This is a genomic window from Roseburia sp. AF15-21, assembly GCF_003479505.1.
GTDB lineage: Bacteria > Bacillota > Clostridia > Lachnospirales > Lachnospiraceae > Roseburia_C > Roseburia_C amylophila.
Window position 1 is genome coordinate 1 of sequence record NZ_QUHG01000009.1, and the last position, 115,343, is coordinate 115,343.

A 115,343-nucleotide genomic window follows, 5' to 3' on the forward strand; every position below is an offset into this window, starting at 1 on the left:
GCATCCATGTGTTCAGCCTAGTTCATAAATATGTGTCCAGGATTCTGGGTACATATCAGATGCCGGGGCTATTTTACGCAAGAAGCTGCTGCTGCAGGCACTACAGACCGGTAACAGGAGGAAAAAATATTTTCTTAAAATTGCACTAAGTTTTCCAAAGAAACGTCCGATAAATAGATTAGACAACAGAAATGCGAATCATTTCAAGGAAGAAAGGAGATGCCGTTATGCGTATAGAAGCTTATAACCAGATTGCATCCATATATAAAACAAGTAAGACTGGTAAAGTACAGCAGCCATATGGTGTAAGCACAGGCAGGGATGAAGTGCAGATTTCCCGGTTGGGAAGAGATTACCAGATCGCAAAACAGGCAGTCGCAGAAGCTTCGGATATCAGGGAAGATAAAGTCGCAGAACTGAAAACAAGTGTCCAGTCAGGAAAATATGATGTGGATTCCGGAGATTTTGCAAGTATGTTACTGGCAAAATATAACGAAATGAAGAAGTAAGAAGTGAGGATAAGCCGTGGCTAGTTTGATGGAGGATTTGGCAGATGTACTTCTGCAGGAAGATAAACAATATCAGGAGTTGATTGTTCTTTCAAAAGAGAAGACAGATGTACTGGTTGCCGGAAATGTAAAGAGATTGGAAGAAATTACTGCAATGGAGCAGGAAATGACAGATGTGCTTCATGGATATGAAGTGCGCCGCAGAACTATCTTACAGGATATGGCAGATGTACTGGGTAAATCAAAGGATGATTTTACCATTGAGACCATGATACAGATACTGGAATCACAGCCAAAAGAACAAAGCCGCCTTATTTCACTTCGGGATAAACTTCACAGGACGTTAAAGGAAATGGCACAGCTAAACACACAGAATCAGGCACTGATCAAACAGTCCTTAGAGATGGTGGAGTTTGACCTGACCTTGTTTAAGAGCCTGCGACAGGCACCGGAAACGGCAAATTATAACAAATCTGCATACAATACCGGAGATTTGTTAGGAAGCAGCGCTTTTGACACGAAACAGTAGGCAGGAGGAAAAGTACCATGGCAAATGGAATGGGAAGTTTATATATTGGTTCTTCTGGACTTCGGACAAGCCAGAATGCCTTGAATACGACAGCAAATAACCTTGCGAATGTTGACACAACCGGATATGTGCGCCAACAGGTCATTCAGGCGGACCGCCATTACAATATATTTGATAAAAATGCAGCAATCAGTAATCAGCAGTCCGGACTTGGTGTAAGTATTGCAGATGTCATTCATTCAAGAGATATATTTTTAGATAAATCATATCGTACAGAGACTGGAAGACAGTCTTTTTATTCCGCATGCTACTCTGCAACCAATGAAATTTATACTTATTTTCAGGAGCTGGAGGGAGAAGCATTCCAGAATAGTATCTCGTCTTTATATACTGCATTTGAAGAGTTCTCCAAAGATCCGTCTGATTCGGTAAACCAGAACCTTGTAATGCAGAAATCGAGTCTGTTTATCAGCCGGGCGAAAGCCGTTTACACAAGTTTACAGAACTATCAGAATAATTTAAATACAAAAATTTCCAAAGATATTGACCGGATTAATGAACTGGGAAAGAAAATCTATGATTTAAACGAAAACATTGTAAAAATCGAGGCTGGTGGAGTCGAGACTGCAATGGAATTAAGAGACCAGCGGGATAACGCACTGGACGAACTGGCAGGTCTGGTTCATATCGACTATGATGAGAAATACGATGGAACTGTATTTGTTTCAATAGAAGGTGTTGATTTCGTAAATCGTGCCCAGGTATATGAGATGGGAAAAAGCGTAGATGACGAGACCGGTTATATTACACCATACTGGCCGCAGATGTCAGATACGAATCGTGGACAGACAGCCAATGTATTTAACTTTAATGTAGATATTTCATCTGCTTATAACACTGACATCGGAGAATTGAAGGCACTGGTAATGCAGCGTGGAAATTATGTGGCAGATTACCGTGATATAGAAGGAAAATCCCGTCAGGAATATAATGATGATGCAGGAATGTCTGTAATGCTTTCTACAGAAGCAGAATTAGACCAGCTGGTACATAAACTGGTTACAGCAATCAATGATATCTTCTGTCCGAATGTAGAATATGCCGGCACAGATTTAACCGGAACAACAGCAGATGGAAATGCGTTTACCATTACACAGGGAATGAAAGTTTTAGATACAGATAACTGCGCAGTAGGAAGTGATGGAAAGCTTCCACCACAGGAGCTATTTTCCAGGGTAGGAACGGATCGCTATACAGAGGTGAATGTAACGGATGCGGCTGGAAATACCAGGACATACTATGTATACAATGAGGAAAGTGCAACAGATATTTCTAAAATGTATACCTTGTCCAGCCTTAAGGTAAATGATGAAATTATCAGCCAGCCATCTTACATCCCGCATCTGACACAGGATAGTAATAATAAACAGGTAGCGCAGCAGCTTGGTACCGCATTTACAGAGATGTGGAAGAAGAGTGAGATTTCTTTGAATCCGAATGCTACCAGTAAATGTACCTTTATGGAATATTATGCACAGATGATTGGTGAAACAGGAACAGCAGGTTCTGTTTACAATACCATGTCAGAGACACTGAATAACACGGTAAATACCGTTGATAATAAGCGTCAGCAGGTAATCGGAGTTTCTTCTGACGAGGAACTGACCAGTATGATTCAGTTCCAGAATGCTTACAATGCAGCCAGCCGCTTTATGAATGTGGTAAGTGACATGATAGAGACATTAATTAACGGATTGTAATATAGAAGAGGTGGGAATATGCCGTCACAATTTTTTGGATTAAATATAGCAGCATCTGCATTAAATGCATTTCAGGCATCTGTAAATACTGCTGCCAATAACGTATCCAATGTACAGACCAAGGGTTACAGTAAACAGGTAACGAATAAAGAAGCCGGTGAAGGAATGCGTGTCAATGCAAAATACGGAACCACCGGAACCGGAGTAAATGCGGTTTCTGTCACACAGCTCCGGGACAGTTATTATGACACGAAATACTGGAATAATAATGGAAACCTTGGATTGTATCAGAAACGTCTTTACTATATGGAACAGATTCAGACATATTTTACAGATGATGATACGGAAAAGGGTTTTTCCACATTGTTAAAAACCATGTTTAATAATCTGGATACCACACAGCATACGAACTTTGATGAAAATGTAAGAAAGCAGTTTATCGGAAGTGCCCAGAGTCTTGCTACCTATTTTAACGGAGTTGCTACGAACCTTCAGGAATTACAGGGAACCTTAAACAATGAGATTAAGTCTACTGTAGATAATGTAAACTCCATTGCAGAGAAAATTGCATTGATTAATAAGCAGATTAATCAGGTGGAAATCAATGGTGGACATGCCAATGAGCTGAGAGATAAGAGAGCACTTTTGGTGGATGAACTTTCCGCAATTGTTCCGGTTGAAATATCAGAAGTGCCGATTACCAACAGTAACTATCCGGATATGGATCTTGGAATTAATAAATACACCGTGAAAATTAATGGACAGACCATGGTGGACGGATACGATTACCGTACCCTCTCTTATGAAGCGAGAGAGCAGAAGATTAACCAGACTGATATTGATGGATTGTACGACCTGACCTGGTCAGATACCGGAGTAAAATTCAATGCAGCCAGTGCATCCATGGGTGGAAGCTTAAGAGCTTTGTTTGAAATGCGGGATGGAAATAATGCAGAAAACTTTACCGGTAAAATAGGAACAGAAGCCGGAAGTATCCGGAATACTGTGGTAGATGGAAGAACTGTAACACAGATTACCGTAAAGAATCCATCTATGACGGATGTAGAGAAATTATCCATTGCAGAACAGGGAATCATAACAGTATTAAACAATGATTATCTTTATTCCGATTTTACCATGAATGCAGATGGAAGTTATACTTTTACATTAAAGCAGGAGTTAAATGCATCCCAGAGAAGCAAGTTCTTAGGAGAAAGTGTCAGCATTGGAAAGAGTGTGGATGCCATGGGAATCCCGTACTATATGTCCCAGATGAACCAGTTCTTAAGGAGCTTTACCAAAGCATTTAATGATATTGAGCGGGGAGATGCAAATGATCCTGCAGTAGATTTAAATGGAAAAGAAATGGGAAGCTTCTTTGTAGGAAAGAGAGCTTTAGGCGGAGAATATGATTTTACAGATACACAGATATCCTCCGGTTCCAATACCTATTATCAGCTGACAGCATTAAACTTTGCTGTAAATTCAGAGTCCATAACAGACCCGGGAAGATTTGCAGCAGTAACCAGGTCAGAGTACACCGATGGTGTGGATAAATATACATTGCTGGATAGCTTGAAGAAATTAGAGAGTGACACCAAGCTTTACCGTGGAACGGGGGCAGATGCTTTCTTACAGTGTCTGCTTTCGGATATTTCTGTAGATACAGAAGAAGCGGAGCTTTTCAGCAAGAATTATTCCAATATAGAGTCGACTATCGATATGCAGAGACAGTCTGTATCCGGTGTAGATGAAGATGAAGAAGCACTGGACTTAGTAAAATTCCAGAATGCATACAATCTGGCATCCAAGATGGTTTCTGTTATGGCAGAGATGTATGACAGATTAATCTTAGAGACCGGAGTATAAGGAGGTTTGTTAGAATGAGAGTAACCAATAACATGATCATGAGCAATACCAAAATAAATATCAATGGAAATAAGACCAATGTGAATACATTGAATAATCAGATGACATCACAGAAGAAAATCAGCAGGCCATCTGATGACCCGGTTATTGCTATCCGTGCACTTCGGCTGCGCAGCAGTTTAAGCCAGATTAATCAGTATTATAAAAAAAATATTCCGGATGCAGAGGCGTGGTTAGATGTTACCGAAACCTCTCTTACTAACATGAAAAAGCTGCTGACTACCATTCACACCCAGTGTGATGCAGGAGCCAATGGAACACTGACGGAAGAAAACCGTAAGACTATTTTAAAGCAGTTACAGTCCTTAAGTGACCAGATTTATTCTGAAGGTGATGCAGATTATGCAGGAAGAACAGTATTTACCGGTTATAAGACGAATTCAACCTTGACATTTCAGGCAGACAGCAAAGAGACATATAATATCAGCGAGTATTTATCCGCAGATAAAATAGAAGAATATAATTATTCCTATGGAAATGTTAAGACGCCGACAGCTGCAGACGTAGCTGCAAAGACAGCACCGGGTACACCGGAGAATACTACACTGCACAGATTGCGCCTTTCCTATGACAATATTACCGATATTACTGGTGGAAAAATCAGTTACAGTTATACAGACACAGCAACCGGACAGATGACCACGAAAGAGCTGAATGTTACCACTGTTACCACCAGTGATTTAGAAGCGTCTTCTTATGCAATAGCAGATAATGACATTGTATTTAATAAAGACACCGGTGAATTTCTGATGGGAAAAACGCTGGCATCAAATCTGAAATCATTCGGAGCAACGGTTTCTGTAAATTATGATAAGACCGGATTTTCCAAAGGAGAATTACGACCGGAGAATTATTTTGACTGTACCAATAATACAGATGCAGCTAATCCAATCCAATATACTAATTTTGAAAATGGAAAGAGAGTCCGGCAGGATATTGAATATACCATTGCATCGAATCAGACGCTGGTGGTAAATACACAGGCAAGCACAGTGTTCAATTCTGATATCGCAAGAGATTTAGATAATCTTACTTCCATTGTGCAGTCAGCAATTGACGCACATAGTGTAGTGGACAACATTAAGGAAATGAAAGGCTTAAGCCAGTATTCCTCAAAGGACGACCAGGAATATTTGGAAAGCTGTCTGGCTGCTGCCCAGAAACAGGCAGATTATGCAGATCATCAGCTGCAGACAGTGTTTAACAGGGGACTGACAAAATTCGAAGGCTATATGTCAGATGTAAACCTTGCAATCACGGATGTGGGAAGCAAGGGACAGCAGCTTGATATTACAAAGAACCGCATGTCTAATCAGCAGCAGACGGTAGAGGCACTAAAATCAGACAATGAGGATAAGGATTTGTCAGATATTATCATTGACTATACTTCTTCCTATACTGCATATCAGGCATCTTTACAGGCGGCCGCTAAATTAGAAAGACAGACTTTACTGGATTATCTGTAAGAAAGGAGAAACTGGCATGAAAGCAGCAACAAGATTGTTTGGGGAAATAGAAATTGACGAAAGCAAAATCATAACATTTGAGGACGGAATCATTGGATTTCCGGATATGAAGAAGTTTACCTTAATCTTCGATGAAGAAAAAGAGGGCAGACCATCCATTTCCTGGTTACAGTCCATGGACGAGCCAGAGATAGCATTTCCGGTAATGGATCCGCTGTTCGTTTGTGAAACATATAATCCAAGTGTGGAAGATGAATTGTTAAAGAACCTTGGAACCATAAAAGAGGATAACCTTTATGTACTGGTAACAGTTACCGTGCCACAGAATATCAAAGAACTTGCAGTGAACTTAAAAGCACCGATTGTAATTAATACAGACACAAGAAAAGCGAGTCAGATAATCGTAGAGGATGACCTGCCGGTAAGATACAGAATTTATGAAATTTTAGAAGAAGCAAAGAAGAAGGCAGGTGAATAAGATGCTGGCATTAACAAGAAAAAAGGGAGAATCCCTTGTTGTCAATAACAATATTGAGATAACAGTACTGGAAATCAGAGGAGACCAGATTAAAATCGGCATCTGCGCACCGAAGAATGTGCCGGTATACCGGAAAGAAGTATATTTACAGATTCAGAAGGAAAATGAAGCTTCTCTTAAAGCTGATGGGTTAGAAGCTTTGAAAAATTTACTGTAACCGCTAAATAAATTTACGGGTTCTACCGATATAAGAGTTAGAACAATGGTAAACGGAAATGACAAGAAGCACATGGAGGTGTAAGCAATGTCAATTGAATCAATCAGAAACAGTGGATCGGTGTATCAGGGAAGTTCTCCGGTTCAGGGAACAATAAGAGAAAGTTCCGCAGTAACAACAGAAGGATTACAGACAAGTGCAGATGAAATACAGCAGGAAAATGCCAGCGTATTAGAAAATGCAGCAGCACAGGGTCAGAATCCAACAGAAGAAGAAAAAGCAACTGCCTCTTCCTCGGAACAGGTTAAGAAGGCGGTGGAGAGCATCAATCGCAGCCAGGCTCATACAGAAGCAATCTTTGGTATCCACGAAGGAACCAATCGTGTCACTATTAAGATTGTGGACAAAGAAAGCAAGAAAGTGATTAAAGAATATCCGCCGGAGAAGACACTTGACATGATACAGAAGCTCTGGGAGATGGCAGGGCTGATGGTAGACGAGAAGAGATAGGAGGTACTTAAGATGGCAATTCGAGTATCAGGATTAGCGTCAGGAATGGATACCGAGTCGATTGTTACACAGCTCGTATCTGCATATAATGTAAAGAAAAATACATATGTAAAAGCACAGACCAAGCTTTCCTGGAAGCAGGATGCATGGAAGACATTAAATAAAAAGGTAAAGAGTCTTTACAGTAACATGACAAGCTTAAAGTATAGTTCTGCGTATAAGACCAAGATGGCGTCGGTGTCGGATACTACTAAGGCAAGTGTCAGTGCAGAGGGTACTGCTGTAAACGGAAGCTACAGCTTAAAGATTAATCAGGTGGCAAAGTCCGGTTATCTTACCGGCGGCCAGTTAGCAGCTTCTACAACCAGAGCAACCAAGCTTAGCGAGTTATTGGGTGATGACAGCTTTGCCGGTGGAAAGATTGAAGTGACATCTGCCGGAAAGACCAGCACTATTGAAGTGACAGCAGATACAACCGTAAGTAATTTTGTATCTAAATTAAATAAGGCAGGAGTAAAGGCTTCTTATGATGCTACTAACCAGAGAATTTATGTGGCAGCATCCGGCACGGGAGCAGCCAATGATTTCAGCCTGTCAGGAGTAGATGACAATGGAAGCACAGCATTAAAGGCACTGGGCTTGAGGGTAGCTTCCAAGAGCAATACAGAGAATTATAAGTCATGGGCAGCGTATGATGGACAGGATATAGCGCAGATTCTTGCGGATCTGCAGAATTCCAAGGATGCAATCTCAGCAGCCAATAACAGCATTACACAGTCGCGCTCTAAGATTTCCGGTTATACAACAAAGGTAAATTATGCATCTTCCTATGAGACCATGATGAATGCATATAAGGGACTTGATAATGCAGGAGAAATCCGTGATTTGGATGAACTGGCATCCATGTCCAAAGCTGATTTATCCAAAACATATGAATTGGATGATGATGGAAACTTTAAAAGAGATTCAGAAGGAAAGCTGATTGTAGCAGATGATACAGTCGCAGATGATAAAAAAGCAACCGGTACAGACCGCCTGAATGCCCTTGCAGCCAAGGCAGGTCTTGTTAAGAAGAAGGATGAAAATGCCGGCGAAGATGTAAAACAGGTTACCATTGCAGAATTTGCGGCAGCAAAGGCTGCAGTAGACAAGTATGACGCCCAGGCAGCTGATGACACCCTGACAGCTGATGAAAAAGCGGATATGAATGATTTTATCACCAGTGTACAGCATGCTTATAAGGGGACAGCAGATTCAGAATATGCATCCATAGAAGAACTTACCAATGCATACAATGATAAGATTACGAAAGAGCAGGACAGTATTACTGCCCAGAATAAGATTATCAGTGATAATAAAGCAGTCCTTGAGAAATATGCCCTGTTAGATAATGGGGAAGATCAGGCGGCATTAGAGGCACGTATTTCCTATGCGGTAAAACAGCTTGCCAATGCAGCTGACAAGACACAGTACAATACGGATGCAACCCGCATAGATGGTCAGGATGCAGAGATTTATGTAAATAATGCAAAATATACGTCATCCTCTAACTCCTTCAGCATTAACGGACTGAAGATTGAGGCGCTGGCTTCCACCGAAGGTAGCGAGATTAACGTAACGGTAAAGAATGACGTAGACGGTGTATACAAGAAAATAAAAGATTTCTTAAAAGAATATAATTCCCTGATTAATGAGATGACTTCTCTTTATAACGCAGATTCTGCCAAAGGATATGAGCCGTTGACAACGGAAGAAAAAGATGCCATGACAGATTCTGAAGTCGAGGAATGGGAGAAGAAGGTAAAGAGTGCATTGCTTCGCCGGGATGACAGTCTGGGTAATCTTTTAAATTCCATGACCAGTGCCATGTATAAGGGATATACTGTGAATGGCAAGAGTTACAGCCTTTCCAGCTTTGGTATTTCAACCCTGGGATATCTCAATGCAGATGAGAATGAGGAAAATGCTTATCATATTGATGGTGATGCAGATGATTCAGCAGTTTCTTCTAAGACCAATAAGTTAAAACAGATGTTACAGGAAGACCCGGATACAGTTACGGCATTCATGCAGCAGCTTGTTACCGGTGTATACAATGAGATTGATACCAAGATGCGCTCTAATTCTCTGAGCAGTGCAATGACTGTTTATAATGATAAGCAGATGGCAAAAGAGTATAGCAATTACACTACCACCATTAAGAAGTGGGAAGATAAGATTACTTCGATGGAAGATTCTTATTATAAGAAATTTGCGGCGATGGAAACTGCACTGGCAAAATTACAGCAGTCTACATCCTCACTGTCAGGTCTCTTAGGTTCATAAGTGCCGATAAATGTCAGTCACAGGTATAGACCGGTGATAATGTGAAAATACATGGAGGTAACACGATGACAATGAACAATGGATATGCAGCATATCAGAACAGTAAGATTATGACTGCTTCTCCGGCAGAATTGACACTGATGCTTTATGAAGGTGCCATCAAATTCTGTAATATTGCAATCATGGGAATTGAGGAGAATAATATCCAGAAAGCCCATACAAATATTGTAAAAGTAGAAAATATCATAGAAGAGTTTCAGGCAACCTTAAATCATAAGTATCCGGTTGCAAAGGACTTTGAAAATGTGTATAAGTACTTACAGGAACGTCTGGTTGAGGCAAACATGAAAAAAGATAAAGAAATTTTAGAGGAAGTACTGGTACACCTTCGCACCATGCGTGATACTTGGAAAGAGGTAATGAAGCTTGCACACAGCAAATAACAGCTATATTGAAATCTTAAAACAGAGCCTTACGAAAAAAATAGAACTGCTGGATACAATTATGGCATTAAATGTATTGCAGAAGGACATGCTGGAAAATCCGGATTTAGATCCGGATGAACTGGAAGAAAATCTGAACCGTAAGGCAGATCTGGTAGAGCAGTTATCAAAGTTAGATGACGGATTCAGTCAGATTTATGACCGGGTTCGAGCTGATTTGACAGAGAACCGAGGGGCATATTCGGAAGACATTGCTCAGATGAAGCGGGATATTACCGCAATCATGGACAAGAGCACTGCAATCCAGAGCCAGGAAAAACGCAATCAGGTATTGATGCAGCAGAAATTTACTTCCGTGAAGAAACAGATTAAGGAAGTAAAGAAATCCAGACAGGCGGTGAATTCCTATTACAGAAATATGATGAAAATGGGAACTCCGGGTTCCACATTTCTGGATGATAAGAAGTAGACTGGAAAAATTTAAAAAAATTTTCCATTTACTATAAAGTATCGAGACAACCGTCCGATATATATAACAAGTAAACAAGATATTGTTACTTAGCAGATAGATTTGAGGAGCGTACGTCCGATAAGATATCTGCAACAACAAACAAGTAGTCGCAAGGAAGCGACGTTAAATTCAAGGAGGAATTAATTATGGTAGTACAGCACAATTTACAGGCAGCAAACACAAACAGACAGTTAGGTATCACAACAAGTGCACAGGCAAAATCAACTGAGAAATTATCTTCCGGTTACAAAATCAACCGTGCAGCAGATGACGCAGCAGGACTTTCCATTTCTGAGAAAATGAGAAGCCAGATCCGTGGTCTTAACAAAGCTTCTTCAAACGCACAGGATGGTGTATCTTTAGTACAGACCGCTGAGGGTGCATTAAATGAAACACATTCTATCTTACAGCGTATGAACGAACTTGCTACACAGGCAGCTAACGGAACTAACACTTCTGTAGATAGAAGCGCTATCCGTGCTGAATTGGATCAGTTAACATCTGAAATCAACCGTATCCAGTCTACCACACAGTTCAACACAATGAACCTGTTAGATGGTACTTTCTCTGGAGCAACAAATCAGATGAAATTACAGGTAGGTGCCCTTTCCGGACAGTCTATCGACTTCTCAATTGCTAATATGTGTGCAACAAAGATTGGTCTTAAGACAACTTTAAGTGTAAGTACATTTACAAAAGCTGGTTCTTACATGAAATCAGTTCAGGATGCAATCGAAGTTGTTTCTAAACAGCGTTCAGCAATGGGTGCTATCCAGAACCGTCTGGAGCATACAATTGCCAACCTGGATACCACATCTGAGAATACTCAGTCAGCAGAATCCCGTATCCGTGATACAGATATGGCTTCTGAAATGGTTACATACAGCAAGAATAACATCCTTGCTCAGGCAGGTCAGTCTATGTTAGCACAGGCTAATCAGTCTACTCAGGGTGTATTATCCTTACTTCAGTAATCATAAGTACTCAACCATAAAAGTAAAGCTGACCCGAAAGGGTCGGCTTTATTTTTTACTTTACAGGAAATTGATTTCCTGTAAAGTAAAAAAGCGCTCCGCGAGGATGCGCACGGTGCGTATAAGCTAGATGTCGCAGGTGCGAGAATGTGCTAAGGCACATTCTTTGTTACACGGGTAGTGATAATTATTTTCTTAGTGACGAAAAGATTAGTATCATGTAGTATAGAAGAAAAGAGATAAGACGAGGTACTATAAAGTGGAAGCAGGAAAGTATAGTCAATTACAAGAGGAAATGAAAGCAGTAATCCGGAAGTTGTATCAGAACCAGCAGGAGGAAACTTATCCATGGATTGGTGCACATATTCAGGAGATAAAGGATAGCCTGTTAGAACAAATTACATATTATACAGAAAAAGGTGAAACCGACGTAGCAATACAGGAACAGGCAGTTACTATATTGGAACATTTGATTCATGCATATCAGAATCATCAGATCATGGAACTGGCAGATTGCCTGAACTATGAATATGGCAGATATATGGGATGGGAGATATAATATGACGATATACGAAAAGAATATGCAGGCAATCCGGGAACACCATGTAAGACTTCATGAATATCTGGAAACGGCACAGCCGGAGCAATCAGTAGAGATACGCTATGAAGCAGCGGAAGATGAAATGCTTTATCCGATTGTGACAAAGGGCGGATTGGAATACCGGTTAAATAGTAAATATAATCCAAAGGAAGCATCCATGCAGTATGTCAGCCAGTTTGAAAAAGAAGGCTCCTACAGTGTGTTCTTTCTTTTGGGATTTGGAGACGGAAGAAGTATAGAAGCATTGGCGCAGACGCTGGATGAGACCATGACACTTATTGTATATGAACCATCCGTTGCTATTTTCCAAAAAACATTAGAGACCTTTGATTATACTGAACTTTTAAAGAAGAAAAATGTGTATTTGATTGTAGAGTCAGAGAACATGCTGCAGGATTATTTAGAATCCGGTATCAGCTTCAACAATATCCGGATGCTGCGTCTTGGTATTCTTCCGAATTATGATTCCATTTATCCGAAGGAATGTAAACATATGTTAGAGACTATGATATATTTCATGAATAAGACGAAAACATATCGGAATACCATCTATAATTTCCGGGATGAGTTTGCGGCACATGCTCTCAGTAATATGTATGATTATCTCTGGCAGACAGATACCCATTATCTGAAAGAATGTCTTGCGGAGGAGGACTTGAGCGATGTACCGGCAATTATTGTGGCGGCAGGACCATCCTTAAATAAAAATGTGCAGGAACTGAAGCGGGCGAAAGGAAAAGCATTGATTCTTGTGGTGGATGCAGCACTCCGGGCAGTAGTAAATGCCGGAATTACACCAGATTTGGGAATGACGGTAGACGCAAGAGTTGCAGACCGCTTTTTTGAAGGAATTGATATCAGCACATTTCCGTTTGTATTTGAGGCAATATCCAGAGAAGAAATCGTAAAGAGACATACCGGCAAACATTTCTATGATGAATTTCCGTGTAATATGTTTGCAAAGGCTGTAATAGAAAGAAAAGGCTATGTCTTGGATGATATTTTAACCGGAGGTTCTATTTCTACCAGCGCATTTTCGCTGGTAAAGGCACTGGGTTTTAAGAAAATTGTATTTATCGGCCAGGACCTTGCTTTTACCGGAGGACAGAGCTATAACAGCGGTCTGAAAATGGATGAAAAAGAGAATGAGCAGCATCAGAAGAAACGTGTCATTGTGCAGGTAAAGGGCAATGATGGAACCATGCTGGATACAGACTATCAGATGGATATGTACCGGAAATGGATTGAAAATGAAATTTTAAAATTGCCGGAGGATATTACGGTAATCAATGCAACAGAGGGCGGTGCAAAAATAGAAGGCGCAAAAGTGATGACATTAAAAGAAGTCATTGATTCCTGCACGAAAGAAATTGATTTCGAAAAATTATTGCAGGAAGTACCACTGGCATTTTCAGAAGAAGAACGGCAGGATATTATCCATGAGATAAAGGAAGAGCCAAAGCGCCTGGAAGAAGTAAAGGAAAATATTAAGAAAGCAAGGGAAGTTGCAGAGCAGTTAGAACAGGCATCCAAAGATGGAAATATAGAGGAGCAGAAGAAGCTGCTGACAGAATTTGGAAATCTTAATGAAGAAATCCAGAAAGAGCCGGTGCAGGATTTGTTACTATATTATAACAGTGAAATAGAATTTTCCATTGGGGATGATGTATTATCTGCAGATTTAACAATACCAGACTTATGCAATCGTGCAAAAGCCTGGTACAAAGGCTATGAATCTGCGGTAGACCGACTCATAGCAGATTTACATGAAAAATTTATTGACCGTCTATAACAGATAACATGGTTTGAATCCGGTGCTCAAAGGTGTGAGCATCTAAAATCTTACCAAGGGCGTTGGCAGCAATCTGCTGACGCTCTTTTTCGTGGGAAAGATAATAGCTGGCGTAAGTTTCTGCTTTCTCATAGGAAGAATAATAAATAAAGTCTTCTCCCGGAACAAAATAATTCAGGAAATCCTCCTGATAATTTGTCAGCAGGAAGCCACCGCTTCCCATAATATCGAATGCCCGCAGAGGAATACCTTTTTGGATGCTGCGCAATGTAATGTTGAGATTAATTTTTGAATGCTGGAAAACCAGAGGCATAATCTCATAATAGTCAATGGCTCCCATATTTTCTACTTTGGGAAGCTGCGGAGTAGGATTGTTGGTATAAAGCTTCACCTGATGCACTGCGGAAAGCTTTTTTAGGATTGCAGTGCGGTCTAATTCTGCCAGTTTCCTGGCAAGGAAATAGTTGGCATAAATATAGCGCGGTGTTTCGATGCCGTCTTCATTTGGCGCATATGGAACGGATTTTTGCATATCACTTAAGATGGTATCATTTAATAAACCGGGAATTAGGAATTCACCATATACCTGCTGCTGGGCGGCAATAATTGCATCGAGGTATCCCTTCGTAAAGGCAGGAAGCTTCTGATATAGGCGGTCATAAAGCAGGTGGTCTTCGTTATAAAGAGAACCGACAAAAGAAATCTCGGAAGAGATTATATCAAGGATAGAATCTGCTGCCTGCATGGTGGAAAGTCTTTTTGCATTTGCAGCAAGCGGCAGATAGAATACCCGGTCAATGCCCCCCTGCTTTAACTCTTCGTAAATCGGATAATCGAAAAGAAAAATATAATTGGTGGGATAAGTAATCGTAAAGGAATACAAAGCCACCAGTGGACTGTCATAAACATAGGAAATATAACGGAGATTATGCCGATGAGTGCAGGTGGCAAGAATCGGATAATAGTTAAAGGAAAATACAAAGTCGTAGGAAGTATTTTCTACAGCGGCATCAAAAGCCGCATCATAGGCAGCACTTTTGCGGACATTATAATCCTCGTGCATAAATAAATCGGTTTCAATGTTGCAGTTATGAAATGCTTCTAACATATCTTTTTTGGCAAAAGCCGGTGAATCAAGAAATAATATTTTCATAGAGTTCCTTTCATTAAAGAGAGAGCGCAGAGGATAACATTTTCTGAAGCTGCTTCTCATAAGTATAATGATTTAATACTTTCTGATAGCCGTTTTCGGCAATTTCTATCCGTTCTTTTTCATGGGAAAGATAGTATTCGCATTTAGACAAAAGGTCATCAGGACTGGTATAGATGTCTAAATCTTCTCCAATGGTAAAACATTCGCTTAAATCATTCTGATAATTCGTCAGTAAAAAGCCGCCACATCCAAGAACATCAAAGACACGAAGGGGAATACCGTTCCGGATGGATTTGCAGGTCATATTCAGATTAATTTTGCTGTGGGCAAAGACCTGAGGCATTTCTGTTAAAGTCTTAACCCGTCCACGATTGTGGACAGGAAGAGCGTCTGCATCACTTCCGGTGTATAAGTCTACTGAAAAATGGGAGCCAAGAAGGGACAATAGGTGCTTCCGCTCATTGGCAGTTACCTTCATGCCAAGGTACTGCTGTGCAATGATATCCCGGTCAACCCGTCTGGCTTTTTCCGGCGGAATATAATAATCCGGCATACAGTCAATAAATTCTTTGACAATAGAATCCGGCAGCAATTCATTTAAAAGAAACGCACCGTAAATCTGTTCCTGTGCATCCATAATTCCATTCAGATAACCTTCGAGATAAGGGGAAGGATTCTTGATGGAATCATAAGGACATTTCTCTGTATAAAGCGAGCCTACAAAGGAAATATCACTTTTGTAGGAATCGGGATTGACATCAGTAAGAACGGAATTCCAACGGTTTACATTGGTTGCCAGCGGCAGGAAAAAGGTATGAGCCGGGTTATATGGCGCAAAGTCCTGATATTGCATGGAATCAAAGAGAAAAATACGGTTCCACTCATTCGAATAGGAATCCGAATATAATTCCATGACAGGACTGTCTACCGTCCAGCAGATATAAGGAAGCTTCATGATATTACAGATTTCCGATAAAACAGGATAAAAGTTTATCGAGAAAATGCAGTCGAAGGAAGATGATAACAGTGTATCAGAAACATGCTTGATGACTGTCTGTGTGGGAATATTTTTATCGGTAATTTCAAGATTAATACAGAATACTTCATGCCCTAAATGCTTCATGGCTTCGATAATATCCGGTTCGCAAATGCTTCCATAACGGTAGAATAGTATTTTCATGATAAACTTTCCTCTTCCTTGGATATAGAGTATAATAACTATAACTATTGTAACGAAATCGAAAGAAAGAAACAAGGTTAGAATAAGGAGAAATCGTCGCAGGACGAAAAGAAAATATATGGAACAGTTTTTTATGATTTTACAAAGAGGACTGGGGCAGCTGGATGCAACAGGGGAATATGAAGAAGGAACGCTGCGGGAGTTAAAGGAAAGCTACCAGAAATTTGATGCAGCGATGCAGCAGAATATGCTGCGCATAATAGAACAGTCATTGGCAAAGTTTCCGATAACATTGCAGATTTACATCTGGTCATCCCTGCTGGCGGTTCTTCGGGATGAAAAAATCATTCCTTATATGGGAGAATTAACGGCAGATGACTCTTTGAATTTATGGCAGAAAGTGGAATTAATGAATCAGTTGCAGCGGACAATTTTTGCCAGTGAAATGATAAAGGATGAAGAGGCAGAATATAAGAGAAACAGTGACGCTTATACTGCATTGATGGATGAAATCAGACAGCGGAATAAAAAGGAATTTTCCTATCTGCCGTGGGAAAAACGGAATAAAAAAATTGTTCTGATAACAAAACAGTTTATCGGAAGACAGCATGCACCGACGGAAATAACATTGCAGATGAACCGTTATTTAAAGGAACTGGGTTACGAAGTGGTATTATATGTCGCCTATATGCCAAATCGGAATACAGCACCGTTGTGGTATAAGCAGTGTCTGTGGAATAATTTTATGAATACAGCAGGAGCATTTCAGGGAGAGATAGAAGGAGAGGAACTGAAGGGTTATAATCTGCTTTTTACACAGGAAAATTATCCGGAACAGCTTTATGATGCGGCGGAAATGATATGGCAGGAAGCACCTGAGTGGGTGCTTGAAATCGGTGATAAAACAATATTGGCTGATTTGTGCCGACAGTTCACTACCGTATTAACCAGAAGGTGCGTTAAGACAATTCCTGTGACCAATGCACCGATTATCGTACTGGCTTCGGATTATACCATGGCGGAAGAAAGACGATATCAGAGCTGGCTGAAACCGTACCAGCAGTTTGTGGAAGTAAAACATTCCATTGTGGGAAATACAGTGGTTGTGGAAAAAGAGAAGAAAGAAAATTATGGCATCCCAGAAGACAAGTTCGTAATTTTACTGGTGGGAAACCGGCTGGTGCAGGAAGTAACAGAGGATTTTCTTAAGACGATTTATGCGATGCTAGAGGAAAATCCAAAAGCAGTACTGGCGGTCATTGGAAATTGCGAGGCACTGGAAAAAAGGATAGCAGAAGCATATCGGGAGCGTTTTTATTTCCTTGGATATACCGAAGAATTACAGAAAACCATGACCATAGGAGATTTGTTTTTGAACCCGCCAAGACAGGGCGGCGGTACCGGAGCCATGTATGCAATTTTACAGGAAATTCCGGTAGTGACACTGGACAACTGCGATGTGCAGGTAAATGTGGGCAAGGTATTCACCTGTGATTCTGTTGAGTCGATGGTAAATCTGGTACATCAATATTGTGAAGATAAAGGATTCATGGAGAAGAAGAAGGAAGCATGCCGCAGAAAAGCAGAGGAAATTCTTGCAGTAGATGAAAAAGAAAACTATCGAAGGTTATGTGAATTTGTGGAAACTTATACAATAAGGCAGGAAAAGCAGGTACAGCATCCGGACGGGAGATAACATGGCGCATAGAATAAGAGAAGCGAAAGGGACAATTTTAATCTATAAGGGAGAACCAATCTGCTATAACATTTTAAATACATTTGCAGAGCAACTGGGAGAAGCGTTACAGAGGCTTGGAGAAGAGGTAGAATATTTTGATGTGAAGCAGAGCGGCGAAGCTGCTCTGGCAGCTTATGCAGGAAAAACATATCAGGCGGTAATTGGCTTTCAGAGTTATCTTTTTGATATTTATCTTCCGAAGGCAGGCATTTATTTACATGATTTGATAAAGGGACCAAAAATAAATTTCCAGTTTGACCATCCAATCTGGATGAAGAATCATTATATCAGAATGCCGGAGCATTGCTATAGTGCAACCCATGACAGAAATTATGCGGCATTTATAGAAAAGTATTATCCGAGAATTGCAGGAAGTTCCATTATCTTTCCGGGAGGTTGTGAGAAGGCAGCAGGAGAGAATGGAAAACAGGAAGCAGAGCGGAATTTGAGGGGGGCGCAGGATAAAAAGGAATATCAGATATCCTTTATTGGCACCTATACGGACTATCGGAGTTATCTGCCACTGATCAGAAATAGCCAGGGAATCATTAAAAAGATAGCAGCCCATTTTCTGTTTCAGATGAAACAGCACCCGGAAGAGACTGCGGAGAAAGCATTGGAAGAATCCTTACGAAAAGATGGAATTGTACTATCGGATGAAGAATTTTTAGAAGTATTAGATGGTGTCAAACCAATGATTTATTGCATCATGTCCTATTACCGGGAAAAAGCAGTAAAGGTAATTTTAGAAGCAGGCATTACACTGGAAGTATTCGGGGACAGTTGGAAGAAGAGCCCGTTTGGGGATTCACCATATCTTCGTATCCATGAAGCGGTGGATATGAGAGAAAGCCTTGAAGTCATGGAAAAAAGCCTTATATCTTTTAATGTGATGGCCTGGCATAAGGATGGATTTACGGAACGGATTGCAAACAGCATGTTACAGCATAGCGTGGTACTTACCGATGAAAGCACTTATCTGAAAGAGCAGTTTACAGATGGGAAAGATATTCTCATGTACCGGTTGAATGAACTTTATAAGATTCCGGAACTGCTTACGGATTATCTGGAAGAGGCAGGAAGAGATAATCTGCAGATGATTGCAGAGAATGCTTACAGGAAAGCAAAGGAAAATTATACCTGGGAGCAGAGCGCGAAAAAGCTTCTTGCATTTATTGATAAAATAGATGCCCAGGAAAGAAAATGCAGTGAAAAGTGAAAATACTATTGTGAAAATGAAGGAATGAACCGATATATATTCTATAGAAAGGCGGCACAGGATGTGCCAGGGTGAAAATATCATGGAAGATAATAGAAGAGAAGAAAAAGAAGCGTTAAAAGTATTGACGGAGTACAGCCCGAAATTATTAAAATCTATGAGAAATGTAATGGAAGAATTACATGGAAATCGTCAGCCGGATACCGATGAATATCTTTTGAGCATTATCAAAGGTATGAACTGGGAAATTCAGGTCTTAAATGGAACAATGGACTATCTCAATGAAATCGAGCAGCTTATTGATAAGCAGGCAGCAAATGCTTTGTTTGTAAATTTCAGCAAAATATATCAGGAAAAAGATGATGAGAAGCTTGCAGAAGTCTTTGAGAAGGACATGATACCATTCTTTGAAAAACTGGAAGAAGTAGCCAAAGTTAAGATGAATTAAAAAACTACTGATATCGAAAGGTATCAGTGTTTTTCGTTGCAAAGCAGGAGAGAACGATGAAAATATTATTCTGGCAATGGCATTCTTTTATGGGAAAAGGAATGGAACGTGCGTTACACAGATTGAATATTGCTTATGATACCTTCTTTTATCAGATGAATGACTGGGAATCGGATGATCGGTTTGCAGAGCAGTTGGAAAAGAGGATTTCGCAGCAGGCGTATGATGCAGTGATTTCTATAAATTTTAATCCGGTTATTTCTGATGTATGCCAGAATCATAAACTGCCTTATCGTGCGTGGGTCTATGATTCTCCGATTCATATCCGCAATGTACAGGCACTGAAGAATTCCTATGCAAAAGTGTATTTTTTTGACCGTGGACAGGCAGAAGAATATCAAAGACAGGGAATCAATGCCGGCTATTTGCCACTGGCAGCAGATGTGGAAACATTTTATCCGGTTGCAGTTACAGAAGTCGATAAAAAGGAATATGGGGCAGAGATTTCACTGGTAGGAAAATTATATCAGACTGTCTATTCACAGTATATGGCACCTTTGAAAGAGTATGACAGAGGATATTTGGAAGGTGTGATTGCGGCTCAGAAAAAAGTATATGGCGGCTATTTCCTGCCGGATTTTATAACGGATGAGTTGATTCAGAACATGAATGCAGTTTATCAGAAGCAGTGGAATGGAGAGATTACGGTAAATCATCGTGAAATTGAATTTCTGCTGGCCAGTGAGATTACACGAAGAGAGCGGCAGGAAATATTAACGCTTCTTTCCAATCATTTTGATGTAGCGCTCTATTCCGGAGAACAGAATGTAGCCATACCAAAGATAAGAAAGAAGAATTATATCGATTATTATACCCAGATGCCAAAAGTATTTAAATGCTCTAAAGTGAATCTTAATATTTCGCTGAAAACAATCCGGACAGGAATTCCGCTGCGTGTACTGGACATTCTTGCCAGTGGCGGATTTGTGATTTCAAACTTCCAGGAAGAGTTGGCAGAGTACTTCCGGCTGGGAGAAGAAATCATCACTTATGGAGATATAGAAGAGCTTTATTATCTGGTAAATTACTATTTGCAGCATGAAGAAGAACGGAAAGAAATTGCGGATAGAGGATTACAGCGGGTAAAAGAAGATTTTCGATTTGAAGAACGGATGAAAGTAATACTTGAGGATTTATAACATGAGAAAAATTTCTGTATGTATCATCACGAAAAATGAATCAGAAAAATTGAAAAAGTGCCTGAAACAACTGATGGGGTATGGCTTTGAAATTATTGTAGTAGATACCGGTTCTACGGATGATACGGTTGTCATGGCAAAAAAATATGCAGATAAAGTATGCTATTTCAGCTGGTGCAATGATTTCTCCGCAGCACGGAATTATGCATTGACTCAGGCGTCCAATGACATTGTTATGATGATAGACAGTGATGAATATTTACAGGAAATAGATACAGGCGAGCTGGAAAACTTGTTAAAGCAGCATCCTTATATGGTAGGGCGAATCAAAAGAATTAACCGCATTTCCGTAGGAGAGCAGGAAACAGAATACATAGAACGGATTAACCGGATATTCTCCAGACAGCAATATGAATATTCGGGCAGTATCCACGAACAGGTTACAGCGAAAAATAAAGAAGAGTATGAAACTTACCTTGCTCCGGTTGTTATCTTGCATGATGGTTATGAAGGCACCGAAGAGGAGCGGAGGAAAAAAGCAGAACGTAATCTGAAGTTATTGTTAAAAGAGTTGGAGAACCATCCGGATGATACTTATTTCATGTATCAGATTGGAAAAAGCTATTATATGGCAGAGGATTATGAAGAGGCAATCCGGTATTTTGAAAAAGCATTGGGCTATGACTTGAATCCAAAGCTGGAATATGTAATTGACATGGTAGAAAGCTATGGATACGCACTTTTGAATACCAGGCGGGTTGAAACGGCATTGCAGTTTCAGGGGATTTATGAAGAGTTTGGAGACTGTGCGGATTTCAAGTTTCTGATGGGACTCATCTATATGAATAATGAGCGTTACGAAGAAGCAGTAGCTGAGTTCTTAAAGGCAACGGAGTATAAGAGCGCACGGATGACAGGAACAAATTCTTATCTGGCATATTACAATGCAGGCGTAATCCGGGAGTGCCTCGGAGACATCGGACAGGCACTGGAATATTATCGGAAATGCGGAGATTATGCAAAAGCACAGGAGAGAATCAGGGCATGCTCAAAGGGTGAATAGATACAAAGGAGAATGAGAACTATGAAGGCTATTTTATTGGCTGCAGGACGGGGAACCAGAATAGCGAGAAATGTTGAAATGGTGCCAAAGTCAACTTTGCCGATAGATGGAGAACCATTGATTCGGCGTTCCGTAGCATTGCTTCAGAAAGCTGGAATGCAGTGTATTGTATGTACCGGATATAAAGAAGAAAAGGTAAAAGAAGCATTAGAAGGAATGGAAAAAATTACATATTGCTACAATCCTTTTTTTGATGTTACAAACAGCCTTGCAAGTCTTTGGTTTGCAAGAGAAGAGATGGATGATGATCTGATTATCATGAATGCAGATGTGTTCTTTACTGAAGAGATATTAACTGCACTGCTTAAAGATAAAAGAAGTCCGGTTATGGCAATCGACCGTTCCCGGGTGCAGGAGGGAGATTATTTTTTTAAGACGGCATGGAATGGCCGAATTGAAAAGTATGGAAAGGGACTTCCGATTGAATTGCGCAGCTGCGAATATGTAGGTATGGCAAAAGTGGAAAAGAGTTTTCTGCCGTTATTTAAAAAACGTATGGAGGAAATGATTCGAAGCCAGCAGCATAGTGCCTGGTGGGAAAATGTATTATATTCCTTTACGGATCAGAAAGAACAGGATATTTATACCGTGGATGTGGACGGTAAGTTCTGGGCAGAAATAGATTATTTTGATGATTATGAAAGAATTATAGATTATGTTGCACATACAAGAGAAAGTAGGAAATAAGATGAGTAAACTGCCTTTGGTATCAATTGTAATTCCTGTTTATAATGGGGGCAATTATTTAAAAGAAGCAGTTGATAGTGCGTTAAATCAGACGTACCGTAATATTGAGATACTGGTTGTAAATGATGGCTCAAAGGATGATGGAAAAACAGAAGCAATTGCATTGTCTTATGGAGATAAGATACGCTACTTGAAGAAAGAAAATGGTGGTGTGGCGAGCGCACTGAATATGGGAATTAGAAATATGAAGGGAGAATATTTTTCCTGGCTGTCACACGATGATTTATATTATCCGGAGAAGATAGAAAAGGAAATGCAGGCAGTACAGTCGCTTGCGGATAAGACAACAGTAGTGCAATGTGAATATGATTTTTATGATATGGCATCCGGGAGCCTTACTACGACAAATTTTCATAAATATTACACGTTAGAACAGATTACCAATTCTGTATTCAGTGTATTACAGTTACAGATACATGCCTGCGGAGCGCTGATACATCGGGACAATTTTACCCGGGCAGGCTGTTTTGATGAAACAATTTATACGGTACAGGACATAGAACTCTGGTTTCGTATGTTAAGAAATCGTAAATCCTGTTTTGTTCCGGAAGCACTGTTTCGGGTAAGAGAACATGCGGCAGCAGGCTCAAGAACCATACCGTCTTATTATGCGGAGACATGTGCACTGTATATAAGACTGATAAAGAAAATGAGTTTGGAAGAAATGGAACGTGTATTCGGTTCGCCATGGCGTTTTCTTGTACGCATGACAGCTTTTATAAAGAGTTACGGTGGAGATATTTCTGTGATAGAAAAAATGCTTGCCGAATGCAGTCCGAATGATTCTGACAATAGAAACCGCAAGATATTAGCGGAAAAACTTCAGAAGAACCGGAAAAGAATTGTGATATTTGGTGCAGGACAGTATGGGGTAAGAATGCATTATGAACTTCTGAAGAGGGGAATAGAGGCAGAACTGTTTTTAGATAATAGCACCGAAAAGGACCGGAAGATAATAGACGGATTGCCTTGTCAATTACCGGAAACGGTACTTGATGATAAGGATAATATTATGGTTGTAGTGGCTCTCAGAAATTGCCAGAGTGCGCTGGAACAATTGCAAAAGCTTGGCTTTACCAATATCATAATCCGGCAGGAGATTGATGGAATATTAACAGATAGAAGCAGGAAACAGGTGAAAGTATGAAGTGGACAAATAAAGGACACGAATTTGATACAGTTTATCAGAATATAGAAAAAAAGGATAAATTCTATTTATTCGGAGCTGGTGAATATGGAGAAGCAGTTTATCAGGAATTAGAAGATAAGCTTTCGGTTGCAGGTTTTATTGATAACAACCCGGAAAAACAAAAAGAGCATTATCTAGGAAAACGTGTATTTGATTTAGAGGAAATTGATAATGAAAATGCCGGAATTATTATAACAGTATCACCTTATACCAGAAAGCCGCTAATACAGCAGCTGATGACCAGTGGATATGTTTATAATCAGGACTTTTTTACAATGGAAATCTTCATGTCCGTTTATTTTGCATATCAGAGAGAAGAATTGTATATTCCATCCATTTCTTTTCTGCCGAGCACAAAATGTAATTTGAATTGTGAAGCATGTCTGAATTTTACACCATATATGAAAGAGCCGATGGTTCGTTCCTGGGAGATTGTGAAGGCAGATGTAGACATGTTTTTCCGGTGTGTGGATTATATTATGCTATTCCATATTAGCGGTGGAGAGCCATTCTTATATCCGCATCTGGCACAGTTGATAGAGTATATCGGAGAAAATTACAGACATAAAGTTCATTTCCTGCGAACAGTAACAAACGGAACTGTTTTGCCGAAAAAGGAGATACTGGAAGCCTGTAGAAAATATAATGTGGATGTTACCTTAGATGATTATAGGGAGGCTGTTCCGGCATCGGAAGAGAGATTTCAGGAGATTCAGAAGCTGTTTAAAGAATATGGAATCGTATATGAAATAAACAAGGTTGACAACTGGATTGACCTTGCACCGATGACAACAGATCACAGTGACTGGAGTGAACTGCGCCTGCAGAAGTGGTTTGAAGGATGTCATGTTCCATGGCAGGAGCTGCGCGGTGAAAAAATATACAGTTGTAATTATGCCAGTTATGCAGTTGTAGCAGGATTTATGGAAGAACAGGAAGATGAAGTATTTGATTTGAAAAAATATGACAGAAGCCGAATGAAAGAACTGATGGAATTCCGTATGGGCTATAATGAAAAGGGATATGTGGAATTCTGTAAAAGATGCAGCGGTTATGTCGATATTAATGATCATATTGTATCACCTGCAAAGCAAAAAGAAAGAAGTTAGGTCAGGAGGCAGAAAAAGTGGAAAAGCCAATAGTGTCAATTGTGATTCCGGTTTATAACGGAGCAAATTATATGAAGGAGGCAATTGATAGCGCATTAAATCAGACTTATCCGAATTGCGAGGTAATTGTTGTAAATGATGGTTCAAATGATAATGGAGCCACTGAGAAAATTGCATTATCCTATGGGGATAGAATCCGCTATATCAAAAAAGAAAATGGTGGAGTAGCAACCGCGGTAAACAGAGGAATAAAGGAGATGAAGGGTGAGTATTTTTCCTGGTTGTCTCATGATGATTATTATTATCCGCAGAAAATAGAAAAACAGATAGAAGCCATTGAAAAATCCGGAGATAAGACAGCAATTGCTCATTCTAATTTTGATTTTTTAAATATGACAACAGGAGAAAAAACCAGTGTGGACTGGCTGAAACAATATGATATGCAGCAACTGACGAACAGTAATTTTGCACCAGTTTTCCTGTGTATTCATGGATGCAGTATCCTGATACATAAAAGTCATTTTGAAAGAGTTGGCTTATACGATCCGGAACTGATTGCAACACAGGATTCTGTATTTTTGTTTCATGTAATGAGGGGACAGAAATCTGTATTTGTGCCGGAGAGTCTTTTTGTGGGAAGAATTCATGGAGAGCAGGGCAGCCAGACTTTGGCATGTCACAGACCGGAATATAATAAAATGTTTGAAAATTTCTGTGAATGGCTGACAGATGATGAAAAGATAAATATGTGTGGAAGTGTATTTAACTTTTATTACAGATTATATGTTTTGTTGAAACAGAGTCCGAAGGCGGATACCATACTGGGATATCTTAAGGATAAGCTGCTGGCATTTGTAGAGGATGAAATAATGTCAGATGGAAAAGGAGATATGAATCTCCTGTTCCCGGAATGGAAGGATAAAGGGGTAGATAGAATATGTTTGTTTGGCGCAGGGGATTATGGGAAAAGAATGCTGAATGAATTACAGTTGAGAGGATTTTTGGTACATTCTTATATTGATAATGATGAGAAAAAATGGAACACAAGAATCTGTGGTATTCCATGCTATGGAATGGATTATCTGGTGAAACATCAGGAACATACAGCGGTTATTGTGTCTGCACTGGCAGAAGATGAGATAAAACTTCAACTGAAAAAAAACAACATAAAATACATAAAAAAATATTCAGAGATATACAAAAAATTATTCTATTGTGAACCATTAAAATCAGTATTAAAGGAGAATTTGAAACATGAGCATGAAGTGGAAGCATAAGGGAAGAGAATTTGAAAGCATCGGCTATCAGTTAAAGGATAAGAAAACAATGATTATATATGGCGCAGGAGATTATGCAGAGGATATTCTGAATGTGTATGAGGGTTCTGAATGTAAAGACAGCTGGAAACTATGGCTGGTAGACAGAGATGAAAAAAAACAGCAGGAAGGAAAAAGAGGATATCGTGTAATGTCTCCGGAAGAACTCTGGAAGAAGGAGAAAGAGAATTACTTTGTAGTAATCTGTGCAACACCATCCGGAGCTGCAGAGATAAAAAAAGGTTTACTGGAACATGAAATAAAGGAAGAAGATATTTACGATTATAGTTATTTCCTTTATACATATCTTCCCATCTATTTTATGTATGTGAAGAATAAGCTGTTTTTCACATCGGAAAATATTATTCCAAGTACCGTTTGTGATTTGAACTGCAGAAGCTGTCTGAATTTTAACCCATATATTAAGAAACATATTGTGGACAGTCTGGAAGAAGTAAAAGCAGATATTGATGCCTTTTTTGGACAGGTGGATTTAATTTATCGTCTTCAGATTAGTGGTGGCGAGCCATTTCTTTATAAAGAGCTGGGACATGTATTGGAATACATTTATGAGAATTATAAAGATAAAGTGATTCGCCTTGAGACAGTGACGAATGGAACAATTGTACCATCTGATGAACTTTGCCGGATCTTAAAGAAATGCAAGGTAACGGTATTTTTAGATGATTACAGAAAGACCCTTCCAAATGGAGAAGCATTGTATGAACGTGTAAAAAATAAACTTAATCAGGAAGAAATTTCTGTTATTTATAATTATGCAGAAAAGTGGATTCGTATGTATTCTGAAAATTCAAGCCATGAAGAAGATTCAGAAGAGAAACTGGAAAGTTTCTATGAAAGATGTGGTAATCCGTGGTCAACACTTCGCAAGAAGAAGATAACAGGCTGTAATTATGCACATTATGCAGCAAAGGCAGGGATTTTACCGGATGATGAAGACAATTACTTTGTATTAACAGGCGAGGTAGACAAAAAAGCATTATTAGAATTCCGATTACGATACAATGAAAAGGGATATGTAGAATTCTGTAAAAAATGTGCAGGCTGGACATCCATTAATCCGAATCTGGAAGATGCAGCTATTCAGAAAGCAAAGGAGTAATTGTAATGAAATGGACAAACCGGGGACATCAGTTAGACCATGTAAAATCAATCTATGGAGAGAAAACTAAAATATATATTTACGGAGCAGGAATCTATGGAGCTGATTTGTATCATAGAATCAATTGGCTTGGAAATATAGATGGTTTTATAGACCGCAACGTAGAAAAACAACAGAATGGTTATCTGGGAGAGCAGGTAATTGCACCGGAAAAGATTCTTCAAAAAGTAGATGAGGAACATATTATTATTGTTGCTATGGAAAAAAAGGCTGCTGAGCAGGTTATGAGGCTGCTTAGAACGGCAGGATATATAAAGGCTCTCGATTGTTTTTATATCGAAGACTTTCTGGATTTTTATACCTATCAGCAATATGCTTTTTTTGCAGCCGATAAGTTAATGATTTCTTCTGTTTGTATGATTCCAAGTACAGTATGCAATTTAAAATGCAAGGATTGTTTGAATTTTTCACCATATTTTAAAAAGCATATTATACATGATTTTACCTTTGTAAAAAGAGATATTGATACGCTGTTTCGGTGGATTGATTATACTCCAAGGTTTCAGGTTTCCGGGGGAGAGCCTTTGCTGAATAAAGATTTGGGAAGGACACTGGTTTATCTGGATGAAAATTACAGAAACAGGATTGAAAGTATAGAAACTGTAATTAATGGAAGTATTGTACCGGGTGATGAACTATGCCGGTTGATGAAAGAACATCGTATAAAGGTTTATTTGGATGATTATCGTGAGAATGTACCTCAGTTAAGGGAAACCTATACACAAACAGTAGAAAAACTGGAAAAATATGGCATTGAGTGGATTGACAATTATGTTCCGGAATGGTTCAGTCTGGATGTGGAACATACAGAACATAGTGATATGACTGATTTACAACTGGAAAACTATTTTGATAATTGTGGCAGCCCGTGGAACTGCCTGGAAAATGAAAGATTGTACTCCTGCAATTTTGCACATTTTGCAGCGAAGGCAGGAATTATAGAAGAAACAGAAAATGATTACTTTGACCTTAAAGATTATTCAGAAGTCCGAAAAACGGAGTTACTTGAATTTCTACTGAAATATACTACAAAAGGTTATGTGGATTTTTGTAAAAAATGTGCAGGCTGGTCAGAGGCAAACTGTAATAAAGTGAAGGTTGCAGAGCAGATAGAATAGTGGTTATATGGAGGCATTTATGAAACAGTCTGAGAGAAAAAAAGTACAGTCTATTCTTGAAAATATACGAAAACAGCATAATATATTGGAAAGTCTGCCAGAGAAAGAAGTCTTTGCCCTGTTGGAAGAAAATCAGGGCACAATCATTGAACTGGGAAATTATGTGGAACAGAATATGGGACAGACAGCACCTTTTATCAGAATGTTGGAAGAGTATTGTGAGCTTGTATATCAGATGTTTCAGAGCATGAAAAAAAACAACAGACTTCAGGCAGCAGTGGAAAATAAAAAAGCAGGAAAAAAGCTGGAGCAGGCAGAAGATTATTATGTAAAGCATCTGCTGTATAGAAAATATGAAATATTGTTTCTGCCATATAAAGCAGCTATGTGGGATTCTATGGAAAGCATATATTTGGCTGCCGTACAAAATTCAAAGTGTAGGGTGTCTGTAATGCCAGTTCCTTATTACCTTTTGGAGGATGGAAAGAAAACAGCAGTATATGAAGGAAATCGATTCCCGGAAGGATTACCCATTGTAGATGCATATCAATATAAGCTTAAAGAGGAACGACCGGATGTAATCTTTATACATAATCCTTATGATGGATATAACCGGGTAACCAGAGTTGAGGAACAGTTTTACAGCAGTGAATTAATAAAATATACCAGCCATTTGTGTTATGTTCCCTATGATGTCGTAAATGAAAACAGTTTTAATGAGACGTATTGTATTGTGCCGGGTGTAAGAAATGCATGGAAGATTTTCGTACAGTCTGAAAAACTGAGAAAAATCTATGCAAAATATGTCGGGGCAGATAAAGTGGTTGCTTTGGGTTCACCGAAGATAGATAAGATTCTGAAAGGAAGAAATGGAGTGACAGTTCCGATGCAGTGGGAGAAAGTAATTGGAACAAAAACAGTATTTCTTTTGAATACGCATGTGTCACGGATTATCAATGAAAAGACAGGAGCATTTACTTTTTTGCGAAAGGTTGCAGAGTTCTTTGAAGAGCACAAGGATATCGTGCTGATTTGGAGACCGCATCCATTAAGTGAGAGCACTGCACTGGCAATGAACCGGAAAATATATGAGAAATATGAAGCAGTTATCCGGCAATTCAAAAAAATAGAGAATGTGATTTATGATGATACACCGGACATGCATTGTGCAATAGCGTTAAGTGATGCATACTTTGGCGATGGAGGTTCTTTGCTGACTTTGTATAAAGTCACAGGAAAGCCGGTTTATCTTCTGGATTCTGATGTTGATAATCTTAAAGTGACACCGGCAGAGCAGTTCTCTTGTGCGAATTTGACGGAATTGGAGCAGGAAGTCTGTTATGGATCGGGAAGAGCCTGTAATACATTGTTTGCAATCAACCGGAAGACGAAAACGGTACAATATATACGAAGTATTTTAGAAGAAAATCGTATGCAGGAAAATGCATATGGTTATGTGGTTTCTACAGAAGAGAAGATATTCATGCTGCCAAATTTTGCCAGACATATCGCAGTTGTTGATAAAAAAACAAAAGAAGTACATTATCTTCTAAACTATTACAAAAAAGAAGATGATTTAAAATGTGTTTCAGCAATAAGACAGGAGAATAAATTGGTAATTACACCACTTTTTTCTGGAGATCCGGTGCTTGTTTTAAATCTTGAGACAGAAGAAATAAAGAAAAGAGCGCTTCCGGAAGATAACGATAACCAGAGAAGCTTTTATTATGGTCAAAGCTGTATCAATAATGAAAAGTTGTATATTCCGATACGGACAGAAAACCGGATATTGGAAATTACGAGAGAAGAGGTTATCAGTCATAAACTGGAAAAAATAGATGGTGGATTCATGCAGTGCATATTCTGGGATGATAAGCTGTGGATACTTCCAGCAGATGGACAATATTTGCTGCAATGTAGTAAGGATTTTAGGCAGTTAAATAAGATTGAATATGATGAATTTATACCAATGGAAGACAAGGATAAGACATTTCTGTTTTATCGGATGGTACTGCAGAAAGAGAATTTATGGCTGATACCAAGAAATGTCCCATATTTTATTAAAATAGAGAAAAATGGAAAACCAACTCGAATTGATATAGACCATATTGAAGTGATAGAATATTTAAGACAGCATGAACAGCCATTTTCAGAGGCGGTTGCAGTAGAAGATAAAATATATTTTCCACCATTTATGCTTGCGGATTTCTATGTGCTGGATACGAAAGATAACAGTCTGAAAAAAGAACGTTTTCAGACGCAGCATACAGAAGAACTGGTGTCTCAAATTCTGGAATGTAAAGGAGAAAAAGAATATATTTACCGTTCTTCACTGTTTGGATTTTCTTATTTTGCAGATTTGGTAAGAAATAAGAAAGACATTTATGCAAAGCAGAGAAAAAATGCGGTACTGGATACTTTTGCACGGAATGATGGAAGTGCTGGAAAAGGAATTTTTGATTATGTTTGTAATGAAATAATGGATGCATCGGAGGAAGACTGACGTGAAATATTTAATCCTTGGAGTGAATGGAATGGCAGGACATATGGTGGCACAGTACCTGCTGGAACAAAAACATGATGTAACAGGGTTTGCAAAAAAAGAAAGTGCGATATGTAAGACAATCATAGGTGATGCCTGCAGGAAAGACGAGCTTTTGGATGCAATTACAGCTGATGATTTTGATGTGGTGGTAAATTGTATTGGAGTATTGAATACAGCAGTAGATAAGAAACTTTCGGATGGAATTTATTTAAATAGCGTATTCCCACATTTTCTGGCAGAAAAGTTAGAGAATACAAAAAGTAAGCTGATACATATCAGTACAGATTGTGTCTTTGAAGGTACAAAAGGAAAGTATACAGAAGAAGATCTGCCGGATGCAACATCCTATTATGGACGTTCTAAGGCATTGGGAGAAGTTTGTGATAACCGCAATCTTACAATCAGGACTTCGATTGTAGGACCGGAATTAAAGGAAAATGGAATCGGACTTTTTCACTGGTTTATGTTGCAGAGAAATTCTGTGAGCGGATATAAAAATGTAATCTGGTCCGGTGTTACAACCTTACAGCTGGCAAAAGCAATTGAAGCAGATGGAAAGAAGAATCAAAAAGGACTTTACCATCTGGTAAATAATGAAGAGATCAGTAAGTATGCATTATTGGGATTGTTTAATCAATATTGCAGAGAAAAGAAGATTGAAATAAAAGAAAATTGTAGTATTGTTAATAATAAGTCATTGGTTAATACGCAGGATGAAATTTTTGAAGTACCGTCTTATGAAAAGATGGTAGAAGAAATGGCAGAATGGATACAGAAACATCCACAGCTTTATCAACAGTATAAAGGAGTATAGCATAATGAAAAAATTGAAAGTGATGACAATTGCCGGAACAAGACCTGAATTGATTCGATTATCAGAAATTATAAAGAAAGCAGATTTGTATTTTGAACATATATTTGTGCATACCGGTCAGAATTATGACGCAAGGTTAAATGATATTTTTTATGATGATTTAAAATTAAGAAAGCCGGATTATTATCTGAATGTAGTTGGAGACAATCTGGGAGAAACGATGGGAAATATTATTGCAAAATCCTATGAACTGATGCAGAAGGTAAAACCGGATGCATTGCTGATACTGGGGGATACCAATTCCGCATTGACTGCAATTTCTGCAAAACGTTTAAAGGTTCCGATTTTTCATATGGAAGCGGGAAACAGATGCTTTGATGAGAATCTTCCGGAGGAAACCAACCGACGTATTGTAGATCATATTTCGGATGTCAATCTTCCATATACAGAACACGCAAGAAGATATCTGATTTCAGAAGGAATTCGAAAAGAACATATTTATGTAACCGGTTCTCCGATGAAAGAGGTGATTCTGGCACATCAGAAAGAAATCGAGGAAAGCAATGTGTTGACTACTCTTGGACTGACAGAAAAGAATTATATTGTTCTTTCAGCACACAGAGAAGAAAATATTGATAATGAGAAACATTTTGAAAGTCTGATGAATGCGGTAAATAAGATGGCAGAAAAATATCAGATGCCGGTTATTTATTCTTTGCATCCAAGAAGTGCCAAATTTGTAGAACAGCGTAATTATCAGTTCCATCCACTGGTAAGGAAAATGCCGCCATTTAATTTTACCGATTATAGTGCGTTGATGAAACATGCTTTTTGTGTGGTATCAGATAGTGGAACTATGCCGGAAGAATCGGCGGTCAGTCATTTCCCGGCAGTATGTATCCGCACTTCTACCGAGCGGCCGGAAGCATTGGACAAGGGCTGTTTTGTAATTGGTGGGATTACAGAAGAATCTTTGTTACAGTCTGTTGATATGGCTGTGAGAATGGCTGAACTGGGAGATTTTGGAGAAGCAGTTCCGGATTATGAAGCCGTAAATGTTTCTTCAACTGTAATAAGAATTGTTCAGAGCTATACACGCATTATTGACGATAAGGTCTGGAGGAAATAGCACATGAGATACACCTGTAAAACCAACATAAATGAATTGAGAACTTCCTATGACTATCTGGTTGGCTGGGGTGCCGGAAGGGATGAATATGACAGACGATATAATTTAAGCCTGTATCAATTGGATTATATGATTGATGCAGCCAAAGAGAACTGGGGGAAAATCCGCTGTGGCATAAAGATGGAATCCGAGGAAATATTAAAGAATCTTGTCGGAAAAAAGGTCTGCTTTATTATATATCCGAATATTGAACTGGAGATAATGCCGGAAATAGAAAAATACCTCAAAGAGTATGATTTTATTGCATCCCGATTAATTGACTGTCCACAGGCACCGTATTTACATTCTTATGCAACTGCAAATGAAGATATTATTTTTACACAATTGATAGAGGCACTGGGAATAAAGAATCCACTATATGTTGACATTGGGGTCTGCCATCCGGTAGTCAGAAATAATACTTATCTTCTATATGAAAAAGGTTATACCAATGGCATATTAATAGAGCCGAATGGAAATATGTGTGAACTGGCACAGATATATCGACCAAAGAATAAAATTGTTGAGGCGGGAGCCAGTGGTGACGAAGGTGGAATTCTCCGCTATTATATGAATCATCAGTCCAGCTTGAAAGGTTATAATACATTTAACCAGGAGGTTGCAGAACGAGAAGGATTTGCAGACAATTATAAGGATGTTCCGGTAATGAATATCAATCGTATTCTGGAAGAAAACTGTACCAAAGCCCCGGATATTATTGACATTGATACAGAAAGCATGGACTTTGAAATATTGGAAGCTTTAGATACAGATCGTTTTCGAGTAAAGCTGATTTGCGTAGAAGTATGGGGACGGGAAGCTGAATTTTCACAGATGATGGAGAAAAAAGGCTATGTTCATTATATGTCTACGATAGAAAATACACTTTATATTGCAAAAGAGGCAGCAGAGCAGCTAAGAAACAGGAGGATTAGATAGATGGGATTCTTTACAGACAAAACATTGATGATTACAGGTGGAACCGGCTCTTTTGGAAATGCGGTTCTGAAAAGATTTTTAGATACCGATATCAAAGAAATCCGTATTTTTTCGCGAGATGAAAAGAAACAGGATGATATGAGAAAGTTGTATAATAATACAAAAATTAAATTCTACATTGGAGATGTTCGTGACATACGAAGCGTACAGGATGCAATGCATGGTGTAGATTTCATATTTAGTGCAGCTGCATTAAAACAGGTTCCGTCCTGCGAATTTTTCCCGATGGAAGCGGTTCGAACCAATATAATTGGTACAGATAATGTATTAACAGCAGCAATTCAGGCGGATGTGCAGAAGGTAATTTGTCTTTCTACTGATAAGGCTGCATATCCGATTAATGCGATGGGTATCAGTAAGGCGATGATGGAACGTGTTTTTGTGGCAAAATCAAGAACAACAGATGTGACTACAATCTGCGGAACCCGTTATGGTAATGTAATGTGCTCCAGAGGTTCTGTTATTCCACTGTTTATCGATCAGATAAAGAGCGGAAAGCCGATTACAGTTACAGACCCTGAAATGACACGTTTTTTAATGAGCTTGGATGAGGCTGTGGATTTGGTAATGTTTGCGTTTGAAAATGCAAAGCCTGGAGACATTATGGTGCAGAAGGCTCCGGCATGTACAATCGGAGTTCTGGCACAGGCCGTAAGAGAACTTTTCCATGATACCAATGAAATTCATTATATCGGAACAAGACATGGCGAGAAAAAGTATGAAACTCTTTTGACCAGAGAAGAATGTATGCATGCATTTGACCTTGGAAATTTCTATCGTGTTCCGGCGGATAACAGAGATTTAAATTACGAACAGTACTATGAAAAGGGTCAGGTAGAGAAAGCAAAATTAGAAGAATTTACATCGGATAATACCACGATTCTGAATGTAGAGCAGGTAAAGGAAAAACTGCTGTCATTGGAATATGTTCGTAATGAACTGGAAAATATGTAATTTAAGAGGAAATACATATGTATTACATCAATGAAAATATTAAGGATTTATACAGAGTAAAATTTCATGATAACCGGGAAGGTGTACTTCGACTGGATATGAATGAAAATCCGGGCGGACTTCCGGAAAAAGTGTTTCGGCGGGTGATGGAAAAAATCACACCGGAGTATCTTGCAACATATCCACAGAAAGATAGACTTATGGAAGCAATTGCGAAACATGATGCATTGCTTTATGAAAATATTTCTGTAACGGCGGGGTCAGATGAGGCAATGCGGCTGATATTCCAATGTTTTGCAAAAGCAGGTGGGAAAGTTGTTACAGTTGCACCGACCTTTGAAATGTATGATGTATATGCCAAAATGTTTGGAATGCAGCATGTGATGGTAGAATATCACGATGATTTTACGGTTGATGTAAATGACATTTGTAAAGAAATAGACACTCAGACCAATATTGTTGTATTGCTGAATCCCAACAGCCCGATTGGAACGGTATATAAGGACAATGAAATAGAAGAAATTATAAGAAAAGCGCAAGAGATGGGGGCGTTCGTAGTGATTGATGAAGCCTATCATTATTTTTATAAAAAGAGTGCTATTTCTTTGGTTAAAAAATATGACAATCTTATGGTGCTTCGGACATTTTCCAAACTATTTTCCATGGCAGGACTTCGAATCGGATATGTTGCGGGATGTGAGCAACTTATTTCCTATATTGAAAATGCGGAGTCAACTTTTAATGTAAATAATGTTGCGATTCTGTTTGCACTGGAAGTGATCCAGGACAGTGATTTGGAAAAGAAACTGAAAAAAAAGGAGCGGGAAGGCAGACAGTGGCTGTTAAAGAAACTGGAAAAGAAAGAGTATACCTGTTATGCCGGAGAGGGGAACTATATTCTGGTGAAGCCGGTAAAACCATCGGCAGAGGTTGTGGCAGAATTAAAAGAAAAAGGAATCTGGATTCGGGATTATAAGAAGGGTGTATTGAGTGGATGGATACGGATTTCCACCGGAGCAAAAAAATACATGAAACAGTTTTGGGAGGCATTTCTTGAAGTTGAACGGTCGTAAGAAAGATATAGTAGAACAGAACAACACTGAAATCATATTATCGGATCAGGAACTGCGTAAGTTGCAGTTGGATTTATTGGAGATGCTGATAGAAGTAGACCGTATCTGCCGGAAATATCAGATTGCATATTCGCTGGACGGAGGAAGCCTGCTTGGGGCAGTGCGTCATGGAGGATTTATTCCATGGGATGATGATGTAGATGTCATTATGCGAAGAAAAGAATATCAGAGATTTTATAAAGCGTGTAAAAGAGAACTGGATCAGAAACGTTTTACTTTGCAGGAATACCGGACAGATAAGAACTATCGCTGGGGCTATGCAAAGCTGCGGCGTAAGGGAACAGAATTTGTCCGGCTGGGACAGGAACATATGCAGAGCACAAGAGGAATTTTTCTTGACATATTTGTAGTTGATAATGTTCCGGATGGATATATTTTAAGAAGGCTGCATTATATGGCATGCTATGTAATTCGTAAACTGTTGTATTCTGAACTGGGGATGAAGGCAGCTTCTTCCGGATTGAAAAGGAAGTGGTTTGGCTGTTTATATCGTGTAGTTCCAAGAGATACCATATTTTCCTGGCGGAATCGAATTGCCGGAAGGTGTAACAGGAAAAGGACAACATTGGTCAGTCATATGACATATCCTTATCCGCATGGAAAATATGGTATGCCGGCAGAGTGCTTTGATGAAATGATGGATATGCAATTTGAAGGATATTCTTTCCGGGTGTTTAAGGAATATGATAATTATCTGAGGGAATTATATGGAGATTACAGGAAACTTCCTCCAAAAGAAGAACGAAAGGCACATTTAAGTGTATCCAAAATTCAACTGCTAGAGCCGGAAGATATTTTCTCAAAAGAAGAATTAAATCGACTGGGTTATTATGTGAGGGAGGAAAACAAATGAATATTGCATTATTGATTGCAGGTGGTGCAGGTACAAGAATGAAACAGGATATTCCGAAGCAGTTTCTTACGGTAAATGAAAAACCTGTTATTGTATATACATTAGAGGCATTTCAGAAACATGTTGAAATAGATGTTATTGCGGTAGTGTGTCTGGAAGGATGGGAACATGTATTAGAAGCATATGCCAGACAATTTAATATAACTAAATTACAACATATTTTCCCGGGTGGAGACTGCGGACAGGCATCTATCCGAAATGGAATTTATGCATTGGAAAAAGAATATGAAAAAGATGATATTATATTGATACATGATGCGAACAGACCAATGGTATCGGCAGATATTATATTAGACTGCATTGTGAAGACAAAACAGTTCGGAAATGCAATTCCGGTTATTCCATGTGCAGAGGCAATGCTTGAAACAGAAGATGGCATGGTATCTACGGGAAGTTATCCAAGGGAAAAATTAAAGCGGACACAAACTCCGCATGGATTTAAATTAGGGGATATCTGCCAATTGCATCGAGAAGCAGAAAAAGCAGGAATAACTAATTCGGTGGCTTCCTGTACATTGATGATAGAACTGGGAAAACAGGTGCATTTTTCCATGGGCTCAGAGAAGAATATAAAAATTACAACAGTGGATGATGTTGATATATTTAAGGCACTGCTGCTGGCAAAACGGTCAGAGTGGTTAAAGTAGGAAGGCAAAATGAGCAGATATAACAGCGAGACATATCGGAAAGATTTGCAAAAAACAATTGAGTCAACCAATGATATCTTAAAGGCGTTAGAAGGAAAAAAAGTATTGCTGACTGGTGCAACTGGATTGATTGGTGCTGCGATTGCAGATTTATTAATCTGGTACAACAAGGATAGAAATGTGCCGGTTGAACTATATGCAGCCGGTAGAAATGAGAAACAGATAGAAGAAAAATTCAAGCCTTATGAAAAAGCAGCCTGGTTCCATATTGTTCCATATGAAGCTACTGGAAAAATTAAATTTGAATGCCCGGTGAACTATATTATTCATGGTGCAGGAATTGCCTATCCGAAAATGTTTACTCAAAGTCCGGTAGAAACGATGCGGGTAGCATTATATGGAACAGATCAGATATTAAAGTATGGAGTGGAACAGAAGATTCAGCGGATGGTATTTATTTCTTCCAGTGAAGTGTATGGAAAACATGCAGGTGAAAATCCATTGGAAGAGTCGGAATATGGATATATAGATTTGCTGAATCCGAGATCTTCTTACTCTATGGGAAAACGTGCAGCAGAGACAATGTGCATCAGTTATGCAAAAGAATATGATCTTCATGTTACAGTTGCACGTCCAGGACATATTTATGGACCTACAGCTCGGAGAGAGGATAATCGTGTATCTTCCATGTTTGCATATGATGCAGCAGATGGCAAGAATCTTATTATGAAAAGTAATGGTACGCAGATAAGGTCCTATTGCTATGCGTTGGATTGTGCATCAGCAATTTTATTTTTACTTTTAAAAGGAAAAAAGGAACTGGCATATAATATTTCAAATAGAAATTCCATTATGTCTATAAAAGAGCTGGCAGAGCAATTTGCAAAGGAAGCAGGGGTTCAGGTGCAGCTTCAAATTCCCAAAGAAGAAGAACGACAAGCATTTAATCCCATGGATAATTCCAGCCTGAATGGGGAAAAGCTGGAGTTGCTGGGCTGGCAGGGACTTTTTGGTGGAGAAGAAGGTACGGCACATACAGTAAGAATTATCAGAGAAGGAAGACTATAAGATAGCAAAGGAGCCACCCCATGAATATTTTGGTTTACCGCTGGAATTCCTACAACTACATAGACATCATTGCAACATTCCAATCCATGGGACATCAGGTGGATGTAATTGAGCAGGAACTGGAAAGCTATGATGAGGATGAAGTGTTTGCGGCACGTTTGCATGGTATCTTGCAGCAGAAAAACTATGACTTTGTCTTTACGGTGAATTATTTTGCAGTGATTTCCGGAGTATGCCAGCAGATGGGGATAAAGTATGTATCCTGGAGCTGTGACAGCCCGCTGCTTAGCATGTATCACAAGAATGTATTCTTGGACTGCAATTATTTCTTTCTCTTTGATAAGACCAATTATCTAGAATTCAAGGGAATGGGCATAAAACATATCTGGCATCTGCCGCTGGCAGTGGATACGAACCGGCTGGATGAGCTATTTGCACAGGATACTATGGATAAAATGCAGTTAGCAGAAACAGATAGTGGGAATGCCTCAAAACATTCGGTGCGGGATTTTGCAGGCGGGATTTCTTTTGTAGGAAATTTATATGAGAAGAACAGCTATGATGAACTGGAAAAAAGGTTCCCGGAATATTTGCGGGGTTATTTTGATGCTGTCATGGAGGCACAGCTTAATATCAGCGGCGGCAATATAATCGAACCGATGTTGACTGCGGATATCTTAGAGCGTGTATCGGAATATTTTGAACTGAAGAAATCGAAGGATTCTTTTTCTGATCTGGGGCTGGTATTTGCAACAACGGTGCTTGGATTTAAAACTGCTTCTTTGCAGCGGCAGCGTGCATTGCTGGCGCTGGTGGCTAAATTCCCGGTAAACCTTTATACAAATACAGGCGGAGATACTTTGCTTCGGGTAAAGAATTGCGGCTCAGTAGATTATTGGTCGGAGATGCCGAAGGTATTCCACTATTCGAAAATCAATCTTAATTTTACGATTCCGAATATCAAGAGCGGGTTGCCTCTACGGATTTTTGATGTACTTGGTGCAGGTGGATTCCTGTTGACCAATTATCAGGCAGAATTACCGGATTATTTTGAAATTGGAAAAGATTTGGCTTGCTTTGAATCCGAAGCAGAACTGGTAGAAAAATGCAGCTACTATCTTACCCATGAGGAAGAACGACAGCAGATAGCAAAGAACGGTTATGAGAAAGTGAAGAACTGCTGCAGCTATCGGAAACGTTTGAAGTTTATGTTGGAAAAGATTGGGGAGGAGTAGAAGATAGTGGATTTATAAAAAAATTAGAGACGCTTTACAGTGTTTTTAGAAACTTGTATTGTATATGCTTCGACGGTTATGTTACAATAGCTACGAAGCATATTTTTTCATAATTTTGGCAATATGCAAAAAGGAATCCGTATAATGCCTCATTTCATAGAATCAATGAACACATCTTATATTTCTTGAAAAATTCATGCTTTAAACTCACAAAAAAAGCAGGATTTTTTTAGAAAACTCCTGTGAAAAATTGCATAGGAGGAAGAACGAAGTGCCAGCATTATCAATGTTTTATGGAATTATTGTACGCATGCAGAGTGAAAAAGGTGGAAAACATAGTAAACCACATATTCATGCGTTGTATGGAGAAGAGGAAATTGTAGTTTCGCTGAATGGAGAAGTATTGGAAGGCAAGTTCCCTAATCGGCAGTTAAAAATGCTATTGGCATGGATGACAATCCATGAAGATGAATTATATGCCAATTGGAAAATGCTAAGTGAGGGAGAAGGCTATTTCCGGATAGCTCCATTAAAATAATGGAACAGAACAAGGAGGATATGAAGATGCTTAGACCAACGGCTACAAGCGTTCGGGCGGAAGAAGGTTATATTCTTGATGTTGAATTTGATAATGGAGAAAGAAAGCGGTTTGATGTTAAACCATATATAAAAGGCTCGTGGTATGGAAAATTGGAGAACCCGGATTACTTTAGAAGGGTAAGAACAGATGGATATACTGTTGTATGGCCGGAAGGTCAGGATATCTGTCCGGATGAATTGTATACACAAAGCACCAGCTTCGCAAAATAAAGAACATAACCTGCTACCGGCGGCAAAAAAATAAGACCTGATTTTTTCCACATGTAAAAGTCAGGTCTTATAAATATTTATCCAGCATCAAACCAGAGTACATAGACGTAATATAAGGTGTGGCAAAATTCTTGCCCGGGTTCTTGTAAGCAACAATTACTTTGTCCACGTACTGCATCGGATTTAAGGAAGCCTGGTTGGCTTTTGCACTTAAGGCATTCTTAAAGCGGTTTAATACATGGAAACTCTCGGCGGCATCATCCGATTCGACAGCGTCCGCCAGTAAATCCCGGTCAACGGAAATAGTAGAATCAGAATTTATAATAAGTCCGATGGCTTCAAAATCATTTTTAAAATGCTGTGCAACACCGCTCATATCAGAAAGCAGCTTCTGGCTGGTCGGCTGCGACTCGCGGTATTCATTAGCGGTATCCACCATGGAATTATAGGAATCCACCAGTTCCTGAATATTATCGGCAACGGCATCCACATTTGCTTTAAAACCAAGGGTAGCAGGTCTGCCTTCCGGGCTGACCGCTTTCAGGTGTACTTCAAAAGTATTGTTGATGGTAAACGTATTGGAATAGGAACTGTGTTCCGTACCGTTTAACAGAAAAACGGAATTGGAAGCTGCATCCGTAACCTTGTTAATACCAAGCTTATCCATTGCCTGTATGGATTCGTTGGAAGTTCCCGGCAGAATCTGGAACAGAAAATCTTCGTCATCCTTAAGACCGGTCTGTCTGGAAGTTAAGACCAGGGCACTGTGGCCGGAGTCATCTTCTTTAACATCTGCGTGAATGCCAATGCTGGCAGTATTGAAAAGCTTTGCCAGCTTATCCTGGACACTCCGGTTGGTATCATCCGGATTTACATTGAACTGGAACTCATAGGAAGCACTGCTGGTATTCAGATCAAAGGAATAACTGCCTGGTTTAAAAGCAAGCTGGTCATCCTTTAAGTAATTACCGTAGTTTAACTGCGGAGAAGCAAGCTTCTTGATTTCCATCTGAAAGCTGTTGGTATTCTCGCCGGAATCTCCGTTTCCAATATAATCTGCATCAACAATATCATCCTGATCAGAAACGGCAATTTTTTTCTGAAAAGCCTCTGCAAGACTGTCACCGGTGGATAAAGAAGCAATGACATTTTTTAAATCACGGGCATGCTCTTTGATATCGATAGCAAACTTCTGTGCATCAGCAGAATCTTTTATTTTGTAAAGAGGGGATTCTTTATTGATTTTTACAATATTATTGTAAACAGAGCGCAACTCACTCTTCTTGTGGGAATCATACCGGGAAACGGTAGACTTGCCATAAGTTGTAAGATAATAGTTATACATATTATCAAGAATAGCAGATGCCATAAATAACCCCCTCCTTTCTTCCATGAAATGTGCATCTTCTTAATGCCGGGGTATAGTAAAATCCATTTATACATATCTAATATAGCATAAAAATAAGAAAAAGTCATCTACAAGATATACAAAAAATGTTGCAAAAACGCTAGATTTTGTGGTAATATATGTACTGGATTACAAGTTTACAGAGAATGTGAAAAAAGAGTTGACGCTCCATGTGGTTTGTGCTATCATAGACTAGCTTGGAAGTAAGTCTTTTTTTTATGCCTAAAAATAGGCATAGAAAACACAAAGAAAGTAATGGAGGTGGAAGTTGTGCGCACAAAGATTACATTAGCATGCACAGAATGCAAGCAGCGTAATTACAACATGACAAAAGACAAGAAAGCTCATCCAGACAGAATGGAGACAAAGAAGTATTGTAGATTCTGCAAGACTCATACATTACACAAAGAAACAAAATAATTTGTGAATGCGTGACAATGAGCAAAAAGAAAAGGAAGTGACAAAATGGGAGAAACCGAAAACAAGAACACAGCAGTAAAAGAGAGCTGGTTCGCCGGTCTTAAGGCTGAATTCAAAAAAATCATTTGGCCTACAAAAGAATCACTTGCCCGTCAGACAACAGCAGTTGTTATTGTGTCAGTTGTACTTGGTCTGATAATTACACTTCTGGATACAATCATCCAGTACGGTGTGAATTTTCTAGTGAATTTATAATGGAGGCATAGGTGATTATGGCAGAGGCACACTGGTATGTAGTTCATACCTATTCAGGTTATGAGAATAAGGTCAAAGCGAACATCGATAAGGCAATCGAGAACCGGCATTTAGAAGAGCAGATACTCGAAGTCAGAGTACCGATGCAGGATGTTGTCGAGCTTAAGAACGGTGCGAAAAAGCAGGTTCAGAAGAAAATGTTCCCGGGATATGTGCTTATCAATATGGTCATGAATGATGATACCTGGTATGTGGTAAGAAATACCAGAGGCGTAACCGGATTTGTTGGACCGGGATCTAAGCCGGTACCACTCACTGACGCTGAAATGAGACCACTGGGAATCAAGTCAGACAACATTGTCGTAGATTTCGATGAAGGCGATACCGTCGTTGTAATCGGTGGTGTGTGGAAGGACACCATCGGTGTTATCCAGCGTATGGATCACGGAAAACAGATTTGTACGATTAATGTGGATTTATTTGGCCGGGAGACTCCGGTCGAGATTAGTTTTTCAGATGTAAAGAAGATGAATTAAAGGAGGCAACCTCAAATGGCAAAGAAAGTAGAAGGATATATCAAATTGCAGATTCCTGCCGGCAAAGCAACTCCGGCACCACCTGTTGGACCTGCTTTAGGTCAGCATGGTGTGAATATTGTGGAATTCACAAAACAGTTTAATGCAAAAACAGCAGATATGGGAGATACAATCGTTCCTGTAGTTATCACTGTTTACGCAGACAGAAGCTTCAGCTTCATTACAAAAACTCCTCCAGCAGCAGTACTGCTGAAAAAAGCCTGCAACTTAAAGAGTGCATCTGCAACTCCGAACAAGACAAAAGTTGCAAAGATTTCTAAAGCTAAGCTTCAGGAAATCGCTGAACTGAAAATGCCAGACTTAAATGCTGCATCTGTTGAAGCTGCAATGAGCATGATTGCAGGAACAGCAAGAAGTATGGGAATCGAAGTAGAGGACTAAATGGAAACGTGGGAGGGTACCACTCCCGATAATACCACAGGAGGTTATTTAGAATGAAAAGAGGAAAGAAATATTTAGAAGCTGCAAAATCAATTGATAGAGCAACTTTATATGATCCGGCAGAAGCAATCGGACTTGCAAAGAAAGCAGCCGTTGCAAAATTTGATGAGACTATCGAAGTTCACATTCGTACCGGATGTGACGGACGTCATGCAGATCAGCAGATCCGTGGTGCAGTTGTATTACCACACGGAACTGGTAAAGCTGTAAAAGTATTAGTATTCGCAAAGGGAACCAAATTAGACGAGGCTCAGGCAGCAGGTGCTGATTTCGTTGGTGGAGAGGAATTAATTCCGAAGATCCAGAACGAAGGATGGCTTGACTTCGACGTTGTTGTTGCAACTCCTGATATGATGGGTGTTGTTGGACGTCTTGGTCGTGTACTTGGACCGAAGGGCTTAATGCCAAACCCAAAAGCTGGAACTGTTACTATGGACGTTACCAAGGCAGTAAACGATATCAAAGCCGGAAAAATCGAGTATAGATTAGACAAAGCAAATATTATCCATGTGCCAATTGGAAAAGCATCCTTTAGTGAAGAACAATTAGCGGACAACTTCCAGACTCTTATTGATGCCGTAAACAAAGCAAAACCGGCTACATTAAAAGGTCAGTACATGAAGAGCGTTTCTGTAGCTCCTACCATGGGACCGGGTGTAAAAATCAACCCACTGAAGCTTGTTTAGTTTTTGTTATTGACATCCAAGATATTAATTGCTATAATAGCAAAGCATATTGCCGAAGACAGTAGGTGCCGTAAGGCGTAACCGTAGAGAACCTACCGAGGAAATGCAGATACTTATGTATTTGTAAATGAGATTTCAAATCCTCTCTGTCTTCCACAGAGAGGATTTTTTAAGGTAATGTACCTGTCTTTCGCAAGATGAAAAATAAAGAAGGAGGTGCACGATTCGTGGCAAAAGTAGAACTTAAACAGCCTATCGTACAGGAAATTTCTGAGCAGATTAAAGATGCACAGTCAGTAGTAGTCGTTGACTACCGTGGACTTACCGTTGCAGAAGATACTCAGCTGCGTAAGCAGTTAAGAGAAGCTGGTGTTGCTTATAAAGTATATAAGAATACATTAGTTAATTTTGCAATCAAAGGAACTGATTTCGAAAGCCTTTCCGACGTATTGGAAGGACCAAACGCATTCGCAATTTCAACAACAGATGCAACAGCACCTGCAAGAGTAATTGCTAAATTTGCAAAGACAGCTCCTGCACTTGAGATTAAAGCCGGCGTAGTAGAAGGAACCTTCTATGATGCAGATGGAATGAAAGCAATCGCTACAATCCCATCCAGAGAAGAATTACTTTCCAAATTCCTTGGAAGTATCCAGTCTCCTATTACAAACTTCGCTCGTGTTATTAATCAGATCGCTGAAAAAGGCGGCGCAGCAGACGTAGAAGTTAAGGCAGAAGAGGCAGCACCTGCAGAAGAAGCTCCAGTAGAAGCTCCTGCAGAGGAAGCTCCAGCAGCAGAATAATCTGCAAACCAATCAATTTATTGAAAACAAAACCAAAAACGGAGGTAAATTAAAATGGCTAAATTAACAACAGCTGAGATGATTGACGCTATCAAAGAGTTAAGCGTATTAGAGTTAAATGAATTAGTAAAAGCTTGTGAAGAAGAGTTCGGTGTATCCGCAGCAGCAGGCGTTGTAGTTGCAGCAGCAGGTGGAGACGCAGCAGCAGCAGAAGAGAAGACTGAGTTTGACGTAGAGTTAACAGAAGTTGGACCAAACAAAGTTAAGGTTATCAAAGTAGTTCGTGAAGCTACTGGCTTAGGCTTAAAAGAAGCTAAAGACTTAGTAGATGGCGCTCCTAAGATCGTTAAAGAGCAGGCTGACAAAGCTACAGCTGATGACATCAAAGCTAAATTAGAAGCTGAAGGTGCTAAAGTAACATTAAAATAATTTTTAATTCACAACTGAATTAGAAATGATAGGAATCGGATTCATAGAAATATGGATCCGATTTTCTTGTAGTTTATAGGACTTTAGACCTATTGACGAAAAAAGGAAATATGTAATAATAGTAGCGTAACTTGAAAACAATATAAGAACAGGAGATTAGTTATGAACACAGGACTTAAGGTATGGCTCTGGATTGTATTTGTAATCAATATCATTTCCGGAGTAATGATGATTCCGTTAATGCTCATTCAGCCACTGCTGATTGTCAGCCTCATTGCAGAAGTGCTTATTATCGTAGGTGCCGGCCTGATTTTGTTTGCACAGAAGAAGGTTGGATTCTATCTGATGATTGCATGTGCAGCAATCGGTCTGGTAATCAACATCTTTGGCGGGGTTGGAGTGGTAAAAAGTATCATCAGCGCAGTATTGTGCCCACTAATTACATACTTATTTATGCAGAAAGACTGGGACAGCTTCCGGTAAAGATGAACTCCACCTGAAGAAGCTGGCACTGGCAGCTTTTATGGATGATGGACAATGAAGAGACCTTCTGGCAGAAATGCCGGGAGGTTTTTTGCTTTATAGAAAATATTTTTATAAAAGTGATAGATTTAAGACATCAGATTCGTAATAATAAGTGTAGCTGCAAAAATGCAAACCATGGTGCATGAAGCAAAAGGCAGGATAACAATGAAGATAACAGAGAAGAATTATATTCAGCAATTACAATTGCATAATGAAGAAGCATTGATTTATGTCATAGATATGTATGGTGGATTGCTTAAGGCGGTCATCCGGAAACACTTATTTACCATGCCACAGAAACAGGAAGAATGCATGAACGATGTGCTGCTTTCCATCTGGGAACACGCAGCATCCTTTGATGATAAGAAGAACAGCTTCAAGAACTGGACGGCAGCCATTGCCCGGTACGAAGCCATCGACTATCTTAGAAAATATAAGCGGGACTTGGAACAGCTTTGTATGGATGATGTGACAGCGGCGGAAAATGACAGGATGTTAGAACAACTGATAGAAGGGGAATTAAGCCATGAAGTAGAACAATTGCTTTTGTGCCTGAAACCTCTTGACCGGAAAATATTTATGAAATTATTTGTAGAGGAAGAATCTGTAGAGCAGATAAGCGAAGATACCGGACTTCCGAGAGATGTCATTTACAACCGGGTATCCAGAGGAAAGCGGAAAATGAGAAACATGTATTTGAAACAGAAGGAGGCATGAAGAGATGAAAGACGATAAAATCTATGAAATGTTAAATGATGCGGAAATTGATTTGAATGAATATGAAGTAGAAGAGTTATCCTCCGAAGAAAAGGAACGGTATAAAACGAGAATCCGGATGGAGGTAAAACGTATGAATAGGGAAACAAGGAATAAGAAAAATAAAAATATAAGAAAAATTGCGGCAGGAATGGCAGCAGCCTGTGCGGTTGCAGTAGGAGTAGCAGGATTTTCTAATTCTGCACTGGCAGACAGCATCTACAGCAACACAATCGGAAAACTGATTGGCGCAACACAGGGAGATAAAGATGAAAAGGAACTTTCGGATATCTATTCTACCATTGGAAAAGAGTCCACGGAATTGGTTTCGGATAATCAGTGTGTGCTGGAAACAGACCAGAGTGGAGTAAAGATAAGCGTTTCGGATGTGTATTGCGATGGTTACCTGCTTTACTACACAACCACCCTTAGCACAGACAATGAAAAACTGAATGAATCAGATTGGATTATGGGACCGCAGAGTGATAAGGTGATGGAAAATGTTTCTATCAATGAAACACTGATTCAGTCGGCAATCGGGCAGCCTTTTGAAAAGGCAGAGGACGGAAGCTATGTGAAGATGGAACAAATTGATTTATCAACATTGACTGATGAAAATGATAATCCGATTGATATTTCGGACTTGAAAGATTTTACCATAACCTGGAGCATAGACACATTAGAAGGCTATCTTTCCGATGCATGGGATGAAAATGGAGAATATCAGACCACCACAAAAGTAAGCGGAGACTGGCAGCTCTCCTTCCCGGTGCATGTGGATACTTCCAAGAATGAGACCATCGCAGTAAATAAAGAAGATAATGGTGTTGCAGTAAATCAGGTGATCAAAACCGGTGCCGTCTTGATCGTTGACATGCAGCTCCCGGATATTACCGGCGCACCGTACAATGACCCATATAATGACCCGGATATATTTATTACCGACGAAGCAGGCAATGCAATGTGGTGGTTAGACGGCCGGTTTACCCCAAATGAGGATGGAAGCCAGAGTGAACGGATTATGCTGCTTTATAATGGAGAGAGTACAATCCATATATCCGTAACCAACAAAAATGGTGCAGGTGAAAGTATTGCAGAACTGGATGTGGACTTAAAATAAAACCGGAAGCAATAAAATAGATAATGAAATATGTAATAGAATAGAAAAATAAAGAAAAAAGCAACTATGGGATGCAAAGAAAAAAGCATTTCATGGCTGCTTTTTCTGATGTTAGGCAGTTATAAAAAACGCAGATGGCAGGCTGCATCACTGCGAGGATGAAAATTATTCCCCAATATTGAAAAATATATGCATATTGTGCGAAAATAATGCTTGACTTTAGAAAACTACTTGTGGTATCATATACGTTGCACTATTGTGGTGAGGTGGCTTTACTATATCCTTTTTTAGGAAATGAAGCCCAAAGAATATAATTTGCTGAAATTTAGTGGATTGAGAATAAAAAACGAGAGGTGAAACGTCAATGGAGAAAAACAGAATACGTCCGGTGAAGGCTGGAAAAGGCATACGTATGAGTTACTCAAGACAAAAAGAGGTATTGGAAATGCCAAACCTGATTGAGGTCCAGAAGGATTCTTATCAGTGGTTCTTAGACGAGGGCCTGAAAGAAGTGTTTGCAGATATCTCTCCGATTGAGGATTATAGCGGACATCTTAGCTTGGAATTTGTGGATTTCACATTATGTGAGGATGATGTGAAGTATACAATTCCGGAGTGTAAACAGAGAGACGCAACTTATGCAGCTCCTTTGAAGGTAAAAGTCAGACTGTATAACAAAGAAACAGATGAAATTAATGAACATGAGATTTTTATGGGCGATTTACCTCTCATGACAGAGACCGGAACCTTCGTTATCAATGGAGCAGAGCGTGTTATCGTAAGCCAGTTGGTTCGTTCCCCTGGTATTTACTATGGCATTGCGCATGATAAAGTAGGTAAGGAACTCTATTCCTGTACCGTAATCCCGAACCGTGGAGCATGGTTAGAGTATGAAACAGACTCTAATGATATTTTCTATGTACGTGTTGACCGTACCAGAAAAGTGCCAATCACAGTATTACTGCGTGCATTAGGACTGGGAACCAACCAGGAAATTATAGATTTATTTGGCGAAGAGCCAAAGATTTTAGCATCTTTTGGAAAAGACGTTGCTACAAGCTACGAGGAAGGTCTTCTGGAATTATATAAGAAGATCCGTCCGGGCGAGCCTCTTTCTGTTGACAGTGCAGAGAGCCTGATTACCGCAATGTTCTTCGACCCAAGACGTTATGACCTGGCAAAAGTAGGTCGTTATAAATTTAACAAGAAGCTGGCATTTAAGAACCGTTTACGTGGGAAAGTGCTGGCTGAAGATGTTGTTCTTGAGACTACCGGAGAGGTAATTGAAAAAGGAACAGAGCTGACCAGAGAGCTTGCAGAAGAGATTCAGAACGCAGCTGTTCCGGCAGTATATATTGCTACAGAAGAAAGAAATGAAAAAGTTCTTTCTAATATGATGGTAGACCTCACTACCTATGTTGATGTAGTACCGAAGGAAGTTGGTATTACTGAGCTGGTATATTATCCGGCATTAAAGAAAATCCTGGATGAAAATGAATCCTTGGAAGATATCAAGGAAGCAATTCGTAAAAACGTATCTGAACTGGTTCCAAAGCATATCACCAAGGAAGATATTTTTGCATCCGTTAACTACAATATGCACTTGGAGTGGGGCATTGGAAATGACGATGATATCGACCATTTAGGTAACCGTCGTATCCGTGCCGTAGGTGAGTTATTACAGAACCAGTACAGAATCGGACTTTCCAGAATGGAACGTGTGGTTCGTGAGCGTATGACCACCCAGGATCAGGAAGGAATTTCTCCACAGAGCCTGATTAATATCAAACCGGTAACCGCAGCAGTGAAAGAGTTCTTCGGATCTTCCCAGCTGTCACAGTTCATGGATCAGAACAACCCGCTGGGTGAGCTGACACATAAGAGACGTTTATCTGCATTAGGACCAGGTGGTTTATCCAGAGACCGTGCCGGATTCGAGGTTCGAGACGTACACTACTCCCATTACGGAAGAATGTGCCCGATTGAGACTCCTGAAGGACCGAACATCGGACTTATCAACTCACTGGCATGTTATGCAAGAATTAATGAATATGGTTTCATTGAGGCTCCATATCGTAAGATTGATAAAACAGATCCTAAGAATCCGCGTGTTACAGAAGATGTTGTATACATGACTGCAGACGAAGAGGATAATTACCATGTGGCACAGGCGAATGAAAAGCTGGATGAAGAAGGACATTTCGTAAGAAATTCCGTTTCCGGCCGTTATTTAGACGAGACACAGGAATATGACAAGCAGATGTTTGATTATATGGACGTATCTCCTAAGATGGTATTCTCTGTTGCTACCGCATTGATTCCGTTCTTGCAGAACGATGATGCGAACCGTGCGCTGATGGGATCTAACATGCAGCGTCAGGCAGTACCTCTTCTTACCACAGAAGCTCCTGTAGTAGGAACCGGTATGGAAACCAAGACTGCAGTAGACTCCGGTGTATGTGTAGTTGCAAAGAAATCCGGTACTATTGAGAAATCAGAGTCAAACCAGATTACCATGAAGAATGATGATGGAACAAGAGACGTATACAAACTGACCAAGTTCTCACGAAGCAACCAGTCCAACTGCTACAACCAGAGACCAATCGTGTTCAAAGGTGATCATGTAGAAGCTGGAGAAGTAATTGCTGACGGACCATCTACCTCTAATGGTGAGCTTGCTCTTGGAAAGAACCCGTTAATCGGATTCATGACATGGGAAGGTTACAACTACGAGGACGCTGTTCTTCTGAGTGAAAGATTAGTACAGGATGATGTTTATACATCTGTTCATATTGAAGAGTACGAAGCAGAAGCCCGTGATACTAAATTAGGACCGGAAGAAATTACAAGAGACGTTCCTGGTGTCGGCGATGATGCATTGAAAGACCTTGATGAAAGAGGAATCATCCGTATCGGTGCAGAAGTTCGTGCCGGTGATATTCTGGTAGGTAAGGTTACTCCAAAGGGAGAGACAGAGCTTACCGCAGAAGAGAGACTGTTACGTGCCATCTTCGGTGAGAAAGCAAGAGAAGTAAGAGATACTTCCTTGAAAGTACCACATGGTGAATATGGTATCATTGTAGAGGCGAAAGTATTTACAAGAGAAAATGGTGACGAATTATCCCCTGGTGTAAATCAGGCAGTTCGTATTTACATTGCACAGAAGAGAAAAATCTCCGTTGGAGATAAGATGGCTGGACGTCATGGTAACAAGGGTGTTGTTTCCCGTGTACTTCCGGTAGAAGATATGCCATTCCTGCCGAACGGCCGTCCACTGGATATTGTATTGAACCCATTGGGTGTACCTTCCCGTATGAATATCGGTCAGGTCCTGGAGATTCACTTAAGTCTTGCAGCGAAAGCACTTGGATTTAACATTGAGACTCCTGTATTTGACGGCGCACGAGAGATTGATATTCAGGATACCCTGGAACTGGCAAATGATTATGTCAACTCCACCTGGGAAGAATTTGAAGCAAAATATAAAGATACATTGCGTGAAGATGTAATGCAGTATCTTTCCGATAACAGAGACCACAGAGAATTATGGAAGGGCGTTCCGATTTCCCGTGACGGAAAGGTTCAGCTTCGTGACGGACGTACTGGAGAAGAATTTGACTCACCGGTTACCATTGGCCACATGCATTACCTGAAACTGCATCATCTGGTAGATGATAAGATTCATGCACGTTCTACCGGTCCTTACTCCTTAGTAACGCAGCAGCCTCTGGGTGGTAAAGCTCAGTTTGGTGGACAGCGTTTCGGAGAGATGGAGGTTTGGGCACTGGAAGCTTATGGTGCATCTTACACATTACAGGAGATTCTGACTGTGAAGTCCGACGACGTGGTTGGCCGTGTGAAGACATACGAAGCAATCATTAAGGGTGACAATATCCCTGAACCGGGAATCCCAGAATCCTTCAAGGTACTTCTCAAAGAACTTCAGTCCCTTGGTCTTGATGTCAGAGTATTAGACGAAGACCGTAACGAAGTTGAACTGATGGAGACCAGCGAATATGGTAACACAGATTTGAATTCCATTATCTCAGGCGATAAAGATTTCGCGTTTGAAGACAGCGAGTCCTTCGGAAAGATGGGCTTTACCAAACAGGAATTTGATTCTGAGAGTGGAGAACTCAACAACGTAGAAGAAGAGGAAGAGGATGATGACGCAGGCTTCGATTTTGACGATGCTGCCGATGAAGTTCTTGACGAAGAATAAATAGGAAGGGAGTGTCATTAATGCCAGGAACAGTAAAACAGGAAACTTACCAGCCGATACAGTTTGATGCAATTCAGATTGGTCTGGCATCACCTGAGAAAATCAGAGAGTGGTCCAGAGGAGAAGTTAAGAAACCTGAGACCATTAACTATAGAACTTTGAAACCGGAAAAAGACGGATTATTCTGTGAGAAGATTTTTGGACCGAGCAAAGACTGGGAATGTCATTGTGGTAAGTACAAAAAGATTCGTTATAAAGGTGTTGTCTGCGACCGCTGTGGTGTTGAAATTACCAAAGCCAGCGTTCGTAGGGAGCGTATGGGACATATCGAGCTTGCAGCTCCGGTATCCCATATCTGGTACTTCAAAGGAATTCCATCCCGTATGGGATTAATCTTAGATCTTTCTCCAAGAACATTGGAGAAGGTTCTGTACTTTGCTTCCTATATCGTACTGGATGCAGGTTCTACAGATTTATCTGTAAAGCAGGTATTATCCGAGCAGGAATATCAGGATGCAAGGGAAAAATATGGCAGCTCTTTCCGTGTTGGAATGGGTGCAGAAGCCATTCTTGAGTTATTACAGGCAATTGACCTGGAAAAAGACGCAGCAGAGCTGAAAGCAGAATTAAAAGATGCTACCGGCCAGAAACGTGCAAGAATCATCAAGAGACTGGAAGTGGTAGAATCCTTCCGTGAATCCGGAAACAAACCGGAGTGGATGATTATGACCGTTATCCCGGTTATCCCACCAGATTTACGTCCTATGGTACAGCTGGATGGTGGACGTTTTGCAACATCTGATTTAAATGATTTATATCGTAGAATTATCAATAGAAACAACCGTCTGAGAAGATTGTTAGAGTTAGGTGCACCTGATATCATCGTTCGTAACGAGAAGAGAATGCTGCAGGAAGCAGTAGATGCCCTGATTGACAACGGTAGAAGAGGAAGACCGGTAACCGGACCTGGTAACCGTGCTCTGAAATCTCTGTCCGATATGCTGAAAGGTAAATCTGGACGTTTCCGTCAGAACCTTCTTGGAAAACGTGTAGACTACTCTGGACGTTCCGTTATCGTCGTAGGACCGGAACTTAAGATTTATCAGTGTGGTCTGCCAAAAGAAATGGCAATCGAGCTGTTTAAACCGTTTGTTATGAAAGAGCTGGTTGCAAACGGAACTGCACACAATATTAAGAGTGCAAAGAAGATGGTTGAAAGATTACAGCCGGAAGTCTGGGATGTCTTAGAAGACGTCATCAAAGAGCATCCGGTTATGCTGAACCGTGCTCCTACACTGCACAGACTCGGTATTCAGGCATTTGAGCCAATCCTGGTAGAAGGTAAAGCAATTAAGCTTCACCCATTGGTATGTACCGCATACAACGCCGACTTCGACGGAGACCAGATGGCTGCCCATTTACCACTGTCACAGGAAGCACAGGCAGAATGCCGTTTTATGCTGCTTTCACCGAACAACCTGTTAAAACCTTCTGATGGAGGCCCTGTAGCCGTTCCTTCACAGGATATGGTTCTTGGTATCTACTATCTGACACAGGAAAGACCAGGTTCCTTAGGAGAAGGTGGATACTATAAGAGCGTAAACGAAGCAATTCTGGCATATGAGAACCAGGCACTGACCTTACATTCCAGAATCCATGTGCGTGTTCATAAGACCATGCCGGATGGAACTGTTAAGACTGGTGTCGTTGAGTCAACACTGGGAAGATTTATCTTCAATGAAATCATTCCTCAGGATTTAGGTTTTGTAGATAGAAGCAAGCCTGAAAATGAACTGGTACTGGAAATCGATTTCCATGTGGCAAAGAAACAGTTAAAACAGATTCTGGAAAAAGTTATTAATACACACGGAGCAACCAAGACCGCTGAAGTATTAGACGATATTAAGTCCATGGGTTACAAGTACTCTACAAGAGCAGCTATGACCGTATCTATTTCAGATATGACAGTACCGCCTCAGAAACCGGAAATGATTGCAAAGGCTCAGGATACGGTAGACCGCATTTCAAGACAGTACAAACGTGGTCTTATTACAGAGGAAGAGCGTTACAAAGAAGTTGTTGAAACATGGAAAGAGACTGATGATGAGCTGACAGAAGCACTGCTTTCCGGTCTGGATAAATACAACAACATCTTCATGATGGCAGATTCCGGAGCCCGTGGTTCTGATAAACAGATTAAACAGTTAGCAGGTATGCGTGGTTTGATGGCTGATACAACCGGTAGAACAATCGAGCTGCCTATCAAATCAAACTTCCGTGAAGGTCTTGAAGTATTGGAGTACTTCATGTCCGCACATGGAGCCCGAAAAGGTATGTCCGATACTGCGTTACGTACTGCCGATTCCGGTTACTTAACCAGACGTCTGGTAGACGTATCACAGGACCTGATTGTCCGTGAATCTGATTGCTGCGCAGGCACAGGAAGAGAGATTCCTGGTATGTATGTCAAAGCATTCATGGATGGAAAAGAAGAAATCGAAAGTCTTGAAGAGCGTATTACAGGAAGATTCTCCTGTGAGACAATTTGCGATAAAGATGGTAATGTGCTTGTAAAAGCAAACCATATGATTACACCAAAACGTGCTGCAGCAATTATGAGTAAGGGTGTAGATGAGAATGGAGAGCCATTAACCAAGGTTAAAATCCGTACCATTCTTACCTGCCGTTCCCACATCGGAGTTTGTGCAAAATGTTATGGAAGCAATATGGCTACCGGTCAGGCAGTACAGGTTGGTGAAGCAGTTGGTATTATCGCAGCTCAGTCTATCGGAGAACCTGGTACACAGCTTACCATGAGAACATTCCACAACGGTGGTGTTGCCGGTGACGATATTACACAGGGTCTTCCTCGTGTCGAGGAGCTGTTTGAGGCAAGAAAGCCTAAGGGACTTGCAATTATCACAGAATTTGGTGGTGTTGCAACCATTAAAGATACCAAGAAGAAACGTGAGATCATTGTAACAAACAATGAAACAGGTGAGACTAAGACTTATCTGATTCCTTACGGTTCCAGAATTAAGATTATGGATGGCGCAGTATTAGAGGCTGGTGATGAACTGACCGAAGGTTCTGTAAATCCACACGATATCCTTAAGATTAAGGGCGTACGTGCCGTACAGGATTACCTGATTCAGGAAGTACAGCGTGTATACCGTCTGCAGGGTGTTGAGATTAATGATAAACATATCGAGGTTATCGTTCGTCAGATGTTAAAGAAGATTCGTATTGAAAATAACGGAGATTCTGAGTTCCTGCCAGGAACATTAGTAGATAATCTGGATTACGAAGAGATGAATGAGCAGTTAGAGGAAGAAGGCAAAGAGCCGGCAGAAGGTAAACAGGTATTACTTGGTATTACCAAAGCATCTTTGGCAACCAACTCCTTCTTATCAGCAGCATCCTTCCAGGAGACAACTAAGGTTCTGACAGAAGCAGCTATCAAGGGCAAGATTGACCCATTGATTGGTCTGAAAGAGAACGTAATTATCGGTAAGCTGATTCCGGCTGGTACTGGTATGAAGCGTTATCGTAACATCAAACTGAACACAGATGTAAACGAAGAGGAAGAACTCTCCTTTGATGATTTTGACGGATTCGATGAAGCACCTGTGACAGATGAAATCGAAGAGACAGAAGCAAAAGAAGAAGTAACTGCTTCTACAGAAGAATAAGAGTCAGTTCTGTGAACTGGCAGAGTTAATGGAAGGGAAGCTCTGGCTTAATAGGCCGGAGTTTCCCTTTCGAGTTAGAGATTCTTTTAAACTTTTATACAGGTGGTAGAATAAACAAACGAGGAAAATCCAATGAAAGTAATCGTAGCAATAGATTCATTAAAAGGCAGCTTAAGTTCCTTAGAGGCAGGAAAAGCAGTGGAAAATGGTATTAAAAAAGCAATACCAACAGCAGAAGTTATGATAAAGCCGGTTGCAGATGGTGGAGAAGGAACAGTAACAGCCCTGACCACCGGATTGCAGGGCAGTCTGGAAAAGGTAGCGGTAACAGGACCTCTTGGACAGAAGGTCGAGGCAGCGTATGGTATCCTGCCGGATAAAACAGCAGTCATTGAAATGGCAGAAGCCGCCGGACTGCCACTGATGCCAGTGGATAAACGAAATCCAATGGAAACCACTACTTATGGTGTGGGGGAACTGATAAGCCATGCCATGGATAGAGGCTGCCGTAAGTTTATCGTTGGAATTGGCGGCAGTGCCACCAATGATGGCGGTGTCGGAATGCTGCAGGCTTTGGGGTGTCATTTTTATAAAAAAGATGGAATCGAAATAGGATTTGGAGCAAAAGAACTGAAAGACCTGGAAACGATAGATATGGAAGCGTTGGATAAGAGGCTGAAAGAATGTGCTTTTGAAATAGCCTGTGATGTGACCAATCCATTATGTGGCACAACAGGAGCCAGTGCTGTGTTTGCACCACAGAAGGGCGCAGACGAGACCATGGTGGTAAAACTGGATGCGGCATTAGCTCATTTTGCTGATGTAACAGAAAAGGCTTTAGGCGTAGACAACCGGAACATGCCGGGAGCCGGAGCAGCAGGCGGACTGGGCTTCGCATTTGCATCTTATCTGGGCGGGGATTTACGTCCGGGCGTAGAGATAGTATTAGATGCGGTATTGCCGGAGAAAGAATTAAGTGAAGCTGATATCGTAGTGACCGGAGAAGGAAGATTTGACGGACAGACTGCTATGGGAAAAGCGCCGGTTGGAATTGCAAAGCGGGCAAAAGAAAAGGACTGCATGGTACTGGTATTTGCCGGCAGCATTGAACCGCAGGGCGTCCGGAAAGTGCAGGATGAAATGCAGCTTGTAGATGGAGCATTTCCAATTTTACCAGGTGTGATGACATTGGAAGAAGCCATGCAGAAGACAGTGGCATATGAGAATATGAGCTATACGGCAGAGCAGGTATTCCGGGTGATTGGAAACTGTCAGAAGTGACGAAATTTGCCGGTGTAATTTGGCAAATATTACGGCTTGTAATTACTGAATTTGCATGGTAACATAAATGTATCAATTGAGAACAAGATTGTAACTCCTTGGAGGCATTACTTGTACAGCTTTTCGTTGTATGGTGCCAAAGAGGAGCTTTTTTGTTGCAGCAAATGGAAATTTCCGAGAGGATTGTTATCCTGGAAACAGGAGCATTACCCAAAGGACATAGTAAAGCGCGTGCTATGTGTTTTGGGTATTTTTTGTTCAAAATGATTGTTATAAAACGAGGCAGCAGAAAGGAGAGTGTTTCATATGCAGAGTAAATTTGAAAAAATAGCGGAAGAAATACTGGAAAGAATAGGGGGAGCAGCAAATATAAGTAATTGCACACATTGTATGACCAGACTGCGGTTTACATTAAAAGATACCAGCCTGGTGAAAGTAGAGGAAATAGAGGCATTACAGGGAGTACTGGGCATAAAAAATGCAGGAGGACAGTTTCAGGTAATCATCGGAAAAGATGTAAATGATGTCTATGACTGTGTCTGCAAAATTGCAAATATCAAAACTACAGAATTAGATATTACAGATGGAGAAGAGGCTGGAGAAAAGAAAAAAATCGGACAGCAGATATTAGATTATATCAGCAATGCATTCATACCATTGGTTCCGGCACTGGTTGGTTCCGGTATGTTAAAGGGATTCCTGTCCTTGTTTACTTATTTAGGCTGGCTGGATGCAACCAGCGCAACGTATGCTGTATTGTCAGCAGCAGGAAATGCAGTATTTTATTTTATACCACTTTTAATTGCATATAATACAGCAAAATATTTAAAAGCAAATATTGTTGTTGCAATGGTTATCATGGGAGCGTTGATGGAACCGAATTTTACGGCACTGGCAGGAGCAGAAGACCCATTAACATTATTTGGACTGCCGCTAACGGTAATAACATATTCTTCCATGATTATACCAGCATTAATTATAGTACCTATACAGGCTCAGCTGGAAAAATTACTGAAGAGGTTTATTCCAAAATCAATCCAGTTATTATTTGTGCCACTGATTACCATTTTTGTTATGGTGGTATTGAGTGTATTGGTAATTGGCCCGGCATCCAGTGAATTGTCCAATCTGATTGGAAAGGCAAGTAACTGGCTGAATGATACCAATGCAGTTTTGTTTGGAATTCTGGTAGGTGGAACTGTTGGATATCTGACTATTCTTGGTGTACATATGGCACTGGTACCTATTATCATGTTGAATTTTACAAATATGGGAGCTGACCCGGTATTGGCATTTATGAGTGCAACCTGTTATGCACAGATTGGAGTGGCATTTGCTATCTGGTTCAGAAGCAAAGACAAGGAAGTAAAATCTCTTGCAGGAGCAAGCGGAATTACCGCATTACTTGCCGGAGTGACAGAGCCGATTCTCTTTGGCGTATGTATGAAATATAAACGTTCTTATGCAGTGATTGGTATTGCCGGAGCCCTGGGCGGTATGATAATGGGGATTTTCGGATGTAAGGCAATGGGATTTGTCAATGCAGGGATTTTAGGATTATCCGGATATTTTTCAGATACATTTAGATTCTATTTACTGGCAGCAGCAGTAAGTATGGTCGCAGGATTTATTTTGATGGCAGTGTTTGGATTTGGTAAAGGAGAGAGAAAGGATGCAGCAAGATAAAGGAAGCTTTCCGGATGATTTTCTGTGGGGTGGTGCTGTGTCAGCGTGTCAGACAGAAGGCGGCTGGAATGTAAATGGAAAAGGAGCCAGCATAGCAGACTGTATGGCATTGGGAGATAAGGAGGAGGGGAGAAAATGCTTCCCCTCCTTAGATAAAAAATATATTTATCCATCCCATTATGGAAATCATTTTTATGAGCATTATGAAGAAGATATCAAATTATTTGCAGAAGCAGGATTTCAATGTTTCCGGATGTCTGTTGCGTGGACAAGAATATTCCCAACGGGAGAGGAAGAAACTCCGAATCAGGCAGGCTTAGACTACTATAGAAGCGTGTTTGAAACCTGCAGAAAATATAAGATAGAGCCGATAGTTACAATTCTGCATTATGATCTGCCATTGGCACTTGCAATGAAATATGAAGGCTGGAGTAATCCAAAGCTGATCCCGCTATATGAAAAATATGCAAAAACCATAATCGATGAATATGCAGATCTGGTGGTTTACTGGATTCCTTTTAATGAGATAAACTGCCTGACACTGCCGCTTGGAACAGTATTTGGCGGTGGAATAATCGAAAAAGAAGGATGCAATATTTTGCCGGAACAGGATGACATGGAAAGAAGATATCGGTGTTTGCATCACCAGTTTCTTGCGGCGGCATGGGTAAGTGCATATGCCCATGAAAAATATCCACATATCAGGGTTGGTACAATGATTGCCTATTACTGTACCTATCCTTATTCCTGCAGACCGGAGGATGTAAGAATGGCACAGGAGCATCATAAGATTCACAATCTCCTTTGCCTGGATGTGCGGTTAAAAGGAAAGTATCCATGGTATATGAAAAAATTTTTCCGGGAAAATAAGATTTCGATAACATGCAGTAAAGAAGAGAAAGAACTTTTGCAGAAAGGAACAGCCGATTTTTGTGGATTCAGCTATTATTTTTCGAACTGTATCAGTGGACAGCAGGGATTGGAGTCCTCCATGGGAAATCTGATGGCAGGAGTGAAGAATCCATATTTAAAACAAAGTGAGTGGGGCTGGCAGATTGATGCAGAGGGACTTCGGATTGCTTTGAATGAATTGTATGGAAGGTATGAAGTCCCGCTTATGGTATTGGAAAATGGTCTGGGAGCACGAGACCATATAGAAAATGGAAAAATTCAGGATACCTACCGCATTGCCTATTTAAAGGAACATATAAATGCCGTAAAAGAAGCACTGGAAGATGGTGCGGATGTGAAGGCTTATACGGCGTGGGGATGTATAGATTTAGTAGGTGTGAGTACAGGTGAAATGGATAAACGCTATGGAATTATTTATGTAGACTTTGATAACAAAGGAAATGGAAGTGGAAAGAGAATTCCAAAAGAATCTTATTACTGGTACCGTCAGGTTATAGAAAGCGGGGGGAAAGAGAGTTTATCATATGAGAGAAAGAGATAAAATAAAGCAACAGTTTGAATATTTTGTCCAGGGTCTGGAAAAGAATGATGCGAAGTTCTGGGAGGTGGTCATTGCCAAAGATTGCAGAATGCAGTCGGAAACGGTTGGAGATGCGGAGGGATTTGATGCAGTCAAAGAGAAATTGGTCTGGAGAGGACCAAAGCTGGATTTCAGCCGGTACCGGATTTACAATACATGTATTTTTCAGGAAAAGGATCAGGCGGTGCAGTCGGCATATGTGATTGCAACAGTGGGAGTGAAGGAAGATTATTATTTACACTGGTTTACATTTGGCGGACACTATCTGATAAACTGGATAAAGGAAGATGCGATATGGAAAATGAGTAGTCTGAAATACTGCCATGATATGGAATGCGGAAATACATCCTTTGTCCGTGGATGGTGGAAGTTAATTGATTATGATATCTGGACCGGCTATAAAAAACATCCTGTTATTTCAAAAGAGGAAGCACCATGGCGGGTAATGGACAATGGGGAAGACTGGACAGAGGAAGAAAAGATTGCAGATCTGTTCTGCCGGTATGCATGGGGGATTGATGAGGATGACTTTGAGATTACAGCATCGGTTATGACAGAGACGATTCAGTCGAATATACCGGGAAACTCCTTTGAAGGAAAAAAGGAACTGCTCACTATGCTGCAGGGAAAGCGGAAAAAGGAAAACAGTATGTCGCATGTGGGAAAGATTGTGTCGATAAAGCAAACCGGCAATGAAGCAGAAATGGTGGTATGGCGGTATGAACCGCACAGAATCGGCACAAAATTTACCCATGCTGGTAATATTGATACTATGTTTTATTCGGTAGACTACCTGTGGCACCTGAAAAAAGAGGATGGCAGGTGGTTGGTAACAGGAATCGATTATAATATTGGTGTATTTGGTGAAAAAGATGATGGAAGATACTATCAGTAACGTAGTATAATAGAGAAAACTCATGTGGAGGAAAAAGCGATGCTTGCAATTAAGAAAATCAATAATAATGTAGCAGTATGTAAAGATGGGAATGGTTGTGAATTAATTGCTTTTGGAAAGGGAATTGGATTTCCACAGATGCCATATGAGATAAAACTGGAAAATATAGACAGGACATTTTACAATATCAGCGCACAGTACATGGGACTGATGAATGAACTGCCGATGGATATCATAGAATTTACAATGAAAATACTGCCGGTGGTACAGAGCAAGCTGGATTATGATTTAAATCCAAATCTTGTGCTGACACTGGCGGACCATCTGGCATTTGCAATGGAGCGGGAGAGGAAGAAAATTTATATTGAGATGCCGCTTATTTATGACATGGAGCAGCAGTATCCCATGGAAATGAAATTGAGCCGGTATATTGTGGCACAAATGGACAAAGTATTTCATGTGAAATTAAAAAGAAATGAATTATCAGGAATTGCCATGTCTATCATAAGTGCAAAGATTACATCCGAGCAGAAGACAAATGGAACGGATAAGATTGACTTCGAAGGCGTATTGAAGGATATCGGCCGGATTATAGAAAAGGAGCTTCATATCGTGGTAAATAAAGAATCCTTTGATTATGCCAGATTTGCAACTCATATAAAATATCTTTTGGACCGGATTTGCAGCAAACAATATATTGATACGGATAATATCACACTGTATCAGAATCTCAGGGAAGAGTTTGCGGATATTTCCAGATGTGTGGACTGTATTATAGAATATCTGAATCAGAAATTAGATTGTGAAGTAACAGAAGAGGAAAAAATGTATCTGATTCTGCATGTAAACCGGATTTGCAGTAAGGAAAAATGTGCAGAAGAAACAGAGGATGGGAAAGGAAATAGATAATGTTTTTTAAGAAAAAAGAAAGTGGAGAAGAAATATTTGCTCCGATGAATGGAAAATATATCGAACAGGCACAGATTCCGGATGCAATATTTGCAGAAGGAATGCTGGGAACAGGATGTGGTATCTGCCCGGAAGATGGCACCGTTTATGCACCGGCAGATGGTAAAATCGTTTCTGTGGCAGAAACTGGACATGCCATTGGAATAGAGACACCAAAGGGTGCAGAACTGCTGATTCATATAGGTATGGATACAGTGGAACTGAATGGACAGGGCTTTGAAGTATTTGCAAAAGAAGGGGACAAGGTAACAAAGGGACAGAAACTTATAAGCTGTGATCTGGAATTTGTGAAATTAAAAGGATTTTCTACAGTTACCGCATTGGTTGTCACCAATGCTGCTGAATTTAATGAAATTTATTTTGAAACAGGAAAAACATTTCCTGCCACAGCTTTGCTGGGCGAAGTAAGAAAATAATTTCAGGCGAGTTCCTTATATCCTAATTCATACAGTAATTCATTTACATCTGAGAGTGCACAGTTCCGCTGCAGGGAAAAGATAATCGCGCTGTCCCGTTCTATACGGGCATAGAGAATGGGATATCCGGTGGCTTTTAAAAGATTCTGTACTTCCGTAAAGGATAAATGCATGGCAAAGCAGAGAGCAAGCACTTTGTCTCTGGAAGGACGCTTGCGTCCATCAAAAATCTGATAATAGTAGTTACGGTCAAGACCGCTTTTCCGAATGAGAGAAGGCAGGTCTTGATTTTTTGTATGAATCAGCTGATTGAGATAATCGGAAACAGAGACCTGTACCAGCTCTGGTTCTTCCTGCTCGGTATAATCGGAGAAGGAAGGCGTATTTTTTAAAATATCTAAAAGTTCCTGCGTTGATTTTTTCATTTGGCGAATCCACCCATTTCTGCTATAGTGATATTGATTATCATAGAATGTAGAAGATAAAAATGCAAGAGAAAAAGGGAGTCTGACAGCAATGAGCGAAAAATTATACCAGGAGTTTCAAAGAAAACAGCAGGTGCCATTGACGATATTGGGAGGTAAGATGCCTTATCAGACGCAGCTGGTGCAGGACACTTCCACGGGAAGGATTCTGGTTCAAAAAATTATAAAGAAAGAAAATATTCCCATTTATTGTAAATTACAGAACCTGCAAAGTCCACATCTTGTAAGAATCATAAGCTGCAAAGAGCAGCAGGATGTGGGCGTGATATTAGAAGAATATATCAGCGGAGAAACACTGGATGAAAAATTGCGGCGATATGGGACAATGCCGCCGGAACTTGTCGGAAATTATGCACAGCAGCTGTTGGAGGTGCTGGAGCAGATTCATGCACAGGGAATTGTACATCGGGATATTTCACCGAAAAATATATTGATTTCCACAGATGGAGTTGTAAAATTACTGGATTTTGACATTTCTCGGCAATGGAAAATGAACCGGAATGCAGACACAACGATTCTTGGAACGGTTGGCTTTGCATCTCCGGAACAGTATGGTTTCCTTCAGACAGATGCAACGGCAGATATTTATGCAGTGGGTGTCCTGATGAATGTGATGTTAGAGGGCGTGCTGCCGAATGTACGGCTGACAGGGAAAAAACCATTCCAGGGTATCATAAAAAAGTGCATAGAGATTGACCCACAGAACCGCTACCAGAGTGTCAGTGAACTCAGGCTGGCATTTAAACCGGAGAGACAAATGCCCCAGGGGAAGCAGACGATTCTTCCGGGCTTCCGGACCGGAGTTGTCTGGAAAGAGATACTGGCAGTTTTTATTTATCTGTTTCTGATTATAGGCAGTATACAGTTTATGATGATGTATGGTAAAACGCCGGCCGCTTTTGGACTGGAAGCAATTGCGGTACTTATCTATGCATGGCTGTCCTGCGCGGTGGGATTCAATTTCCTGCTGTGGGATACCAAAGTTCCGGGAATCCGTTCGCTTCAGAAACCGGTACGGATAATCATCCGGATTATCCTGGCACTTATCCTTTTCTATTTTGGAATGCTACTGGAAAATTATGTAAAATTTACGCTGCTTGGGCTGACATCACAATAGAAATTGCCTGGCAGGAAGAGACAGGAAAATGATTGACATAAAAACGATTTAAAAATGTATGCCGTCAGCATACCACAAAACCTTCCGACTCATATATGATTGTCTCATACATAAGATTTATGAAAACGGGAGGCATAAGATGGAAAAAGTAAAGAAACCAATTTATAAGAAATGGTGGTTCTGGGTAATTATCGTTGTAGTCGTATTTGCAATTGCAGCAGGCGGTGGAAGCAGCAAGAAGGATTCGGATAAGAATTCTGTTACAGACACAGAACAGGCAGAGAGCGGCAAGAGCAAAGATACTGATAAAGATGCTGGGAAGGAAGATGCTCCGGAAGAAGATTTATCACAAATCGAGACGGACTATACGCTTGGAGCAGGACATTACACAGCAGGTGTTGACCTTCCAGTTGGTAAGTGCAATCTGACAGCAGTAAGCGGAAATGGAAATGTCAGCAGCAGTAATATGTTTAATGGCGGCATCAATGCAATGTTTGGCGTGGATGATGGGAACGGACTTTATGAATCCTCTTTTAATGGATTGAAAATGAAGGAAAACGTGGAACTTAAGATTTCAGGAGATGTAGTAGTACAGGTCAGTTATACAGAAGTAACCGGAGGCATGAGTGGAAGAGAATATGATGAATCAGCAGCAGTGGAATTAGGCAGTGGCAATTATACGGCAGGCACAGATTTCCCGGCAGGAACTTATACCGTAACAGCTGTGGATGGAACCGGAAACGTCAGCACATCAAATTTATATGATGGAGGAATGAATGAGATGTTTGGCGTAGATGATGGAAATGGTCCCTATACACCAGAAGTGAAAAATGTGGAACTGAGTGATGGCGTGGAATTGAAGGTAAGCGGAGTAAACATTCGCCTGGTTCCAGTGAAAGAATAGTTTGGATTTCAGAAAGCAGAACAGAAAAATATAATAAAAAACAGAATAGAAAAGCACGACAGAAATTGTCTTTGATAAAGGACAAGGCTGTTGTGCTTTTCCCGTTTCACAGGAAATACTACGAGAACTGGAATTCGTCTCTTGAGAAAAATCATAAGGGGTTATACAATAGGAGAAAGTTATAAAAGGTTATAAAAGAATTAAAAAGTTATAAAGAGTTATAAAAGGAGTACACAAAATGACAATCCGTACAGCGCAGATGGAAGATATTGATGCAATTACAGCAGTGGAGACAGAATGTTTTCCACCGGCAGAAGCAGCAACGAGGGAAGAATTCGCAGAACGTTTAAAATATTATAAAGACCATTTCTGGCTGATGTTCGATGGGGGACGTCTGGTGGCATTTGTTGATGGTATGGTGACCAGTCAGAAAGACCTTACGGATGAAATGTATGAAAAAGCAGAACTGCATGAGGAGCAGGGGGAGTGGCAGATGATTTTCGGCGTGAATACCATTCCGGCATACCGAAGACGCGGTCTGGCAGAGCAGCTATTAAAAAGAGCTATTGCAGATGCAAAAGCCCAGGGAAGAAAAGGACTGGTGCTGACCTGCAAGGATAAGCTGATACATTACTATGCGAAATTTGGATTTGAAAATGAAGGCGTATCAGAGTCTGCCCATGGAGACGTGGTGTGGAACCAGATGCGTCTGACTTTTCAGAAATAAGATAAACAGGAATCAGAGGATATAGAAATTGAAATATCAAAAAGTGATAGAGGGAAAATTTGTAGACCGTCCCAACCGTTTTATTGCGCATGTTAAAATTGATGGAGAACTTCAGACGGTGCATGTAAAAAATACCGGGCGCTGCAGGGAACTGCTGCTTCCGGATGCAGCAGTCTATCTGGAAGTGGCAGACAATCCAAAACGAAAGACAGCATATGATCTGATTGCTGTATATAAAGAAAATTTCGGGCTTATTAATATAGATAGTCAGGCGCCTAACAAGGTGGCAAAAGAATGGCTTGAGACACAATCGTTTGATTTGATCAGACCGGAATATAAATATGGAAATTCCAGGATAGATTTTTATATGAAAAAAGGACAGCAGGAATATTTAATGGAAGTAAAGGGCTGTACTTTGGAACGTGATGGCATTGGTTATTTCCCGGATGCACCGACGGAACGTGGCGTGAAACATTTGCGGGAGCTGGCAGAAGCAAGGAAGGCTGGCTATGAATGTATATTGGCATTTGTAATTCAGATGGAAGGTGTGGAAGAAGTGCGGGCAAATGTAATGACCTATCCTGAGTTTGGAAAAGCATTGGAAGAGGCAGGTGCAGCAGGCGTAAAGATATGGTTTCTTATGTGTAAAGTAGAAAAGGACGGCCTCAGCGTGAAAGACTGGGCTCAGCGTGCAGAAACAGCGGAAACACGATTGCATTCAAATGGTTAATTGCCAAAGGAAGAATAATTAAGGAGAATACAGCGAATGGATTGCAAAGAAGTAAGAGTTGATATGAGGATACCAAATCCAAAAGACCGGGAAGAAAATGTAAGGGCGGCGCAGATTATGTTTCAAATGAACCATACGATGCCTTTTACGGAAGAATATCAGACGCTTTTAAAAGAATTGTTTGGAGAGAACCTTGGAGAGGGAAGCTACGTTGCAGCACCAATCAGTGGTGCCTGTGTCAGTACCATGAAAATTGGAAAAAATGTTTATATTAATTCTGGGCTGCTGGCAATGGCACGTGGTGGAATTGCCATAGAGGATGGCGTGCGGATTGCAGCTAATGTCCAGCTGATTTCGAATAATCATGATCCTTATGATTTGTCGATACTGACCTGCAAGCCGGTGCTAATTAAAAAAGCCGCATGGATTGGCGCGGGCGCAAGCATCCTGCCGGGGGTAAGCATTGGAAAACATGCCATCGTCGGGGCAGCATCAGTAGTGACAAAAGATGTGCCGGACTATGCAGTCGCAGTCGGAAATCCGGCAAGGGTAATAAAGTATCTGGATGCCAGCCGTTTCGAAGAGATATAAGGAATAGATTTTATGGGATGGCAGGCAATATATAGCCAGGAAAAGAGTGCTGCGCTTCAATATTGTAATGGTGGGTTCCCATCGCAACCGGGCTACATAGTCGGGAAAAGGGTACTACGCTTCGATGACATTTTTTACTGAGAAGCAGCATAATTAGGAGGAAGAATGATAGCTGAAAAATAGTTGGTTAACAGAAATATCATACTAACGCTAATAATATAGAAGAAATGGTATGAAAAATGAGAGAAAATCTCTTGAAAAGTAAGTTATAAAGCAGAAAAATCATACTTAAAAGAAGATAAAGACAGATTTAGTATGAGAAAAGTAAGAAAAGTTGCGGAAAAATCATACTAAAAGGAATATGTTGCTGCATTTAGTGTGAAAAGACGCCACTTCAATTCCGCTGCGCTCCATCTCAGTCGTGGCTGTCGCCACGTCATCAGAAAGCCCCAGCCAGCGAGCCAGAGAACTTCGATTCCGCTGACGCTCCATCTCAGTCGTGGCTGTCGCCACATCAAAAAAAAGCTTTCAGCCGTTATCAAATAAATTTGAACAGCTGAAAGCCTTCTTTTTTTCTCTGGCTCGTAGCTTGCACGAAAAATTTGCTTGACAAGTGGCGAATCGGCTTATATACTGAATTAGTGTGCATACAAATGCACATTTATCAAATAATAGCACAGGAGGTGAAAATAATGCCAACATTTAACCAGTTAGTAAGAAAAGGACGTCAGACATCTGTTAAGAAGTCTACTGCACCTGCACTTCAGAAGGGCTACAATTCTTTAAAGAAGAAAGCAACTGATACTTCTGCTCCTCAGAAGAGAGGTGTTTGTACCGCTGTTAAGACAGCTACACCTAAAAAACCTAACTCAGCTCTTAGAAAGATCGCCAGAGTACGTCTTTCCAACGGAATCGAAGTAACAAGCTACATTCCAGGAGAGGGACACAACTTACAGGAACATAGCGTTGTTCTTATCCGTGGTGGTCGTGTTAAGGACTTACCAGGTACAAGATACCATATTATCCGTGGAACTCTTGATACAGCAGGAGTCGCTAACAGAAAACAGGCTCGTTCCAAATACGGCGCTAAGAGACCAAAAGACGCTAAATAAGCTTAGCGCACACCAATAGTATCACAAACAGAGCTAAAGGTAAGTGTTGGAATTATTGTCACATACGATATATTTCCGCACGAACACATTTTAGAGAGACACATGTGAGTACCGTTGAATTAATCGAAACAAATACTACATGACAGGCACAATGACCTGTGATGCAAAACATGATTAAGGAGGGAAGTAACGTGCCACGTAAAGGACATACTCAGAAAAGAGACGTATTAGCAGATCCGATGTACAATAACAAAGTGGTTACCAAGCTTATCAACAACATTATGTTAGATGGTAAGAAAGGTATTGCACAGAAGATTGTATACGGTGCATTTGACAGAGTTGCAGAGAAGACTGAGAGACCAGCTCTTGAAGTATTCGAGGAAGCTATGAACAACGTTATGCCAGTACTTGAGGTAAAGGCTAGACGTATCGGTGGAGCAACTTACCAGGTACCTATCGAAGTTAGACCGGACCGTCGTCAGGCTCTGGCTCTTCGTTGGCTTACACTGTTTTCACGCAAGAGAGGCGAGAAGACAATGGAAGAAAGACTGGCAAATGAGATCATGGATGCAGCAAACAATACTGGTGCATCTGTAAAGAAAAAAGAAGATATGCACAAGATGGCAGAAGCAAACAAAGCTTTCGCACACTATCGTTTCTAATCAGAACGAGAGCATATTTTTTCGGTTAAGAAAATTAGGAGGAAAAAACCTTGGCTGGAAGAGAATATCCGTTAGAGAGAACCAGAAACATTGGTATTATGGCGCACATCGATGCTGGTAAAACAACGTTGACAGAGCGTATCCTTTATTATACCGGTGTTAACTATAAGATTGGTGATACTCATGAAGGTACTGCTACCATGGACTGGATGGAGCAGGAGCAGGAAAGAGGTATTACCATTACTTCAGCCGCTACGACATGTCACTGGACTTTGGAAGAGTTTACAAAGCCAAAGAAAGGTGCTTTAGAGCATCGTATCAATATCATTGATACTCCTGGACACGTAGACTTTACGGTTGAGGTTGAGCGTTCACTTCGTGTACTGGACGGCGCTGTCGGCGTGTTCTGTGCAAAAGGTGGAGTAGAGCCTCAGTCAGAAAATGTATGGCGTCAGGCTGACACATACAACGTACCTAGAATGGCATTCATTAACAAAATGGATATCTTAGGTGCAAACTTCTACGGAGCTGTAGATCAGATTCGTACAAGATTAGGTAAAAATGCAATCGTTCTTCAGTTACCAATCGGTAAAGAAGATGATTTCAAGGGAATTATCGATTTGTTCGAAATGAAAGCTTACATCTACAATGATGATAAGGGAGATGATATCTCCGTAACAGACATTCCGGACGATATGAAAGACGACGCAGAATTATATCATACCGAACTGGTTGAGAAAATCTGTGAGTTAGATGACGACCTTATGATGCAGTATTTAGAGGGAGAAGAGCCATCTGTTGAAGATATGAAGGCTGCCCTCAGAAAAGGTACCTGCGAGTGTACAGCAGTTCCGGTATGTTGTGGTTCTGCTTACCGTAACAAGGGTGTTCAGAAATTATTGGATGCTATCGTAGAATATATGCCAGCTCCAACAGACATCCCAGCTATTAAGGGTGTTGACCTTGAAGGAAATGAAGTAGAGAGACATTCATCTGATGATGAACCATTCTCCGCTCTTGCATTCAAGATTATGACTGACCCATTCGTAGGAAAACTTGCATTCTTCCGTGTTTACTCTGGTGTAATGAACTCCGGATCTTACGTACTGAATGCAACAAAAGATAAAAAAGAACGTGTAGGCCGTATTCTTCAGATGCATGCAAACAAGAGAGCAGAGCTTGAAAAAGTTTACTCTGGAGATATTGCAGCAGCCGTTGGATTTAAGTTTACAACTACTGGTGATACCATCTGTGATGAACAGCATCCGGTTATCTTAGAGTCCATGGAATTCCCAGAGCCAGTTATCGAGCTTGCTATCGAGCCTAAGACAAAAGCTGGACAGGGTAAGATGGGTGAAGCTCTTGCAAAACTTGCAGAAGAAGATCCTACTTTCCGTGCTCATACAAATACAGAAACAGGACAGACCATCATCGCTGGTATGGGTGAGCTCCATCTGGAAATCATCGTTGACCGTCTGCTTCGTGAATTCCACGTAGAAGCAAACGTAGGTGCTCCTCAGGTTGCTTACAAAGAGACATTTACAAAGCCAGTTGATCAGGAATACAAATATGCAAAACAGTCTGGTGGACGTGGACAGTACGGACACTGTAAAGTTAAATTCGAGCCGATGGATGCCAACGGAGATGAACTCTTCAAGTTTGATTCTGCAGTTGTTGGTGGTGCTATTCCTAAGGAATACATCCCTGCAGTAGGCGAAGGTATCGAAGAAGCTACCAAAGCTGGTATCCTTGCAGGATTCCCAGTAGTAGGTGTTCATGCTACCGTATATGATGGATCTTACCATGAGGTCGATTCATCTGAGATGGCATTCCACATTGCCGGATCCATGGCTTTCAAAGAGGCTATGGCAAAAGCAGCTCCTGTAATTCTTGAGCCAATCATGAAAGTTGAAGTTACTATGCCGGAAGAGTACATGGGAGATGTTATTGGTGACATTAACTCTCGTCGTGGACGTATCGAAGGTATGGATGACATCGGTGGTGGAAAAATGGTTAAAGCATATGTTCCACTTGCTGAGATGTTTGGATACTCAACAGACTTACGTTCCAGAACTCAGGGACGTGGTAACTACTCAATGTTCTTCGAGAAATATGAGCAGGTTCCGAAGTCTGTACAGGACAAGATTGTTGCATCTAAAGCAAAATAATAAAAATGCTTGAAAAACTCGCAAGTTTTTTATATAATCAGAAATAGCCGAGTGACTTATTAAAATGTAAAAATAAGCGCCCAGAAAGGGCATAAAATTAAGGAGGACGTTTTAAAATGGCAAAAGCTAAGTTTGAAAGAACCAAACCACATTGTAATATCGGAACCATTGGTCACGTAGACCATGGTAAAACAACTTTAACAGCAGCTATTACAGCAGTTTTAGCAGCAAGAGTTGCAGGTAATACAGCTACAGATTTCGCTAACATCGATAAAGCTCCAGAAGAGAGAGAAAGAGGTATCACTATCTCTACAGCTCACGTTGAGTATGAAACAGAGAAGAGACATTACGCACACGTTGACTGTCCTGGACATGCTGACTACGTAAAGAACATGATTACCGGAGCAGCTCAGATGGACGGCGCTATCCTTGTTGTTGCTGCAACTGATGGTGTTATGGCTCAGACAAAGGAGCACATCCTTCTGTCTCGTCAGGTAGGTGTACCTTACATCGTTGTTTTCTTAAACAAATGTGATATGGTAGACGACCCAGAGTTAATCGAGTTAGTAGAAATGGAAGTTACAGAGCAGTTAGAGGAATATGGTTTTGAAGGCTGCCCAATCATCCAGGGTTCTGCTCTTAAAGCTCTTGAAGATCCTAACGGACCATGGGGCGACAAGATCATGGAATTAATGGATACTGTAGATAGCTATATCCCAGATCCACAGCGTGATACAGATAAACCTTTCTTAATGCCAGTTGAGGACGTATTCACAATCACAGGTCGTGGTACTGTTGCAACAGGTAGAGTAGAAAGAGGAACATTACATCTGAATGACGAACTTGAAATCCTTGGTGTTAAGGAAGATGTTCAGAAGACAGTTGTAACTGGTATCGAGATGTTCCGTAAACAGTTAGACGAGGCTCAGGCTGGTGATAACATCGGTGCACTTCTTCGTGGTGTTAACCGTGACCAGATCGTTCGTGGACAGGTTCTTGCTAAACCAGGTACTGTTACTTGCCACAGAAAATTTACAGCTCAGGTTTACGTTTTAACAAAAGATGAAGGTGGACGTCATACACCTTTCTTCAATAACTACAGACCACAGTTCTACTTCAGAACAACTGACGTAACTGGTGTTTGTGAATTACCAGCAGGTACAGAGATGTGTATGCCTGGTGATAACGTAGAAATGACTATCGAACTGATCCATCCAGTAGCTATGGAGCAGGGTCTTACTTTCGCTATCCGTGAGGGTGGTAGAACAGTAGGATCAGGACGTGTTGCTACAGTTATCGAGTAATCTTTGCTCTTGCAATGAATTGCTAAAATAAGTAAAATTAACCCGGAGAGTGTTCGCACTTCTCCGGGTTTTTTGCAACTCATACACAACCAACAGAGGGAGACATTATGGTTACTTGTAGAGACGTCAATAATTTGGATCTGGATGGAGTAGAATTGCTGACAGGGGAAGTAGGACTGGACAGAGTGGTGTCCTGGACATATTTTGTGCAGACGAAGCCCTATGAAGAGCATATGAATCCTGGCAACTTCGCACTGATTGTAGTGGATTATCTGCGGTTTGACATTGAGAAGACCTTTGAAACAATGGTAGAACTGAATGCACTGGGAATTTCCGGACTTGCAATATCAATTGTGGATGACCGTGAGAAAATTCCACAGAAAATGATAGACAAGGCGGTTGAATTGAAATTGCCACTGTTCTATGTCCGCTGGGAAGGCGCAACCTTCGTGGATATTGCACAGAGTATCGGGCAGCTGATACTGGAAACCAATATTACAAATAAGCGTACCGGGGACTATTTATATAATTTGCTGTTTGGATATGAAGTAAATGATAAATATATTGAAAAAATATCCAGCCAGTTTGGACTGGCTTTCGACCGGGCATATCGTGTTGGAATCATTGTAATTGACCGGAAATATGGAATTAACCTGGAGCAGGATGAGCATACTTATCTCTATTATACGGACTGTCTGAACCGGGAAGTAATGCATATGGAAAATCGTCCGATGTATATGCGTTTCTTAAATAAATTTGTGCTGCTGTTTGAGGCAACGGAGGATAAGGAGACAGAACGGCAGATTGAACAATTGCTAAAGAAACTGGACAGCCGCCCGCAGTTCGATGGGCTGATACACAGTACCTGTATTTTAGGCGCAGCTTATACGGATCCGTCTGAATTTGGCAAGAGCTATCAGGAAGCAAAAAATCTGATCCCAAAGAAAGATTATCTGCCGAATCCTACTAATAAAAAAGTGCTTAGTGCCAGTTCCATGGGCATTTATAAATATATGTTTAACAATGGAAATCAGCAGGAGATACTGGACTACTGCAATGACAAATTAAAGAAGCTTGAGATGTATGACCAGACCAATGGGGCATTTCTGGTGGAGACACTGCTGACATATTATATGAGTGGATTTAATGTGGGAAAGACAGCAGAGGCTTTGTATATCCATCGGAATTCTCTGCAGTACCGCCTGAAGAAGATAGAAGAAATACTGGAGGTTGACCTGGAAGATTCCATGGAATATCTCGATATTGTAAACTGTATTCTGGTAAAAAGATTGATGTTTAATTAAGATGTTGTGCAAATTGCACAATCAAATTGTGCATTTTGAAAGTTGAAAAGAAGAAAAAGAAAGTATACTATACTGTCTATCAGCAAAGACGCTTTGAGAGAAAGAAATCTCAAGCGTCTTTTTTGATACTCTAGAGAAACAAAAAGTCGGCTTCACATTTGCATTTAAGGAGGAACATATTATGAATAAAAGAAAATTATTAGCATTGGTACTGACAGGAGTTATGGCAATATCTACATTGGCAGGATGTGGTTCATCAGATACAAAAACATCCGATACAGATGTGAAAACCTCAGAGACAGCAGAAACATCTGATAAGAATGTATTAAGAGTTGGAATGGAATGTGCATATGCTCCATTTAACTGGACACAGGACAGTGATACAACACCGGATGGAAGCAAGGCGGTTCCGATTTATGGATCTGACTATTATGCATATGGATATGATGTGGCAGTAGCCCAGAAGCTTGCTGATGAGATGGGAATGGATTTAGAGGTTCATAAAGTAGAATGGTCTTCCATTGGAATCTCATTAGATGCAGGAGATTATGATGTAATCATTGCAGGAATGGGAAAAACAGCAGAAAGAGAAGCTTCTTATTCATTTACAGAACCATATTATTACAGAGATAACTGTATCGTAGTAAAAAAGGGAAGTGCTTATGAAAATGTAAAAGGACTTTCTGATCTGGCAGGAACCGGATGTAAAGTAACAACACAGTTAGGAACCGGCTGGGTACCTCTTTTGGATCAGATTGAAGGTGCGGAGCAGTCAGGAAATTATGAGACAACATCCGAATGTTTCATGGCAATATCCAATGGTGTTGCAGATGTATGTGTCGTAGATTTGCCAACCGCACAGTCAGCAGCACTTACCAATGATGACCTTGTGATTATTCAGTTAGATGCAGATGATTCTTTCACCGGTGATGATGAAATGGTAAATGTATGTATCGCTACCAGAAAAGATGATACCGCATTAAGAGATAAAATCCAGGATGCGATGGATGCCATTGGCTGGAATGATAAAGCCAAAATGGATGAGCTGATGGATACTGTTCTGACACAGCAGCCGGCAGCAAACTAGAAATATTTCCAGCGTGAGCTGAGTAACAGATAAAGTGAGGTAGAGAAATATGTTAGTAGAAAATCCGAGTAATTCGTTAGAGTGGATGATATTTTTAGCCCAGAAATATGCAAGTATGTTTATCAAAGGAACCTGGCTTACGCTGGAAATTGCTGTAATCGGAACGCTGGTTGGTTTTGTGTTAGGCTATATTGTCGGCCTTGTAAATGATGCAAAAATCAGCGAGGGTGATAATGTTTTCAAGAAGCTTCTGATGCGGCTTTTGAAAATCATTTTTACCGTATATGTGGAAATCTTCCGTGACACTCCAATGATTGTTCAGGCAATGATTGTATACTATGGAATAAAAATGCTGGGAGTAGAAATGACACCGGTATTTGCAGGTATTGTGGTAACGGTATTAAATACCGGAGCTTACATGGGTGAGACAGTACGTGCCGGAATCGGCTCCATTGATATGGGCCAGCGTGAAGGTGCATGGGCAATGGGAATGTCGCCATTTAAGACAATGTTGTATGTGGTATTGCCACAGGCATTTAAAAATATTATCCCAGAGATGGCAAATACATTCCTGACAAACCTGAAGATGACATCCGTATTAAATGTAATTGCAGTACAGGAACTTTTCATGGCTGCAAAAACAGTCGGAGGAAATTATTACAAATACTTCGAGTCATACCTGGTAATTGCAGTGATTTACTTTGTATTGTGCTTTGTCTTTGATAAGATTTTCAAATTTATTGAAAAGAAAATGCAGGGCAAGACAGATTATGCACTGGCAATTGAGTATATGGATAATCAGTAGGAGGAACGGATATGGGAGAGACAGTAATTTCAATCAAGGATTTGAGCAAATCATTTGGGAATCATGAGGTTTTAAGAAAAATAGATATTGATATAGAAGCAGGAGAAATTATCTGTATAGTTGGTTCTTCCGGTTCCGGAAAGTCAACGCTGCTGCGGTGTATCAATAAACTGGAGCGGCAGACCTCTGGTAAAATCCTTTACCATGATAAGGAAGTCCGGAATGTACAGAAGGACATCAATGAATACCGCTCCAGGGTGGGAATGGTATTTCAGTCCTTTAACCTATTTAACAATATGACTGTATTGCAGAACTGCATGCTCTGCACCAGAAAGGTGCTTCATATTTCCAAAGAAGAGGCATTTAACCGGGCAATCACACATTTAAAGGATGTAGGAATGGCTCCTTATATCAATGCAAAACCATCACAGCTTTCCGGAGGACAGAAACAGAGGGTTGCCATTGCAAGGTCTCTTTGCATGAATCCGGAAGTACTTCTTTTCGATGAGCCGACTTCTGCACTGGACCCGGAAATGGTAGGAGAAGTATTAAATGTTATGAAAGAACTTGCCAAGACGGGACTTACAATGATTATTGTTACTCATGAGATGGCATTTGCAAGGGACGTGTCCACCAGAACCATTTTCATGGATTCCGGTTATGTGGCAGAGGATGCAGCTCCATCCGAACTGTTTACCAATCCAAAGAATCCAAGAACACGGGAATTCTTAAGTCGTTATTTAGCAGGTTAAAGGAGGACAGAAAATATGGAGAATTTTGTAATAACCTTTGCAAGAGGATTCGGAACAGGCGGAAAGGCGATTGCTTCCCAGCTGGCAAAGGAGTTAGGTATTCACTGTTATGAGAACCGAATCTTAACACTGGCGAGCCAGCTCAGTGGACTGGATGAGAATATTTTTCAGGAAGTAAATGAAAAAATGAGGGAGACCAGTGGATTTTCCAGCTTTTTAAGAGGGCTGCCACGGTCAAGACGTTACATTTCCAGAAATGAAAAATTCGTATCGGATGACAAGCTGTTTGAATATCAGAGTGAAATTATCAAAGATCTGGCAGAAAAAGAGTCCTGCGTCATTGTCGGAAAATGTGCCGACTATGTACTGAAGGGCAAGCCAAATGTGGTGAGTATCTATATTGAGGCACCGAGAGCATTCTGTGTGAACCGTACCATGGAAAATATGGGCGTGAGCGAAGAGGTCGCTAATGCAACCATAGAGCGGACGGATAAATTCCGGGCAGATTATTATGAATATTACACCCATGGAAATTACTGGACAAACCCGGTCAATTATGACATGACATTAAACAGTGAGCGGGTTGGCGTGCAGAACTGTGTAAAAACCATTGAGCAGTACCTGATTATCAAAGGGCTGATTACACCGGATATGATACATCCGGCAGGAGAATTAAAATAAGAGTTTGAAATAAAAGTTTAAAATAAAAGTTCAAAGTAGGAACAGAGTTGGAAAATTAGAAAAAGACAGAAAAAAGCAGGAACACCGGAACTGGAACGGAGCTCCTGCTTTTTTGCGGCAATAAGAAAATACTGGTGGCAGCTTCCACAGGGATTGTTTTATTGCGAACAAACTGGATTTTATATATAATGAAGTAAAACAACTCGGGAGAAAAATTGATGGAAGCAGGAATGATTACAACAGTGCTTTTGGTGGCATGTGCAACTATATGTATTGGCGTTGGCATCTTTTACTTTTTTATTAATAATACGAAAAACAAGGGGCGGATTTGTATCCTGCTTCTGGGAATAGGAGGAGGAATCTGGGCACTGGGTTCAGCATTGTATGGAAATTGTACAGATGACAGATTGGCACAGAATTTCTTTTGCATGACAATTGTGGGCTTTAATTTATATGTCATTGCGATTGTAATTTATGTGGCGTGTCTGACTGGTGTAAAAATAAAGGGATATGGTCTGATGGTTGGATTAGGAATACTGACATCTCTGGTGGATGGTGTTTCTTTTGGAAGTATGCGGATCCGCCATTTTTACAGGGTCAATGGAAGAACCTGCTTTACCACAGAATTTCATGGCAGCGTGTTTTACCACTGGCTGTATATTATGCTTTGCTTTTTGTGCTGCATCTATATTGTACTATATTGGTCGAAGAAAATTATGCGTAAAAGTCAGAGAAAATATGTGGCATATATCATTCTGGGAAATACAATTATGCTTCTTTCGGCAATTCCGGATACAGTGTTACCATTTTATGGAATTAAATCTTATCCCAGTTCGGTTTATGGTGTAACAGTTTCATTTTTAATGACTGTATTTTTTAGTATCCGGTATGATACTTTTGGAATATCAAAATTAACAGTTTCAGATTATCTGTTTAATCAGATTGACTATGGTGTGATGGTATATGATTATCAGAGAACACATATTTTACATAATACAAATGCAGAAGTGTTGTTTGGAGCAGAAGTGGAACAGCCTTTTGAAGAACTGGTAACCTGCGAGTGCAATAAGGAAGAATTTGCAGAACAGCTTTATCAGGGAAAAATAGAGCACTGCAAGGTGAAATGCCTGCAGGGCAATCAGATTTTATCGGTAACGTCTTCGATGGTCTGCGATGAATATGGCGAGATGCAGAACACTATCGTAACACTGGTGGATATTACTTACGAAGAAGAACTTTTAGAGCGGCTCCGGGTGTCAGACCGGGCGAAGACCGATTTCCTTACGAATATGTCCCATGAAATCCGTACGCCAATCAACGGTATTATGGGAATGAACAGCCTCCTGCTCCGGCAGATTGATACACTGCCAAGAGAGAAGATTGCAGAGTATGCAGGAAATATGCAGCGGGCCAGCAGGACCCTGCTTGCCATTGTAAATGACATTTTGGACATTTCCAAAATTGAATCCGGAAAGATGGAACTGCTTTGCGAGGGTTATGAGCTGGCTTCCCTCATTAACGACTGCTATACGATAGTTGCCTCTAACTGCAAGAAAAAGAATCTGGATCTGTATATGGAAATTGATGAAAATCTTCCATCCATTTTATATGGAGATGATGTCCGTATCCGCCAGATAGTAAATAATTTTCTGTCTAATGCGGTAAAATATACCAAGCGTGGTCATGTAATTTTAAAAATTTCTTATAGCAGGATAGACGAGGAAAATATCAACCTGCGCATTGATGTAAAAGACAGCGGAATTGGAATCCAGAAGAAGGATATGGAGAACCTTTTCCAGAATTTCACAAGATTAGAAGAGCATAAGAACCGCAATATCGAGGGAACCGGACTGGGACTGAGCCTGACGAAACGTCTGGTAGATATGATGCACGGAGAAGTACAGGTAGAAAGCCAGTATGGTGAAGGCTCAACATTTACGGCAATCATACCGCAGAAGGTCATCTGCGAAGATGGCATTGGTGATATGAAGCAGATTTTCGAAAACTATGAGCTTTCTGTCGGTGCAATGATGCCGGTACCTCAGTTTGCCGGCACGCATATCCTTGTGGTAGACGATATGGAAATGAACCGCATTGTGGCAAAAGAGATGCTGCTGCAGACAGGTGCAATCGTGGATGTGGCAGGCAGTGGAGAAGAAGGGCTGACTCTGATGAAAGAGCAGCACTATGATCTTATTTTTATGGATCAGATGATGCCGGATATGGATGGCATTGCCACCTTTGAGGAAATGAAGAGAATGAATCATCAGAATAAAACTACACCGGTAATTGCCATGACAGCCAATGCGGTAAAAGGAGCAAAGGAAATGTATCTGCAGCATGGATTTGCCGATTATATTTCCAAACCGATTTTTGAAGAGAAGATGTGGAAGATACTGGAACGTTTTCTGGCGGACAAGCAGACGGATATAAAGGCAGAGCATAAGATTGCAGCAGAAGAAAGCATCGAAATAGAAGAAAGTCTTGAAACAGAAGAGAATCTCGAAACAGAAGAGCTTTGGGATAGGGAATCATTGCAGGAGCGTTTTCCATACCTTGACACCGAGCAGGGAATGTCCGTATGCATGGAAGACAAAGATTTTTATCTTAAGATATTAAAAGTCTATCTGAAAGATGAGATGGTGGATACTCTGCAGCAGGATTATGAGGCAGGGGACTGGGCACAGTATCAGATTCATGTACATGGACTGAAAAATGTGTCTGCGAATATCGGAGCCATGGAGCTGTCTGGGCAGTTTAAGGGATTAGAGTATGCCATCAAGAATCATGACATTCCGGATACGGTTTATATCCGAAGTCATCATGATAAAGTAATGGAGGCATACCAGGAGCTCTTACGGCGGCTGGAGCGGGATATCTGAGAAGGAGGAAGACAAACATGGTAAAAATCGACTTAATTACCGGCTTTTTAGGTTCCGGTAAAACAACATTTATAAGAAAATACGCCCAGTATCTGATGGAACAGGGCATGAATATTGGAATATTAGAGAATGATTATGGCGCAGTAAATGTGGACATGATGCTGCTGCAGGATTTGATGGGAGATAACTGTGAGTTGGAAATGGTAGCCGGAGGCTGTGATAAGGACTGTCACAGAAGACGTTTTAAGACAAAGTTAATCGCCATGGGCATGTGCGGATATGACAGGGTGCTGGTGGAGCCATCCGGAATTTTTGATGTGGATGAATTCTTTGATGCATTGCGGGAAGAACCGCTGGATCAGTGGTATGAGATTGGAAATGTAATTGCAATCGTAGATGCCAAGCTGGAAAAAGAGCTGTCCGATGAGGCAGATTTTATTCTGGCATCAGAGGTGGCAGATGCAGGCTGCATTCTATTAAGCCATGCCGATGAAGCTACAGAAGAAGAAATGGATGCAACGGTTGCACACATCAACGAAGCCTTGGAGAAGATTCACTGTAAGAGAAGACTGGGAAAAGAGATTCTGCGTAAGAGTACACCGCAGCTTACTTCGGAAGATTTGCATCGGATTATGAGCAGTGGCTATGTAATGGAAAATTATGAGAAAATGGATCTGGAGGAACACTCCGGCTTCGAGTCACAGTATTTTATGAATGTACCTATGACGGCAGAAAGATTGCAGAAGGTCGCAAAAGAAATCTTAGAAGACAGCTCCTGCGGAGCAGTATTTCGGATTAAGGGATTTATAAAAGCAGAAGATAATTCCTGGATACAACTCAATGCTACCCACAACGGAGTGCGGATGGAACCGATTCAGGAAGGTCAGGAAGTCATTATTGTAATCGGAGAGCATTTGCGTCGGGAAAGAATTGATGCATATATCGGAGTAGAGAGTGTATAAAGACAAAACGATACTATAGTGTACGAATGAATAATACAAATGTACAATATAATACACAAAGTAACACAATATATTCTATTAATTCTAACGAACAGACTGAAAAAAGCAGAAAAAACAGGAAAATACAACTTTTTGTAAAAAAATATTGACAGAGCAAAAAAGACGTGATATTGTATAACTGTTCAAAATAATAGACAAACAAAAGCGAAGGCGCTTACCAATCGGTAAGTGCCTTTTTTACTTTACAGGAAATTGCTTTCCTGTAAAGTAAAAAACGCTCCGCGAGGATGCGCACTGCGGCGTATAAGGTAGATGTCGCAAGCGACCGACGCAGGCGCGAGAATGTGCCGAGGCACATTCTTTGTTCCGTCGATTGAACAAAACAAACCGGTTTAAAGAGAAAACAAAAAAGAGTAAAGAATATGTCAAGGAGGATTCAATTATGAAATTAAAAGACACAGGATTAAGCGTACAGGACATTAAAGATAAAGTAAATAAATATATGATTGAAACATATGAGCGTTTTGATTTTCTGGCTGAGACAGCAGAGGGCATGTACCTCTATGATGAGAAAGGAACACCATATCTTGACTTCTATGCAGGAATCGCTGTTAACAATGCAGGAAACCGTAACCCGAAGGTAGTAGCAGCAGTCAAAGATCAGGTAGATGATATCATGCATACCTTCAACTATCCATATACCATTCCACAGGCACTGTTAGCAGAAAAAGTTTGTAAGACCATTGGCATGGATAAAATTTTCTATCAGAACTCCGGAACAGAAGCAAACGAAGCAATGATTAAAATGGCCCGTAAATATGGAATTGAAAAATACGGTCCAAATAAATATCATATCGTAACTGCTAAAATGGGATTCCACGGAAGAACATTTGGAGCAATGTCAGCAACCGGTCAGCCGGGAAATGGCTGCCAGGTAGGATTCGGACCAATGACTTACGGATTCTCCTATGCACCATACAATGACCTGGAGGCATTTAAAAATGCATGTACCGAAAATACAATCGCAATTATGATTGAACCGGTACAGGGTGAAGGCGGAGTACATCCGGCAACCATGGAATTCATGAAAGGCTTAAGAGAGTTTTGTGATGAGAAAGGAATGCTCTTATTATTAGATGAGGTACAGACCGGATGGTGCAGAACCGGTGCGGTAATGTCCTATATGAATTATGGTGTAAAACCGGATATCGTATCCATGGCAAAAGGTCTTGGCGGCGGAATGCCAATCGGTGCAATCTGTGCAACGGAAGAGGTCGCTAAAGCATTTACTCCTGGTTCCCATGGAACAACCTTTGGTGGACATCCAATCAGCTGTGCAGCAGCTTTAGCTGAGGTAGGAGAGCTCTTAGACAATGACTTAGCCGGAAATGCAAAGAAAATGGGAGACTATTTCTCAGCAAAATTAGAAAAATTACCACATGTAAAAGAAGTAAGACATCAGGGCTTATTAGTTGGTGTAGAATTTGATGATACCATTTCCGGTGTAGATGTAAAACATGGCTGCTTAGACAGAAAGCTTCTGATTACAGCCATTGGTGCACATGTCATTCGTATGGTGCCGCCACTTATCGTATCCGCAGAAGACTGCGACAAGGCATATGCAATCATTGAAGAAACGGTAAAATCACTGGAAAAGTAAGAAATTTAGGAATCCGTGTCCTTCAAACCGGGCACCGGAAGAATAACAGAAAGATAAAAATAAGAAATAGAAAAGACGAGGATGTCACAGAAAATAAGTGCGCCCTCGTCTTTTTTATGCAGAAAAAACGCATGTATATACATTAAGGAAGGGAAGCAAAATGGAACATCTTGTTATTACAATAGGATGCGAATATGGCGCAAAAGGAAATCAGATTGGGAAAAAGGTTGCACAGGATTTGGGCATCAAGTTTTATGACCGTGAAACGGTAGATGAGATTATCAAAGAAGTAGGAATTCCCAAAGATATTATGGAAAAGGTAGAAGAAGGAGTGACCATTGCCGGTAAAGGAGCAGAAGGTGATGTCAGGGGTTCTTTCTCCAAATATGCTGATTTGACAGAACGTGCAATTCACGTCCAGAAAACAATTATTCGAAAACTCGCAGCAAGAGAGTCCTGTGTGATTATAGGACGTTCTGCTGATTATATTTTAAAAGAACAGAAACCAATATTACGCATTTTCATTTATGCACCGGATGAAATCCGGATAAAGAATGTAATGGAAAGCCACAATCTTTCGGCAGATGATGCAAAATTGCTGATTGTGGAAAAAGATAAACGTTATCACAAAAGACATATGGCACTGACCGGAAGCAATCGTGGAGACAGACATAACAGGGATATGCTGATTAACAGTGATTTGCTGGGTGTGGATGGAACTGCACAGTTGATTGAAGAAGTAGCCGGAAAAGTATTTCAGGAATAGGAGGTAGTAAATATGGAACAGAAGAAAACAGAATTCAATAAAGTATTTAATGCCTGGGATATTCTTGTCATTGCATTTGGTGCCATGATTGGATGGGGCTGGGTCGTATCCTCCGGTGGCTGGATTCAGAAAGGCGGAGTTCTTGGAGCAGCTATTGGATTTGTTCTTGGTGGAATCATGATATTCTTTGTGGGATTGACTTATGCAGAACTTACAGCAGCCATGCCACAGTGTGGTGGTGAGCATGTGTTCAGTTACCGGGCAATGGGCTCAAATGGTTCCTTTATCTGTACATGGGCAATCGTCCTGGGATATGTCGGAGTTACCTGCTTTGAAGCATGTGCATTTCCAACGATTCTGACCTATCTCTGGCCGGGATTTTTAAAGGGATATCTTTATACGGTAGCTGGATTTGATATCTATGCTTCCTGGCTGATTGTAGCAATTATCGTTGCATTTTTAATTATGATAATAAACATTTTTGGAGCCAAAACAGCAGCTATTTTACAGACCATTCTTACTATTATCATTGGTGGAGCAGGGATTTTGTTGATTGTTGCATCCGTCATCAATGGAAGTGTGGATAATCTTAACGGACAGATGTTTGCCGGCACATCAACCGGAGGTGGAATCAAGGCAGTGCTTAGTGTTGCGGTGTTATCTCCATTTTATTTTATCGGATTTGATGTTATCCCGCAGGCGGCAGAGGAAATCAATGTTCCACCGAAGAAAATTGGAAAAATGCTGATATTATCTGTTGTACTGGCAGTACTGTTTTACTCACTGGTTATCATTGCAGTAGGTCTGGTATTAAAGCCAGATGCCATTGCAGCATCACAGACAGGAACCGGTCTTGTAACCGCAGATGCCATGGCAGTAGCGTTCAAAACATCGGTTATGGCAAAAGTAATTATTGTTGGTGGAATGTGCGGAATCATTACTTCCTGGAACTCCTTTATGATTGGTGGTTCCCGTGCTTTATATTCCATGGCAGAATCCTATATGATTCCAAGAACTTTTGCAAAACTTCATCCAAAGCATAAGACCCCGTTAAATGCATTAATCCTGATGGGAATTCTTACGATGTTAGCACCGTTTGCGGGACGTGTCATGATGGTATGGATTTGTGATGCAGGTAACTTTGGATGTTGTCTTGCCTATTGTATGGTATCCATTTCATTTCTGATTTTAAGAAAGAAAGAACCGGATATGCCTCGTCCGTATAAAGTGCCTGGTTATAAATTTGTGGGTGTAATGGCAGTCTTAATGTCAGGATTTATGGTATGCATGTACTGCATTCCGGGAACCGGCGGCAGCCTGATTCTTCCGGAGTGGTTGATGGTTGGAGCCTGGAGCTTGCTTGGAGTTGTATTCTTTGTAATCTGTAAAAAGAAATACAAAGAGTCCTTTGGCAGTCTGGTACAGCTTATTTCAGATGAAGATGCAGCAACATTGATGCCGGAGGCAGATGATGTGGAGCTGGATCAGGTAATCGATGTGGCAATCGACCGTGTATTGGCGCGGATGGCAGGATAATGGAATGTATAGAGTGAAGAAAGCAGAATATAGAAAAGTCGAGTAGTAAGTTCTGAAAATACCGACAGAAAATGAGAGGAAAAGCTATGAACGAATTTAATTTTTCAGTACCACAGAATATTATCGTAGGAAGAGGCTCTATGGCAAAACTTCCGGAAGTTGCAAAAAGAATGGGTGGAAAGCATGCGTTTATCATATCCGGACCGCATCTTAAGAAGATGGGACTGGTGGAGAAAGCTGCAGAATCTTTAAGAGCCGAAGGAATTTTGGTGGATGACTTTACGGATATCGAAGGAAATCCTTCCGTTACAACCGTGGAAGCAGCGACAGAAGCATTTCAGGCTTCCAGGGCAGACTTTATCGTAGCTTTTGGCGGCGGTTCTCCGATGGATGTAGCAAAGGCAGTCGGTGTAGTAGCAAAATACGGTGGAAGCATTACCGAATACGAAGGGGCACATAAAGTGCCGGGCAAAATTATTCCATTGGTGGCACTACCGACTACAGCAGGAACCGGTTCTGAGGTAACAGCATTTTCTGTAATTACTGACCACAGCAGAGACTATAAACTGACGGTATTTTCTTATGAACTGCTGCCGGCATATGCTATTCTGGACGCAGACCTGATTACAACGGCACCAGCCAGTGTGGCGGCAGCCTGCGGAATTGATGCATTTATCCATGCAGAAGAGGCGTATATTTCAACTGCGGCTTCTCCGTTTTCCGACGCCATGGCAGAAAAAGCAATGGAGCTCATCGGAGAAAATATCCGGAGATTTGTGGCAAACCGCACCGATGTGGAGGCGGCAGAGGCAATGATGGTAGGCTCACTGTTTGCTGGAATTGCATTTTCTTTTGCAAGACTTGGAAATGTACATGCCATGAGCCATCCGGTCAGTGCATTTTTTGATGTGCCACACGGAGTTGCCAATGCAGTATTGCTTCCGGTAGTAGCGGAGTATAATGCCTTAGCTGACCATGGAAGGTATTATAAAATTTATAACTACATCAGTGAAATTCCGGCCTATGAAGATGAATTTGAACCGATGATGTTAGTGGATGCCATCCGTTCCTTATGCAAAGCCATCGGAATTCCGGCAAATCTTACGGAAGCCATCAATCAGGCAGGCAAAACAGGAAGCATCAGCCGGGAGACCATCGAAGAGAAAATAGAAGCAATGGCAGCAGATGCCATGAAGAGCGGCAATATTGCAGTGAATCCACGGTCATCCCGTCAGTGTGATATAGAAATGTTATACCGCAAGGCATTGTAAAACAGATATCTTTATCAAAAACATCGGTTAATATCATAAAAATTTGGTGCGAAAAGTTTGATGTAAAAAATTTGAAGTGGAAGTTTCAAATGGAAAGAGAGGAAAATGTATGGATTACCTGTCACACAATGTATCGGAAAATTTAAAGAGACTGCGTCAGTCCAAGGGAATGAGTCTTGATCAGGTGGCAGAGCAGACCGGTGTAAGTAAGAGTATGCTGGCACAGATTGAAAAGGGAACGGCAAATCCATCATTGGGTGTGCTTGGAAAGATTACAAGCGGACTGCGGATTGAATTTCAGACTTTGATTGAAGCTCCCCGTGTGGATTTCTGTCTGGTGAAGCCGGAAGAAATGATTCCAACCAAGGAACTGGAGGGACAGTATAAGGTCTTTACCTGCTTTCCATTTGAGGACTCCCAGTCCGTAGAAATCTACCGGATTGACGTAGAGCCGGGCGGTGTATACACCAGTGGAAGCCACGGCGAGCGGACGAGAGAATATATTACGGTAATCGACGGCACGCTGACCATAGAATGCCATGACCACAGCCAGAAGGTGGAAAAGAGCCAGGTCTACAAATTTGAAACAGACCAGCCGCACATTTACCGGAATGAAGGAAGTGGGAGAGCAAGCTGTATGTGCTTTTTCTTAGACTATACAAATATTCGATAAATATAGCAGGCAATTGCGAAAGAGAGATAGATTTTGCACGGAAAATATTACGTTGATTCACAGAGGATTATCTTTATCCGATATGAAATGCCAACAGTTCTTAGAATGCGGGGTTTTCTTGCTTGTAAACTGTCTTTCCGCTTGCTTTGTCAGAATCGCTGCACTGTCCGTCGAGAGCAGATGCCACATAAAGCCTGCAAGGGGCACTGAGAATTTCGATATAATTATAATTTCATCTGGCAACCGGCACAAATTCACATCCATGTTCAATTGCACCTCGCTGGTACATCCCTGTACCAGCGTTGCCTGTTGCCAGACGAAATTCCCAGTGCCCCTAACAGCCCTTATCAGGCATCTGTACTTCGACGAACCGTGCAGTTATTCTGACAAATATTGGAAAGACTGTTTTTATAACAAAAAGAACCCCCCGCATTTTAGAACTGTGGTATTTCGTAGCGAAAGAAAATCCACTGCGAATCAACGTAATATTATTGTGGCAACTCTTCTCAATCCTTCATTCACAATTGCCTGGAATATTTATGGAAGAAATAGAATAAAAATATATATTTTACAAAGGTTATACAAATATCAGACAAAGCAAAACTTGACTTGATTCATTCCGAGGATTAGAATGGAAAAAGAGAATGAATCAGGAGGTGAAATACATGGACAGTTGCGATAGTACTGGGCGAAGTAGTATCTGCGGTGGCAGACAGAAGATGATTTTGGCGCAATTGGCCATGGATTTCAGGTAAGAATCCATATAGGACAATTGCTCTTTTTACGCTGGAAATGCGATATGTGTTTCCTGTAATTGTGCGGGTATCATCGGGACTGCTGCCGCAGGAAAATGATATAAGGAGGCAGAAGCAGTGGACGAGAAATTAAAAGAGCAGAATTATGTAGAAGAGTTAATAGAGATAATCCGCAGTACAAAGAGTAATGAGGAATTGCGGGATAAATTATCCGATTATCATGAAAATGATATTGCGGATGCATTTGTGCGTCTGGATGAAGAAGAACGAAAGAGATTATACCCAATTCTGGGAGCGGAACAGGTTGCGGAAATCTTTACTTATATTGATGACCCGGATTTATATCTGAATGAATTGGATCTGGATAAAGCGGCACGGGTTATTTCCTACATGGACTCCGATGATGCGGTAGATGTCTTAGACGAACTGGATGATTCCAAGCAGGCACAGCTGGTAGAGTTGCTGGATGAAGAATCCAGTCATGACATTAAGATGATTCAGTCCTATGAGGATGACGAAATTGGTAGCAAGATGACTACGAACTTCATTGTGATTAAGAATGATCTTACCATCCGGCAGGCTATGCGGGAGCTGATTCGTCAGGCGGGAGAAAATGATAACATTTTGACAGTTTATGTTACTGATGAAGCAGGCAAATTCTATGGAGCCATCGATTTAAAGGACTTAATCATTGCCCGTGAAAATAATGCACTGGAAGATATCATCAGCACATCCTATCCGTATTTGCGTGATCATGAACAGATTAGTGAATGTATTGAGCGAATGAAGGACTATGCAGAGGACTCCATTCCGGTACTGGATGAAAATGATGAAATCTTAGGTGTTATCACATCTCAGGATATCGTAGAAGTTGTGGATGATGAGATGGGTGATGACTACGCAAAGTTAGCAGGTCTGACCGCCGAAGAAGATTTACAGGAAACGCTGATAGAGAGTATGAAGAAACGTCTGCCATGGCTGATTATCTTGCTGGTACTTGGCATGGGCGTATCTTCTGTAGTTGGAATTTTTGAGACCGTTGTAGCCGTAATTCCAATTGTCATGTGTTTCCAGTCGCTGATACTTGACATGGCAGGAAATGTCGGAACACAGTCGCTGGCTGTAACCATTCGTGTACTGGTAGATGAAAATCTTACATCAAAACAGAAGCGTCATCTGGTAGGAAAGGAAATGCGTGTTGGATTTATGAACGGACTTTTTCTGGGGATACTGGCATTTTCCTTTATCGGATTATATGTCTGGCTGTTAAAGAATAATCCGGTGATTCATGCGTTTATTATTTCAGGATGCGTGGGTCTTGCACTGATGATAGCAATGGTAATATCAAGCCTTGTGGGAACATTGATTCCAATGCTTTTTCATAAGATTAAGATTGATCCGGCAGTGGCATCCGGTCCATTGATTACCACAATTAATGACCTGGTAGCAGTAGTAACCTATTATGGATTAGTCTGGCTGCTGTTGATAGATGTATTGCATTTTGCATAGCATAAAACCTTAGGATGATGAGGAAATAAAGGATGAATAAAATCCAGAATATAAAAGTCCTTTTTTGGGATATTGATAATACACTGCTTGATTTTGATGCCGGAGCAGAAGATTCCATGAAACAGGCATTTGCGGATTTTGGAATGGAATTCAAACCGGAAATGTTTGATGTTTTTCAGAAAGAAAATCATATCCTCTGGGACAAAATTGAAAAGGGTGAATTATCAAGGGAAGACCTTCCCTATGTCCGCTGGCAGATTATATTAAAACGGCTGGGATTAAAAGCCGATGGTGTGGCAATGGAGCATGTGTTCCGAAGCTATCTTCATAATAGTGCAGTGCCGGTGAGCGGTGCATTGGAAACATTGGAAGCTTTAGCAGGAAAATACATATTCTGTGCAGCAAGCAACGGACCGTATGAGCAGCAGCTAAACCGCCTGGAACGAGGCGGCATGCGTAAATATTTTACACATTGCTTTGTTTCGGAAAAGGTTGGCGTAGAGAAACCGAGCCTTCGTTTTTTTGAAAAATGTATGGAAGAATTGCCTGGAATTGAACCGGAAGAATGCCTGATGATAGGTGATTCCCTGACAGCAGATATTGCAGGAGGGCATGCTGCAGGACTTAAAACCTGTTGGTATCATCCGGAAGATGCCATAACCAACGAAAAATTAAGAGAGTTAGAGCAGCAGGCAGATTACAGAGTAGAAAAATTGGTGGATTTGACAAAAAAATTATAGCTTGGATGGGAGAGATTAACAGGAGAAAAATGGAAGACAAGAAAGAAATTATAAAAATCAAAGAACCCATATCAACTGCAAATAAGTTTCACTCTTCGGAGCTTTTTTATATTGAAGAGGCAAAATTACCGTTCTCAGCAGGAATTTATACTTTAGCGGGGTGTGCGATGCACTGGCATCATTCATGGGAAATTTTGTGCCAGTTAGAGGGTGAAGCATATGTAAGATTTGGTGGGGAGAAGATTATTTCAAGACCAGGCGACATCACGGTCATTTCTGGGGAAGAACCACATGAAACGGAAAAAATTACAAAGCGACATAAAATATTGTTGTTACAGTTTCAAATGGAACCTGTTTTACCCTATTTTTCTGTGGCAAAGGAATATCAACACATTCCAAGTATATTATTAGATCCATTTCGAAAAGTTGGACATTTTAATTTGAGAAGTAAAAAAGTAGAATCCATTATGTGGAAAATAGAGGGAGAATATAAAAAGAAGATTTTGGGATATGAGATTCGGATACCTGCGTATATTATGGAACTAATGGTATACTTTATGCGAAATGATTATATTTGTGCCAGAAGACCTGCGACAGAAGTTATGATAGCCTTGGAAAAAATCAGACCTGCGTTGTCTTACATAGAAGAAAATTATCAAAATCATATAGAGTTACAAAATGTAGCAGAATTGTGTTGCATGAGTATGTATACATTTTGCAGAGTGTTTAAACAGGCAACAGATTATACATTTGTAGAGTATTTAAATCATATCCGATTAAAATCTGCAGAAAAATTATTGCTTTCCACAAAACTCCCCATCAGTGAAGTGGCATATGAATCTGGTTTCTCGGGATTGAGCTATTTTAACCGGAAGTTTAAGGAAGTATATTCTATGGGACCAAGCAGATACCGTAAAATAAGTGGAAATGAAGAATTAAACTGTGAGGGTTATCATCATTCCAGAATTTAAAATATAGTAGTATATAAAGGAGACGAAATATACAAAATGTGATTAGTATATTTCGTCTTTTTTTTATTAAAAATGTCTCGCGCAAAATAGTGCAAAAATAAAGCAAGAATGAAATTGAATCATGAATATAAAATCGTTATATTTAAACTACAAAAAGCAAGGAGAATAAAGTAAAAGGCGCCAGGGGAGAAGAACAAAAAAGTATTAGTGTAAAAGGAGGAAAAAGAATGAAGAGATTAGTTGCAGTACTGTTGTGTATGACAATGGCAGTATCAATTACAGCTTGTGGTAACTCTGAAACAGAAAATAACAAAGTAGCAGGAACAGAAGCCGGAGATAAACCGGAAAGCATTAGCGTTATTTGTACAACCGACGAAGAAGGACTTTATGAGTATGCTGGAAAGAAGTACGAAGAAATGTATGGTGTAAAAGTGAATCTGATTTGTCAGTCCTATGATAGTACACACGAAAAAATTACTACAACATGGACCGGTGGAGGCGATGCGGATGTTTGCTATGTAGATATTCCATGGGTTGCAGAATTTGAAAGTAAGGGAGTAACCATAGACTTAAGTGAATATATGGATGAAGATGTAAAAAACAGTTTGATTGAGAGTTCGTTAAATCAGATGATTTATAATGGAAAAACAGAAGCAATTCCGTTTGCAAATGGTGGAAAATGGATGTTTTATAATAAGCAGATGTTAGCGGATGCTGGATATGAGGAGCCACCAAAAACATGGGATGAATTAAAAGAAATGTCTCAGGATATGATGGATAAAGGCATTTGCAAGTATGGTATTGCGTGGGGAGCATCCCAGGCAGAAGGTTTGATTTGTGATTTGACAACCATGATTTACAGTTTTGGCGGAACATGGCAGAAAGAAGATGGCTCATTTGACATCAACAGTGAAAGTGCAAATAATGCAGTACAGTTTATGTATGATTCGATGCAGGATGGATGGGCAGATCCAGCATCAATTACCTACACGGACAGAGATTGCCTGGATCCATTCATGGCAGGAGATACAGCATTTGTTATGAATTGGGCTTATGTGTATGGATATGCAAATAATCCAGAAAATTCTACTGTTGCAGGAAATGTAGATGTATGTTTAATGCCTGGAACTGATAAAGCAGAAAGTGCTTCAGTAACTGGTGGCGGTGGCTTCGGAGTATTATCTACCTCAAAATATCCGGAGTATGCATATAAATATATTGAGTTATTTACTAGTGAGGATATTCAGAAATATGCATATGAGAATTATAATGTACTGCCGACAATTGATGCATTATATAAAGATGAGAATCTGGTGACTGAACATGAAGAGCTGGCTAAGTTTTATCCGCAGTTTGCAACAGCTCATCCAAGACCTCAGCTTGCTGATTATAGTGAGTGGTCTAATACAGTACAACCATTATTTTCGGCAGCGCTGTCAGGTTCAACTTCAATAGAGGATGCACTAAATCAGGCAGAAGAAGTATCAGAAAGTTTTGTGAATTAAATAGAGAATGGCAGGTAGGTAAACTGCCTGCCATTTTTAATATGAGGGTAAGAATATGAAGAGGAAGAATAAATCAAGTATATCACAAGCACGAACTGCTTATGGGATGATTACTCCTGCCATGCTGATTATCATGGGATTAGGATTATTTCCTGTTTTGTTTACATTGTGGTTCAGCTTAAATGATGTAAATCCAGGTAGTCTTGCAACGAAATTTGTTGGATTAAAGAATTATGCAGAAGTTATGAGTACCCATGCATTTTGGAATTCTTTAAAAATTACTTTATATTTTTCAGTTGTATCAGTGATAATTCAGATTATATTGGGAACACTTACAGCATTATTGCTGAATCAAAATTTTAAGGGAAGAGGCTTTGTGCGTGGAATTATTCTGATTCCATGGGCAGTGCCAACGATTGTAAATGCAAATTTGTGGAAATGGATTTTTAATGCGAACGCAGGAATTTTGAATAAAGTATTATTAAAATTACATTTGATAGATGAAAATATAGTCTGGCTTGGAAGTGGTAAGCTTGCAATTAATATGATTATATTATCAGATACATGGAAGATGCTTCCACTTGTTATCATTATGCTGCTTGCAGGACTTCAGACCGTGTCTAATGATGCAAAGGAGGCATCAATTATAGACGGGGCAAATGCATGGCAGAGATTTAAAGTAGTGTATTTTCCTGCATTAAAGCCAATGTATATAGTGGTTCTTGTTTTGCGTACAATTCAGACGATTCGAGTTTTTGATATTGTATATTCGTTGACGTCAGGTGGACCAAATGACAGTACACAGGTAGTAAGCTTTTATGCGTATCATGAAATCTTTGATTACTTACATTATGGTAAAGGTTCGGCAATATGCGTAATTATAGCAGTTGTTATATTGTTATTGAGCCTTCTTTACCTGAAAGCAGGAAAAACGGAGGATTAAGATATGAATCGAACGGTAAAGAGAAGAATAGGAAGGATATTATTATATTTGGCAGTGATATTATTGGTTCTTTGGACGCTATTGCCAATTATCTGGATGTTTATATCCAGTATCATATCAGAAAATGAATTGTTAAGTAGTGACAAAATACTGCCTACATCAATTACCTGGGAACGATACAAAATGTTATTGTGGGATAAAAATCCAACAAAACAAGTTGAAGTATTCCGAATGGCAATAAAAAACAGTTGCATTGTTGCGGGTACAACAACAGTAATTAGTCTTGTATTAGGTGCAGTGGCGTCCTATGCGTTTGCAAGATTACGCTTTCGAATGAAAAAACCAATGTTATTTGGAGTAATGTTTTTTCAGTTGCTACCACCAATTGCATTGGTAATACCGTATTATATCATGATTAGCCGGATGGGGCTGCTGGATCATTTGGGAACATTAATATTAATTAATACAAATGCAGTTCTTGCCTATGTAATCTGGGTCTTGAACGGATATTTTAAATCGGTTCCATTTGAACTTGAAGAAGCAGGACGGGTAGATGGTTGTAGTTGGAATCAGGTGTTTTGGAAAATTATTATGCCAACAGCATTACCGGGGTATGTTGCAGTAGGTGTTCTTGCATTCCTTATGGCATGGGATGAATTTCTGTACGCATTAATTTTTACTACATCAAAAACTTCGAAGACATTAACGGTTGCGGTATCAGAGTTTGGAACAAAGTATGGAATTGATTATGGAATGATGATGACTGCAGGATTGCTGGCTACAGTTGTACCAATGGTATTAGCACTAATTTTCCAAAGATATATTGTAGGAGGATTAACGGCAGGAGCGGTTAAGGGTTAAGAAAAAGGAGTAAAGAATGGAACACGGATTTAAGTGGAATTTTATTGACAAAAAAGGGACTTTTGTTTGTGAAAATGCCCGGGAAGTAAATCAATTATATTTTCCTATATGCAATGAGGCTGGAATGAAAGCATCGGTGACACCCTGCTTAAATGGAGATGCCAAAAAGAATCAAAATGAATTTTTGTATCTGCCAGTTTCAGTAGAGGACTTACATAATAATCGTTCTGGAAGAAATTTCTGGGTTTATACAAAAGAGCAGGGAGCATTTTCTGTGGTGGGAAATTCTGCAAGACAGAGAGCGGAGCATTGCTTTAAAGATGAAGAAAAATGGAATAAAATAGAGTGCGGTTTGCTATATCACAGCTTGTATTATGCAATCCCTGAATTGAAATTAAACTGTATTTTTACAACGTTTTGTCCGGCAAATGAGGATGTAGTAGAAATTAACAGGGTTATTCTGGAAAATTACGGGTCAGAAATTCTGGAATTTGTGCCAACAGCGGCATTCCCTATTTTTGGACGATCGGCAGATAATTTAAGAGATCATAGACATGCAACATCACTGATGCAGAGGATAACATTGGAAGAAAACGGGATTGTTGTAAAGCCAACGATACACCATGATGAAAGAGGTCATGAACCGAATGATACAAGTTATTTTGTATATGGATCAGATGAAAGCGGGCAGGCAGCAGTAGAAATGTTCCCTACAGTAGAGGAGTTTATTGGAAAGGGAGGAACATTAGACTGGCCTGGAACAGTAGTAGAAAATAGTATACCAGAACATGATATGACATATCGGAAAGATGGTATGGAATGCATTGGCGCAATGCGTTTTGCAAAGGTACGGTTAGCACCAGGCGAAAAAAAAGAATATATTATCTGCGCTGGAATTACTGAAAAAGAAAATTTTAACAAGGAGTTTGAAAAGTATAACAGTAAAGAAAAGGTTGAAGCTGCGTGGAAACAAAATGAAGAGCATTGGAATGGAGAAGCTGACAAGATAAAATTTCAAGGCAATTCAGATAAGTTTGATGGCTGGTTAAGGTGGGTAAGTATACAGCCTGTTTTAAGAAAAATATATGGTTGTTCATTTCTTCCATATCATGATTATGGAAGAGGTGGTCGCGGGTGGAGAGATTTGTGGCAGGATTATCTGACATTATTATTACAAAATCCAATGCGGGTTCGAAGTGTTTTTGTTCATAACATGAAAGGTGTCAGACTGGATGGAAGTAATGCAACTATTATTTTGGACGGTGAGGGCAATTTTCAGGCAGACAGAAACAAAATATCCAGAGTTTGGATGGATCATGGTGTCTGGCCATTATTTACATTGTTGTTATATATGAATCAAACTGGAGATATTTCTATTTTAGATGAAGAAGTGTCTTACTGGAAAGATGCACAAATTGAAAGAGCGAAAAGGATTGACACAAATTGGAAAAAAGAAGATGGAAATAGTCAAAAGACAAAGGATGGTGAATGTTATACCGGAACAATATTAGAGCATTTACTTTTAGAAAATCTAATTTGCAGCTTAAATATTGGAGAACACGGGAATATAAAGCTTGAAGATGGAGATTGGAATGATCAGTTGGATATGGCTCCGGATAAAGGGGAAACAATACCATTTACGGCTTTTTATGGAAAAAATATATGTGATATAGCAGATTTACTTGAGATTCAAATAGAGAAAGAAGACCGAAAAACGATTTCTGTATTTGAAGAAATGGAAGTACTGCTTGAGGGATTAAAGGAAAAGGAACCCCAAAAAGAAGTGGAAGTATTAAAGAAATATTATAAACACATAAGATTTGGAATAAGCGGGAAAAAGAAAAAAATACCGGTTTTAGAATTAAAAGATATGTTGCGCTGGAAAGGAAAACAATTATTGCAGCAGGTCCGAGAAAATGAATGGATTGAATTATCATCAAAAGAAGGCTTTTTTAATGGTTATTATAACAATGATGGAAATGCAGTTGATGGAATTCTTGGAGATGGAAAATTGCGATTTGGATTGACAGCCCAGACCTTTTCTATTATGTCAGGGGCGGCAACGGATGAACAGGTTCAAAAAACAATCCATGCTGTAAATAATTATCTTCCAGATAAAAATACCGGAGGAATCAGGCTGACGTTACCATTGGGAGATAATACCTGGAATTTTGGAAGAGGATTTGCACTTATTTATGGAGAAAAAGAAAATGGTGGCATGTTTAGCCATATGACAACTATGTATGCTTATGCGTTATATAGCAGAGGGTATGCAAGGGAAGGTTATCAGATTATAAAATCTATTTATGAACTTTCTACAAATACACAAATAGCACAAATATATCCTGGTGTGCCGGAGTATATCAGTAGCAGAGGAAGGGGAATGTATTCCTATGTTACTGGTGCAGGAAGCTGGACAATTTTTCTGATGCTGACACAGGTATATGGCATACGTGGGCAACTTGGAGACTTATTAATTGAACCAAAACTAGTAAAGGAGCAGTATGATTCCGGTGAAGTTTTAACAGTAGACACATTATTTGCGGAAAAAGAAGTATGTGTTTCTTTTTATAACAGAAAACATTTGGATTATGGAGAATATCAGTTGGGTGAACTTAGCATAAATGGAGAAGTATGGAAGAATCAGATAAATAGTACCTCTGTTGTGATACATCAGGCTGAACTGGAAGAAAAGCTTATAGCAGGTAGAAAAAATCAAATTTGTATCGAATTAGTGGAAAGGAAGGGATGATGTGATGGAACTTAAATTTCCGGTGGGATTAGAAAAAAATGAAGTTTTAATAGAAAGGGACGGAATAAAAATAGAAGTACCGTGGCCGGTTCAGATTCAGATTTTAAAGGAAAGAAACAAGAAAGCAAAGTATGATGTAATAAGAAATGAAAAAAACATTTATATTGCAGAAGCAGACGTAGAAGTAAATAAAGAAAATAGATTTCATATTACTGATATGTGGGAACAAAATACAAATAATATAAAATTGAGCAGAAAGGTGGCCTGCATTTCAGCAGAAAAAGAGACTGCTATCCGGATATCTACGGAATTCCATTGTAAATCAAAACATGCAAAAAATTTTGACGATTATCAATTTGTAATACCGGGAGCTTTTTATAATAAGAATGATACAGACCAGAATGGACAGGATGATTATCTTGGAACTTTCGAGCAGGATTATAAGGATGATAGAAATCCAAATTTGTCAGTGACAGGATTTGCAAAAAATGACAAGCAATTTATTTCACTAATTCGGGCAGATATTCCAAAGGTGGATACTACAATAACCAGAAAACAGATAGCGGAAAGGCATTTTGTTCATAATACAGATATTGGATCCCTGGGAATTGCACCGTCTGCAAATAGAATGGAAGAATTTTTGTTACGTTGTGATTATCCATTTTATGAAAGAAATTCATTTTGCTTAAATGTAGATGGATCGGAGTGGGCTGCATATCGAAAGATAAAACAGGGAGAAGAATTGGAAGTTTCATATATCCTGCAGTTTGGAGAAGCTGAAAATCTGACAGAAGCATCGTGGAAGACGAGCGTATTTCAGATGGAACGAATTCTTAATGATGATATCAGGCATCCATTTAGTTTAGAAGAAACAATACCATACAGAAGAGACTTATTACACAATAGTTTTAGAGATTTTCCGGAAAAGAAAAATCATCCTTGTGGTTATGTGTGTCATTTCTCGCCGAGAGAAAATTATGGAAATCAGAACGTACTGGAATATGGATTTTCCGGAAATCAGACTATGGTTTGCTATGAAATGCTTCGGGCTGCAGAAGAAACAGGAAAGGAAGAATATAGGGAAAGGGCATTAAAAACAATACAATTTTTTGTGGAACACTGTATTGCAGAAAGTGGTTTGCCGAATGCGATGTACAGTGTAGAAAAAGAAGAATTTGTTTATTGGTGGACTGGCGTATTAATGCCATTTCAGTATTCGGAAAACAGGGAAGAATTAGAAAAATTTCTGGGCAATCAGGTCGTAGGTGCAATGATGGGAATTGCAGAAAAATTAAAAGGAACAAAAGGAAATTATTGCCGGACTATGACGGAGGCTATGTATTATTTAATGCTCTGTTTTCTTGAGGAAAAGGAAAATGGAACATTACATAAAGACTGGCTGGATGTAGTGGTTGCATTTTGTGATAAAATGATTGAAATTCAGAATACAGATGGCTCCTGGTATCGGGCATATACGATGGAAGGTACTCCAATGACATATCCGGAAGAATGGTTTGGAAGTAATGTGATAGAGCAGGGGTCAGGAACAATTTTTCCGGGAGAAGTATTAGCATTAGTACATGAATACACCGGTAATGAGAAATATAGAAGTGCATTGTGTAAAGCTGCTGATTTTATTATGGAACATTATGTAGAAGATGTTTTATATCTGGGAGGATTAAATGATACAACACATAAAAAGTCTGTAAAGATAGATGCTGTTGGAGTAATGTATAATATGCGGACATTGTTGTTGGCATATGAAACTACCAAAAAAGAACGATATGTGTATGGCGCAAAATCGGCAGCACAGATTCTTGCATCATGGACTTATCTTTGGGATATTCCGTTTGATGAAAATACACTTCTTGGAAAGAATGATTTTGGAACAACTGGCTGGGCAGGGTGTGATGTTATTCCGGGATGTAGCTATGTGGACGATGAATTTGTAGAATTCGTACCAGATTTAATGCGAATTGCAGAGTATAGCGGGAATAAAAAACTGGCTATATTGGGAAAAATTGTAACATTAGGAATGCAGCACGGTTTATCTATGCCACAAAGAATGTATGGATATACAATGCCTGGAATTCAGTGTGAAGGATTTCTGACATCCTTATGGCTTTCTGATACAGATGATTTGGAATTTTCGGGAGCTGTAGCAAAAAATAAAGGAGATGATAATGATACTTGTAATGGACTGATAAATGGTCAGGCACTTTACAATCTCGATTCATTAAAAAGAAGATATCACACATTAGAGTTTGATAAAATAATTGAGCAGATATTTGCCGAGTAAAGTTATAATGCCTCATAGACATTTTATGCGTCTATGAGGCATTTTCTATAGAAGTTGGTATCGTGCCGATTAGTATCAGCAGTGCTCCCGGAATTTCAAAAGGAGTCAGAGTTTCGTGCAAAAGCAGAACAGCAAAGATAACAACCGATAGTGTTTGACAGAATAAGCAGTGTTCATTACAATGTTTTTAGAAAAAAAGAAATGGGGGAACAGAGATGTTAGAATGTGAAATTGAAATCGGAAAAGAAGAGCGGGATGCGCTGCTTGAAATTGCTTTGAATTCGAAGGAGTATCGAAAGAAAAGAAAAGTGGAAGCAATAAAATTTTCAATTCTGATTGTAGCTTGTATTTTGATTATAATATGGAGAGTAACAAATAGCGATACAAGGCTTGTTGTACTTTGCTCACTCCTGGCTGCATATAGTCTTTTTATGATATGCGGAGGAAGCAAGCTGATGCAGAAGACGGTATTAAAGAAATCTGTTACAGCAATGGATAAAGAACTAAAATCCGGTTATCGGAAGTATACTTTCAGTGAAGATGGAATTCTTTTAAAATCAGAAGTTTCAGAAGGAAATACTGCATGGACACTTTATAAGGATTGGGAAATCTATGGAAATTACATCTGCATCAGGAATCTGTCGAATGAAAATGTTCTTGTAAAACAGGATAAATTGTCGGCAGAAGAAAGGACATGGCTGATTGATTTACTGACCCGTCATCTGGGAAAAGCAGTAAATGAGAAATGAATGGAAAGAAAATAAATAAAAAATAGACGAAAAGAAAATGGGGGAACAGAGATGTTAGAATATGAAATTGAAATCGGAAAAGAAGAGCAGGATGCGCTGCTTGAAATAACTTTGCAATCGGATGGATACCGGAAGAGAAGAAAAGTGGTAACGATTACTTCTGTGATTATGTGCATAATCTGTCTGCCGTCCGGAATGTTAAGCTTTATGCTTGGCAGGGCAGAAATGGGTTCACTTTTTATGATTCTTTGGGCAGCTTTTCTATATTTTGCATGCGGCGGGAAAAAGGTACAGCAGAGAGCAAGACTTAAGAGATTTTATGCAAATGCACAGAAGGCACTGGTAAGTGGTCACCGCAAGTATATTTTCAGTGAAGAAAGCATCAGCATAAAATCAGAAATAGCGGAGGGTGTGAATCTGTGGACTGCCTATAAGGACTGGGGATTCTATGAAAATTATATTTATATCAGAAATCTGTCCAATCAGGTGATTCTGGTAAGACAGAGTGAGCTGTCAGCAGAAGACCATGCATGGCTGGTGGATTTGCTGACCCGTCATCTGGGCACAGCGCTGGCTTAGAGGAAGCAGAATGAAATGATGGAACGGAATCTTACTACAGGAAGTGTATTTAAAAATGTAATTATATTTTCGCTGCCATACCTTTTATCTTATTTTTTACAGACATTGTATGGAATGGCAGATTTATTTATCATCGGGCAGTTTGAAGGAGTTGCCAGCACTACGGCGGTATCCATTGGCTCACAGGTCATGCATATGATAACAGTTATGCTGGTGGGACTTGCCATGGGAACAACGGTCAGCATCGGACAGGCGATTGGAAGCAAAGATAAGAAACGGGTGGCAGAAGGAATTGGAAACACGGTAATCCTATTTATGGGAGTTGCCCTTGTGCTGATGACTGTGCTGCTTTTGCTGACAAAACTAATTGTAACAGTAATGTCTACACCACAGGAAGCAGTAATGGGAACGATATCCTATCTTACCATCTGCTTTATCGGGATTCCTTTTATTACAGCATATAATATTATCAGTGCAATTTTCCGTGGCATGGGTGACAGCAAGAGTCCGATGTACTTTATTGCCATTGCATGTGCAGCAAATATTGTCTTGGATTATGTATTTATCGGCGGTCTGCATCTTGGACCGGCAGGTGCAGCTCTTGGAACTACCTGCGCTCAGGTCATCAGTGTAATGATTTCCCTCGTTATGATTATAAGACAGCGGGAGAAATTTTCTCTTAGCAGAAAAGATTTCAGACCGAACCGAAATGTAATGGGACAGATTTTAAAAATCGGTATTCCTATTGCATTGCAGGACGGTTTCATCCAGGTGGCATTTATGATTATCACCATCATTGCGAACCAGCGTGGATTAAATGATGCAGCGGCTGTGGGAATCGTGGAAAAGATAATAAGCTTCCTGTTCCTGATTCCGTCCTCCATGTTATCAACTGTATCTGCACTTGGTGCACAGAATATCGGAGCGGGAAAGAGGCAGCGTGCCAATGAAACACTGCGCTATGCTGTGATGATTACAGTGGGCTTTGGAATTATCGTAGGAATCTTCATGCAGTTCTTCGCCAGTCCGGTGGTGGCGTTATTTACAGATGCATCGGATGCATCGGGAGCGGAAGTGGTACGTCTGGGAGGTCAATACTTAAGGGGATATGTCTGGGATTGCATGTTCGCAGGAATTCATTTCAGCTTCAGCGGATATTTCTGTGCCTGCGGCAAATCCGGCATCTCATTTTTACATAATATCATTGCAATTACACTGGTAAGAATTCCGGGCGTTTATCTGACTTCGACTTTATTCCCGGATACCTTATTCCCGATGGGGCTGGCAACGGCAGCAGGCTCCCTGCTTTCCGCAATCATCTGTGTTGTTGCATTTACAATCTTAAACCGGAAGGAAAAAATGAAAAAAGATTGATTTTGGCTAATAAAAACACCAGTGATTTAAAAATGTAAATACGAGGAAGGCTTGCATAATTCCTCCTGTTTTCCACATACTACCCATACAGCACAAAAATGGAAAGTATGTAGGAAACAGGAGGATTTTTTAATGAAAGCAACAGGAATTGTACGTAGAATAGATGATTTGGGGAGAGTTGTAGTGCCAAAGGAAATCCGCAGGACGCTGCGAATCCGGGAAGGTGACCCACTGGAAATTTTTACAGACCGGGAAGGTGAGATTATTCTTAAGAAATATTCTCCCATTGGAGAACTGAGCCAGTTTGCCGGACAGTATGCGGAGAGCCTGGCACAGAGCACCGGGCATCTGGTATGTATTACCGACAGGGACCATGTGATTGCGGCTGCAGGAAACGGAAAGAAGGAATTCGAAGGAAAGCCAATCAGCAGGCAGTTAGAGGAACTGATCGAAGACCGGAAAAATATTCTTGCACAGCAGGGAGACAGCAAATTTGTACGAATTACCTTAGATGATACCGGGAACTATCATGACCAGGCAATCAGCACGATTATCTGTGAAGGAGATGCCATCGGAGCAGTTGTTTTATATGAGAAAAATGAAACTGCAAAAATGGGAGAAACCGAAAGCAAGCTTGCTATTACAGCGGCGGGATTTTTAGGAAGACAAATGGAACAGTAGCCTTGTAACTTTTTATGGAACAGTGTAAAATAGAGCAATATGGAGGAATCCCATGTCCCATAAAGAGAAGAAAAAAAGAAAAAAGAAATACCGTGGTTTCTGGCTTTTTGTAAAGCTGCAGATAGTTCTGATACTTCTGGTAATCGGCGGGCTGGCGTATTACTATTTTGGCGGGTATGCCAGTCAGGTCAGTGCCATGCATGAAGAGGCAGTCCGGTTTGTAAAAGAGTCGACGAAGGACACATTTCGGGCGGAGCAGACCAGCCAGGTTTATGATGTGAATGGAACGAGAATCATGTCACTTCGTGGCACCAAGGATGTAAGCTATCTGACCAGTGATGAGATACCGGAAGAAGTCAAAGAAGCTATGGTCAGTATTGAAGATAAAAAATTTTACAGTCATGGCGGAATCGATTTTAAGGCAATTATCCGTGCAGTCTGGGCAATGGTGCGTAACGGAGAAGTAACCCAGGGCGGAAGTACCATTACGCAGCAGCTTGCAAGAACCATTTTCCTAAATAATGACAGAACGTGGCAGCGAAAAATGGAAGAAATATTCATTGCCACAGAGCTGGAAAAGAAATATACCAAGGATGAAATCTTAGAGTTTTATCTTAATAATATTTATTTTGGAAATGGATATTATGGCATTCAGGCGGCGAGCCGGGGATATTTTGATACAGATGTTTCATTTTTGTCATTGTCCCAGATGGCATATCTTTGTGCGATACCGAATAATCCGACGATGTATAATCCTTATAAGAACCCGGATAATACGTTAGGAAGACGTGACCGCATTTTAAAAAACATGTATGAGGATGGCAAAATCAGCCGCAGGGAATATAAGGATGCCAGACAGGAAACGATTGTACTCAGCACAGCAGAGCCAACAAAGCGTTATGATGCGGTAGAGACCTATGCCTGCTATTGTGCAACACGGGCATTGATGGAGCAGCAGGGCTTTGAATTCCGGACAGATTTTTCTTCGGAGGAAGATCGAAAGACCTATGAAGATGCCTATCAGGAGCAGTATAAAACCTGCGAACAGTCTCTTTATACAGGAGGTTATAGAATCTATACTTCCATTGATTTAAATATGGAAGAGCAGCTTCAGAATGCAGTGGATGAGAAGCTGCAGGATTTTACCGATGTCAATGAAGAGGGCATTTATACATTGCAGAGTGCGGCAGTATGCCTTGACAATGAGACTGGTTTTGTAAAGGCAGTCGTAGGCGGCAGAAGTCAGGAATATGACGGGCATATGCTAAACCGCGCCTATCAGAGTTACCGGCAGCCGGGTAGTGCCATCAAACCGTTGATTGTATACACACCGGCGCTGGAGCGGGGCTATACCCCGGATACTGTGGTGGAAGATGCACCGATTGAGGATGGACCGGAAAATGCCAGTGGCAGGTATCTTGGCAGCGTAACCTTGCGTTATGCAGTAGAAAATTCCATTAATACAGTGGCGTGGAATCTTTTAGAAGAGATGACTCCCACTACAGGAATTTCCTATCTGAAGGAGATGAATTTTGCAAAGCTGTCCCCGGAGGATGAAAGACCGGCGGCATCCCTGGGTGGATTTACCAATGGAGTCTCTCCGGTAGAAATGGCGGCGGCTTATGCCACCATAGAAAATGATGGAAAATACCGGGAGCCTACCTGCATTGTAGAGATACAGGATGCAGACGGAAATGCTATCTATCAGAAAATTGTCGATGAAAAGCAGGTTTATAAAACCAATGCAGCCCGTTGGATGACCAATATATTAGAGGGTGTTCTGACACAAGGAACAGCAAAGGGACTGGCATTGTCCGAGACTGCCAGTGCAGCGAAAACAGGAACCACCAATTCCAATAAGGATGGCTGGTTTGTAGGCTATACAAAGTATTACACCACCAGCGTCTGGGTTGGATATGATATTCCGGCAGAACTTCCAGGACTGACAGGAGCCAGCTATCCGGGAGAAATCTGGTATGATTATATGGAAAATTTACATAAAGAATTACCGTATGCAGATTTTGTGGCACCTCTTGGTACAGGCGATGTTGCGGAGAGTGACACAGATGTGACAGAGGGTAATGCAGCAGAGAATGATACCGTAGAGAATGACACTACAGGAGATAATACAGCTCCGGCAGAGGAAGAAAGGCAATAATATGGAAAAGAAAGCAGATTTAAAGACAATGACCTGGAAACAGCGAATCGGATTTGTCTGGGACTATTACAGGCTTGTAATACTGGCAGTAGTTGCAGTGATTATTTTGATTGGTATGACGTTACATCATTATATGACCACAAAGGAAGACGTTTCCCAGATTGTATTGGTAAATGCAAAGAGTATGCCGGCAGATGAAGAACCGGATTTCTCAGAATTCATGGAGCAATATGGATATGATACAGCAACCCAGGAGGTTGTGGTAAATGATGCATATTATGTGGATTTAACCAGCACCGATACCAGTAATCTCTATTCCTATCAGTCCCTGCAGACAGTGATTGCAGGCGGTGGAGTAGATGTTTTGGGCGCCGATGAAATGGTCTTTGAAAATCTTGCCCAGTCCGGTGCCATAGCAGATTTGACACAGTATTTTTCCAAAGACGAGCTAGAACAGTTAAAGGATTACATCTTCTATGTAGAGGATAAGGACACCGGAGATACTTTTGCAGCAGGCATCCGTCTGGGAGCCGGAAGCTGGCCGGTTGAACACGGTTATTATGAAAAGGAATGTATTCTTGGAATTGCCCTTGGCTCCGAACATAAGGAAGCAGCGGAGCAGATGTTCCGTTATTTGCTGGAAAAATCTAATTTAGACTAAAGAAAGCGCAAGATATAGACGATATAAAAATAAGAAATGGTACATTGTGTATATCTTGCGGAAAAATCTTGCGAAAGATGACAAAATGACCTATAATAAAACTACCTGGACCATGAGAAGATAAGGCAGATGAATCATAAATTATGGATGAAAAGATTTATAAAATAGGCGATTATGAATTCGAAACCTTAAGGGAATACAGGCAGGCGCAGGAAGATTTAAAGAAAATCAAGTATATTACCGATGAACTGGATATTTATGATCCGGAAGTGGCAATCCGGTTATATACCATGATGCGCACGAAGAAAATCCGTTTTAAAAGTGAAATCGGAAAATCGTTCTTCTGGTGCATTTCAGATATTGTTGCGGATAGTTCGCAGAACATGATAGAAGAAAAAATTGCCAAGGAAGAAGCGGAAGCAGAAGCAAAGCTGCCATTTCATTTTACCTGGCAGAAGGTGGTTGGCATCGTATGCATCATTGTTGCGACAGCCTGTATCGGATATTATGCGATTTCGGAATATGCGGATTATAAAGCTGCTAACAGGCTTAAGGATTTACAGAATAAGAAACAGAATAATGTAGTAGAGCACCTTGTAACAGGAACGGAGCAGATGAATCCGGAAATCACAGAAGGTGCAACCGAAACAGGAGAGACAACAGAGCAGCCGCTGATTATGTTAGAGGATTATGTTTCCCTGTATGCGGAAAATCCGGAATTAATCGGATGGTTACATATTCCGGATACGGATATTGATTATCCAGTCATGCAGTCTTCACAGGAAGAACCGGATTATTATCTGAAACATGATTTTGATAAAAATGACGACCTGAATGGCACCCTTTTTATCGATGCCAGAAATGATTACATAAACAGGGATACCAATATCATCATTTACGGACATAATATGAAAAGCGGAATGATGTTTGGCGAATTAAAGAAATATCTGGACGAAGATTTTTACAATGCCCATAAGACGATAGAGTTTAATACTCTTTATGAAAGAGGAGTCTATGAGGTCATTGAAGTGGGATTATCAGAGGTTCAGTATCAGGATGAAAATGTATTCCGGTATTATAATTTTCTGAATGCAGATTCCGAAGAAGAATATCAGGAATATTTAAATAATGTGGCACAGCTTTCTGTATATGGCACAGAGATAGACAGTGCTTATGGAGACCAGCTGCTGACTCTTTCTACCTGCAATAATTACACACAGGACGGAAGAATGTTTATACTGGCAAAGCGTGTGCAGTAAGTAGATAAGAAGTATAATGTATCAAGCAGATAAAGCTAGGAGAGATGAGAGATGCAGATATTGAAAAAAGGATTTTCTATTTTTACAGCAGTATGTTTGCTGCTGGCAGTGATGCCGGGACAGACCGTCCGGGCAGACGAGACAACAGATGAAAATGGATTTACAGTAGATGACAGTGGAACACTGGTTGCCTACAGCGGAGCCGGTGGAGCAATTACAATTCCAGAGTCGGTATCTACAATTGCAAGTGGTGTATTTGCATCAAATGCATCCATTACAAGTGTAACGATTCCATCTTATGTGACTGGAATGGGAACCGCAGTTTTCTATAACTGTACAAGCCTTGGTTCTGTCAACATAGAAGGAGATATCGGTTCTATTCCGGCAGAGACATTTTATAACTGTACAAGCCTTACCAGTGTATCTATTGGAACTTCAATTTCATCCATTGGTTCCCAGGCATTTGCAGAGTGCAGTTCATTATCCCAGTTTACAATTCCGGAATCCGTAGGAAGCATCGGGGATAAAGCATTCTATGATTGTACTTCTTTAACCGGAATTACAATTCCGGCTGGCGTTTCCAGCATCGGAAGCAACGTATTTACCGGCTGCAGCAGACTGGCATCCATCAGTGTTGCATCAGGAAATAGTACATATGCATCCAGTGATGGATGTCTATATAACAAAGCAATGACCAGGTTAATCCGTTGCCCGGAGGGAAAATCCGGTGCAAAAATTGCGACCAGTACTGCAACCATCGGAGCAGGTGCTTTTGCAAACTGCAAGTCGGTTACTTCACTGACAGTTCCGGATTCTGTTAATACTATTGAAACAGATGCGTTCAGCGGCAGCAGTATCAGCACAATTTTGATTCCGGCAAGTGTAACGTCAATCGGAAGCCAGAGCAGCTGGAGTCCATCCACAATTTCCGGTTATTCAGGAACACAGGCACAGGTATATGCAACCGGAAATGGAATCAGTTTCCAGAGCCTTGGAGGGGAGAATCCACAGCCGACTCCGGATAATGGAAATAATTCCAATAGCAATGGTTCAACAGATACTTCCAACAGCAACAACGGAAGTGGTTCCGCTACTACAGTAACCGGTGGCGGCACAGCAGTGACCGGCGGAAATGTGATTGGCGCTACCAAGAACAGCAATTCCGGCAAGACAGTAACTTCAGGCAGCCATGAGAAGGACAGCACACCGAAGACAGGTGACGGTATCAATCCGGTATTCTTCTTATGCATCGGAGTATTATTAGTAGGTGTTTACTTTGTAGTATCAAATCGTAAGAAAGCTGCATAAGTGATAAAAAATAAAAGAAGTAACTAACATAAGACAGTGAAAGAACAGAAAAGTTCCGACACTGTCTTTTTTACTTTACAGGAAATTGCTTTCCTGTAAAGTAAAAAACGCTCCGCGAGGATGCGCACTGGGCGTATAAGGTAGATGTCGCAAGCGACCGCCGCAGGCGCGGGAATGTGCCAAGGCACATTCTTTGTTGCTTGAGTAAAAATATAGTTGACAACAGAAATGCTTATGTATATACTTTGAGTTGCAAATAATTTGATAATCAAAATATTTGCAACTCAAAGTATTATCAAAGAAAAGACAAAAAAGGAGAACAAAATAATGTTAGAGAAATTAGCAGAATTAATCAAAGAGCAGTTAAACTATGATGGAGAGGTAAAAGCAGAATCCAATTTCAAGGATGATTTAGGAGCAGATTCTTTAGACTTGTTTGAACTGGTTATGAGCATGGAGGAGGAATTCGGTGTAGAGATTCCATCAGAAGATTTAGAGAAAATCGCAACTGTAGGAGATGTTATTGACTACTTAAAAGAAAAGGGCGTTGAGGAATAAAAGATGAAAACAAGAATCACAGAACTGTTAGGAATAGAAGAGCCTGTTATCCAGGGCGGAATGGCATGGGTTGCAGAATATCATCTGGCTGCTGCAGTATCTGAAGCAGGTGGACTTGGTATTATCGGTGCAGCCAGTGCTCCACCTGAAGTGGTTCGGGAGCAGATTCGCAAGGTGAAGGAACGCACCAGCAGACCATTTGGTGTAAACGTCATGTTGATGAATCCGAATGCACCGGAAGTAGCAAGGGTGATAGTTGAGGAGCAGGTTCCGGTTGTTACAACAGGAGCCGGAAATCCAGCCAAATTCATGAGTCTCTGGAAAGAAGCAGGTGTTAAAGTGATTCCGGTAGTAGCAAGTGTAGCTATGGCAAAACTTATGGTCCGCGGTGGCGCAGATGCTGTTGTGGCAGAGGGAATGGAATCCGGTGGCCATATCGGTTCCACTACAACCATGGCATTGGTGCCGCAGGTGGCAGATGCCATTGATGCACCGGTGATTGCAGCCGGAGGAATTGCAGATGGAAGAGGAATGGCTGCAGCATTTATGCTGGGTGCAGAAGCAGTTCAGATGGGAACAAGATTTGTGGCAGCCAAAGAATCTATCGTACATGCAAACTACAAAGAAAAACTGATAAAATCCAAAGACATTGATTCTGAAATAACAGGTTCCAGTACCGGACATCCAATCCGTGTCATCCGTAATAAGATGAGCCGTGAGTATCTGAAGATGGAAAAAGAAGGCGCAACATTAGATGAATTAGAACAGCTTACCCTTGGTTCCCTCCGCAAAGCAGTGATGGACGGCGATGTGGTAAATGGAAGTCTGATGGCAGGTCAGATTGCCGGAATGATACAGGATGAATTGTCCTGTAAGGAAATTATTACTTCTATCGTATCAGAAGCAGAACGTCTGATGAATCGGAAATAAGGAGAAGAAAATGAGTAAGGTTGTATTCATGTTCCCTGGACAGGGAGCGCAGTATATTGGAATGGGCAAAGATTTCTATGATGCCTGTGAAGAGAGTAAAGCCGTATATGAGCTTGCTTCAAAAGTAACCGGACTTGATATTGTAAAGCTTTGTTTTGAAGAAAATGAAGAAATCAATATTACAGAGTATACACAGATTGCCATGCTGACCACAGAGGCAGCAATTTATGCAGCATTAAAGAAAGCTGGAAAAGAACCGGCAGCTTGTGCAGGATTAAGCCTTGGAGAATACGGTGCATTGATTGCATCCGGTGTCATGAGTATGGAAGATGCATTCCGTGTCATTCGTGCAAGAGGAATCTTTATGCAGGAAGCAGTACCAACCGGCGGAGCAATGGCAGCAGTCTTAGGACTGGATGCGAAAGCGATTGAAGAAGTATGCAGCAATACCGAAGGAATTGTATCTATAGCAAATTACAACTGTCCGGGACAGATTGTAATTACAGGAGAAGAAGCGGCAGTAGAAAAAGCCGGTGCAGCATTAAAGGAAGCTGGAGCAAAGCGTGTGGTTCCATTAAAAGTGAGTGGACCGTTCCATTCCGCCATGTTAACCGGAGCCGGAGAAAAATTAGCAGAAGTATTGGAAAATACAAAGCTGCAGGACTTCACTATTCCATATGTAACCAATGTGACGGCAGATTACGTTACCACAACAGAACCGGTAAAAGAACTGTTAAAGAAGCAGGTATCTTCTTCTGTAAGATGGCAGCAGAGCATCGAGCGTCTGATTGCAGACGGTTATGATGAATTCGTAGAAATCGGACCGGGACATACTTTATCTGGATTTATGCGTAAAATCAACCGGGATGTCAAAACGGTAAGCATTGAAAAACTGGAGGATTATAAAGCCTATGTTGGAGAATAAAGTAGCACTGGTAACCGGTGCAGCCAAAGGAATCGGCCGTGCCATTGCACTTCGTCTGGCAGAAGACAAAGCAACGGTAATTGTAAATTACAATGGCAGTAAAGAGCGGGCTGAAGAAGTAGTAAAAATGATTACCGATATGGGTGGCAGAGCAGAATCTTATCAGTGCAATGTGGCAGATGACGAGGCATGTCAGACCATGATCAGGGATATCATAAAGAAATACGGACATCTGGATATTCTTGTAAATAATGCAGGAATTACAAGAGATAATCTTGTGATGAAGATGAATGATGAAGAATTTGATGCAGTCTATGAGACAAACTTAAAGGGTGTATTCCATACCATTCATCATACATCACGCTATTTCTTAAAACAGAAAAGTGGAAGGATAATCAATATATCATCTGTATCCGGAATTACCGGAAATGCCGGTCAGGCAAATTACTGTGCAGCCAAAGCAGGAGTCATTGGATTGACTAAGAGTGTTGCAAGAGAACTTTCCACCCGCGGTATTACTGCAAATGTAGTAGCACCGGGAATGATTGAGACCGATATGACAAAGGATTTACCGGATACGGTAAAAGAAAATATGCTTCATAACATTCCGCTTGGAAGAATCGGAAAGCCGGAAGAAATTGCGGCAGCAGTTGCATTCTTAGCATCCGAAGAGGCAGGTTATATCACAGGACAGGTGCTGGCTGTAGATGGCGGAATGACTATGTAGATGCAGAAATAATACTGGCTGATGAAAAAGCTTAGAAAGAACAGCGGATGACGAATGACGTGAGATGGATTGTTTAGATAGAGAGGATAAGAACATGAATCGTAGAGTTGTAGTAACAGGATTGGGTGCAATTACCCCGATTGGAAATAATGTGCCGGAATTCTGGTCTGCAGTAAAGCAGCAGAAGGTAGGTATTGGAGAGATTACACATTTTGATGCAACAGACTATAAATGTCATCTTGCAGCAGAAGTAAAGGATTTTGATGCAAAAGAATATATGGATTTCCGCTCTGCAAAGAGAATGGAAGCATTCTGCCAGTTTGCCGTAGTGGCAGCCGGAGAGGCACTGGAGGATTCCGGACTTTCCATGGAAGCAGAGGATGCATACCGTGTGGGTACTTCCATCAGTTCCGGAGTCGGAAGTTTACAGGCAATCGAAAGAGAGCATAGTAAATTATTGGAAAAGGGACCGGGAAGAGTAAATCCGTTATTTGTCCCGATGATGATTTCCAATATGGCAGCAGGAAATGTATCCATTCAGTTTGGATTAAAAGGAAAGAGCTTAAATATCAGTACCGCCTGTGCATCCGGAACGAATGCCATTGGTGAAGCCTTCCGTACCATCCAGTATGGTGATGCAGAAGTGATGGTAGCAGGTGGAACAGAAAGCTGCATTACTCCGCTTGGAATAGCAGGATTTACATCTTTAACCGCACTTACTTCTTCAGATGATCCAAAACATGCATCCATTCCGTTCGATAAAAACAGAAGTGGATTTGTTATGGGAGAAGGTGCCGCAATTGTAATTTTAGAAGAATTAGAACATGCCAAAAAACGTGGAGCGAAGATTTATGCAGAAGTAACCGGATATGGATGTTCTTCGGATGCATACCATATTACATCTCCGGCAGAGGATGGTGCAGGTGCAGCAACCGCAATGATAAATGCAATGAAGGATGCCGGTGTAAATCCGGAGGAAATTACTTATATCAATGCCCATGGAACCAGCACCCATCATAATGACTTATTTGAGACAAGAGCAATCAAGCTGGCGTTTGGTGAGCATGCAAAGGATATCCGGATTAATTCCACCAAATCCATGATTGGACATCTTCTTGGAGCAGCAGGAGCCATCGAGTGCCTGACCTGTGTAAAGGAAATCGAAGAAGGTTACATTCATGCAACCGTAGGTTATGAGATACCGGATGAAGAACTGGATCTGAATTATTGCAAAGAGGCATATGAAGAAGAAGTGCCATATGCCATCAGCAATTCACTGGGCTTTGGCGGACATAATGCAAGTCTGCTTCTGAAAAAATATCAGGCATAAAGGAGAAGGGAACAATGTCAGTACTGACAACGAAAGAAATTATGGAAATCATCCCACATCGTCATCCGTTTCTTCTGATTGACACGATTGAAGAACTGGTGCCGGGACTTCGTGCAGTAGGGAAAAAATGTGTTACCTTTGATGAACCTTATTTTGCAGGACATTTTCCGGGAGAACCGGTAATGCCGGGTGTTTTAATTATAGAAGCACTGGCACAGACCGGCGCGGTTGCAATGCTCTGTCAGGATGAATTCAAAGGAAAAACCGCATATTTTGCAGGAATCAGCAATGCAAAATTTAAGAAAAAGGTGGTTCCGGGGGATGTACTTGTTTTAGAGACAGAAATCATAAAAGTAAAGGGACCGATTGGAATTGGAAAGGCAACTGCAACAGTAGATGGAAAAATAGCTGCAACAGCAGAGTTGACATTTGCGATTGGAAGTGGTGAGTAAAGTGAGCAGATTACTGGATAAAATCAAGGAAAATAGAGCTGTAAAGGATGCCACAGAAGGTATTTTACAGGAAGAAAAAAAGAAAGAGGAAGTACTTTGTAAAGCCTGTGGCAAAATGGTAAACAAAGCAGAGGTAGTAAGAAACCGCTATGTCTGTTATGAGTGTGGAGCATATTTCCGCGTAAAAACCGGAAACCGCCTGAAGATGGTATTAGACCCACAGAGCTTTGAAGAATGGTTTGCCGAAGAGCATGGAACGAATCCGCTGGATTTTCCGGGCTATGTCGATAAGCTGACGGCAGTCCGTGAGAAAACCGGATTAAAAGAAGCAGTTACCGTAGGAAAAGGTAAGATTTACGGAGAAGATGCGGTTATTGGTGTGTGTGATGCCAGATTTATGATGGGAAGCATGGGTCATGCCGTCGGAGAGAAAATTGCGGGAGCAGTAGAACGTGCTACGGAAGAAAAACTTCCGGTTATTCTTTTCTGCTGTTCCGGCGGAGCCAGAATGCAGGAGGGTATTGTATCCCTGATGCAGATGGCAAAGACAGCAGCAGCTTTAAAGAAACATTCCGATGCCGGACTTTTATATATTTCTGTATTAACTGACCCGACAACCGGAGGTGTAACAGCAAGCTTTGCTATGTTAGGTGATATTGTTTTAGCAGAGCCTGGCGCACTGATTGGATTTGCCGGAGCAAGAGTAATTGAGCAGACCATCGGACAGAAACTGCCGGAGGGATTCCAGAGAGCAGAGTTCCAGTTAGAGCATGGTTTTGTGGATGCCATTGTAGAGCGGAAAGATTTAAAGAAACGTCTGTATGAAATCCTTCGTATGCATAAAGTAAGTGGATATGCCAAATTTGACCCGGCAACTGAAGTAGATGGAAGACCGACAGAGCTGATGCGGGAACGCGCTTACAATACAAAAGAAAAGAGTGCATGGGAAAAGGTTAAGATGGCACGTAAGGTAGACCGTCTGTCCGCAGAGGATTATATCAACAGTATCTTTACCAAATTCATAGAATTTCATGGAGACCGTTATTACAGGGATGACCCGGCAATTGTGGGCGGTATCGCATACCTTGACGGACAACCGGTTACGGTAATCGGAATCCAGAAGGGAAAGGACATGAAGGACTGCATGCGTCATAATTACGGAATGCCATCTCCGGAAGGATACCGTAAAGCAATCCGTCTGATGAAGCAGGCAGAAAAATTCCATCGTCCGGTTATCACCTTTGTTAATACAGCCGGAGCATTCTGCGGTATGGAAGCAGAGGAAGGCGGACAGGGAGAAGCTATTGCAAGAAATCTTTATGAAATGTCAGGGTTGAAAGTTCCGGTTATTACCTTTATGATAGGAGAAGGCGGAAGTGGTGGTGCATTGGCACTGGCAGTTGGAAATGAAGTCTGCATGATGGAGAATGCAACTTATTCCGTACTTTCTCCGGAAGGCTTTGCATCTATTCTCTGGAAGGATGGCAAGCGTGCCAAAGAAGCAGCAGAAGTAATGAAGATAACAGCAAAGGATCTTTTAGAACTTGGCATTATCGAGAAAATTATACCGGAGTATGGTGGAGCAGATGATGAGGCATTGAGTTCCATTGCAGTTTATATGCATAAATGTATCCGCGAATTTTTAGAATCATATGAAGGAAAAAGCGGAGAAGAGATTGCAAAAGCACGTTATGAACGTTTCCGTAAATTTTAAAGGAGCAGAGCATGAACATTCGAATATGTGGAACTGGAAGTGCGTTACCGGAAAGAAAAATTACCAATGACGATTTAAGTCAGATTATGGATACTTCCGATGAATGGATTTCCAGCAGAACAGGAATAAAAACAAGACACCTTGCAACGGAAGAGACAACAACATCACTTGCCACAGAAGCTGCAAAAAAAGCACTTGCAGATGCAGACATGAAGCCGGAAGAAGTGGAACTTATCATTGCAGCGACGGTAACACCGGATCATCTTGTGCCGACACTTTC

General features: G+C 40.5%; 104 protein-coding genes and 1 other annotated feature (1 of these 105 running past the window's edge). Of the genes, 100 read left to right on the forward strand and 4 right to left on the reverse strand.

The window, feature by feature from the left end; all coding sequences use genetic code 11:
* The first annotated feature begins 227 nt into the window (after positions 1-227).
* The 14 genes from flgM (at position 228) to DWW33_RS11850 (ending at position 14,044) form a co-directional block, all read left to right on the forward strand.
* Positions 228-509: a flagellar biosynthesis anti-sigma factor FlgM gene (gene flgM, locus DWW33_RS11785; protein ID WP_022242358.1), complete on the forward strand. Its 282-nt coding sequence runs from the start codon at positions 228-230 to the stop codon at positions 507-509.
* A gap of 16 nt (positions 510-525) precedes the next feature.
* Positions 526-1,038 (forward strand): flagellar protein FlgN, encoded by a 513-nt coding sequence (locus DWW33_RS11790; RefSeq protein ID WP_022242359.1) that lies wholly within the window; start codon positions 526-528, stop codon positions 1,036-1,038.
* A gap of 17 nt (positions 1,039-1,055) precedes the next feature.
* The gene (flgK, locus tag DWW33_RS11795; RefSeq protein WP_118639586.1) at positions 1,056-2,798 is read left to right on the forward strand and encodes a flagellar hook-associated protein FlgK; all 1,743 of its coding nucleotides are present in this window, start codon (positions 1,056-1,058) and stop codon (positions 2,796-2,798) included.
* An 18-nt stretch (positions 2,799-2,816) separates the two neighbouring features.
* Positions 2,817-4,667: a flagellar hook-associated protein FlgK gene (gene flgK, locus DWW33_RS11800; RefSeq protein WP_117841493.1), complete on the forward strand. Its 1,851-nt coding sequence runs from the start codon at positions 2,817-2,819 to the stop codon at positions 4,665-4,667.
* Between the two features lie 14 nt (positions 4,668-4,681).
* A complete protein-coding gene (locus DWW33_RS11805) occupies positions 4,682-6,193 on the forward strand; it encodes a flagellin N-terminal helical domain-containing protein (protein WP_117841492.1) in 1,512 nt (503 codons plus the stop codon).
* A 16-nt stretch (positions 6,194-6,209) separates the two neighbouring features.
* Positions 6,210-6,671, forward strand: coding sequence for a flagellar assembly protein FliW (gene fliW / locus DWW33_RS11810; protein WP_117841491.1), 462 nt, complete (start codon positions 6,210-6,212; stop codon positions 6,669-6,671).
* Between the two features lies 1 nt (position 6,672).
* Positions 6,673-6,888: a carbon storage regulator CsrA gene (gene csrA, locus DWW33_RS11815; protein WP_117841490.1), complete on the forward strand. Its 216-nt coding sequence runs from the start codon at positions 6,673-6,675 to the stop codon at positions 6,886-6,888.
* Between the two features lie 87 nt (positions 6,889-6,975).
* Positions 6,976-7,398, forward strand: a complete 423-nt coding sequence (locus tag DWW33_RS11820; RefSeq protein WP_117841489.1) for a flagellar protein FlaG — start codon at positions 6,976-6,978, stop codon at positions 7,396-7,398.
* 12 nt (positions 7,399-7,410) lie between these two features.
* On the forward strand, positions 7,411-9,723 hold the full coding sequence (fliD, locus tag DWW33_RS11825; protein WP_118639587.1) for a flagellar filament capping protein FliD: 2,313 nt from the start codon (positions 7,411-7,413) through the stop codon (positions 9,721-9,723).
* A 65-nt stretch (positions 9,724-9,788) separates the two neighbouring features.
* The gene (fliS, locus tag DWW33_RS11830) at positions 9,789-10,166 is read left to right on the forward strand and encodes a flagellar export chaperone FliS (RefSeq protein WP_022242367.1); all 378 of its coding nucleotides are present in this window, start codon (positions 9,789-9,791) and stop codon (positions 10,164-10,166) included.
* Complete coding sequence (flgN, locus tag DWW33_RS11835) at positions 10,150-10,635, forward strand: flagellar export chaperone FlgN (RefSeq protein WP_022242368.1); 486 nt, start codon at positions 10,150-10,152, stop codon at positions 10,633-10,635. Before fliS ends, flgN begins: the two co-directional genes overlap by 17 nt.
* Before the next feature lie 188 nt (positions 10,636-10,823).
* Positions 10,824-11,651, forward strand: coding sequence for a flagellin N-terminal helical domain-containing protein (locus DWW33_RS11840; RefSeq protein WP_022242369.1), 828 nt, complete (start codon positions 10,824-10,826; stop codon positions 11,649-11,651).
* 259 nt (positions 11,652-11,910) lie between these two features.
* Entirely contained in the window at positions 11,911-12,210 is a 300-nt protein-coding gene (locus DWW33_RS11845) for a hypothetical protein (protein WP_022242370.1), read from the forward strand.
* Position 12,211: 1 nt separating this feature from the next.
* Positions 12,212-14,044: a motility associated factor glycosyltransferase family protein gene (locus tag DWW33_RS11850; RefSeq protein WP_158551970.1), complete on the forward strand. Its 1,833-nt coding sequence runs from the start codon at positions 12,212-12,214 to the stop codon at positions 14,042-14,044.
* Here the strand turns inward: DWW33_RS11850 and DWW33_RS11855 are convergent.
* Complete coding sequence (locus tag DWW33_RS11855; protein ID WP_118639588.1) at positions 14,028-15,197, reverse strand: CgeB family protein; 1,170 nt, start codon at positions 15,195-15,197, stop codon at positions 14,028-14,030. The genes DWW33_RS11850 and DWW33_RS11855 overlap by 17 nt on opposite strands.
* A gap of 13 nt (positions 15,198-15,210) precedes the next feature.
* Entirely contained in the window at positions 15,211-16,377 is a 1,167-nt protein-coding gene (locus tag DWW33_RS11860; RefSeq protein ID WP_117841485.1) for a CgeB family protein, read from the reverse strand.
* Positions 16,378-16,510: 133 nt separating this feature from the next.
* Between DWW33_RS11860 and DWW33_RS11865 the strand changes: the two genes are divergently transcribed.
* The 23 genes from DWW33_RS11865 to DWW33_RS11975 all read left to right on the forward strand — a co-directional run bounded on the left by DWW33_RS11865 (position 16,511) and on the right by DWW33_RS11975 (position 41,052).
* On the forward strand, positions 16,511-18,073 hold the full coding sequence (locus DWW33_RS11865) for a glycosyltransferase (protein ID WP_158561558.1): 1,563 nt from the start codon (positions 16,511-16,513) through the stop codon (positions 18,071-18,073).
* Position 18,074: 1 nt separating this feature from the next.
* Positions 18,075-19,334, forward strand: coding sequence for a glycosyltransferase family protein (locus tag DWW33_RS11870; RefSeq protein WP_118088075.1), 1,260 nt, complete (start codon positions 18,075-18,077; stop codon positions 19,332-19,334).
* Between the two features lie 61 nt (positions 19,335-19,395).
* Positions 19,396-19,782, forward strand: coding sequence for a molecular chaperone (locus DWW33_RS11875; protein WP_243088656.1), 387 nt, complete (start codon positions 19,396-19,398; stop codon positions 19,780-19,782).
* 56 nt (positions 19,783-19,838) lie between these two features.
* Positions 19,839-20,981 (forward strand): CgeB family protein, encoded by a 1,143-nt coding sequence (locus DWW33_RS11880; RefSeq protein ID WP_118088076.1) that lies wholly within the window; start codon positions 19,839-19,841, stop codon positions 20,979-20,981.
* Between the two features lies 1 nt (position 20,982).
* Positions 20,983-22,044, forward strand: coding sequence for a glycosyltransferase (locus tag DWW33_RS11885; RefSeq protein WP_118639589.1), 1,062 nt, complete (start codon positions 20,983-20,985; stop codon positions 22,042-22,044).
* A 21-nt stretch (positions 22,045-22,065) separates the two neighbouring features.
* Entirely contained in the window at positions 22,066-22,791 is a 726-nt protein-coding gene (locus DWW33_RS11890) for a phosphocholine cytidylyltransferase family protein (protein WP_117841480.1), read from the forward strand.
* A gap of 1 nt (position 22,792) precedes the next feature.
* A complete protein-coding gene (locus DWW33_RS11895; protein ID WP_158577491.1) occupies positions 22,793-23,998 on the forward strand; it encodes a glycosyltransferase family 2 protein in 1,206 nt (401 codons plus the stop codon).
* Positions 23,995-25,149 carry a radical SAM protein gene (locus DWW33_RS11900; RefSeq protein WP_117841478.1) on the forward strand — a complete coding sequence of 385 codons (1,155 nt, stop codon included), beginning with the start codon at positions 23,995-23,997 and terminating at the stop codon, positions 25,147-25,149. The genes DWW33_RS11895 and DWW33_RS11900 overlap by 4 nt, the downstream gene beginning before the upstream one ends.
* A gap of 17 nt (positions 25,150-25,166) precedes the next feature.
* On the forward strand, positions 25,167-26,426 hold the full coding sequence (locus tag DWW33_RS11905) for a glycosyltransferase (protein ID WP_117841477.1): 1,260 nt from the start codon (positions 25,167-25,169) through the stop codon (positions 26,424-26,426).
* Complete coding sequence (locus DWW33_RS11910) at positions 26,404-27,588, forward strand: radical SAM protein (RefSeq protein WP_117841476.1); 1,185 nt, start codon at positions 26,404-26,406, stop codon at positions 27,586-27,588. The genes DWW33_RS11905 and DWW33_RS11910 overlap by 23 nt, the downstream gene beginning before the upstream one ends.
* A gap of 5 nt (positions 27,589-27,593) precedes the next feature.
* On the forward strand, positions 27,594-28,766 hold the full coding sequence (locus tag DWW33_RS11915; RefSeq protein WP_117841475.1) for a radical SAM protein: 1,173 nt from the start codon (positions 27,594-27,596) through the stop codon (positions 28,764-28,766).
* Positions 28,767-28,785: 19 nt separating this feature from the next.
* On the forward strand, positions 28,786-31,269 hold the full coding sequence (locus DWW33_RS11920) for a hypothetical protein (RefSeq protein ID WP_117841474.1): 2,484 nt from the start codon (positions 28,786-28,788) through the stop codon (positions 31,267-31,269).
* Position 31,270: 1 nt separating this feature from the next.
* Entirely contained in the window at positions 31,271-32,125 is an 855-nt protein-coding gene (locus DWW33_RS11925) for a dTDP-4-dehydrorhamnose reductase family protein (protein ID WP_118639591.1), read from the forward strand.
* Positions 32,126-32,129: 4 nt separating this feature from the next.
* Positions 32,130-33,254: a non-hydrolyzing UDP-N-acetylglucosamine 2-epimerase gene (wecB, locus tag DWW33_RS11930; protein ID WP_118639592.1), complete on the forward strand. Its 1,125-nt coding sequence runs from the start codon at positions 32,130-32,132 to the stop codon at positions 33,252-33,254.
* Between the two features lie 3 nt (positions 33,255-33,257).
* Complete coding sequence (locus tag DWW33_RS11935; RefSeq protein WP_118639593.1) at positions 33,258-34,232, forward strand: FkbM family methyltransferase; 975 nt, start codon at positions 33,258-33,260, stop codon at positions 34,230-34,232.
* Positions 34,233-35,246, forward strand: coding sequence for a polysaccharide biosynthesis protein (locus DWW33_RS11940; RefSeq protein WP_117841470.1), 1,014 nt, complete (start codon positions 34,233-34,235; stop codon positions 35,244-35,246). It begins immediately after the preceding gene.
* 17 nt (positions 35,247-35,263) lie between these two features.
* The gene (locus tag DWW33_RS11945) at positions 35,264-36,319 is read left to right on the forward strand and encodes a pyridoxal phosphate-dependent aminotransferase (RefSeq protein WP_118639594.1); all 1,056 of its coding nucleotides are present in this window, start codon (positions 35,264-35,266) and stop codon (positions 36,317-36,319) included.
* On the forward strand, positions 36,300-37,232 hold the full coding sequence (locus DWW33_RS11950) for a LicD family protein (protein ID WP_199650778.1): 933 nt from the start codon (positions 36,300-36,302) through the stop codon (positions 37,230-37,232). Before DWW33_RS11945 ends, DWW33_RS11950 begins: the two co-directional genes overlap by 20 nt.
* On the forward strand, positions 37,229-37,939 hold the full coding sequence (locus tag DWW33_RS11955) for an IspD/TarI family cytidylyltransferase (RefSeq protein WP_117841468.1): 711 nt from the start codon (positions 37,229-37,231) through the stop codon (positions 37,937-37,939). The genes DWW33_RS11950 and DWW33_RS11955 overlap by 4 nt, the downstream gene beginning before the upstream one ends.
* A gap of 9 nt (positions 37,940-37,948) precedes the next feature.
* Positions 37,949-39,007, forward strand: a complete 1,059-nt coding sequence (locus DWW33_RS11960; RefSeq protein WP_118639595.1) for an NAD-dependent epimerase/dehydratase family protein — start codon at positions 37,949-37,951, stop codon at positions 39,005-39,007.
* A gap of 20 nt (positions 39,008-39,027) precedes the next feature.
* A complete protein-coding gene (locus DWW33_RS11965) occupies positions 39,028-40,242 on the forward strand; it encodes a CgeB family protein (protein ID WP_118088081.1) in 1,215 nt (404 codons plus the stop codon).
* A 271-nt stretch (positions 40,243-40,513) separates the two neighbouring features.
* Positions 40,514-40,780, forward strand: a complete 267-nt coding sequence (locus DWW33_RS11970; RefSeq protein WP_022242920.1) for a DUF4160 domain-containing protein — start codon at positions 40,514-40,516, stop codon at positions 40,778-40,780.
* Between the two features lie 26 nt (positions 40,781-40,806).
* Entirely contained in the window at positions 40,807-41,052 is a 246-nt protein-coding gene (locus tag DWW33_RS11975) for a DUF2442 domain-containing protein (protein ID WP_022242921.1), read from the forward strand.
* Positions 41,053-41,119: 67 nt separating this feature from the next.
* Here DWW33_RS11975 and fliD (DWW33_RS11980) read toward each other — a convergent pair whose 3' ends face one another.
* The gene (gene fliD / locus DWW33_RS11980; protein WP_117841464.1) at positions 41,120-42,421 is read right to left on the reverse strand and encodes a flagellar filament capping protein FliD; all 1,302 of its coding nucleotides are present in this window, start codon (positions 42,419-42,421) and stop codon (positions 41,120-41,122) included.
* Positions 42,422-42,730: 309 nt separating this feature from the next.
* Here fliD (DWW33_RS11980) and rpmG point away from each other — a divergent pair, with 309 nt between their 5' ends.
* The 18 genes from rpmG to DWW33_RS12070 all read left to right on the forward strand — a co-directional run bounded on the left by rpmG (position 42,731) and on the right by DWW33_RS12070 (position 63,144).
* Positions 42,731-42,880, forward strand: coding sequence for a 50S ribosomal protein L33 (gene rpmG / locus DWW33_RS11985; RefSeq protein WP_117697288.1), 150 nt, complete (start codon positions 42,731-42,733; stop codon positions 42,878-42,880).
* Positions 42,881-42,925: 45 nt separating this feature from the next.
* Complete coding sequence (secE, locus tag DWW33_RS11990; RefSeq protein ID WP_022242923.1) at positions 42,926-43,135, forward strand: preprotein translocase subunit SecE; 210 nt, start codon at positions 42,926-42,928, stop codon at positions 43,133-43,135.
* A gap of 17 nt (positions 43,136-43,152) precedes the next feature.
* Complete coding sequence (gene nusG, locus DWW33_RS11995) at positions 43,153-43,671, forward strand: transcription termination/antitermination protein NusG (protein WP_022242924.1); 519 nt, start codon at positions 43,153-43,155, stop codon at positions 43,669-43,671.
* Positions 43,672-43,686: 15 nt separating this feature from the next.
* The gene (gene rplK / locus DWW33_RS12000; RefSeq protein ID WP_022242925.1) at positions 43,687-44,112 is read left to right on the forward strand and encodes a 50S ribosomal protein L11; all 426 of its coding nucleotides are present in this window, start codon (positions 43,687-43,689) and stop codon (positions 44,110-44,112) included.
* 53 nt (positions 44,113-44,165) lie between these two features.
* Entirely contained in the window at positions 44,166-44,858 is a 693-nt protein-coding gene (gene rplA, locus DWW33_RS12005) for a 50S ribosomal protein L1 (protein WP_022242926.1), read from the forward strand.
* Between the two features lie 34 nt (positions 44,859-44,892).
* Positions 44,893-45,038, forward strand: a sequence feature (ribosomal protein L10 leader region).
* A 47-nt stretch (positions 45,039-45,085) separates the two neighbouring features.
* A complete protein-coding gene (gene rplJ, locus DWW33_RS12010; RefSeq protein WP_022242927.1) occupies positions 45,086-45,661 on the forward strand; it encodes a 50S ribosomal protein L10 in 576 nt (191 codons plus the stop codon).
* Positions 45,662-45,715: 54 nt separating this feature from the next.
* Positions 45,716-46,090, forward strand: coding sequence for a 50S ribosomal protein L7/L12 (rplL, locus tag DWW33_RS12015; protein ID WP_117697286.1), 375 nt, complete (start codon positions 45,716-45,718; stop codon positions 46,088-46,090).
* Between the two features lie 162 nt (positions 46,091-46,252).
* A complete protein-coding gene (locus tag DWW33_RS12020; protein ID WP_118056678.1) occupies positions 46,253-46,573 on the forward strand; it encodes a hypothetical protein in 321 nt (106 codons plus the stop codon).
* A gap of 207 nt (positions 46,574-46,780) precedes the next feature.
* On the forward strand, positions 46,781-47,332 hold the full coding sequence (locus tag DWW33_RS12025) for a sigma-70 family RNA polymerase sigma factor (protein ID WP_118173120.1): 552 nt from the start codon (positions 46,781-46,783) through the stop codon (positions 47,330-47,332).
* Between the two features lie 4 nt (positions 47,333-47,336).
* The gene (locus tag DWW33_RS12030) at positions 47,337-48,491 is read left to right on the forward strand and encodes a DUF4179 domain-containing protein (protein ID WP_117946048.1); all 1,155 of its coding nucleotides are present in this window, start codon (positions 47,337-47,339) and stop codon (positions 48,489-48,491) included.
* A 364-nt stretch (positions 48,492-48,855) separates the two neighbouring features.
* Positions 48,856-52,713, forward strand: a complete 3,858-nt coding sequence (gene rpoB / locus DWW33_RS12035) for a DNA-directed RNA polymerase subunit beta (RefSeq protein ID WP_117946051.1) — start codon at positions 48,856-48,858, stop codon at positions 52,711-52,713.
* Positions 52,714-52,733: 20 nt separating this feature from the next.
* On the forward strand, positions 52,734-56,405 hold the full coding sequence (rpoC, locus tag DWW33_RS12040; RefSeq protein WP_117697278.1) for a DNA-directed RNA polymerase subunit beta': 3,672 nt from the start codon (positions 52,734-52,736) through the stop codon (positions 56,403-56,405).
* Between the two features lie 132 nt (positions 56,406-56,537).
* Positions 56,538-57,686 (forward strand): glycerate kinase family protein, encoded by a 1,149-nt coding sequence (locus tag DWW33_RS12045; protein ID WP_118639596.1) that lies wholly within the window; start codon positions 56,538-56,540, stop codon positions 57,684-57,686.
* A gap of 306 nt (positions 57,687-57,992) precedes the next feature.
* Positions 57,993-59,372 (forward strand): PTS transporter subunit EIIC, encoded by a 1,380-nt coding sequence (locus DWW33_RS12050; RefSeq protein WP_117841450.1) that lies wholly within the window; start codon positions 57,993-57,995, stop codon positions 59,370-59,372.
* Positions 59,359-60,825, forward strand: coding sequence for a glycoside hydrolase family 1 protein (locus tag DWW33_RS12055; RefSeq protein WP_118639597.1), 1,467 nt, complete (start codon positions 59,359-59,361; stop codon positions 60,823-60,825). Before DWW33_RS12050 ends, DWW33_RS12055 begins: the two co-directional genes overlap by 14 nt.
* Positions 60,809-61,759: a nuclear transport factor 2 family protein gene (locus DWW33_RS12060; RefSeq protein WP_117697259.1), complete on the forward strand. Its 951-nt coding sequence runs from the start codon at positions 60,809-60,811 to the stop codon at positions 61,757-61,759. The genes DWW33_RS12055 and DWW33_RS12060 overlap by 17 nt, the downstream gene beginning before the upstream one ends.
* A 39-nt stretch (positions 61,760-61,798) precedes the next feature.
* Positions 61,799-62,668 carry a PRD domain-containing protein gene (locus DWW33_RS12065; RefSeq protein ID WP_117697257.1) on the forward strand — a complete coding sequence of 290 codons (870 nt, stop codon included), beginning with the start codon at positions 61,799-61,801 and terminating at the stop codon, positions 62,666-62,668.
* A complete protein-coding gene (locus DWW33_RS12070; RefSeq protein WP_118639598.1) occupies positions 62,668-63,144 on the forward strand; it encodes a PTS sugar transporter subunit IIA in 477 nt (158 codons plus the stop codon). The genes DWW33_RS12065 and DWW33_RS12070 overlap by 1 nt, the downstream gene beginning before the upstream one ends.
* A gap of 2 nt (positions 63,145-63,146) precedes the next feature.
* Here the strand turns inward: DWW33_RS12070 and DWW33_RS12075 are convergent, their stop codons facing one another.
* Positions 63,147-63,569, reverse strand: a complete 423-nt coding sequence (locus DWW33_RS12075) for a hypothetical protein (protein ID WP_118639599.1) — start codon at positions 63,567-63,569, stop codon at positions 63,147-63,149.
* A gap of 91 nt (positions 63,570-63,660) precedes the next feature.
* On the opposite strand from DWW33_RS12075, the gene DWW33_RS12080 reads away from it, so the two are divergent.
* From DWW33_RS12080 to DWW33_RS12305, 45 genes are all read left to right on the forward strand, one after another.
* On the forward strand, positions 63,661-64,746 hold the full coding sequence (locus DWW33_RS12080; RefSeq protein ID WP_118056664.1) for a serine/threonine-protein kinase: 1,086 nt from the start codon (positions 63,661-63,663) through the stop codon (positions 64,744-64,746).
* 139 nt (positions 64,747-64,885) lie between these two features.
* Positions 64,886-65,650: a hypothetical protein gene (locus tag DWW33_RS12085; RefSeq protein ID WP_118639600.1), complete on the forward strand. Its 765-nt coding sequence runs from the start codon at positions 64,886-64,888 to the stop codon at positions 65,648-65,650.
* Positions 65,651-65,888: 238 nt separating this feature from the next.
* Positions 65,889-66,377, forward strand: a complete 489-nt coding sequence (locus tag DWW33_RS12090; protein WP_118639601.1) for a GNAT family N-acetyltransferase — start codon at positions 65,889-65,891, stop codon at positions 66,375-66,377.
* 28 nt (positions 66,378-66,405) lie between these two features.
* Entirely contained in the window at positions 66,406-67,107 is a 702-nt protein-coding gene (gene sfsA, locus DWW33_RS12095; RefSeq protein ID WP_118639602.1) for a DNA/RNA nuclease SfsA, read from the forward strand.
* A 36-nt stretch (positions 67,108-67,143) separates the two neighbouring features.
* On the forward strand, positions 67,144-67,698 hold the full coding sequence (locus tag DWW33_RS12100; RefSeq protein WP_118639603.1) for an acyltransferase: 555 nt from the start codon (positions 67,144-67,146) through the stop codon (positions 67,696-67,698).
* 692 nt (positions 67,699-68,390) lie between these two features.
* Positions 68,391-68,810, forward strand: a complete 420-nt coding sequence (gene rpsL, locus DWW33_RS12105; protein ID WP_022242941.1) for a 30S ribosomal protein S12 — start codon at positions 68,391-68,393, stop codon at positions 68,808-68,810.
* Between the two features lie 191 nt (positions 68,811-69,001).
* Complete coding sequence (gene rpsG, locus DWW33_RS12110) at positions 69,002-69,472, forward strand: 30S ribosomal protein S7 (protein WP_207659146.1); 471 nt, start codon at positions 69,002-69,004, stop codon at positions 69,470-69,472.
* Between the two features lie 50 nt (positions 69,473-69,522).
* A complete protein-coding gene (gene fusA, locus DWW33_RS12115) occupies positions 69,523-71,640 on the forward strand; it encodes an elongation factor G (protein ID WP_117697237.1) in 2,118 nt (705 codons plus the stop codon).
* Positions 71,641-71,756: 116 nt separating this feature from the next.
* Positions 71,757-72,944 carry an elongation factor Tu gene (gene tuf / locus DWW33_RS12120; RefSeq protein ID WP_117697235.1) on the forward strand — a complete coding sequence of 396 codons (1,188 nt, stop codon included), beginning with the start codon at positions 71,757-71,759 and terminating at the stop codon, positions 72,942-72,944.
* A gap of 107 nt (positions 72,945-73,051) precedes the next feature.
* Positions 73,052-74,248 (forward strand): helix-turn-helix domain-containing protein, encoded by a 1,197-nt coding sequence (locus DWW33_RS12125; protein ID WP_227709583.1) that lies wholly within the window; start codon positions 73,052-73,054, stop codon positions 74,246-74,248.
* Positions 74,249-74,429: 181 nt separating this feature from the next.
* Complete coding sequence (locus DWW33_RS12130; RefSeq protein ID WP_022243681.1) at positions 74,430-75,335, forward strand: transporter substrate-binding domain-containing protein; 906 nt, start codon at positions 74,430-74,432, stop codon at positions 75,333-75,335.
* A gap of 49 nt (positions 75,336-75,384) precedes the next feature.
* Positions 75,385-76,140, forward strand: coding sequence for an amino acid ABC transporter permease (locus DWW33_RS12135; RefSeq protein WP_022243680.1), 756 nt, complete (start codon positions 75,385-75,387; stop codon positions 76,138-76,140).
* A gap of 11 nt (positions 76,141-76,151) precedes the next feature.
* Positions 76,152-76,892 (forward strand): amino acid ABC transporter ATP-binding protein, encoded by a 741-nt coding sequence (locus DWW33_RS12140; protein ID WP_022243679.1) that lies wholly within the window; start codon positions 76,152-76,154, stop codon positions 76,890-76,892.
* Between the two features lie 15 nt (positions 76,893-76,907).
* A complete protein-coding gene (locus DWW33_RS12145) occupies positions 76,908-77,573 on the forward strand; it encodes a cytidylate kinase-like family protein (RefSeq protein WP_117697233.1) in 666 nt (221 codons plus the stop codon).
* A gap of 218 nt (positions 77,574-77,791) precedes the next feature.
* On the forward strand, positions 77,792-80,455 hold the full coding sequence (locus DWW33_RS12150) for an ATP-binding protein (protein ID WP_118639604.1): 2,664 nt from the start codon (positions 77,792-77,794) through the stop codon (positions 80,453-80,455).
* 17 nt (positions 80,456-80,472) lie between these two features.
* The gene (locus tag DWW33_RS12155; RefSeq protein WP_118639605.1) at positions 80,473-81,417 is read left to right on the forward strand and encodes a GTP-binding protein; all 945 of its coding nucleotides are present in this window, start codon (positions 80,473-80,475) and stop codon (positions 81,415-81,417) included.
* Between the two features lie 442 nt (positions 81,418-81,859).
* Positions 81,860-83,077 carry an aspartate aminotransferase family protein gene (locus tag DWW33_RS12160; RefSeq protein ID WP_118639606.1) on the forward strand — a complete coding sequence of 406 codons (1,218 nt, stop codon included), beginning with the start codon at positions 81,860-81,862 and terminating at the stop codon, positions 83,075-83,077.
* A gap of 160 nt (positions 83,078-83,237) precedes the next feature.
* On the forward strand, positions 83,238-83,843 hold the full coding sequence (locus tag DWW33_RS12165) for a cytidylate kinase-like family protein (protein ID WP_022243674.1): 606 nt from the start codon (positions 83,238-83,240) through the stop codon (positions 83,841-83,843).
* Positions 83,844-83,855: 12 nt separating this feature from the next.
* The gene (locus tag DWW33_RS12170) at positions 83,856-85,379 is read left to right on the forward strand and encodes an APC family permease (protein ID WP_118639607.1); all 1,524 of its coding nucleotides are present in this window, start codon (positions 83,856-83,858) and stop codon (positions 85,377-85,379) included.
* An 86-nt stretch (positions 85,380-85,465) separates the two neighbouring features.
* The gene (locus DWW33_RS12175) at positions 85,466-86,650 is read left to right on the forward strand and encodes an iron-containing alcohol dehydrogenase (RefSeq protein WP_118639608.1); all 1,185 of its coding nucleotides are present in this window, start codon (positions 85,466-85,468) and stop codon (positions 86,648-86,650) included.
* Positions 86,651-86,759: 109 nt separating this feature from the next.
* Positions 86,760-87,323, forward strand: a complete 564-nt coding sequence (locus DWW33_RS12180) for a helix-turn-helix domain-containing protein (RefSeq protein ID WP_118639609.1) — start codon at positions 86,760-86,762, stop codon at positions 87,321-87,323.
* Between the two features lie 872 nt (positions 87,324-88,195).
* Entirely contained in the window at positions 88,196-89,587 is a 1,392-nt protein-coding gene (gene mgtE / locus DWW33_RS12190) for a magnesium transporter (RefSeq protein WP_117697221.1), read from the forward strand.
* Between the two features lie 32 nt (positions 89,588-89,619).
* Entirely contained in the window at positions 89,620-90,327 is a 708-nt protein-coding gene (locus tag DWW33_RS12195; protein ID WP_118639611.1) for a YjjG family noncanonical pyrimidine nucleotidase, read from the forward strand.
* A gap of 29 nt (positions 90,328-90,356) precedes the next feature.
* On the forward strand, positions 90,357-91,298 hold the full coding sequence (locus DWW33_RS12200; RefSeq protein WP_158577492.1) for a helix-turn-helix domain-containing protein: 942 nt from the start codon (positions 90,357-90,359) through the stop codon (positions 91,296-91,298).
* 227 nt (positions 91,299-91,525) lie between these two features.
* On the forward strand, positions 91,526-92,803 hold the full coding sequence (locus DWW33_RS12205; RefSeq protein WP_118173104.1) for an ABC transporter substrate-binding protein: 1,278 nt from the start codon (positions 91,526-91,528) through the stop codon (positions 92,801-92,803).
* A gap of 55 nt (positions 92,804-92,858) precedes the next feature.
* Positions 92,859-93,746 carry a carbohydrate ABC transporter permease gene (locus tag DWW33_RS12210; RefSeq protein ID WP_118173103.1) on the forward strand — a complete coding sequence of 296 codons (888 nt, stop codon included), beginning with the start codon at positions 92,859-92,861 and terminating at the stop codon, positions 93,744-93,746.
* Between the two features lie 3 nt (positions 93,747-93,749).
* Entirely contained in the window at positions 93,750-94,607 is an 858-nt protein-coding gene (locus DWW33_RS12215) for a carbohydrate ABC transporter permease (protein ID WP_022243665.1), read from the forward strand.
* 16 nt (positions 94,608-94,623) lie between these two features.
* Positions 94,624-97,359 (forward strand): GH36-type glycosyl hydrolase domain-containing protein, encoded by a 2,736-nt coding sequence (locus DWW33_RS12220; protein WP_118639613.1) that lies wholly within the window; start codon positions 94,624-94,626, stop codon positions 97,357-97,359.
* A gap of 4 nt (positions 97,360-97,363) precedes the next feature.
* Positions 97,364-99,658, forward strand: a complete 2,295-nt coding sequence (locus DWW33_RS12225) for a hypothetical protein (protein ID WP_147404726.1) — start codon at positions 97,364-97,366, stop codon at positions 99,656-99,658.
* 215 nt (positions 99,659-99,873) lie between these two features.
* Complete coding sequence (locus DWW33_RS12230) at positions 99,874-100,407, forward strand: hypothetical protein (protein WP_118639615.1); 534 nt, start codon at positions 99,874-99,876, stop codon at positions 100,405-100,407.
* Between the two features lie 51 nt (positions 100,408-100,458).
* Positions 100,459-100,986, forward strand: coding sequence for a hypothetical protein (locus DWW33_RS12235; RefSeq protein ID WP_118639616.1), 528 nt, complete (start codon positions 100,459-100,461; stop codon positions 100,984-100,986).
* Positions 100,987-101,001: 15 nt separating this feature from the next.
* The gene (locus DWW33_RS12240) at positions 101,002-102,360 is read left to right on the forward strand and encodes an MATE family efflux transporter (protein WP_330419828.1); all 1,359 of its coding nucleotides are present in this window, start codon (positions 101,002-101,004) and stop codon (positions 102,358-102,360) included.
* A gap of 132 nt (positions 102,361-102,492) precedes the next feature.
* Positions 102,493-103,041 (forward strand): stage V sporulation protein T, encoded by a 549-nt coding sequence (gene spoVT / locus DWW33_RS12245; protein ID WP_022243657.1) that lies wholly within the window; start codon positions 102,493-102,495, stop codon positions 103,039-103,041.
* Between the two features lie 52 nt (positions 103,042-103,093).
* Positions 103,094-105,199: a transglycosylase domain-containing protein gene (locus tag DWW33_RS12250; protein ID WP_118639617.1), complete on the forward strand. Its 2,106-nt coding sequence runs from the start codon at positions 103,094-103,096 to the stop codon at positions 105,197-105,199.
* A gap of 1 nt (position 105,200) precedes the next feature.
* Entirely contained in the window at positions 105,201-105,860 is a 660-nt protein-coding gene (locus DWW33_RS12255) for a hypothetical protein (protein WP_118639618.1), read from the forward strand.
* Positions 105,861-106,003: 143 nt separating this feature from the next.
* Positions 106,004-107,119: a class B sortase gene (gene srtB / locus DWW33_RS12260; RefSeq protein ID WP_118639619.1), complete on the forward strand. Its 1,116-nt coding sequence runs from the start codon at positions 106,004-106,006 to the stop codon at positions 107,117-107,119.
* A gap of 51 nt (positions 107,120-107,170) precedes the next feature.
* Entirely contained in the window at positions 107,171-108,427 is a 1,257-nt protein-coding gene (locus DWW33_RS12265) for a leucine-rich repeat domain-containing protein (RefSeq protein ID WP_118639620.1), read from the forward strand.
* 327 nt (positions 108,428-108,754) lie between these two features.
* Positions 108,755-108,985, forward strand: coding sequence for an acyl carrier protein (acpP, locus tag DWW33_RS12270; RefSeq protein WP_118639621.1), 231 nt, complete (start codon positions 108,755-108,757; stop codon positions 108,983-108,985).
* A 3-nt stretch (positions 108,986-108,988) separates the two neighbouring features.
* Positions 108,989-109,915 carry an enoyl-[acyl-carrier-protein] reductase FabK gene (fabK, locus tag DWW33_RS12275; protein ID WP_118639622.1) on the forward strand — a complete coding sequence of 309 codons (927 nt, stop codon included), beginning with the start codon at positions 108,989-108,991 and terminating at the stop codon, positions 109,913-109,915.
* A 10-nt stretch (positions 109,916-109,925) separates the two neighbouring features.
* Positions 109,926-110,840, forward strand: coding sequence for an ACP S-malonyltransferase (gene fabD, locus DWW33_RS12280; RefSeq protein ID WP_118639623.1), 915 nt, complete (start codon positions 109,926-109,928; stop codon positions 110,838-110,840).
* Positions 110,827-111,567: a 3-oxoacyl-[acyl-carrier-protein] reductase gene (gene fabG, locus DWW33_RS12285; RefSeq protein WP_117841419.1), complete on the forward strand. Its 741-nt coding sequence runs from the start codon at positions 110,827-110,829 to the stop codon at positions 111,565-111,567. Before fabD ends, fabG begins: the two co-directional genes overlap by 14 nt.
* Before the next feature lie 94 nt (positions 111,568-111,661).
* The gene (gene fabF, locus DWW33_RS12290) at positions 111,662-112,897 is read left to right on the forward strand and encodes a beta-ketoacyl-ACP synthase II (RefSeq protein WP_118639624.1); all 1,236 of its coding nucleotides are present in this window, start codon (positions 111,662-111,664) and stop codon (positions 112,895-112,897) included.
* Between the two features lie 14 nt (positions 112,898-112,911).
* Positions 112,912-113,349: a 3-hydroxyacyl-ACP dehydratase FabZ gene (fabZ, locus tag DWW33_RS12295; RefSeq protein WP_117698965.1), complete on the forward strand. Its 438-nt coding sequence runs from the start codon at positions 112,912-112,914 to the stop codon at positions 113,347-113,349.
* A 1-nt stretch (position 113,350) separates the two neighbouring features.
* Positions 113,351-115,063: an acetyl-CoA carboxylase carboxyltransferase subunit alpha gene (locus DWW33_RS12300; protein WP_256385591.1), complete on the forward strand. Its 1,713-nt coding sequence runs from the start codon at positions 113,351-113,353 to the stop codon at positions 115,061-115,063.
* A gap of 11 nt (positions 115,064-115,074) precedes the next feature.
* Positions 115,075-115,343: the 5' portion of a beta-ketoacyl-ACP synthase III gene (locus DWW33_RS12305; protein WP_022243645.1), read on the forward strand. It continues 694 nt past the right edge of the window; 269 of the gene's 963 nt are visible here — the first part of the coding sequence; the start codon lies at positions 115,075-115,077; the stop codon falls past the right edge of the window.

What these genes read in the sequence shown, in the direction of transcription:
- fliS (WP_022242367.1), top strand. Translation starts at nt 9,789, where the DNA reads ATGACAATGAACAATGGATATGCAGCATATCAGAACAGTAAGATTATG.
- DWW33_RS12130 (WP_022243681.1), top strand. Translation starts at nt 74,430, where the DNA reads ATGAATAAAAGAAAATTATTAGCATTGGTACTGACAGGAGTTATGGCA.
- DWW33_RS11915 (WP_117841475.1), top strand. Translation starts at nt 27,594, where the DNA reads ATGAAATGGACAAACCGGGGACATCAGTTAGACCATGTAAAATCAATC.
- DWW33_RS12215 (WP_022243665.1), top strand. Translation starts at nt 93,750, where the DNA reads ATGAATCGAACGGTAAAGAGAAGAATAGGAAGGATATTATTATATTTG.
- fliW (WP_117841491.1), top strand. Translation starts at nt 6,210, where the DNA reads ATGAAAGCAGCAACAAGATTGTTTGGGGAAATAGAAATTGACGAAAGC.
- DWW33_RS11850 (WP_158551970.1), top strand. Translation starts at nt 12,212, where the DNA reads ATGACGATATACGAAAAGAATATGCAGGCAATCCGGGAACACCATGTA.
- DWW33_RS12230 (WP_118639615.1), top strand. Translation starts at nt 99,874, where the DNA reads ATGTTAGAATGTGAAATTGAAATCGGAAAAGAAGAGCGGGATGCGCTG.
- fabZ (WP_117698965.1), top strand. Translation starts at nt 112,912, where the DNA reads ATGTCAGTACTGACAACGAAAGAAATTATGGAAATCATCCCACATCGT.
- DWW33_RS12160 (WP_118639606.1), top strand. Translation starts at nt 81,860, where the DNA reads ATGAAATTAAAAGACACAGGATTAAGCGTACAGGACATTAAAGATAAA.
- DWW33_RS11820 (WP_117841489.1), top strand. Translation starts at nt 6,976, where the DNA reads ATGTCAATTGAATCAATCAGAAACAGTGGATCGGTGTATCAGGGAAGT.
- DWW33_RS12240 (WP_330419828.1), top strand. Translation starts at nt 101,002, where the DNA reads ATGATGGAACGGAATCTTACTACAGGAAGTGTATTTAAAAATGTAATT.
- DWW33_RS12080 (WP_118056664.1), top strand. Translation starts at nt 63,661, where the DNA reads ATGAGCGAAAAATTATACCAGGAGTTTCAAAGAAAACAGCAGGTGCCA.
- DWW33_RS12045 (WP_118639596.1), top strand. Translation starts at nt 56,538, where the DNA reads ATGAAAGTAATCGTAGCAATAGATTCATTAAAAGGCAGCTTAAGTTCC.
- csrA (WP_117841490.1), top strand. Translation starts at nt 6,673, where the DNA reads ATGCTGGCATTAACAAGAAAAAAGGGAGAATCCCTTGTTGTCAATAAC.
- DWW33_RS12200 (WP_158577492.1), top strand. Translation starts at nt 90,357, where the DNA reads ATGGAAGACAAGAAAGAAATTATAAAAATCAAAGAACCCATATCAACT.
- wecB (WP_118639592.1), top strand. Translation starts at nt 32,130, where the DNA reads ATGAAAAAATTGAAAGTGATGACAATTGCCGGAACAAGACCTGAATTG.
- DWW33_RS11870 (WP_118088075.1), top strand. Translation starts at nt 18,075, where the DNA reads ATGGCGCATAGAATAAGAGAAGCGAAAGGGACAATTTTAATCTATAAG.
- DWW33_RS11945 (WP_118639594.1), top strand. Translation starts at nt 35,264, where the DNA reads ATGTATTACATCAATGAAAATATTAAGGATTTATACAGAGTAAAATTT.
- DWW33_RS12025 (WP_118173120.1), top strand. Translation starts at nt 46,781, where the DNA reads ATGAAGATAACAGAGAAGAATTATATTCAGCAATTACAATTGCATAAT.
- DWW33_RS12050 (WP_117841450.1), top strand. Translation starts at nt 57,993, where the DNA reads ATGCAGAGTAAATTTGAAAAAATAGCGGAAGAAATACTGGAAAGAATA.
- rplA (WP_022242926.1), top strand. Translation starts at nt 44,166, where the DNA reads ATGAAAAGAGGAAAGAAATATTTAGAAGCTGCAAAATCAATTGATAGA.
- DWW33_RS11975 (WP_022242921.1), top strand. Translation starts at nt 40,807, where the DNA reads ATGCTTAGACCAACGGCTACAAGCGTTCGGGCGGAAGAAGGTTATATT.
- DWW33_RS12075 (WP_118639599.1), bottom strand. Translation starts at nt 63,569, where the DNA reads ATGAAAAAATCAACGCAGGAACTTTTAGATATTTTAAAAAATACGCCT.
- DWW33_RS12225 (WP_147404726.1), top strand. Translation starts at nt 97,364, where the DNA reads ATGGAACTTAAATTTCCGGTGGGATTAGAAAAAAATGAAGTTTTAATA.
- acpP (WP_118639621.1), top strand. Translation starts at nt 108,755, where the DNA reads ATGTTAGAGAAATTAGCAGAATTAATCAAAGAGCAGTTAAACTATGAT.
- tuf (WP_117697235.1), top strand. Translation starts at nt 71,757, where the DNA reads ATGGCAAAAGCTAAGTTTGAAAGAACCAAACCACATTGTAATATCGGA.
- DWW33_RS12055 (WP_118639597.1), top strand. Translation starts at nt 59,359, where the DNA reads ATGCAGCAAGATAAAGGAAGCTTTCCGGATGATTTTCTGTGGGGTGGT.
- DWW33_RS11805 (WP_117841492.1), top strand. Translation starts at nt 4,682, where the DNA reads ATGAGAGTAACCAATAACATGATCATGAGCAATACCAAAATAAATATC.
- DWW33_RS12135 (WP_022243680.1), top strand. Translation starts at nt 75,385, where the DNA reads ATGTTAGTAGAAAATCCGAGTAATTCGTTAGAGTGGATGATATTTTTA.
- DWW33_RS11840 (WP_022242369.1), top strand. Translation starts at nt 10,824, where the DNA reads ATGGTAGTACAGCACAATTTACAGGCAGCAAACACAAACAGACAGTTA.
- DWW33_RS11920 (WP_117841474.1), top strand. Translation starts at nt 28,786, where the DNA reads ATGAAACAGTCTGAGAGAAAAAAAGTACAGTCTATTCTTGAAAATATA.
- rpoB (WP_117946051.1), top strand. Translation starts at nt 48,856, where the DNA reads ATGGAGAAAAACAGAATACGTCCGGTGAAGGCTGGAAAAGGCATACGT.
- DWW33_RS12070 (WP_118639598.1), top strand. Translation starts at nt 62,668, where the DNA reads ATGTTTTTTAAGAAAAAAGAAAGTGGAGAAGAAATATTTGCTCCGATG.
- rplK (WP_022242925.1), top strand. Translation starts at nt 43,687, where the DNA reads ATGGCAAAGAAAGTAGAAGGATATATCAAATTGCAGATTCCTGCCGGC.
- fliD (WP_118639587.1), top strand. Translation starts at nt 7,411, where the DNA reads ATGGCAATTCGAGTATCAGGATTAGCGTCAGGAATGGATACCGAGTCG.
- DWW33_RS11910 (WP_117841476.1), top strand. Translation starts at nt 26,404, where the DNA reads ATGAGCATGAAGTGGAAGCATAAGGGAAGAGAATTTGAAAGCATCGGC.
- fliD (WP_117841464.1), bottom strand. Translation starts at nt 42,421, where the DNA reads ATGGCATCTGCTATTCTTGATAATATGTATAACTATTATCTTACAACT.
- DWW33_RS12205 (WP_118173104.1), top strand. Translation starts at nt 91,526, where the DNA reads ATGAAGAGATTAGTTGCAGTACTGTTGTGTATGACAATGGCAGTATCA.
- spoVT (WP_022243657.1), top strand. Translation starts at nt 102,493, where the DNA reads ATGAAAGCAACAGGAATTGTACGTAGAATAGATGATTTGGGGAGAGTT.
- flgK (WP_118639586.1), top strand. Translation starts at nt 1,056, where the DNA reads ATGGCAAATGGAATGGGAAGTTTATATATTGGTTCTTCTGGACTTCGG.
- DWW33_RS12265 (WP_118639620.1), top strand. Translation starts at nt 107,171, where the DNA reads ATGCAGATATTGAAAAAAGGATTTTCTATTTTTACAGCAGTATGTTTG.
- rplL (WP_117697286.1), top strand. Translation starts at nt 45,716, where the DNA reads ATGGCTAAATTAACAACAGCTGAGATGATTGACGCTATCAAAGAGTTA.
- DWW33_RS12250 (WP_118639617.1), top strand. Translation starts at nt 103,094, where the DNA reads ATGTCCCATAAAGAGAAGAAAAAAAGAAAAAAGAAATACCGTGGTTTC.
- DWW33_RS11900 (WP_117841478.1), top strand. Translation starts at nt 23,995, where the DNA reads ATGAAGTGGACAAATAAAGGACACGAATTTGATACAGTTTATCAGAAT.
- DWW33_RS12155 (WP_118639605.1), top strand. Translation starts at nt 80,473, where the DNA reads ATGGTAAAAATCGACTTAATTACCGGCTTTTTAGGTTCCGGTAAAACA.
- fabF (WP_118639624.1), top strand. Translation starts at nt 111,662, where the DNA reads ATGAATCGTAGAGTTGTAGTAACAGGATTGGGTGCAATTACCCCGATT.
- DWW33_RS11855 (WP_118639588.1), bottom strand. Translation starts at nt 15,197, where the DNA reads ATGAAAATATTATTTCTTGATTCACCGGCTTTTGCCAAAAAAGATATG.
- rpsL (WP_022242941.1), top strand. Translation starts at nt 68,391, where the DNA reads ATGCCAACATTTAACCAGTTAGTAAGAAAAGGACGTCAGACATCTGTT.
- DWW33_RS12145 (WP_117697233.1), top strand. Translation starts at nt 76,908, where the DNA reads ATGGAGAATTTTGTAATAACCTTTGCAAGAGGATTCGGAACAGGCGGA.
- DWW33_RS12065 (WP_117697257.1), top strand. Translation starts at nt 61,799, where the DNA reads ATGCTTGCAATTAAGAAAATCAATAATAATGTAGCAGTATGTAAAGAT.
- DWW33_RS11960 (WP_118639595.1), top strand. Translation starts at nt 37,949, where the DNA reads ATGAGCAGATATAACAGCGAGACATATCGGAAAGATTTGCAAAAAACA.
- DWW33_RS12255 (WP_118639618.1), top strand. Translation starts at nt 105,201, where the DNA reads ATGGAAAAGAAAGCAGATTTAAAGACAATGACCTGGAAACAGCGAATC.
- rpoC (WP_117697278.1), top strand. Translation starts at nt 52,734, where the DNA reads ATGCCAGGAACAGTAAAACAGGAAACTTACCAGCCGATACAGTTTGAT.
- DWW33_RS11890 (WP_117841480.1), top strand. Translation starts at nt 22,066, where the DNA reads ATGAAGGCTATTTTATTGGCTGCAGGACGGGGAACCAGAATAGCGAGA.
- DWW33_RS12030 (WP_117946048.1), top strand. Translation starts at nt 47,337, where the DNA reads ATGAAAGACGATAAAATCTATGAAATGTTAAATGATGCGGAAATTGAT.
- DWW33_RS11865 (WP_158561558.1), top strand. Translation starts at nt 16,511, where the DNA reads ATGATTTTACAAAGAGGACTGGGGCAGCTGGATGCAACAGGGGAATAT.
- DWW33_RS11880 (WP_118088076.1), top strand. Translation starts at nt 19,839, where the DNA reads ATGAAAATATTATTCTGGCAATGGCATTCTTTTATGGGAAAAGGAATG.
- DWW33_RS11940 (WP_117841470.1), top strand. Translation starts at nt 34,233, where the DNA reads ATGGGATTCTTTACAGACAAAACATTGATGATTACAGGTGGAACCGGC.
- secE (WP_022242923.1), top strand. Translation starts at nt 42,926, where the DNA reads ATGGGAGAAACCGAAAACAAGAACACAGCAGTAAAAGAGAGCTGGTTC.
- flgK (WP_117841493.1), top strand. Translation starts at nt 2,817, where the DNA reads ATGCCGTCACAATTTTTTGGATTAAATATAGCAGCATCTGCATTAAAT.
- flgM (WP_022242358.1), top strand. Translation starts at nt 228, where the DNA reads ATGCGTATAGAAGCTTATAACCAGATTGCATCCATATATAAAACAAGT.
- DWW33_RS12180 (WP_118639609.1), top strand. Translation starts at nt 86,760, where the DNA reads ATGGATTACCTGTCACACAATGTATCGGAAAATTTAAAGAGACTGCGT.
- DWW33_RS12085 (WP_118639600.1), top strand. Translation starts at nt 64,886, where the DNA reads ATGGAAAAAGTAAAGAAACCAATTTATAAGAAATGGTGGTTCTGGGTA.
- DWW33_RS11885 (WP_118639589.1), top strand. Translation starts at nt 20,983, where the DNA reads ATGAGAAAAATTTCTGTATGTATCATCACGAAAAATGAATCAGAAAAA.
- DWW33_RS12100 (WP_118639603.1), top strand. Translation starts at nt 67,144, where the DNA reads ATGGATTGCAAAGAAGTAAGAGTTGATATGAGGATACCAAATCCAAAA.
- DWW33_RS11875 (WP_243088656.1), top strand. Translation starts at nt 19,396, where the DNA reads ATGTGCCAGGGTGAAAATATCATGGAAGATAATAGAAGAGAAGAAAAA.
- DWW33_RS12210 (WP_118173103.1), top strand. Translation starts at nt 92,859, where the DNA reads ATGAAGAGGAAGAATAAATCAAGTATATCACAAGCACGAACTGCTTAT.
- DWW33_RS12090 (WP_118639601.1), top strand. Translation starts at nt 65,889, where the DNA reads ATGACAATCCGTACAGCGCAGATGGAAGATATTGATGCAATTACAGCA.
- DWW33_RS12220 (WP_118639613.1), top strand. Translation starts at nt 94,624, where the DNA reads ATGGAACACGGATTTAAGTGGAATTTTATTGACAAAAAAGGGACTTTT.
- DWW33_RS12060 (WP_117697259.1), top strand. Translation starts at nt 60,809, where the DNA reads ATGAGAGAAAGAGATAAAATAAAGCAACAGTTTGAATATTTTGTCCAG.
- DWW33_RS12170 (WP_118639607.1), top strand. Translation starts at nt 83,856, where the DNA reads ATGGAACAGAAGAAAACAGAATTCAATAAAGTATTTAATGCCTGGGAT.
- fabD (WP_118639623.1), top strand. Translation starts at nt 109,926, where the DNA reads ATGAGTAAGGTTGTATTCATGTTCCCTGGACAGGGAGCGCAGTATATT.
- DWW33_RS11965 (WP_118088081.1), top strand. Translation starts at nt 39,028, where the DNA reads ATGAATATTTTGGTTTACCGCTGGAATTCCTACAACTACATAGACATC.
- DWW33_RS12235 (WP_118639616.1), top strand. Translation starts at nt 100,459, where the DNA reads ATGTTAGAATATGAAATTGAAATCGGAAAAGAAGAGCAGGATGCGCTG.
- DWW33_RS12175 (WP_118639608.1), top strand. Translation starts at nt 85,466, where the DNA reads ATGAACGAATTTAATTTTTCAGTACCACAGAATATTATCGTAGGAAGA.
- srtB (WP_118639619.1), top strand. Translation starts at nt 106,004, where the DNA reads ATGGATGAAAAGATTTATAAAATAGGCGATTATGAATTCGAAACCTTA.
- DWW33_RS12195 (WP_118639611.1), top strand. Translation starts at nt 89,620, where the DNA reads ATGAATAAAATCCAGAATATAAAAGTCCTTTTTTGGGATATTGATAAT.
- DWW33_RS12150 (WP_118639604.1), top strand. Translation starts at nt 77,792, where the DNA reads ATGGAAGCAGGAATGATTACAACAGTGCTTTTGGTGGCATGTGCAACT.
- fabK (WP_118639622.1), top strand. Translation starts at nt 108,989, where the DNA reads ATGAAAACAAGAATCACAGAACTGTTAGGAATAGAAGAGCCTGTTATC.
- DWW33_RS12165 (WP_022243674.1), top strand. Translation starts at nt 83,238, where the DNA reads ATGGAACATCTTGTTATTACAATAGGATGCGAATATGGCGCAAAAGGA.
- nusG (WP_022242924.1), top strand. Translation starts at nt 43,153, where the DNA reads ATGGCAGAGGCACACTGGTATGTAGTTCATACCTATTCAGGTTATGAG.
- DWW33_RS11935 (WP_118639593.1), top strand. Translation starts at nt 33,258, where the DNA reads ATGAGATACACCTGTAAAACCAACATAAATGAATTGAGAACTTCCTAT.
- DWW33_RS11955 (WP_117841468.1), top strand. Translation starts at nt 37,229, where the DNA reads ATGAATATTGCATTATTGATTGCAGGTGGTGCAGGTACAAGAATGAAA.
- DWW33_RS12020 (WP_118056678.1), top strand. Translation starts at nt 46,253, where the DNA reads ATGAACACAGGACTTAAGGTATGGCTCTGGATTGTATTTGTAATCAAT.
- DWW33_RS11895 (WP_158577491.1), top strand. Translation starts at nt 22,793, where the DNA reads ATGAGTAAACTGCCTTTGGTATCAATTGTAATTCCTGTTTATAATGGG.
- DWW33_RS12125 (WP_227709583.1), top strand. Translation starts at nt 73,052, where the DNA reads ATGGTTACTTGTAGAGACGTCAATAATTTGGATCTGGATGGAGTAGAA.
- fabG (WP_117841419.1), top strand. Translation starts at nt 110,827, where the DNA reads ATGTTGGAGAATAAAGTAGCACTGGTAACCGGTGCAGCCAAAGGAATC.
- DWW33_RS11860 (WP_117841485.1), bottom strand. Translation starts at nt 16,377, where the DNA reads ATGAAAATACTATTCTACCGTTATGGAAGCATTTGCGAACCGGATATT.
- DWW33_RS12140 (WP_022243679.1), top strand. Translation starts at nt 76,152, where the DNA reads ATGGGAGAGACAGTAATTTCAATCAAGGATTTGAGCAAATCATTTGGG.